Here is a 112,831-nt window from a genome sequence, read left to right as displayed (position 1 = left end):
CTGACCAACGGCGAGTGGCTGCGCGGAGCCGAACTGATCAACCGGAAGCTGCACACGGCCGGGTACATCGCCCTGATCTCGGCCACGGACGGGCCGGTCAACCTCTACCCGGTAAAGCTTGAGCGCCACGCCACCCGCGAGCTGCGCGCGCTAATGAGTGCGGATGGTGCCACCTGCGCGTGGGCTGGCTGCAACCAGCCGGCGGATTTTTCCGAGGCGCACCACATCCAGGAGTGGTCCAAAGGCGGTACCACCGAGATCGAGAACCTGTGCTGGTTGTGCACCTACCACAACCGGCAAAACGGCAGACCGGACCGGGGCAGGATGCAGCGGATCGGCGGGCAGATCATGTGGCAAAGCCCCAAGGGTTATCTCACACCCCGCGGCATAAAGCACACCGACCCGGCACGAAGACACGCCCGGGCCGCGAACGTCCCAGCAACAGGACCGCCTTAAGCGTCGATCTCCTCGCGAGACCCGGACCACGTGGTGTGGAAGGTGCCGTCCATGTCGACGCGCTTATACGTGTGCGCGCCGAAGAAGTCGCGCTGCCCCTGAATCAGCGCTGCGGGCAGGCGTGTGGAGCGCAGCGAGTCGTAGTAGGAGAGCGAGGACGCGAAGACCGGGACTGGCAGGCCGAGTTGGGTGGCGGTGATGACGACGCGGCGCCAGGCGTCGATAAGCCCGCCCTCAAGCTCCTGCTTGAAGTACGGATCGAGGAGCAGCGACGGCAGCTCGGGGTCGTTTTCGTAGGCCTCGGTGATACGGTTGAGGAATTTCGCGCGGATGATGCAGCCGCCGCGCCAGATGCGCGCGAGCGCGCCCGGCTCGAGGTCCCAGCCGTACTCCTGCGAGCCCGCGTTGATCTCGTCGAAGCCCTGCGCGTAGGCGACGAGCTTCGAGGCGTAGAGTGCGCGGCGCACGTCCTCGACGAACGCGTCGCGGTCGATGCCGAGCTCGTCGAGCGTTTTCACCTTGCCGGCCGGCAGGCCGATGCGCTGCGCGGCCTCGCGCTGGGCGATTGCCGACGACAACGCGCGCGCAAACACCGCCTCGCCGATACCGGTGACGGGCACGCCCAGGTCGAGCGCCTCCTTGACCGTCCAGCGGCCGGTGCCTTTCTGGCCGGCGGCGTCGAGGATGACGTCGATGAACGGCTTGCCCGTCTTGGCGTCGGTCTGGCGCAGGACCTCGGCGGTGATCTCGATGAGGTAGGAGTCCAGGTCGCCCTCGTTCCAGGTGCTGAAAATCTCGGCGAGTTCAGCGGGTTCGATTCCCGCGCCGTAGCGCAGCAGGTGGTAGGCCTCGCCGATGACCTGCATGTCGGCGTACTCAATGCCGTTGTGCACCATCTTGACGAAGTGGCCGGCACCGTCGGGGCCGATGTGGGTGACGCACGGGGTGCCGTCGACCTTCGCGGAGATGTCCTCGAGCAGCGGCCCGAGCGTGTCCCAGGATTCCTTCGGCCCGCCCGGCATAATCGACGGGCCGCGCAGCGCGCCCTCCTCGCCGCCGGAGATGCCGGCGCCGACGAAGTGGCGGCCGCGGGCGGCGACCTCCTTCTCGCGGCGGATCGTGTCGGTGAACAGGGCGTTGCCGCCGTCGATGATGATGTCGCCGTCGTCCATCGCGGTCGCGAGCTGGTCGATCACCGCGTCCGTCGCCGCACCCGCCTGCACCATGATGATGGCCTTACGCGGGCGCTTGAGCGAGGCAACGAAGTCCTCGATCGTTTCCGCGGGGACGAAGTTGCCCTCATCGCCGTGCTCGGCCATGACCTGGCGGGTCTTCTCCGGGGAGCGGTTGAAAATGGCCACGGTGTGGCCCTTCGAGGCGAAGTTGCGGGCGAGGTTGGAGCCCATCACGGCCATGCCAACCACGCCGATGTCGGCGGTTCCGTACGCAGAGGATGCTTCAGTCATGCCGCCGATTCTACGCGCCGACACCGTGGTGGCGCGCTAGAGTGTGTCCATGAGCGCACACCAAGAGAGACAGGCTGGGCTGCCCAGCCGTTTTGCCAGGGAAGTACTGCACACACCGCTCGACAGCGATGAGCTGCGCGCCATCAACGAGCAGCGCGGCGGCTTCGGCGCCCACATCGGGCTCGTCACCACGTCCTGCTCGGCGGAGGGCGCGACCGGGTACGTGGAGGTAGAGCCGCAGTTGCTGCAGGTCACGGGTGTGGTCAATGGGGGTGTGTATGCGTCGATAGGCGAGACGCTCGGCTCGATCGCGGCGATCGCGGCGGCCGGCCGCCCGGCCGTGGGCATGAGCAACTACACCGACCTGCTCGGCAGCGTCGCGGAAGGCCGCATCGAGGCGGAGGCGCTCCCGGTACACACCGGCAAGCGCACGCACCTGTGGCGCGTGGAACAGCGCGCGGGCGGGCGGCTCGTCGCGGTGACGAACCTCAAGCTCATGCTTATCGACGCCACCTAGAGCCAGTGGTTACGCCGGAACCACCAGTACATCAGCGCCATCGAGCCGAACATGACACAGAGCACGACCGGGTAACTAAATGACCAGGAAAGCTCCGGCATGTTCTCGAAGTTCATGCCGTAAATGCCCGCGATCATTGTCGGGGCGGCCGCCATGCCCACGACGGCCGAGATGGTGCGCATGTCGGAGTTCTGCTGCATGCTGACTTTGGCTACGGAGGCGTCGAGAAGCGAGGAGAGGCGCTCGTCGAAGCCGAAGAGATGGTCGCTGGCGATCGTGGCGTTATCCATCACATCGCGGAAGTAGGAGCGCAGCGTTTTGCGCAGCAGGTCCTTGTGCGCGACCAGGGCGTTCTTCAGCGCTGGCACGAGCGGATCGATGGCGTGGCGCATCTCGAGCACCTCGCGCTTGTACATGTAGATCTTGTCGATGTTGATGTCGCGGCGCGGGGTGAAGACCTCGTTTTCCAGCTCGTCGACGTCGGTGGCGAGCTCGCTGGCGACGCGCAGGTGGTTGTCCACCGCGTAATCCGCGATCTTCCACGCCACCGCCGCGGGGCCCAAGATTGCGAGCTCCTCGTCCTCCTCCAGCTGCGCGGTGAGATCTGGCAGGGGAGCGTGGTGGCGAATGGTGATCGCGAAATTCGGGCCGACGACGATCTGGATCTCGCCGGTGGAAATGATCTCGCGGGAGTCGTCGACTTCCTCGTCGTCGCGGTAGTAGACGGTGCGGATGACCAGGAAGAGCTGGTCGTCGTAGCGCTCGACCTTGGGGCGCTGGTGAGCGTCGATGACGTCGTCGACGATGAGGTCGTGCAGGTTGAACAGCTCCGCGATGCGCTCCATCTGGGTGTTCGTCGGCTCTTTGAGCGAAAGCCACACGAAGGCGTTGTCGTGCTCCTCGACGCGCTCAAGCGCCTGAGCGACGCGCGCGTTGCCGGGCAGACGCTTGCCGTCTACGAAGATGCGGCAGAAGTCGATCGATCGCTCGATGGGCACCGGGACGTGGGGAGCAACGGGGGCGAACTTCTTCTTCGGCCGTGGACGTGGCATAGGAATCCGAGGCGGCATGCATGCCTCCCTTCATGTGACGCGAAAATGAACGGGCCCCGCCCTGGGAGCGGAGCCCTTAGAAAATACTACGCTGCGGCCGCTAGAAGACGGTGAGCCCCCGCGAGCGGAAGACCTCGCGGACCTGCTCGACGCTCTCGGGCGTCGGTGGTGTGACGTCCTCGAGCTCGTAGGGCAAACCGATGCGCTTCCACTTGTCCGCGCCCATGTTGTGGAAGGGGAGTACCTCCACGCGCTCGACGTTGTCGGACCAGCGGGCGACGATGTCGGCGACGTTATTCACGTTCTCCTCGGAGTCCGTGTGGCCTGGCACGACCACGAAGCGCACCCACACCGGTTTGCCGAGCGTATTGAGTCGGTCGCCGAAAGCAATCGTGGGGGCGAGCTCCCGCTTCGTTACGGCGTTGTAGGTGGCCTCGTCGCCGGATTTGACGTCGAGAAGCACGAGATCGATGTTGGCGAGGTCCTCGTCGCTGAGCCGCGCGCCGAGGTAGCCGGAGGTATCGATGCAGGTGTGGATGCCCGCGTCGTGGACGAGCTTGAGCAGGCGGCGCGTGAACGCGATCTGGAACAGCGGCTCGCCGCCGGAGAGCGTGAGACCGCCGCCGGAGGCGTTGAAGACGCTGCGGTAGCGCGTGACTCGCTTGGCCACCGACTCGACGGATTCGAGCGTGCCCTCCTTCATCTCCATCGTGTCCGGGTTGTGGCAGTACACGCAGCGCAGCGGGCAGCCGGAAAGAAAGATGGTCATGCGGGTGCCGGGGCCGTCGACAGCGGTGACGAGCTCCCACGAGTGCACGAGCCCCACGTCGCCAGTGCGGCGAGCTTCGAGCAGCTCGGGGCGGGTGATCTCCAAGTCGGCGTCCGCGGTGCCGCCAAGCCCTGCGGCAACACCCCTGACGCGCTCGCCTTGCTGCGGCTCGAGCGTGACGATGCCGGTTGTTCCATCCTGCGCCATTGGCGCCCTCCTGTTTCTTTGCGAGCGCCCCACCGCCCGCCTCTGACAGAGACGAACAGCGGGGCGTTGCGGAATTACTGTGTTATGCGCCGTGGTGGAAGGTGCGCGAAATGACGTCGCGCTGCTGCTCCTTAGTGAGCTTGACAAAGTTCACGGCGTAGCCGGAGACGCGAACGGTGAGGTTCGGGTAGTTCTCCGGGTGCTCCATTGCGTCCTCCAGAGTGTTCTGGTCGAGGACGTTGATGTTGGCGTGGTAGAGACCAGAGTCCATGTTGTTAGCGGAGCGGTTGGCCTTCATGGATTCGAGGCGCTCTTCAAAAGTGTGGATAGCCATTTGGGGATTCCTTTCTGAGAAGTGGAAGTTATGCGGGGTGGATTTCCGAGTCCGCGTGCTCCATGATGAAGCCCGCGTCCAGCACGCCGACCAGGTTTTGTACCTGCTCCTCCTTGTTGCGGCCGAGGCCGGAGGGGGTGATGGTGTTGGTCAGCGAGATGCCGTCAAGCGCGTCGTTGTAGTCGAGCTTGCCGACGGAGAGCATCGACGCCACCATACCGTGGTTGTCGGCACCGTTCTCGGGGTTCGCGCCCGGCGCGAACGGTGTGCCGGCCTGGTGCCCGGAGGGGAAGGAGCCGGTCGCCTTGCCGTAGACCACGTTCGAGGTGATGGTGAGCACCGACTGGGTCGGGATGGCGTCGCGGTACATCGGGATCGCCTTGATCTTCTGCATCACGGTGTGGACGACGGTGGCGGCGATGTCGTCGGCACGGTCGTCGTCGTTGCCGTAGAAGGGGAAGTCGCCCTCGGTGATGTAGTCGACGATCAGGCCGCTGTCATCGCGCACCGGGGTGACGGTGGCGTACTTGATTGCGGACAGGGAGTCGGCGACGATCGACAGACCAGCGATGCCGCAGCCCATGGTGCGCACGATGTCGGAGTCGTGCAGCGCCATCTCGACAGACTCGTAGGCGTACTTGTCGTGGCAGTAGTGAATGATGTTCAGCGCTTCGACGTAGGTGCCGATGACCCAGTCGAGCATCTCCTCGTACTTTGCCCAGACCTCATCGAAGTCGAGCGGGCCGTCGCCGGTGATCGGGGTGTGGCCCTCGGTGACCTGCTTGCCCGTGACCTCGTCGCGGCCGCCGTTCAAGGCGTACAGCAGGGCCTTCGCCGCGTTGACGCGGGCGCCGAAGAACTGCATCTGCTTACCGACGGGCATCGGGGACACGCAGCAGGCAATCGCGGCGTCGTCGCCCCACTGGTCGCGGATCTGCTTGTCGGACTCGTACTGGATCGAGGAGGTCTCGATCGAGATGGCGGCGCAGAACTCCTTGTAGCCTTCCGGAAGTGCCGGGTCCCAGAAGATTGTGATGTTCGGCTCCGGGGCCGGGCCCAGGTTGCGCAGCGTCTGCAGGAGACGGAAGGCGGTCTTGGTGACCTGGTGGCGGCCGTCGGTAGAGAAGCCCGCGTCAGACCAGGTTGCCCAGTAGGGGTCGCCGGAAAAGATCTGGTCGTAGTCCTCGGTGCGCAGGAAGCGAACGATGCGCAGCTTGATTACCAGTGCGTCGATGATCTCCTGAGCCTCTTCCTCGGTGAGCGTGCCGTTTGCCAGGTCACGCTCGAAGTAGATGTCGAAGAAGGGGGAGAGGCGGCCAATGGACATCGCGGCGCCATCCTGGCTCTTCACCGAGGCCAGGTAGCCGAAGTAAGTCCACTGGACAGCTTCGAGTGCGTTCGTGGCGGGGCCGGAGATATCGAAGCCGTAATCGGAGGCCATCGCCTTGAGCTTCTTCAGCGCCTTAATCTGCTCGGAGTGCTCCTCGCGGTAGCGTGCCCAGTGCTCGGAGAAGCCCTTGTCCAGGGAGGCGTCCTTGGCGGCCACCTTGTCTTCGATGAGCTTGTCCACACCGTAAAGGGCGACGCGGCGGTAGTCACCGATGATGCGACCGCGGCCGTAGGCATCGGGCAGGCCGGTGACGATGTGGGAAGAGCGGGCTGCGCGGATGCGCGGGGTGTAGATGTCAAAGACCGCGTCGTTGTGCGTTTTGCGGTACCTGGTGAAGATCTTCTTTACATCTTCGTTGACTTCCTTGCCGGCCTCCTTGATGGCCTGCTCGACCATACGCCAGCCGCCGTTGGGCATCATCGCGCGCTTGGTCGGGACGTCGGTCTGCAGGCCGACGATGACGTTGTCGTCCTCGCAGATGTAGCCGGCGGGGAAGGCGTCGATGTCAGCCGGGGTGTCGGTGTCGACGTCGTAGACGCGGCGCTCACGCTCGACGGCGAGGTAGTTCTTGTCCAGCGTGTCCCAGACGCGCAGCGTCTTCTCAGTCGGACCGGCGAGGAAGGAAGCGTCGCCGTCGTAGGGGGTGTAGTTGCGCTGGACGAAGTCGCGGACGTCGATGTGCTCGGTCCACGGGCCTTCTTCGAACCCATCCCAAGCGTTGGTCTGCGGTGCAGCGGTAGTAGCAGTCACGTTGAAAATCTATCCTTTATGTCTCGAGGATCTGATCCAAGATGGTCGCGCTCGCTCTCTCCCAGGTTCCCGTTCAACATCCGCCACCGGGCTCGAAGGCTCCGGCCGATGATTTGAAGCGCGCCATCGTTAGTTCCCATCATAAGGTAAGACCATTGGAATCTGCACTCTCAACGCGCTGTGATATCGACCACGTTGAAAAAGACGCGAAAAGGCCCGGTCACGCAGGTGACCGGGCCAAAAACTAGGGGCTAGTTCTCGCCGTTGGTGTCGCGGACCTCTTCGAGGTTCTCGTCGCCAGCCTTCTCGCGCAGCTTGGTCAAGGCGTTGCGGCCGTGCAGCTGCTGCAGGGTGGTGGAGAGGTTGTAGCGCTTCGGCGTCAGCGCGTTGAGCGTCCAGGTGTAAATCGAGACGAGGCGGTTACGCCCAGCCACCAGGAAGGAGACGTGCACGAGCAGCCACATCAGCCAGCCGATGAAGCCCGTGACCTCGACCTTGCCCATCTTCACCACGGCGTTGAAGCGGGACACGATCGCCATCGAGCCCTTGTCAAAGTACTCAAAGGCATCGCGGTCAGCCTGCGCAACGTCATGCTCGACCTGCTCCTTGATGATGCGGCCGACGTACTCGCCGGACTGGATTGCCACCTGGGCAACGCCCGGTAGGCGGTCGCGGCTCATCATGTCGCCGATGATGAACACGTTGTCGGTCTCGCCCACGGTCAGGTCCGCGTTGACCGGGACCTTGCCGTTGCGCTCGGCCTTGACGCCGACCTGGTCGGCGATCTGCTTGCCCAGCGGGGAAGCCTGCACGCCAGCGGACCAGATCTTGGTGGCCGCGCGGAGGGTGGTCTCCTTATCGGTCTTGGTGTCCTTGTAGGTCACCGTGTTCGCGTCGACGTTGGAAACCAGGGCGTTGAGCACCACGGTCACGCCCTTGCGCTCGAGCTCGCGCTGGGCGCGCTTGCCCAGGCGCTTGCCGAAGGGCGGGAGGACCTGCGGCATGCCGTCGATAAGCACGACCTTGGCCTGGGAAGGCACGAAGTTCTTGAACTGGCCCTTGAACGAACGGTGGGCCATCTCGGCGACCTGGCCGGCGAGCTCGACGCCAGTCGGGCCGGCACCGACGATGACGAAGGTGAGCAGTTCCTCGCGCTCCTGCTCGGTCTCGGCCAGCTCGGCGCGCTCGAACGCGCTGACCAGCCGGGCGCGGATCTCGAGGGCGTTGTCCACCGTCTTCAGACCCGGGGCGAACTCGGCGAAGTGGTCGTTGCCAAAGTACGACTGGCCCGCACCAGCGGCAACGATGAGCGAGTCGTACTCGTAGGTGCGGGTGAACGCGCCCTCGTTCGCGGTGACGGTCTGGCCCTCGACGTCAACGTCGGTGACATCGGCGCGCACGACGGCGACATTGTCCTGGTTTGCCAGGATCTGGCGCACCGACGTAGCGATCTCGCCGCTGGAAAGCAGACCGGTTGCCACCTGGTATAGCAGGGGCGCAAACAGGTGGTAGTTCGTGCGGTTGATCAGCGTGACGTCGACATCAGCGTCAGCGAGCTCGCGGGCTGCGAACAGGCCACCGAAACCAGCACCGATGATGACGACGTGGTGACGGTTGCCGGCGGGGCGAAACGGCGTTTCTGCCATAAGAACCTACTCCTTGCACACAAAGTACAAATTGCTGGGGAAATTTTTACCTTGCATATCCTACGCTGATTGCAAAAAATCACCATTGATGGGTCCCGTCGTGGCGTCAACCGCTACGAAAATATGGCGACTAGCATTGGCCGGGTGGCGAACTCACAGCAATTTCCGGAGCACCTCGCGCCTATCGACGCACGCACGTGGCCGAGCGTGGCAGGCGTGCCCACCAGCCGCCTTCTGCGGTGGAGGGCCTCGCGCGCGGAGGCGCATTTTGCCGCGGTGTGTGCAAAAGCTGAGCTCCGCCTGGAGGGCGACGCGCCGGACTTGAGTGTGGATTACGTCGAGGTCTTCGACCGGATCGCGGCAAGCGGCTGGGTCGGGTTGGCAGAAGGCTATATGGCAGGAGAGTGGCGTACACCGGACTCGGATCGGCTGGTGGCGGTCCTGCGCGGGCTGGTCGAGGCGGGGTATAGGCCGCCGACGCTGCGCGTTGCACCCCCGCAGCACGGCGGCGGTGGCCAGATTCCGCCCTCGCTGGTCCAGCACTATGCGGGTGACGGCGTAAGCCCATTTCAGGGGCACTTTGCCACCGGCGTACCGACGCGCGAGCGCGTGCGGGTGAAGTCCTGGGTGCCGCGCGCCGGCCGCGGGGCGGAACCGGCGACGCACTTCGTGGACAACACGGAGATCGGGGCTCCGCTGGACGCGGCGACCACGCGCGCTGACCTTGCGGATGCGCAGGAACGCTCGGTAAATAGGCTGGTCAGCGAGGTTGGCGCTCGCGACCGTTGGCGGATTCTGGAGTATCCGGCGGCGGGACCTGCGGCCACGATTGCAGCCGCGGCACGCGGTGCAGAAACGGAGTGCGTAACGCTGAGCGAGGACATGGCCGCGGCGCTGCGGGAGCAGCTCACGTTTGCAGGTGTCAGCGGGCATGTTCGCGCGGTGGGGCCCAACGTGACATTGCTGGGCCGGGATTTCGACGCCGCGGTGTCGCTGGAGCACCTCGAGACGCTGTCCGCGGACGATAAAGCGGAGTACCTGACCCGGCTGGGCAAGGCGGTCGCGCCAGGTGGGCGCATCGCGTTGCAGACGATCCTTGGCACGGACAGCCTTCTGGGTAAGGGTGCGGGCAAGGCCGCGACGGCGGCGTTGGCGTCGCTGCGCGCGTACGTATGGCCGGGCCTAAGTTATGTCACGCCCGAGGAACTGGCGAAGCTGGTGGATCGGCGCACGCCGCTGCGCGTGATTGGCGAGTCGCACGCGCCGGACCACCTGGCACGTTCCTTGGCGCTGCAGCGGTCGACGTTTGAGACGCACCTGCGGGACGCGGCGGCCGACGGCTTCGATCCGGTGTTCCGCCGGTTGTGGGTCTGGCAGCTGGCGCTGCGGCAGGCGCTCGCGGAGCTCGAGCTGATCGATCTTGCGCAAGTGACGCTCACGGCCCGGAATAGGCGGGGGCGTCGGTAGGGGTGGTGCGTGTGGGCGTCGAGAAGCAAGGGCGCGAAGTTAAGTTGACATAATGTACATTATCGGACATATATGGTGAGATATTGCGTCACGTGACGCAATATGGGCCTAGTCCTTGGTCAGGTGCAGGCGGACGTTAACTTCGCCTTCCTCGTTGATTGTGGCCGCGACGAACTCCGGCGACTCGACGCCGTAGTCCAGGCGATTGATCGGCACGTCGCCCGCGACGTACAGCGAGGAGCCGGAACGCGCCGCAGTGAACTCGTGCGTGACCGGGTTGGTCTTACCGTGGATGGTCATCTCGCCGGTGAGCTCGACGGTGCCGACGGTGCCGTCTTCCGGCAGCTGCGAGACGTCCGCGGGCTCGGTCACGCGGAAGGTCGCCTCCGGGAAGGTATCGGTGTGCAGGATCTTGCGGCGTACGTTGGAATCGCGCACGTCGCTATCGCTGGTGAGGTTGTTCATGTCGACAGTGATCTCGCCTGCGGTGAGCGTGCCGGCCTCGATGGTGACGTTGCCGGAGACACCCTCCGTCGACGCCGAGGTGACCTTCCTCTGGCCCGGCAGCACCTCCGAGAAGGTAAAGCCCGCCGAGGAGCTGTTTGGCCCCGGGCGCTTGGTCACGGACCACTCGCCGTCGATATCCGTCTCGGCGGCCTTGAGGCGCGAGTCGTCGATACCCTCGGTCTTCACGCCGTTGCTAAACAGTCCGCTCAGTGCCAGCGGGATCAGCGCGATGGCGAGCAGGATGACCAGGATGATGGAAACAACGACGATCAGGATCGTCCGCTTGCGCTTTGTTGCGGCAATGTCCTCGGCCGTGGGCAGATTCTTGGATGTCATGATTGCTACCTTAACCTCTCGATGTGTTGAGCCAAGCTCACCATTTCGTCACACAAGTGACGTAATTCCTCTGGCGTTGCACCCTCGGCGGCTGCCGTGTGGATGTCCTCGGCCGCGCACCGCAGTTGATACAGTCGATCCCGCAGGTCAGAGACCTTTTCCGGACTGAGGATCACGGCGTTGTCCGGAATCTTCGTCCCCGAGACGGAGTTTCGCTGCTCGTAGGCGCGCTGCTTGCACGACGGGCTGCAGAATTTGCGACGCCGACCTCTCCCCTTCTGCTCCGGCAGCGGGCCACCGCACCAGGCGCACACCGGCGGCGTGCGACCAATTCGCGCGGATTGGGGCAATTGGTCAGGATCCGATTCTGCGACGTCATCAATGCTTGCCACACGGCAAGCCTAGTACATTGGGCAAATTCCAGATCACACGCGACGCCGGGAACAAAAGCTCAAGCGAAGACGTTATACTAAGGCGTTGACTTGAAGATATTGAAGGGATGGGATGCAGCATGGCTGATCGCGTGCTCCGAGGAAGCCGTATGGGTGCCGTAAGCTACGAGACTGACCGGGACCACGACCTGGCCCCGCGCCAGATGGCAAAGTACCGGACCCCGGACGGGTCGGTCTTCGAGGTCCCCTTCGCCGACGATGCGGAAATCCCCGAAGAGTGGATGTGCAAGAACGGCCAGCTCGGCACCCTCATGGAGGGCGAGGGCGTAGAGTCCAAGCCGACGAAGCCGCCGCGCACCCACTGGGACATGCTGCGTGAGCGCCGCAGCCTCGAGGAGCTCGACGTGCTGCTGGAGGAGCGCCTGGAGCACCTGCGCAAGCGCCGCCGCGCCGCAGCCCGCCTGGCCAAGGAGCAGCAGGAAAACTCCTAGAAAACGCGAAAGGCCCGGACCGTTACTTGAAGGGTCCGGGCCTTTTGTGCATGCTTAGCGACGGAACCTGCGCAGCTCGTAGCGGGCGAGGCCAATCCCCTCGCGCACCATCTCATTCGCCTGGCTCGCAGCGTCGGCAAGCTTGGCGGGAAGCTTGGGCAGCGAGGTGTTGCTCAGCTCGAACTTGGCCAGCTTGAAGCCTTCCGCGATCATGTTCGCGAGTTCTTCCGGTGCCTGATCGATCTTGGCACCGACGCGGGAAAGCTTCGAGTTGTTGTACTCGTACTGGAGGAGCTTGCCCGCCTCCTTCGCCATTTCGGTCGCCTGCCAGCTGCGCTTCTCGGCACCCCACTTGGTGACCTCTACGAGCGAGGCACCGGCGAAGCTCGCGTCCAGCTTCGACTCGCCCAGCGTGCGGTCCTCGAAGGTGATCGGAACCTCGCGGACGTCGAAGCCCGCGTCGATGACCTTGTGCGCCAGGTCCACCTGGAAGATGTAGCCCTTGTTCGACAGCGCGTCCAAGTCGATAGCCTCGAGCACCTCGCGGCGGAAAGCGCGGTAGCCGGCGGTCATATCGGCAATGTCGCAACCAAGCGCCACCGAGATGTATTGGTTGCCCAGCTTGGACAGCAGGTAGCGGTTTTGCGGCCAGTTCTTTACCTCGCCGCCTTCGACGTAGCGGGAGCCGATGACCAGGTCTGCGCCGTCGTCAATCGCCCCGAGCAGACGCTCGAGCTCCTCGGGCGCGTGGGAGCCGTCGGCATCCATTTGGCACAGCACCTCGTAGTCCTTCTCCAGGCCCCAGCGGAAGCCCGCGCGGTAGGCCGCGAGCAGGCCCTCCTTGCCGGTGCGGTGGAGCACGTTGAGCTCCGGGTGCGCGGCGGCGAGCTCGTCGGCCTTCTCGCCGGTGCCGTCGGGCGAATTATCGTCCACGATCAACAGGTCAACATTCGGGTTTGCCTTGAGCACCCGATCCGTGATCAGCGGAAGGTTCTCCAGCTCGTTGTAGGTAGGGATGATGACCAACGTCGAGTTCGCCATGAACGGTTACTCCTTGTATGAACGGTTGTTAGCTCTCGGTGGGCGCATCCAGGGCGCGCGATGCACTCATTGCAGCATACTCCCGGCGCGTGGCCAACGACGCACCGATGGCGGCAAGCACGCCGCCAAGCACCATGAGCCACTCCAGCCACTCGCCGATGCGGACTGCGAGGGTCTGGCCGGACTTCAGCGGCAGCGTGGAGGTCAGGTGCGCCGGGGTGAAGATCTCGGTCTGCTGCTCCACCGTCCCGTCGGCGCGCACAATGGCGGACACGCCGGAGGTTGCAGCCACCACGACGGCGCGGTCGGTCTCGATGGCGCGCATACGGCTCATGGCCAGCTGCTGGTAGGTCATGTCGGTAAAACCAAAGGTGGCGTTGTTGGTAGGTGTTGCGAGCAGCTGTGCCCCGTTCTTCACCGCCATGCGGTAGGCGGGGTCCTCGGCGACCTCGTAGCAGGTGGCGATGCCCACGATCGTCTCGCCCATCCGCACCACACCCGGGCCGTCGCCGGGCTTAAAGTCGCCTGCGAGGTCGACCAGGTCGGAGAAGTTGCGGAAGAAATCGCGCATCGGCATGTACTCGCCAAAGGGCTGCAGGAAGCGCTTGTTGTGCCGCTCGCCGACGCTGCCGTCAGGGTTGATCACCACCATGGTGTTGCGTGCCCCGACCTCGTCGCGGGTCAGTGTGCCCACCAGCAGCGGCGCATCGACTGCGCGGGCGGCCTGCGTGACTAAGGTGCCGGCCTCCGGGTCGACGAAGGGGTTGACATCCGAGGCGTTTTCCGGCCAGATCACCAGGTCGACGGGGCCTTCCTCTGCCAGCCGCTCGGTCTCGTCCACGTGGTTCTGCAGTACGGCGCGGCGCTGCGCGTTGAAGTCGAGCCCCATCCGCGGCACGTTGCCTTGCACCGCGGCGGCGCGCACCGTACCGGTGGCTCCCCCGTCGGCGGACACACCCAGGCCTGCAAGCGCTCCGAGCACGAGCGGCGCAAGCGCGGTCAGCCCTGCTACCGCCCGGGCCTTCCCGCGACGTGCGACGCAGGCAGCCAGGCTCGCACCGGTCAGCACAGCCGCAACGGTGACGAGCGCGGGCCCACCGTAGGCCGCCAGGTTGGCTAGCGGGCCGTTGATCTGCCCCCAGGCCAGGCGCACCCAGGCAAAACCGCCAAAGGGGAAGGAAGAACGGGCGAACTCCGCGGCGAGGTAGACCAACGGGAAGGCGGCGAATCCCCACCGCCTGCGTGCGACCCACACCCCTGCGATACCCGTGACCAGTCCGTACAGGGAGAGGAAGAACGCCAGGGCCAGGTAGGGCATCGGTCCGACGAACTCGCCAATCCATGGCAGCAGCAGCAGGTAGCAGGCCAGCGCCTGCAGCATGCCGAGCCCGGCACCCAAACGCGCGCTTGGGCGTGCCCCCTTCGGCCAGGGCGCGAGCGCGGCGTAGAACAGTGCCATCGCCACAAGCGCCAGCACCCAGTAGCCAAAAGGCTCATAGGAGAAGAACAGCAGCGCACCGGAACCTGCGGCGAGCAGGCAGCGCAGCGCTGTCGTCCATACGCTACTCACCTACTTGCGCTCCCCGTCCGCGTCTCCGCCAGTATCGTCGCCGGGATTCGCTTCCTTGCGGAACATCTCCTCGAGCTCGTCGGCGTCAATCACCTCATGGCTCTGCTCAGGCGCCGCGGGGCCGCCGAAGTTACCGTAGCTGGTCTGGAATTGCGACAGCGGCGAGGAGTTGTAGACGCGCACGCTGAACTCTTCCATGCTGCGCATCGCCCGGTTCGTGATCACGCGGCGCAGCAGCGCCCGGGTCGGCCCAAACACCAGCAAAAGCCCCACCGCAGAGGTAACGAAGCCTGGGATGATGCTGAGCAGCCAGCCCGTCATCAGCAGCGCGGAGTCCCCGGCGAGGCGGCCGAGCGAGCTGCGTCCCTGCGAGGCCTGCGCGAGGGCACCACGCAGGCTCAGGCTTGCCAGCACGGCGCCAAGAAACATCAGCGCGAAGATGGCGAAGATTGCCCAGCCGACGCTGATGAGCTTGGCCACTCCGTAAAAAGCGAGGGCCTCCATGAAAAAGTAGGCGAAAATAAACAGCGGCATGCGGCCAGACTACCTGTCGAGTTGGCGCAGCAGCCAGTCAACATCGCGGGTGAGGTGCTGGAAATACGGCCCGTAGTGGTTCAGGCCCGTCCTGCCTGGCAGCCGCGGTAAACGCCGGGTCTGAAGGCCCACGCCCCACTGCTCGGCGAGGTCGCGGACTAAGGAGTACGGCACGATGTCGTCGTGAAGCGAGGCCCACAGCCGTAGTGGGATGCGCAAAGGGCGGCGGGACCCGAGTGCCTGGCGTTCGAGCACCTCGGCGGTGTGCGGCAGGGCGTCGAGAAGCTCGGCCATGCCGATGCCCTCCCGCGTCCAGGCGGTCGTGTGTGCCCAGGGCCGACGCAGTGCAGCACCGACGGCACAGACCTGCGCGTTGTCAACGATCGCCGCGGCCCCGGCCGGGCTCAAGTGTGGGATGAGCTCCTCGGCGACGCGCGGGTGGTGCGCCACCAGCCCGGCGACCGCGTAGAGGATCACTATCGACGGCAGCGCACCATCGACATGGTCAAGCATCGGAATCAGTGCCGCGGGCGGTGCCCCGCATACTGCCGCGAGCGGCTGGAGTTCGGGCGCGTACTCGGGTCGTTCGAGCCACGCCCCTACTGCCCCGCCGCCCTGGGAAAAGCCCCATAGGCCAAGGGCGTTGGTGTGCAGTGGGAGGTGGGAGGCGGCGCGGGTGGCGTCGATAAGCGATTGCGCGGCGGCGGTGTGGTCGCAGTACAGCTGCACGCGGTCGGCCGGATCGCGCGGATAGTCGGTGAGTACGACGTTTGCGCCGCGAGCGAGCATGAGCGCGATGGCGGGCTGCTCGTAGGCGGCGATGAGATCGAGCGGGGCGATCCGCGGCGCGAGGCCGACGGTGCAGGAATACGACGGGTCGCAACGCGCCGCCACGCCCTGGGTCGACGGCGCGAACGCGATGGTCGGGCGCGGGCCTGCCCCGCCCCAGGGCGTGCGGGAGAGAAAGACCGCGCCGGTGGCGGTCAGCGTGCGGCCCGCAGCATCAGTGGTGACGTAGTCGATGCTGAGCGCCTGCGTGGGATTCAGCCTGCGCGTCAACCCCACGGCCTTGATCTCGCGCGCTTTCAGGAGGGTGCCCGGGCTGCGGCCGATCACCCAGGCCGCATCTGTGTGCTCCGGCTCTGTGAGGCGCGCGCCGCGCACCGCATCCACCGCGAGCCCGAGCGCGGCACGCAGCGCCGCCGAATGCTTCCCCACCTTCGCTAGCGCGGCATCCGACGCCAGATCGGCCGAGGCACCGCCCGCATCACTGCGGCGAGCAGCGCTAATCGACGCGGCACCCACACCGTTCGGCTGCGCCCAGCACGGGCCGCGTCGACCACGGCGTCGGCGACTTCGTCCGGGGTGACAGACATCACTGCGGGCTTCATGCCCTCTGTCATGGAGCCGATGACGAAGCCGGGCCGTGCGGTGATCAGTCGCAGCTGGGAGCCGTGGAGCTGGTCTGCAAGGCCCTGGCAGAAGGCGTCGAGGCCTGCTTTGGTGGAGCCGTAGACGTAGTTGGCGCGGCGGGCGCGCCACCCGGCGATGGAAGAAAACGCGAAGATCTCCCCGCGCGTCATGACGTTGGTGAGCACCGTGAGCGCGTTGATCTGCGCGAGGTAGTCGACACTGCCGATGCGCACTGCCTCCGTCTCGTCCCGCAGCGCGCGGTCGTGATCGCCCAGGATGCCGAAGGCGACAACCGCGGTGGTGATCTCGCCGCCCGAGTGGACCTCTTCTACGAGTGCGCGGTGCGACTCCAAGTCGGTGGCTTCGAAGCGCCGCGTCTCGACTTCAGCTGCGCCGGCCGCGAGCAGGCGCGCACGGATCTCGGCGGCGTCTGCGCGATCCGGTTCCCGCATCGCCAACACCACGCGGCGCCCGTCGCAGATGCGCTGCGCAATCGCGGTACCGATATCGCTCGTGCCGCCGAGGACCAGCAGGGTGCCTTCGGACTCACTGTCTCGCGTACGCATGGGCCTAGCGTAGTCCACGGTGGACGTTGTTCAGCGAGACTGCGCCATCGTCATCCAAGTAGACGATGTCCTCCAGGCGCATCCCCCACTTGCCGGGCAGGTAGATGCCCGGCTCGATGGAAAACGCCATCCCAGCCTTGAGCTCGGTGTCGTTGCCCGCGATGATGAAGGGGGCCTCGTGGCCAGCCAGCCCGATGCCGTGGCCGAGTCGGTGGGTGAAGTACTCGCCGTAACCGGCCTGCTCGATCATGCCGCGCGCGACGGCATCGAGCTCGCCCGCGGTGATCCCTGGGCGCGCCGCCGTGACCGCCGCCTGATGGGCTTGCGCAAGCACGTCGTAGGCGCGCACGACCTCGGGGTCCGCGTCCTCGGTGTTTCCGCCGACGATGTAGGTGCGGGTGCAGTCCGAGTGGTAGCCGCTGTACAGCGTGCCGCCCAAGTCGACGACCACGACATCGCCGCGGGACAGGACGCGCTCGGAGAAGTCGTGGTGCGGGTTGGCACCGTTTTTGCCGGAGCCCACGATGACGAAGTCGACTGCCTCATGCTCGTCCATAATCAGGCGGTCGAGCTCCTCGGCCACCTGTGCTTCGGTGCGCCCGGCAACGAGCAGCTCAGGCACCCGTGCGTGCACACGGTCGATCGCGGCACCGGCGCGCGCCAGCTCGGCCAACTCCGTTTCCTCTTTCGCCATGAACAGCTCCGCGAGCGTGTCCGTGGCCAGGCGGGTATCCGGCACAAGCGCCTGCAGCGCAAAGACGTGATCCGCGGTCAGCGAGCTGCCGAGTGCCACCGGCTTGGTCGCGTCGAGCGCTTCGACGGCCAGCGCGTAGGGATCTTGCCCGTCCCGCCAGCCGCGCACCTCTACCCCGCTGTCGGCAGGGATGCCCAGGCTCGCGATGTCTGTGAGCGGCGCAACGAGCACAGTGCGCCCGTCCGGGCCGATTGCCAGTGCGGTGAGCCGCTCGTGTGAGGACGCCCAGCTGCCGGTGAGATACGCGAACTCCGCCCCGGTTCCGACAACCAGTCCGCCAAGCGAGTGTGTAGTAACGAGCTCTGCCGCGCGCTGCCGACGGTGTGCAAACGTGGTCTGATCTATTCGCGTCATGCAGGCAATCCTAGGCCGCTACACTTTTGAGCGTGACTTCGCCTACGTTCCCCGAGCTGCTCGCCCGCTGCTCCGTTGGCGCGCGCTACTGCTCCGGCATTTTCGTCGCCTCGGACACGGTGCTTACCTGCGCGCACTTTTTGCGCCCAGAAGACGAGGCAAATCCCGGCACAATCACGGTCCGGGTGGCCGGAGCCCGCTACCGGGCCCGCGGGGTGCGCCGGTTCGCCCGCACGGATATTGCGCTGCTGCGCGTCGACGCGGCGCGGGTCGGCCCCTTCCCAAAGCTCGGTCCTCCCCCGCGCCCGCTTGCGCGTACCGTCACCTTCGGCTTCGGCGGCGGGGCGAAGGTTCCAGCTGCGCGGAGCGGGCGGTTCCTGTTCACGCTTCCGCTGGCGTTTTCGCGCAACCTGCGGACGTTCGTGCGCCCGGCCGGTGTCGTCGCCAATGCCCAGCCCGCAGTCAAGGGGGACTCCGGGGGCCCAGTGCTTGTCGACGCCCACCTGGTCGGCACCCAGTCCCTTATCCTCGACCCCTTCCGCACCAACCTGCGGCTGGCCACCATCTCCCTGCTTACTGAGGAAGTACGGGAAGCACTCAGCTAGTTGCCCAGCGCGACAACGCCGCGTCGGATCGCGTCGATCGCCTTATTCGCCGAGTCGCGGATCTCGTCGCTATAACCGGTCTTTTTCACTTGTTCGAGCAGGTCGATGACCTGGCGGCACCAGCGCACGAAGTCGCCCGGGGTCAGCTCCGCGCCGCACTCTGCGGCGGCCGCGAGCGCGTAGCCAAGCGGGGCACCTGCGGTCCACTGGTGCAGCGAGAGCGCGAACGCGGGATCGGGCAGGCGGGTGACGGGCAGCTGGTGGCGTTGCTCGTCGGAGGTGAGCTCGCCGTAGATGCGCATGGTCTCCCCCATTGCCTCCGCCATCGCCTCGGTCGCAGCCTCCGGCGCGCCGTGGGTGGTCTTGCGGTTTTCAAAAACGACCATGGACGCCACACCGGCGAGCTCGGCGGGGTCGAGCTCGTCCCAGATCCCGCGCTCGAGGCACTGCGCGACGAGCAGGTCGGACACGTTGTGGAGGCGGGCGAGGCGCTCGCCCTCCTCGCTCACGGCAGGCTCGCCCTCGCGTAGCTCGACGTAGTCGAGTTCGGTGAGCAGGCCGATGATGCGCTCGAAGGTGCGGCCGAGGGAATCGGTGGAGCGATCGACACTGCGGGTAAGCGCCGCGAGTTTGCGTTCGTCGCGCACGAGCTCCTCGCCCACCCGGGCGAGTAACTCGCGGTCGTGCGCGGGCCAGGCGTGCACGGGGTGGTTGCGCACGGCCTCGCGCAGTGCGGTGACCTTCTTCGTCGGGCGTACCCGCGCCTTCTCCCGGAGCTTGCGTGGCGCGTGCAGGTTGCCGCTGTGAAGCTGGCTGACCACCTTGCGAGTGTGCTTACGCGGCTGATCCTGCACGTGCCGCGGGACCTTGATCTGGCCCACGACCACGGGCGGGTTGCGGAAGGAGGCCGCGTCGATGCGGCCCGACCAGCCGCGCTCAGTGGTCACCCACGGGCGCGGATCGCGACGCTTGCCTGCGACCTGGACGACGGCGGCCAACTCCGGCTTCTTCTTCCCCGGCAGGGCGATGACCTCGCCCACGCGCAACCGCCCCAGGATCGTCTCGGTTTCCTGCTGCCGGTTTTCTATCGCGTGCCGGCGGGCTTCCTTTTCCGCCTCGCTGAGATCACGGCGCAGGCCCAAGTATTCCACCAGGTCTGCCGCCGGGTCGTCGCCGGGCGGGGCGAATTTGGCCACATCCGCGTGCAGCTGTTCGCGCTGGCGGCGCACCTTCGTGCGCAGACGGTCGATATCGCGCACCTCGCCAACGACCGAGCGGTTGGTTTGGAACTGCGCGAAGGACTGCTCGATCAAGCGGATGGAGTCCTCGTAGCCGTTCATGCCCAGCATGTTGATGGCCATGTTGTAGCCGGGCTGGAACTGGGAGATCAGCGGGTAGGTCCGCGTCGAGGCTAGGCCCGCGACCTCGCGGGGATCCATCGCGGGTGCCCACTGCACCACGGCGTTGCCGATGTGGTCGATGCCGCGGCGTCCGGCCCGGCCCGTGAGCTGCGTGTACTGGCCTGGGGTGAGATCCACGTGTGCCTCGCCGTTGAACTTCACCAGCTTCTCCAACACGACGGTGCGAGCTGGCATGTTGATGCCGAGAGCCAGCGTCTCGGTGGCGAAGACCACTTTGACCAGGCCCCGGACGAACAGTTGCTCCACGATGTGCTTAAACGCCGGGAGCAGGCCAGCGTGGTGGGCAGCGTAGCCGCGCAGCCAAGCGGTGCGCAGCTGGCGGTAGTTGAGCACGTCGAGGTCCTCGTCGGGGATGCCGTCGACGCCGGCGTCGATAATCGCCCTGGCCTCATCTTGCTCCTCGGGTGTGGTGAGCTCCTTGCGCGAGCGCAGGCACTGGAAGAGTGCCCCGTCGCAGCCGGCACGGGAGAAGATGAACACGATCGCGGGCAGCATGTCGCGCCCGCCGAGCGCCGCCACGACCTGGGGGCGCCCGACCGGCTTGATTTTGTCCTGGCCGCGCATGCGCCCGCTGCGGCTGCCCTTGGCGCGCGAGCGGAAGCCGCGGCCCGACTCGAAGTCTGCGCGGCCCTCGTCGTGAGTGCCGGCCTCGATGCGTTCGATGGCGCGCAACAGTGAGGTGTTGACCTTGCCGCCGGCGCCCCCGCTGTCTGCATCGCCGGTGCCGGGCTCGAAGAGCGGGAAGACCTTGCGGCCCACCATCATGTACTGGCTCAGCGGCACCGGGCGGTGCTCCGAGACGACGATGGTGGTGTCGCCGCGCACCGCGTCGAGCCATTCGCCGAACTCCTCCGAGTTGGACACCGTGGCCGAAAGGCCGATGATGCTGACGGATTCGTCGAGGTTGAGGATGATCTCCTCCCACACCGCGCCGCGGTCGCGGTCGGCGAGGTAGTGGATTTCGTCCATCACCACGTGTGAGAGCCGGTGCAGCTGCCCCGAATTGGCGTAGATCATGTTGCGGAGCACCTCGGTGGTCATCACGACGATCTCCGCGCTGCCGTTAATCGAGGTGTCGCCCGTGAGCAGGCCGACCGCGTCTTCGCCGTGCTCGGCGACGAGGTCGTGGTACTTCTGGTTACTCAGCGCCTTAATCGGCGTGGTGTAAAAGCACTTGGTGCCCTGCTCCAGCGCGAGCGCGACGGCGAACTCGCCCACGATGGTCTTGCCGGAGCCGGTCGGCGCGCACACCAGCACGCCGTGGCCGCGCTCGATGTCGGCGCACGCTTGTACCTGGAAGTCGTCGAGGGGGAAAGGACGCGCGGCGCGAAACTCCGCGAGAAACTCGAGCTGTTCAATTGGCGTTTGCTCCGGCTGTTCCCCCTCGGCACCACACGCTTCCGGGGTGTACTCGTCATCGGGCAGAGACTGCGAAGAAGAAGCGCGGGAAACCATGCCCCTTAGAGTACGTCCTCGAAGGGATCCTTGTCCGCAAAGGAGTGTGACTGTGTCTTTGACTGGTGCGTCGCTTGCGGCGCGTTGCCGATGTTGGAAGCGCGAACCGGGGTGCTCGGTCCAACTGGCGTGGCGGCCCCGATCGCACCCGAGGAGGTCACTGGACCGGAGGCCTGCTCGTCGTCCAAGTCCATCCAATCCGGGCGGTTCGCGCCCGTGCGCTTGTCGTGAATGCGGCAGAACTGGAAGGCCATCTCCACCAGCAGACAGATCGAGATGCCGAGGGCGAGCATGGAGAAAGGATCCTGGCCCGGGGTCATCACCGCGGCGAAGCAGAAGATCAGCACGACGATCATGCGCCGCTTGTCCTTGACGTGTTCGTAGCGCAGGATGCCGACGAGGTTGAGCATGATCAGGATCAGCGGCACCTCGAAGCTCACGCCGAAGATGATAATGAGCGCGAGCAGGAAGTTGTAGTACTCACCGCCTGTGAGCGCCGCGACCTGGAACTCCGAGCCGATGGACATGAGCACGAGCAAGCCCTGGTCGAGCACGAAGTAGGCCAGCACCGCGCCTGCAACGAAGAGGAAGACTGCCACAGCAACGAAGCTGAAGGTGTAGCGGCGCTCGTTCTTATGCAGACCGGGTGTGATGAAGTTCCAGATCTGGGTCAGCCACACCGGTGAGGCTAAGACGAGTCCGGCGAGCGCGCCGACTTTGAGGCGCAGCATGAACATCTCAAACGGGCTGGTAGCCAGCAGCCTGCACTGCCCATCGCCGGAAAAGTCGGCACGGAGCTCGTCCGGGAGGTTGCAGTAGGGTCCGCGGATGATCTCGCCGAGCGGCATCACGCCAGGAGGCGAGGTTTGGTACCAAATGAACCCGATAATCGTGCCGACAAATACCGCGGCCAAAGAGATCATGACGCGCCGACGCAGCTCCTGGAGGTGCTCAACCAGGCTCATCTCACCGGTTGGGTTCTTCGCCCTCCTGCTGCGCTTCAGCTTTAGCGACAACGCCACTCCCCTCTCAACGTGCAGTAGCGCTTACTGGTTGCGCTGGTTTTCCGGCTTGTCCCAGAACGACTCTGGGCGCGCCGCCTGCTGCGCGTCGCTATTGGTGATGCCGTTGCTGCCGCCAGGGGTAGCGTCCAGCTCGCGCTGCGGCTGGGCCTGCTCCGGCTGGCCTGCCGCGTCATCGTTCTTCATCTCCTTGACCTCGGACTTGAAGATGCGCGCCGAGCGGCCCATGGAGCGGGCGAGGTCAGGCAGCTTATTCGCGCCGAACAGGAGTAGCACGATGACGAGGATGATGAGGATTTCGGTCCAGCCAATGCTAGCCATAGTGGATCAAGTCTCTTTCCTACGATTCCGACAGACGTTAAACCTAAAGCGCTATCTTAACGCGTCGGCCGCGCGACATGCACGCTCACGCACCTTCGCGGCCAAGTCTTCTGGCGCGACGAGACGCAAACGGTCCGCGTGCGCGAGGCAGAAACGGGCCAGCCAATCGTCCGAGCCGTAACGCAGGGTTGCATCGACCCACTCGGGAGGCTGGTCGGCCGCAGCTGGCGTGAGCTCGAGTTCAAGCTCCCAGTACTCCGCCATCCACAGGGCATCACCGCGCACCTTGAAGTGCGCCACGTTGCCGTCGTCAAAGGCGAAGGGCTCGTCGGCGTCTGCGGCGGCGCGCACGGCGCGCTCGTCGACCGCCTCTTCGCTGACGTTGATCTCGCGGATGCGGTCGAAGCGGAAGGTCTTCTGCGTGTCGCCCTCGAGCGCGCGCAGGTAGGTCTGCTCGTCGCGCTGCAGCACAGCAATTGGCGACACCGTGCGTTGGGTGAGCTGGTCGGAGGTCGCGGAGTAGTAGCGCAGCTGGAGCTTTCTACCTTCGGCGATCGCCTCTGCAATCGTGGCCGCGACCGGGGTGTTTGCCGTGATCTGGTCCACATCGGTCACCCCGGCAGTGTTGGTGACTGCACGGATCTTGTCCGCGGCCGAGCGCACCGCATCGACGTTGACTAGGCCGGGCAAGGTCTCCAAAGACTCCAGCAGGAGCAGCAGAGCGTGCGCTTCTGTGGGTTTGAGCCGCAGCGGCGCGTTGAGTCCCTGGTCATCCAGCACTGTGACCCCGCGCCAGGTGTGCGCAAGGTCGAACATCTCCCCCGGCCCACGCCCCACTCCGGACAGGTGCAGCCGGTCCAAATCGTCGCGGACTTCCGCCACATCCATGTTCAGGTCGCGGGCGATCTCCATCAGCGTCTTGCCCTGGTGCCGGGAGACATACGGTAAAAGGTTGAGCAGGCGCACCAGCCGCCCCGATTGCTCATTCGCCATGATCTCCTCCCCCTGCCTGCGTCAGCAGCGCAAGCACATCGCGCCTAATGTCTTCCGGTTCGATCGCTCGCACGTCGAGCGCATGGGCGGCGGTCGTGCGCACGACCCAGTCGCGCTCTACCTCCCCCAGGACGATGGTGTCTGTCTCGCCGGTTGACCCGGGCTCGCGGGCGCCCTTTGCGGCGAGTTCCTCGGCGGTGCCCGCGCCGACGGTAATGCGGGCATCCGTCACCGGGCCGCGCAGCAGCTCGCGCACGATCTCGCCCGGGTCCCCGGTCGGCGAGTGGAAATCTGTGGTGTCTCGCACCAGCGTCACATCCGAGATGCGGGTGGCCCGGAAGACGCGCTCGGCGTCACGGTCCACGTCCCAGCCCACCAGGTACGCCCTGGTGTTGAGGGAAACAATGGACCACGGGTCGACCGTGCGCCGCTGCACGCGGCCGCTACCCGGCACGTGGAAGTCGAAATGGGCGCGCAGATTATGGCGGATCGCGCCGAGCAGCTGGTGGAAGGCATCCGGATCCAGCTGGGTTGCGTCGTGTGCGGCGGAGGCGAGCGGGGCGCTGTCAAAGGTGCGGGTGGCACCCGACGCGGCCAGCTTGGTCCAGCCGGAGCGCGCAAAGGCACCGAGTGAGCCGCGCTGGCTCAGATCGACGGCGAGACCCACGACGCTCGCCTCTTCTTCGGTCAGGTCGACTGGCGCGAGCTCGTAGCGTTCCCGGTCGAGGCTCAGCTGTCCGTCGCGATAGCGCACGGGAACTCCGGCGAGGCGTAGTGCTGCGACGTCGCGGCGGATCTGCAGGTTGAGGGCCTCTTGGCTGCGGTGCTGGTAGCCGTCGACGTGCTGGCCCACCCACGCGGTCTCCCGCCTGCGTGGCGAGCCGAGCAACGCGAACGCAAGGTTCGCCTGGCGCACCTCTGGTTCTAGCTCCGCCACGTCACCTCCCGTGCTTGTCTGTCTGCGCTACGCTTCCGCGTCGAGCGAGTCAATGTAGTCAATGAACTCGTCGACGCGCGGGTCGGTGGACGCAAACGGGTCGAGCAGCTCGAGCGTGCGCGGCTCGGGCCGGTTCGTCTTCAGGTGTACCCAGTCCACGTTGTAGTCCACGCCCGCGGCCCGCGCGGCGGTGAGGAAACGCCCCCGCAGTGCGGCGCGCGTGGTCTGCGGCGGTTGGGCGGCTGCCTTGGCGATGGACTCATCGTCGGTCCAGCGCTTGGCCAGCCCCTTGCGCTGCAGCAGGTAGAACAGTCCCCGGTTGGGGTTGATGTCGTGGTAGGTCAGATCGATCTGTGCGAGTTTGGGGTGGTCCCAATCCGCGCCGAGCTTGTCCTTGAACTGGGTGAGCAGCTTGCGCTTGATCACCCAGTCGATCTCCGTGTCCACACCTGAGAAGTCCTGCGAGGCAATTGCGTCGAGCGTGCGCGACCACAGGTCCACCACACGCGCCATCTCCTCGTTCGGCGTGCCCTCGTCGGGGCGGGACTCCAGCCAACGCTCGGCGGCCGCAAGCGTTGCCTGCTGCACCTCGAGCGCGGTCATAGTGCCGCCCTCCTTCAAGCGCAGCGGGGTCTGGCCCGTGGGGTCCGTGGCGATCTCGCGGATGTGCTCGATGGCGTTGTCCAGGGTGAAGTCCGGCAGGTCGAAGCCCGCTTCGAGCATCTCGATGACCAACAGTGTGGAGCCGACCTTCAGCGCGAAGGATGGTTCGGACATGTTGGAGTCGCCCACGATGACGTGCATGCGTCGGAAACGGTGCGAGTCGCCGTGGGGCTCGTCGCGAGTGTTAATGATCGGGCGGGTGCGCGTTGTCGCCGATGAGACACCCTCCCATACTTGGTCGGCGCGTTGCGAGATGACGAAGCGGCCCTTCTTCACCATGCCCGCACCACAGATGAGCTGGCGGGTGATCATGAACGGCAACAACTGCGTGCCGAAGGATTTCAGCGCGAGCTCGCGGCTGATCAGGTAGTTCTCGTGGGTGCCGTAAGAGTTGCCCTTCGAGTCCACGTTGTTTTTGAACAGGAAGACGTTGCCGCCGACGCGGTCGTCAGCAAGCGCTTGCTCAGCTTCGGTGGCGAGCTGGTTGTACAGCAGCTCACCGGCCTTGTCGTAGTTGAGCAATTGCGTGACCGAGTCACATTCGGCCGTGGCGTACTCGGGGTGCGAGCCTACGTCCAGGTACAGGCGCGAGGCGTTTTCGGTGAAGATGTTCGAGCTGCGGTGCTCCGCCACGACGGGGCGAAACAGGTAGCGCGAGATCTCCTCGGGGGTGAGAACCGCTTTACCGTCGAGGACCGCAGTGACTCCGAACTCGGTCTCCACTCCCATCACGCGGCGGGGGTAGACAGTGGTCATGGGGTTACTGCCCGCCCTTTTGTACGAACGAGCGCACGAACTCCTCCGCGTTGTTGTCCAGCAGGGAATCGATCTCGTCGAGGATGTCGTCGGTGCCCGTGGTGTTCAGCTGCGCCTGCCCGGCGTCGAAGGCCTCCTCCTGTGCCCCATCGTCGCCGCTGTTGCCGCCTTGTACGTACTGCTGCTTAGACATGCTTGAATCCTAATCCCTTCAACAATGCTGTGATGTCCTCGGCGCGCTCAACGAGCTCGCCGATCTCTTCCTTGGTAAAGCCATCGACCTTGTCCATCGGCAGACGGTGCGGCTGGTTGTTCACCGAGAAAATCACCGACTGCCAGCTCGATGCCACGATGTCCTCGCCGAACTTCTCGCTCACGCGGCCGCGGAAGTAGGCGCGCGAATCGGTCGGCGGCTCTGTGACCGCCCGCTCGATCGTTGCCTCGTCGACCAGTGTGCGCATTTGCCCCTTGCGCACCAGCGCGTGGTAGAGCGACTTCGCCGGGTCGATATCCGCGTACTGAATGTCGATGAGCTTGAGCTTCGGGTCCGCGATATCCCCCCCGCGATCTAAGTAGCGCTTGATCAGCGACCACTTCGCGGTCCAGTCCAGCCGGTCCGCGGTGCTCAGCGGGTCGCGCTCGAGATCGTCCAGGATCTCACCCCACAGGGCAAGGACCTTGGTGTCTACCTCGTCGAGCTCCGGCAGCGCGGCAGCGCGCTCACGGTAGATCCGTAGGATCTCGATGGCGGTGAGCCTGCGCCCGTCGGCAAGCAAGAGCTCGTGCGTGCACGTCGGGTCGTGGGAGACCTGCTTGATCTCGTCGACGGGGTTTGCAAGCCGCAGGTCGGAAAAGTCGACGTCGGATTCGATGCAGTCGAGCACGAGCTTGGTCATACCCATCTTGAGGAAGTTGGAGTACTGGCTCATGTTCGCATCGCCCACGATGACGTGCAGGCGGCGGAACTTGGCGGCCAGCGCGTGCGGCTCGTCGCGCGTGTTCACGATGCCGCGGTTGAGCGTGGTCTCCAGCGAGACCTCCTGCTCAAAGTAGTCGGCGCGCTGCGAGATCTGGAAGCCCTCACGCTCCGATTCCTGACCGATGCCCATGCGGCCCGCACCAATGATCACCTGGCGGGTAACGAAGAAAGGAATGAGCGCCTGGGTCAGCCGCGCGAAGTCGGTCTTACGCGAGTACTGGTAGTTCTCGTGGCTGCCGTAGGACTGGCCCTTGCCGTCGACATTATTCTTATAAAACTTCAGCGGCGGGCACGGGTCGATCTTGTCCAGCACGCTAATCTGCTGGTCCCACAGCTCGCGGATATCGGCCGCGGCCTTGTTGAGCACGTAGTCTCCCGCCGCGTCATAAATCATGGCGTCCCACGCATTGGAAACCTCCGGCGAGGAGTACTCCGGGTGCCCATGGTCGACGTAGTAGCGCGCGCCATTGGTGGTGACCACGTTGGCCACCCCCATCGCGTTCGCGTCCACCACCGGGACGGTGCGATAACGCTGCAGGTCGAAGCCGCGCGTGTCTTTGAGCGGGGCCTCTTCCTCGTAGCTCCAGCGGGAGCGGGCGGCAGTGTTCATCGCCGCGTACGCCACCACCGCGTGGGTAGAGGTGAGCAGTTGGCTTATCGACGGGTCGTCCGGGGTTGTGATCCCGTACTCAGTCTCAGTGCCCATGTAACGTGTCATACCGCACTACCGTACCCGGCGCGGCGGGTATTTGTGTGAAAAATACGATTGAGCGTATTTTATTTACATGAGTTCTGTCACCCACGCAAGCAACCCCGAGGTAGCGCCGAAGGAACGGAAGTTCTTTGGGCAGCCTTGGGGGTTGGCCAACCTTTTCGGCATCGAGCTCTGGGAGCGCTTCAGCTTCTACGGCATGCAGGCCCTGTTGGCCTTCTATATGTACTACTCCACCACCGAGGGCGGCCTCGGGATGGACCAGACCACTGCGTTGAACCTGGTCGGTGCCTACGGTGGCTTTGTCTACATGATGGCGCTGGTCGCTTCCTTTGTCGGCGATCGCCTCCTTGGCTCCGAGCGCACGCTGCTCTACTCGGCCATCCTGGTCATGATTGGACACGTTGTTCTGGCTCTGGTGCCTGGCGGCGTCGGTCTTGCCATCGGCCTCATCTGTATCGGTATCGGCTCTGGCGGTGTGAAGACGTCTTCTCAGGTTGTTCTGGGCGAGCTGTACACCCGCGAGGACCCACGACGCGACGCGGGCTTCTCCATCTTCTATATGTCAGTCAACATTGGCGCCCTGCTGGGCCCGGCCCTCACCGGCGCGATCTGGGGCATGGCTGGCTTCCATTGGGGCTTTGGCCTCGCGGCGATCGGCATGGCGCTGGGGCTTGTCCAGTACATCCTCATGCGTGGTTCCAGCATCGGTGCTGCAGGCTCGGAGATCCCCAACCCGCTGCCGCACTCCGAGTACGGCAAGTGGATCACCGGCACCGTCATCGTCGTTGGCGTCGTCGCCATGTTGCTGGTCACAGGCGTTGTTCCGCTCAGCTCGCTGTCCTGGATCGTGTTTGCGGTTGCGCTGGTCGCTACTGTGTTTCTGCTCTGGGAGATGTTCCAATCCGAAGAGGTCACTGCCGTGGAGAAGTCCCGCCTGACCGGCTACATTCCCCTGCTCGTTGGCTCGGTGGCGTTCTTCGCCATCTTCCAGTCGCAGTTCACTGTGGTCGCGGTCTACTCGGATCAGCGCGTGAACTTGGACTTCCTCCTGTGGGAGCTCACGCCGGCGCAGGTGCAGTCCTTCAACCCGGCGTTCATCATCATCTTCTCCCCGATCTTCGCAGCTTTGTGGACGAAACTCGGCGATCGCCAGTGGTCTTCTTCGGTGAAGTTCGGCGTGGCCAACATCGTGATTGGTCTCTCGCTCTTCCTGTTCCTGCCGTACGTTGGCGGCGGTGAGCAGTCCACCCCGCTCTTCGTGCTCGTGTTGATCCTCTTCCTCTTCACGATGGGTGAGCTCTTGCTCTCGCCAGTTGGCAATTCCCTTGCCACCAAGGTTGCCCCCGAGGCTTTCAAGTCGCGCCTGTTTGCCGCCTGGTTGATGACTGTTTCGATGGGTACCGCACTGTCTGGTGTCCTCGGCTCGCTGTACAACCCGGATGATGCAACCGCGGAGCGCACCTTCTTCCTCTCCCTGTCCGCAGCCACGATTGTGCTTGGCGTGGTGCTCATCGCTATTCGACGCTGGGTGCTGCAAAAGTTCGGAGACGTACGCTAGCGGCTTTACACGTTTCGACGAATACGCCGAATCAGCCCCGCGGGCTGGGCTTGCGGGGTAGGCTACCCGGCAACGATGCAAACGAGAGGTGAACCCATGTCTGATGTCGACAAGATTGAGCGCGATACGCTTCTACCTGCATATTTCGGGCAGTTCGGTGGCCAGTACGTGCCCGAGCCGCTCTACCCGGTGCTCGATCAGCTCGAGCGCGCTTTCGTGGACGCCCGCGAGGACAACGAGTTTCTCGACGAGCTCTCGCGCCTCCAAGCGAAGTTCCTCGGCCGTCCGACTCCGGTTTACGAATGTGCCAACCTGCCGAGGGTTGGTGCGTCGAAAATTTTCTTGAAGCGTGAGGATCTTGCGCACGGTGGCGCGCACAAGGGCAACCAGGTGTTGGCGCAGGCGTTGCTCGCGAAGCGGTTGGGCAAGAATCGCCTCATCGCCGAAACCGGCGCCGGCCAGCACGGCACCGCCACCGCCATGGTTGCCGCGCTGATGGGCATGGAGTGCACAATTTACATGGGTGCGCAAGACGTTGCCCGCCAGCAGCCGAACGTGCGCCGCATGCGCCTGATGGGCGCCACAGTCGTCCCCGTCACCAACGACGCCGGCGGCTCCATGTCCAACGCCATCGACATCGCTCTGCAGGACTGGGTTGAAAATATTGACTCCACCCACTACGTCCTCGGCTCCGCCTGCGGTCCCCACCCCTTCCCCACCCTGGTCAAGGAGTTCCAGGCTGTTATTTCGCGCGAGTCCCGCCAGCAGATGCTGGAGGACACCGGCAGACTTCCCGACGCCGTCATCGCCGCAGTCGGCGGCGGCTCCAACGCCATCGGCGCCTTCGCCGAATACCTCAAGGATGAGCCCGGCAACGCCGATGTCGAACTCATCGGCGTCGAACCCGCCGGCGAAGGCCTAAACACCGACCGCCACGGCGCACCGCTCAACCATGGCAAGCTGGGCATCCTGCACGGCTCCCGCTCCTTTATTGTCACTGGTCAGGACGGCGAAGTCCTCCCCGAGTCCTTCTCTGTCTCCGCCGGACTGGACTACCCGGGCGTCGGCCCCGAGCACGCATACCTCCGCGAGATCGGCCGCGCCCAATACGTCGCCGTCACCGACGAGGACGCCCTCCAGGCCTTCCGTCTGCTCTCCCGCTACGAAGGCATCATCCCCGCTCTCGAGTCCTCCCACGCCCTGGCCTACGCCCTGAAACTCGCCGAAGTCGCCGACGCCGACGGCCACGAGCTCAACCTGCTGGTCAACCTGTCCGGCCGCGGCGACAAGGACCTCGACTACGTCTACAACATCCTCGGCGACCAACTCTTCGACGACCCCGAGCAAGCCCCCATCGGCGACCTCCACATCAGCGAAGTCCTCGCCTCCATGACCAGCTCCTCCAACGAGCGCGAGGCCGGCCACACCGTCGCCCACTAGTTTTGGGGGCTCTTGCCCTCACCTCACGACCTTGGACTTTCTCGCCTGCCCAATAGGCGCTTTACGTCAAGGGTTGTGAACGATGTGTGGTTCACATTTGATGGTGTCGGGTTGGAGTGTGGGCGCTGTGCTGGTGCGGATGATGGTGACGTGGCACAGGTTCCTTTAGCAGTTTGAGTATGTCACTGTCCTTTCAGATGGAGGGAACGGAAATACACATAGCCCGCCCACAATCGGGTGGACAGGCTATGAATCTTCGGCGACCTGAGGTGGAACTGCTGCCAACGTAATGGGATTACCAGCCGCGTTCTGCGAGGCGGTGCGGCGCCGGCAGGTCGGCGACGTTGATGCCCACCATCGCCTCGCCGAGGCCGCGGGACGCTTCGGTGACAACCGCGATGTCGTCGTAGTGCTTGGTTGCCTTGACCACGGCCTTCGCGCGGGCTTCGGGGTTGCCTGACTTGAAGATGCCGGACCCGACGAACACACCGTCCGCGCCGAGCTCCATCATCAGCGCTGCGTCTGCCGGGGTGGCGACACCACCGGCGGTAAACAGCGGTACCGGCAGCTTGCCGTGCTCGGCGACGTAGCAGACGAGCTCGTAAGGGGCCTGCAACTCCTTCGCCGCGACGTAGAGCTCGTCGCGGTTGGCGGCAAAGGTGGCTTGCAGGGCAGCGATCTCGCTGCGGATCGTGCGGATGTGCTTGGTCGCCTCCGAGACGTCGCCGGTACCGGCTTCGCCCTTCGAGCGAATCATGGCCGCGCCCTCGTTGATGCGGCGCAGTGCCTCGCCAAGGTTCGTCGCACCGCACACGAAGGGCACGTTGAAGTCACGCTTGTCCACGTGGTTGACGTAGTCCGCCGGGCTGAGCACCTCGGACTCGTCGATGTAGTGGACGCCGAGGTGCTCGAGGATCTTCGCCTCCACGCTGTGGCCGATACGTGCCTTGGCCATGACCGGGATGTCCACGGCGTTGAGGATGCCCTCGATCAGGTCCGGGTCCGACATGCGGGCCACGCCACCCTGGGCGCGGATGTCGGCCGGCACGCGCTCCAGCGCCATGACGGCAACGGCGCCGGAATCCTCGGCGATCTTCGCCTGCTCCGGGGTGACCACGTCCATGATCACGCCGCCCTTGAAGGAGTTGGTCAGCTCTGCAAATTTGGTGAAATCAGTCATAGTGACCAATCTTTGGCCGCCAACTGGTAGATTCCAAGGTCCAGTTTTATTTTCATTCTTTGTACCAGTTAGGTGGTGTGCGTGCTCCTCGACATCTCCCCTTCGCTGCCCGTGCCACTGCCAACACAGATTGCGCAGCAGATCCGACTCACCGTAGCCGAGGGCACCCTGCAACCAGGCGACAGGGTGCCGAGCACGCGCTCGCTAGCGCGGCAACTCGGAGTCTCCCGGGGCACCGTTGTCTCCGCCTACGACCAGCTCATCAGCGAGGGGTTCTTCCTCTCCGCGCAGGGCGCACCGACCCGCGTCCATCCGGAGCTGACGCGATCTCCTGCGGCGCAGCCGCCGCGCCTAGTCGGAGTCTCGCGAAAGCTCCCCCGCGCTCGTATCTCTTTGCGGCCGTCTGCCGGGAGTAGCGGTGCTGTGCGTCCTGCCGCGTGGCGCAAGGCGTGGCGAGAGTCCATCAACGTCACCGGCACGAGCGTGGACAAGACCGGCGAGCCGGAGCTCAAAGCCGCGATCGCCGAGCACCTGCGCCTCGCCCGCGGCGTCACGGTAGATCCGGACCACGTTGTCATCACCGGCGGCTCGCGCGAGGGTCTGCTGTTGATCCTGCACGCACTCGGCCCGCAGCTGCGCGTCGGCGTGGAGGATCCCGGGCACCCTGGGCTGCGCCGCGTGATTCCGCTCGGCGGACACGAAGCAGTCCCCTGCACAACCAATGCTGGCGGCGTAGAGGTCGACGAGTTGCCTGGAGACCTCGACGCACTGCTGGTTACCCCCTCGCCCCTCTCCCCCTTCGGAGGAGCGATGAGCGCAGCCCGCCGCTCTGCTTTGTTGAACTGGGCATCGACGACAGGCGCCGTGCTCATCGAGGACGACTTCAATACTGAGCTGCGCTACCTGATCTCCCCACAACCGACGCTGGCCACGCTCGCGCCCGGTGCGGACGTGCTGACCCTGGGAACCTTCTCCACCCTGCTGTCGCGGGAGTTGTCCGCCGGGTATGTCATCGCCCCGCCGGCGCTCGCGCCCGCGCTGCGCCATACCCGCGAAGTCCTTGGAATGCCGGTCGCGACCGTGACACAGCGTGCTATCGCCAACCTGCTCGCCGGTGGGTACCTCCGCCGCAGTACGCGCGCAGCGCATACCCGCCTTGCGAAGCGACGTGCCGTCCTTGCAGAGTCTTTACTCCCCGCGCTCAAGCAAGACGGCGTCAGCGTGACAGTCCCGGATGCTGGTGGTGCCGACGTCAGCGTCGCGTTTTCCACGCCGGTGGTACGCGACTACTTCGAGAAGGACCTCGCCGGACAAGGCATTGAATGTGGCCACGAATCTAGTCTCTGGTCAGACGGCAAGGATGGGCTCGTGCTGAGCTTTTCCCACCTCACTGACGCGGACTTCCACATCGCGGTCGACGCAGTTACTGCGGCTGCGTCGCGCCTGTCTGCGCAGGCTCCGAAGCAATAGTCGACGCTTGCGCGCCTGCTGGCGGGTTAACGTCGTGACTGCGTGTACTTCTCCGGACTGCCCAGGCGTAGACGGCACCCGTAATGTTGTGCAGGACGGCTGCGACGGCACCTGGCAGCGCTGCCTCAGGGGAAAAGAACTTGCCCGCCATGCCGCTGGCGAGCCCGGCCGACTGCGTACCGACCTCAATAGCCACGGTACGGCGGTAGCTCTCAGGAAGCCGGGTGAGTTTGGCCGTGTAGTAACCGAGTACGTAGCCGAGCACGTTGTGAAGCAGCACTGCGGCGAAGACGAGAAGGCCGACCTCAACCAGTGCCTCACGGTTCTTCGCCACGGTAGGAAACACCACGCCGCCGATACCCGCGATCGAGATCCACGGCAGCACCGGTGAGATATGTTCCATCCACGCGTCCAGGACGTAGCGCAACACAACGCCACCAATGACTGGGATGAGGACCGTCTGCGCGAGCGACCATGCCATACCGGCGCCGTCCACCTGCACGTCCGCGCCAGCGAGCAGCAGCATGATGATCGGCGTGACTATCGGGGCTAACAGCGTGGACACACTGGTCATGGCAACGGAAAGTGCGACATCACCCTTGGCCAAGTAGGCGATGACGTTCGATGAGGTGCCACCCGGTACAGAACCGAGCATGAGCAGGCCGACGGCCAGTGCTGGGTGCATGCCAAAGAGCTTTGCTACCCCAACTGCGGCGAGAGGCATGATGACGAACTGAGCCACCACGCCGATGGCGATGGGCACTGGCCTTTTCACCACTTCTTTGAAGTCCGGGATGGTCAGCGTGAGCCCCATGCCGAACATGATGATCATCAGGAAGTAGGTGATGTAGCTCGTCAGAGGCAAGAACGGCCCAGGTATGAAGAATGCGAGCACCGAACCGGCAAGGATGAACGCTGGAAACGCAGCGACCGCGATCGCGGCGGAGCGATCCTCCTGCGCGGTAGAAGTTGGTTGCGGTGTGTGCGGGGTGGTCATGGACTCTCTCCTATTCACTGTGTGGAATGGTATTCCACGGTATGGGATAGGGGGAGTGTAAGTGATCACGCCCACACTGTCGCGTTTGTATTCACGTTCGGCTTAGCCAACAACCTCCGCGCTGACCACGCGCTTGCCCTGGCGGCCGGTGATCCGTGCCCACTCGTCCGGGTTCGCGGTGTTCGGCATGTCTTCGCTCTCGTCCTGCTCTGCGCGCACTGCGGCTCGGAGGTGGTCGGCGGTGACGCCGTGCGGTGCCGTCTCATCTCCGGTGCCCATTGCGGCGATGTGGTCTTTAATCGCAAGCTTCTTCGCTCGGTCCACAACGTTGGCGATCATGGCACCGGAGATGAAGTCGGCGTAGTGGAGGAGCTCGGAGGAGCCGTCGACAAGCTCGAGGCGCACGAAGGGGCGCGGGGCGAACATTGCCTCGGCGGCGGCGTCGATAAGCTCAGAGGGCTCGGCGGCGAGCGGGATCTGCGGCGTGATGTAGCGCGCCAGGATGTCCTCGGCTTCCGCGCGGTTCGGGCGCGAGACGCGCACCTTGATGTCGAGCCGGCCCGGGCGCAGGATCGCCGGGTCGATGAGCTCCTCGCGGTTCGTGGCACCGATGACGATGACGTTTGCGATGTCCTCGACGCCGTCGATCTCCGTGAGCAACTGTGGGACCACGGTGGTCTCCATATCGGAGCTCACGCCGGAGCCGCGGGTGCGGAAGATGGACTCCATCTCGTCGAAGAAGATGATGACGGGGCGACCGTTTGCGGCGAGTTCCCGGGCGCGCTCGAAGATCAGGCGGATGCGGCGCTCGGTTTCGCCGACGAACTTGTTCAAAAGCTCCGGGCCTTTGACGTTAATGAAGTGTGCCTGGCCGCCGTCCCCGATCCGCTGGGAGAGCGAGTTGGCCACGGCCTTGGCGATGAGCGTTTTGCCACAGCCGGGCGGGCCGTAGAGCAGCAGGCCCTTCGGCGGGGTGAGGTCGTAGTCCCGGTAGAGCTCCGGGTAGGTAAAGGGCAGCTCCACCGAATCTTGGATCATCTCGATCTGCGAGCTTAAGCCCCCGATGTCGGCGTAGGTGACGTCCGGGACTTCGTCGAGCGAGAGCTGGTTGACCTCGGTCTTCGGCACGCGCTCAAAGGCGTAACCGGCACGGGTATCCACCAGCACGGTATCGCCTGCGCGGGCGGTTTCTACCAGCGGCTGCGCAAGGTGGACCAGGTGCTCTGTGCCCTGCTGGTCGGCGACGATCGCGCGCTTGGTGTCAATCTTTTCGGACAGAGTGGCAAGCTGGCCGACGTTCTCGTACCCGCAGGCCTCCACCACGATCGCACCGTCGCCCAAGCGCACCAGGGTGCCCGGGCGCAGGGCTTCTGGCGCTACGTTGGGCGCGACCTTGACGCGCATCCGCCGGCCGGAGGTAAACACCTCGGCCTCAAGGCCGCGGCGGGAAGCAGCCTCGAGGAAGATGCCGTAGGTCGACGCCGGCTCTCCCAGTGCCTCGACCTGGGCGTAGAGGTCGTTGAGCTTGTCACGGCTCGCCTTAAGCAGCTCCGCAAGCTTCTTGTTGCGGGAGCTCATCGCCTGGTTCTCGCGCTTGAGCTCGCGCAGCTCGGGGCCAAATGCGTCGTCGTTGATTGCGTTGGATGCCATAGACACCACCCTAGCGGGTCAAACGCGCTACTTGCGTGCGCGGCGCTGCGGGCGCGGGGGCGTGACGCCGTCGGCAAGCCTGCGGGTCCACACCAAGAATGCGGTGTGCGCGTTCATGCGGTGCTCCGGGCGGGTGGCCAGGCCCTCGACCTTCCATTCGCGCAGGAGCGTCTCCCAGGCGCGGGGCTCGGTGAAGCACTTCGCCTCGCGGATTGCCTCCATGATGTTCATCAACTGCGGCACCGTGGCCACGTACGTCATGAACACCCCGCCGGGGATCAGCACGCTTTTCACCGTGTCGATGAAGTGCCAGGGCTCCACCATGTCCAGGATCACGCGGTCGACCGGGCCGTCGAGCTCCTCCGGAGTGATCTCGCCGAAGTCCCCCAGGCGCGGGGTCCACCACTCGGGCGTGCCGTTGAAGTAGTCCGCCACGTTGTCCCGTGCGAAGGCCAGGTGGTCGTCGCGGATCTCGTAGGAGAACACCCGGCCTTCCGGGCCGACGGCGCGCAGCAGCGACATGGTCAGCGCACCCGAGCCGGCTCCGGCCTCGAGGACGCGGGCACCCATGAAGATGTCGCCCTCTACCAGGATCTGCGCCGCGTCCTTGGGGTAGATCACCGCGGCACCGCGCGGCATGGACAGCACGTGGTCGACCAAGAGGTGGCGGAAGCACAGGTAGTCCGAGCCCAGGGTGGACTTGACCACCGAGCCCTCGTCCGCACCGATGATGTCATCGTGCATGACGATGCCCTTGTGGGTGTGGAACTGCCCGCCTTCGACCAATTCGATGGTGAAGTGGCGGCGTTTCGCGTCGGTGAGCTGGACTTTGTCTCCTGCTTGGAAAGGACCTGAATACATGGGCCTAAGTATGCCCTACTCCCCTGCCGCCGCGTAAAACGCAGTCAGTGCCTTGACGAAGTACTCCATGTCGCGTGCGCCGCACAGCTCGCGCGCCGAGTGCATGGACAAAAGCGGCACGCCAGCGTCCACGGTGCGGATGCCCATGCGGGTCGCAGAGATCGGGCCGATCGTGGTGCCGCACGGCACGTCGTTGTTGCCCACGAACTTCTGGTTTGGCACCCCGGCCGCTTGGCAGGCGCGCAGCCACTCTGCTTCCGTTACGGCGTCCGAGGCGTAGCGCTGGTTCGCGTTGATCTTCAACACCGGGCCGGCGTTGAGGCGCGGGCGGTGCGTGGGGTCGTGCTTCTCCGGGTAGTTCGGGTGCACCGCGTGCGCGGCGTCGGCGGAGACCTGGAAGGACTGCGCAAACACCTCGAAGGGATCGCCGATCTCGCGGGCGATGCGGTGCAGCACCCGCTCGAGCAGCGGGCCGCCGGCACCAGTGGTGGTCGACGAGCCGATCTCTTCGTGGTTGAAGGCCGCGAGCACCAGGATGTCGCGGGAATCCTCCTTCGCAGCCAGCAGTGCCTCGAGCGAGGCCCACACGCTGGTGAGGTTATCCAGGCGGCCTGCGGCGAGCAGATCGCCGAGCAACTCGCCGCGCTGCGCGTCGGCGGTGATCAGCTCGTGCGCGAAAATGCGCTGCGGGTCCACGCCCGCGGCCTCGCCGACCAGCTCCATCAGCGGGCGGTCGCCGCCGAGCACCGGAGGCGTGTGCGCCTGGCGGTTCACCGTCGGGCCGTCCGCGCGGTAGAGGTGGATGGCCAGGTTGGGGATGCGGGCGATCGCGCCAATGTCGACGAGGTGCTGCGCCCCGTCATCGGTGACGATGCGACCAGCAAAGCGCAGGTCCCGATCCAGCCAGCTTTGCAGGATCGGGCCGCCGTAGACCTCCACCGCGACCTGGCGCAGCCCCTCGCGCTCAAAATCCGGCTCCGGCTTGGCCATCAGGCCGGGCGAATCAGTGTGGGAGCCAACAATGCGGAAGCGAGGGCGGGCGGTTTCCGGCACCCACCACGCGATGACCGCCCCGCCGTCGACGAGTACGTGGCCGCCGGGGGCTGCTGGGGAGTCGGGGGTGGATGAGGTGGCGTCGAGAAGCGAAAAGCCCTGCTCCACGAGGGTGGAGGCGACGCGATCGGCCGCGTGGAAGGCGCTGGGGCTTGCGTGGGTGAAGTCAATAAAGCGAGCGAGCATGCCTCCACTCTAAGATGTGGGGCACCATGACACCACGACCGCTTGCACTTTCCCCGTCCCGCGCCTCCGACTACCAAAGCTGCCCGTTGAAGTACCGGCTGCGCACCATCGACAAAATCCCCGAGCCGACGACGGAAGCGCAGGTCAAAGGCACACTCGTGCACGCGGTCTTGGAGGATATGTTCAGCTGGCCGCGCGAGGAGCGCACCTTCCCGGCGGCGGTGAAGCGCATCAAGCCGGCGTGGGCCGCGCTGTGTGAGAAGGATCCGAGCAGCGCCGAGCCGATTGACGACGAAATGGCGCTTTTCCGGGATGCGCGCGACCTGCTGCGCGGCTACTTCCACATGGAGAACCCGCTCGGCTTTGACGCCCACGAGCAGGAGATGTACGTCAACACCGTGCTGCCCAACGGCGTGCCGGTGCGCGGCTTCATCGACCGGGTCGACATCGCCCCCACCGGCGAGGTCCGCGTGGTGGACTATAAGACCGGCAAGAAGCCACTGCCCCGCTACTCACAGGATGCGCAGTTCCAGATGCGTTTCTATGCGCTGGTGTACTGGCGGTTGTTTGCAACCATCCCCACTCAGCTGCGGCTGATGTATTTGAAGGTGATGGACTCGATGTTCCTTTCACCCTCGCGCGAAGAGCTGGAGTACTTCGAGCGCGACTTAGGCGAGCTGTGGGCGAAGATCGAGGCAGATGGCAAGGAGGGGCACTTCCGGCCGAAGAAGTCGAAGCTGTGTGGCTGGTGCGCCTTCCAGGACCTGTGCCCGGAGTTTGGCGGTACGCCGCCGGAGTACCCGGGATGGCCGGGCTCGGCGGCGGATACCGCGGACTAACTCGTCGAGTCGCTTTAGAACAGGCCGGTGATGTGGCCGTCCTCGGCGACGTCGATGTTGTTGGCCGCCGGGGTCTTCGGCAGGCCCGGCATGGTCATCACATCGCCGGTGAGCGCGACGACGAAGCCCGCCCCGGTGCGTGGGATGAGCTTGCGCACGTGCAGCGTGTGGCCTGTTGGTGCGCCGAGCTGCGAGGGCTCGTCCGAGAAGGAGTACTGCGTCTTGGAGATGCACACCGGCAGGGTGTCGAAGCCGTTTGCTTTCAACATCTTCAAATCGCGCATCGCATTGACGGAGTATTGCACGTTGTCGGCGCGGTAGATCTCGCGCGCGATGGTCTCGATCGAGGCCTCAATCCCGTCGGCCGGGTCGTAGAGCTGCGTGGACGTACCCTCGGAGAGGTTGTCCAGCAGCGTGGTCGCAAGCTGCGTGGCACCCTCCCCACCCTTGGCCCACACGTCTGCCTCGGCGATGGCCACGCCGGTACGCTCCGCCCAGTCGCGTACCCACTCGAGCTCGGCTTCCGTGTCAGAGGTAAAGCGGTTGAGCGCGACGACCGGGGTCACACCGAACTTGCGGATGTTTTCCACGTGGCGCGCGAGGTTGCTGATGCCCTGCTCGAGTGCATCGAGGTTTTCCTGCTCCAGGTCCTCGCGCGCAATCCCCGCGTTGTACTTGATAGAGCGGACCGTGGCCACGACGACGGCACCGGCAACATCCAGGTCGCCGTAGCGTGCCTTGATGTCGAAGAATTTCTCCGCGCCCAGATCGGAGCCGAAGCCGGCCTCGGTAAGCACGATGTCCGCGTACTGCATAGCGGTGCGGGTGGCCAGCAGCGTGTTGCAGCCGTGAGCGATGTTGGCAAAAGGGCCACCGTGGATAAACGCCGGGGTGCCGCCGAGGGTTTGCACCAGGTTCGGGTTAATCGCCTGCTTGAGCAGCGCGGCCATGGCACCTTCCGCGCCGAGCTGGCCGGCGGTGACAGGCTCCTGGTCGTAGGTCAGCCCGATGGTGATCCTGGCCAGGCGCTCCTTCAGATCGTCCAGATCCGTTGCCAACCCGAGGATCGCCATGATCTCCGAGGCGGCAGTGATGGTAAAACCGGTCTGTGCGGGCACGCCGTTGGTGGGTCCACCCAGGCCGGTGACGACGTTGCGCAGGCTGCGGTCGTTGACGTCCAAGCAGCGCTGCCAGGTCACGCGGCGCGGGTCGATGTTGAGCTCGTTGCCCTGGTGGATGTGGTTATCAATCATCGCGGCCAGGGTGTTGTTCGCCGAGGTGATCGCGTGGAAGTCGCCGGTGAAGTGCAGGTTGATGTCCTCCATCGGGACGACCTGAGAGTAGCCACCGCCAGCCGCGCCACCCTTGATGCCCATGACAGGGCCAAGCGAAGGCTCGCGCAGGGCCACCATGGCGTTATGACCGAGCTGCGCGAGCGCGTCGGTCAGCCCGATCAGGACGGTGGATTTGCCCTCGCCCGCAGGCGTGGGCGACACACCGGTGACCAGCACCAGCTTCGCGTCGGCCTCCCCGGGGTTGCGGGCAACATCGACCTTGGCCATGTGCGCGCCGTACGGGATCAGCGCGTCCTGGTCCACGCCGGCCTTCGCGGCAATGTCCGCGATCGGCTCGAGCGTGTGGGCCTGGGCAATATCGACGTCAGTTTTCGGAGCTGCTGTTGGTGCTTTGGTCTCAGACATGCCCCCACAGTACCGCAGGAACGGAGATGAAGGACGCTAGAGAACGACGGCACCAATCCCGTATCCCAGCAGGATAGAGATGGTGATGCACGCGATGCCGGGGATGATAAACGGGTGGTCAAAGACGTATTTGCCGATCCGGGTCGAGCCGGTGTCGTCCATCTCCACCGCGGCGAGCAACGTGGGATAGGTCGGCAGGACGAACAGCGCCGAGACTGCCGGGAAGGCAGCCACCGCGGTCAGCGGGCTGACACCGATGGCCAATGCGGCGGGCATGAGCGCCTTCGCTGTTGCTGCCTGCGAGTAGAGCAGGCAGGCAGCGAAGAAAAGCACGACTGCGAGCAGCCAGGGCTGCGCTTGCAACACGTCGCCGGCGATGACCTGGATGTCATCGATGTAGTGGTTGATAAAGGTCGTGCCGAGCCAGGCGACGCCGAGGACGCACACGCTGGCAGACATGCCGGAGCGGAAGACCTGGGTGGTGAGTACCTCGGCGGACTTGCTCTTGGTCACCCAGCAGATCACTGCCGCAGCCGAGAGCATGATTGCCATAATCGCCTCGTTGCGCGGCACTGTCGGGTCGGGGATCAGACCGATCTGCTGGGAGATCAGCGTGGCGTAGGCCATGACGATGAGGATGGCGGCGAGGAAGATGCCGACGGAGGCCTTGGCTCCGGGCTTCGGGGAGAACCCGGCTGAGGTGTGCGAGGTCGACACCAGGCCGTCGGCCAAGCGCTGCTGGTAGACCGGATCATCTTCTAAGTCGCGCCCGAGCCGGTTGGCCAGCCAGGCGGTGGGGAAAATGGCGAGGAAGGTCGCCGGCAGCATTACCGCGAGCAGCTGCAGGTAGCCCACACCGTGCGGCTCAAGCAGTGCTGCCATAAACACCACGGCGGCCGAAATTGGCGAGGCCACGATGGCCATCTGGGAGGCAATCACGGCGACTGAGAGCGGGCGTGAGGGGCGTACCTTGCCTTCCTTGGCCACCTCCACGATCACCGGGAGGGTGGAAAACGCGGTGTGGCCGGTACCCGCGAGCACCGTCATCAGCCAGGTGACGATCGGCGCGTAAATGGTCACGCGCTTCGGGTTAGAGCGCAGGAACTTCTCGGCCAGATACACCAGGTAGTCCATGCCGCCCGCGAGCTGCATCGCGGAGATCGCGGCGATGACGCACATGATGATGCCGATGACATCAAAGGGAATGTCCTCGGCGGTGACGGTCACGCCGGTCGCGCCGAGCAACAGCACGCCGAGCCCACCGGCGAAGCCGATAGCGATTGATCCCATTCGGGCGCCCAGTACGATGGCGCCGAACAGGATGATGAGGTGGACGAGCAAGAGCAAGGACACGGGGCGACTCCTCTGTTCAATCCTTGAGGTGTTCTGATGCGAGTTCCATTATCGCCCCGATGGTGTTACCAATACAATTTGGCCGAGCGTGAGATGCGTTACGCTCCCACGCCCGGCCTCGGCTACAGCCGGATTAGTCCTCGTCTACGTACAGCTTGCCCCGGTACTCAGGGTGCATGAGGTTTTCCTTGCTCAGCACGGCATCGAGCTCCTCCTCGGTGAGCAGCCCCTTCTCCAGGACCAGCTCGCGCACCCCGCGGCCGGTCGCTGCTGCCTCCTTACCGATGAGGTCGCCGTTGTGGTGGCCGATGACCGGGTTGAGGTAGGTGATGATGCCGATGGAATTCTGCACGTACGCCTCGCAGACCTCCTTGTTGGCGGTAATCCCGGTGACGCACTTCTCGCGCAGGGTGCGCGCCGCGTTAGCAAGCAGCGAGATGGAGTTGAACAGCGACTGCGCGATCACCGGCTCCATCACGTTGAGCTGCAGCTGGCCGGCCTCGGCAGCCATGGACACCGTCAGGTCGTTGCCGAAGACCTTGAAGCACGCCTGGTTGACCACCTCGGGGATGACCGGGTTGACCTTCGCCGGCATGATCGACGAGCCCGCCTGGCGCTCCGGCAGGTTGATCTCGTTGAGGCCCGCGCGCGGCCCGGAGGACAGCAAGCGCAGGTCGTTGCTGATCTTGGACATCTTCATCGCGGCGCGCTTGATCGCGCCGTGCATCATGACATACCCGCCGGTATCCGAGGTCGCCTCGATCAGGTTCGGCGAGGCCTGGATATCCAGGCCAGTCACCTCACGCAGCGCAGCGACCGCCTGGTCGCGGTAGCCCTTCGGCGTGTTGATCCCGGTGCCGATCGCGGTGGCGCCCAGGTTGATCTCCAGCAGCGACTCCGCCGCGTTGACCAGCGTGCGGTTCTCCTCCCCCAGGTTCTCACCAAACGCGGTGAACTCCTCCCCCAGCGTCATCGGTACAGCGTCCTGGAGCTGGGTGCGCCCCATCTTGATGATGTCCGCGAACTCGTCGCCTTTCGCACGGAACGCCTGCTGCAGCTGGTCGAACTCCTCGATGAGATTCTGCACCGCGTGGTACAGGCCGAGCCGCAAACCGGTCGGGTACGCGTCGTTGGTGGACTGCGACATGTTCACATCGTCGTTCGGGTTGAGCGCTGCGTAGTCGCCCTTCTCCTTGCCCATGTACTCGAGCGCGAGGTTGGTCACAACCTCGTTCGTGTTCATGTTCAGCGAGGTACCTGCCCCGCCCTGGAAGGCGTCGATGGGGAACTGATCCATGCAGCGCCCATCTTCAAGGATCTGATCGCAGGCCCAGACAATGGCCTCCGCTTTGGCCTTCGGCAGTGCGTGGAGGCGCCGGTTGGCCAGCGCCGCCGCCTTCTTCACCTGCACCATGCCGCGGACAAAGTCCGGGAAATCATTGATGGTCTCGCGCGAGATCTGGAAGTTGTCCACCGCGCGCAGCGTGTGGATGCCGTAGTACACATCGGCCGGGACGTCGAGGGTGCCAAGCAGGTCTTCTTCTTTACGAGTGCTCATGCCGCCCAAACTACCAAGCAACGCGCCCCCGCCACATGCCTCGCCCGGTTTGGGGGTGAATGCGCGGGGCATGCTTCTCGACGCCTACGTAGCTACCTGCGTGACGCGCCCCCGCAAGCCCCCCTTAGAGCCGGGCGATACGCAGCTCGGTGGCAATCGTGCCCTCGGCACCAAGATCCGTGAGCGCGTCCATGATGCGGTTTGCCTCCTTGCGCGGCACCATCGCACGGACCGCGACCCAGTTCTCGCGCGACAGCGGCGAAACCGTCGGGCCGGTAATGCCCGGGGTGAGCGCCAGCACCTCGTCGAGGGAATCGCGCGAGACGTTGTAGTCGATCATCAGGTAGTTGTGGGCGTTGAGGATGCCCTCGATGCGCTTGAGGACCTTCACGTGCCCGTCGCCAAGCACCATGTCCTTCCGCTTGACCACCCCCGCCTCGCTGGCGATGATCGGCTCGCCGAACGGGGCCAGGCCCTGCTGGCGCAACGTCGCGCCGGTGGAGACCACATCGGCGATCACGTCAGCCACGCCGAGCTTGATGGAGATCTCCACCGCGCCGTCGAGGCGGATAACCTGGCCCGGAGTGATACCGCGCGCGCCGAGGTAGTCCTCCACCAAATGCGGGTACGAGGTGGCAATGCGCTTGCCCTGCAGATCCTCGACTGCCCAGGTCTCGCCCTGCGGGGCGGCAAAACGGAATGTGGAGGCACCAAAGCCAAGCTCCATGACCTCTTCGACGTTGGCGCGGGAGTCCTCCGCCAAGTCGCGGCCGGTAATGCCTAAGTCGAGGTGGCCCTGGGCGACGTAGATCGCGATGTCCTTAGGGCGGAGGAAGAAGAACTCCACCCCGTTCGGCTCATCCACGATGTTCAGCGCCTTGTTCAGCCCACGGCCCTTGTAGCCGGCCTCCTTGAGTACCTGCAGCGCCTTTTCCGACAGCGAGCCCTTATTGGGCACGGCAATTTTGATCAGCGGTTTGTCCATTGCTGCTACTTCCTAGAGGTACTTGTAAATGTCTTCCGGGGTCAGCCCGCGCTTGATCATCATGACCTGCGTCCAGTAGATGAGTTGGCTCATCTCCTCGGCGAGCTCTGCGTCCGACTGGTACTCGGACGCGATCCAGACTTCGCCGGCCTCCTCGATGATCTTCTTGCCGATGAAGTGCTCGCCCTTGTCCAGCGCTTCGACGGTGCCGGAGCCCGCGGGGCGGTCGGCGGATTTTTGGGTCAGCTCAGCAAACAGTGCATCGAAAGTTTTCACGCCTTCAAACCTTAGCCCAGTGGCCTTGCCGCCGCGGCAAACCATGCGGAAACATCCGCCACCGTCGCCCCCACAAAGCGCGCTGGGTCAAACTTGTACACCCCGCGCGGCACCTCTTGTGCAAGGCCGAGCACGCGGCAACCAGCAGTGGCTGCGGCCGTCATGCCGGTGAAGGAATCCTCCGCGACCAGACACGACGCGGGGTCTGCCCCGACGCGGCGGGCGGCCTCGGCATACATGTCCGGGGCTGGTTTCGGGGCGGTGACCTCATCGCCGGTGATCGAGTCGGTGAAGAACTCACGCCCGATCGCGTCGATGCAGCGATCCGCCAGGGAGCGCTCGGTGTTCGTGGTGACAAACATCGGCACGCCCGTGGCCTCTAAGAGGCTGAGCAGGGGGCGGATCCCCGGAGTGAGCTCAATGCCGTGTGCGAGCTTCTCCGCCATCCGCGCGTACATCCACTCCCGCAGCGTGTCCTCCTCACCCGGAACGAGTTCGTAGTCGGCCCACCGCGCACAGATGCGCAGCGACTCGGCGAAGCTTGCGCCCTCGGTCTTCTTGCGTTCCTCCGGGGTGAGCCTGCGCCCGAGTTTCTCGGAAAGCTCGAAGGTGGTCTCCGCCCACACCGGCTCTGTGTTAATGAGCGTGCCGTCCATGTCCCAGAAGATCGCTGCGGGAAGCTCGTGCTTACTCAAATTCCGGCAGCTCCCCCACTGCTTCGTCCTCCGCGCCAACCGCTACTGCGGCGCGACGTACGAGGTCTTCCAGCTCAGCCTTCTCCTCGGGTTCGAGCACGGCGTACTCGTACTTAGCGTTGAAGGCCTCCAGGTTGTCGTAGAAGGGCGTGACCAGCGATGTCAGGCGCGCGGCGTCGGGCGCAGGCTCAAGCAGGTCGACCGCGTCGAGAAACATCTCGAGCAGCTTCTTCAGCTCGGGCAGCGCATCCGGGTCGAAGGGCTGCTCCCACAGCTCCTTATCGCTGTCGTTGAGGTAGGAGCCAGTGGCGAAGGTACGCAAGTCATCGATGAACTCGTCGACCTCCGGCTGCAGCTCGGTGCGGACGGAGGATTCTGCTGGTGTTGGCGTTGTCATGGTCTCTATTCTTTACGACTCGGCGAAAACGCGCACGCCGAGCAGGCCGTCAATCGCATCCGCGAACAGGCCCTCGTGGTCGCCGCGTGCTTGGTTAATGAGGCGTAGCGCCCGGGGCGTGTCCAGGTCGTCGGCAAGCGCGGCGCGCAGCTCGTTGGTGTTAGCCAGCGCCTCTGCCTCGGATACCTCGTTGCTTAAGCGCTCCTGCCAGCGAGCAAGGCGCTGCTCGGCGGCTTTGAGCCCGCGGTCGCTGAAGTCGCGGTCGGCCCGGTAGTGGTCGGCAAAGACCGCCACGCGGATGGCGTCGGCGCTGTGGCCCTGTTCGGTGAGCTTGTGCACGAAAACGAGGTTGCCCAACGACTTCGACATCTTCACACCGTTGAGCGCGATCATGCCGGAGTGGACGTAGTGGCCGGCCATGCGCGGGGTGCCGAGGGCCGCCTCCGCGTGTGCTGCCGAGAACTCGTGGTGCGGGAACGCCAGGTCGGAGCCCCCGCCCTGGATGGCGAAAGAGGAGCCGAGGCGGTTGGTGGCAATCGCGGAGCACTCCACGTGCCAGCCGGGTCGGCCCGCCCCCAGCGGTGTCTGCCAGGACGGCTCACCCTCGCGCGCCCCGCGCCACACCAGGGCGTCGAGCGTGTCGCGCTTGCCCTCACGCTGCGGGTCGCCGCCGCGCTCAGCGAAGAAGGCCTCCATGGTGGTCCGATCCAAGTTGGACTCGTAGCCGAACTGCTCGGTGGCCGTGATGTCGGCGTAGATATCGCCCTTGTCGAGGCGGTAGGCCGCGCCAACGTCGAGAAGCTTCTGCACCATTTCAGCGACCTCATCGATCGCTTCCATCGCGCCGACGAACTCGCGCGGCGGGATCACCGAGAGGATCTCCATGTCGCTGCGGAAGAGGTTGATCTGGCTGCGGCCCAGCTCGCGCCAGTCAACGCCGTCGCGCTCGGCGCGCTCGAACAGCGGGTCGTCCACGTCGGTGACGTTTTGCACGTAATGGACCTTGTGGCCGTTAGCCAGCAGCTGGCGCTGCACCAGGTCGAAGGTGAGGTAGGTCGCGGCGTGGCCCAAGTGGGTGGAGTCGTACGGGGTGATCCCGCAGACGTAGAGGCCGACCTCGCCGCGTGCATCCGGTGTCACGTTAACCGGACGCACTTTCTGGTCGGCGGTGTCGTACAAGTGCAACGGCCGGGGGAAACCGGCGACGTGCTTCACATTCGGGTAAGGCCAGGATTGCATGGCAACCACCCTAACCCATCTGCGCCGGTTTCAGCGCAGTCCGGATAACAGCCGCAGACTAGACCGGCTGCATCACACCCGTGGCCAACAGGATCATCACGATGATGCCCAGCGGGATGCGGTAGGCCGCGAACCAGGCAAAGGAGTGGTTGGACACGAACTTCAAAAGCCAGGCAATGGAAATGTAGCCGAGCACGAAGGCCACGCCGGAGCCGACCAAAAGCTGGATGCCGCTAGCGGCTTGTCCGGCTTGGGGGTCGAAGGCGTCGGGAAGCGAAAAGAGCCCCGAGGCGAGCACGGCCGGGATGGCGAGCAGGAAGCTGAAGCGGGTGGCCACCTCGCGGTCCAGGTTGAGAAAGAGGCCACCGGAGACCGTGCCGCCGGAGCGCGACACACCCGGGATGAGCGCGAGGCACTGCCACAGGCCCATCACGATTGCGTCCTTCATGTTCAGTTCCTCGAAGCTGCGGGTCTTTCTGCCCTTGCGCTCGGCGAGGATGAACACGAGGGAGAACAGGATGAGCACCGCCGCGGTGATCCACAGATTGCGCAGGTTTTCCCTAATCAGGTCCTTGAACAGCACGCCCATTACCGCGACCGGGATGGTGCCCACGATGACCATCCAGCCCATGCGGTAGTCAAAGCCGCGCTTGTCCTTGTTGGCCAGGCCGACAAACCAGCCCGAGAGATAGCGCCAGATGTCTTTGGCGAAGTAGACCAGCACCGCGAGCTCCGTGCCGAGCTGGACGACGGCGGTGAAACTGGCACCGGCGTCTTGACCCCAAAACAGCTCGGAGACGATGCGCAGGTGCCCGGAGGACGAGACCGGCAGGAACTCGGTCAGCCCCTGCACGATCGACAAGACGATGACCTGGATCCAGGTCATGGACTCGGTGAGTTGCGTGGGATCAGTCATGGCAAGAAACACTACCCGCGCCATACCGCTGCCACCCAACGCACACGGCTCAAGGTGCTTACGCCAGGTTGCTAGGGTTAGGGGTTGTGAAACACTCAAGATTTCGTGCTGCTGCCTGTCTTCTGGTGGCCGCTACCGCGCTGAGCGCGTGCGGCTCGGACGTCACTGGCGACGACCTGCCAGAGCAGATGGGCAACGCCACTCCGGCTCCATCCCCCGCATCGTCTGATCCCGCAGGCACCGTCCTGCCTTTCGACGCAATCGAAGACCTCGACACTACCGAGGGCGTGATCGCGGTGCGCACCGCCAACGAGCTGCACGTGGGTACCGTCGAGAAGCTGCGCGAGGGTACCGCTGACACGCTTGCGCTCGACGAGGCGTGCGGAGATGTTTCCGCCAACGCCGGGGTTTTCGCACTGGGTTGTGGGAGCACAATCATGCTTGTGCGCGCCGCGGATTCCGCGCAGGCGGAGACCCTAGAGGTCGAGGAGCCGGTTACTTCTGCCACGGTCACCACCGGCGGCGAGGTGCTCGCGGGTAGCGACAGCGAGCGCAAGGTCTGGCTCTACCGCGACGGTCAGCTCGCCGACACCTTCTCGGTCGCGCGCGAAACCGACCAGCTCCAGGCGGTCCCCGTGGACGGCCAGGCGGACAGCGTGGTGCGCGTCAACCACTTCGACACCACCATCCAGGACATTGACTGGGGCACGGGCCGCCAGGGCGGCACGCTCCGCGTCGGCCTGGGCGTAGGCAAGGTCGCCGGTGGCACACACGGGCTGGTGCTCGCCGCCGACGCGACGGGCAACCAGCTTTTGGTCTACACCACCGACGACATCATCCGCCTCCACCAGATGGCACCGGTGCCGGAAAGCCCGTGGGATGTGGCCTGGGACGAGAACACGCAGCTCGCGTGGATCACCTCCACCGCCACCAACACCGCCACCGGCTACGACATCTCCCGCGGCGTCCCGCTCAAACGCAGCGAGTTCGCAACAGTTGCGGACGCGCAGAGCATCATCACGCTTGACGACGCCACGTTGCTCATCGCGTCCGCCTCCGGCGAAGGCCTCCAGATCGTCGAGCCCACCGACCGGGAACTTGCCGATCTGCCGGCCGCAACCGCCCCCGCAACCCAAGTACCGCAAAACTAACACCGGCGACGCAAAAGGAAGTAAGAGACGTGACCGAGAAGCCATCCTCCCCCAGCAAAGCCGCCGGCGTGTACGACACGGCCTACGCCGCCGCGCTTAAGGCAATGTTCCTCCTGCCGCCGGAGCGCATCCACGGCATCATCAACGTCGGGCTGCGCGCACTCCACGCACTCGGCCCGGTGAACCGATTCGCAGAGAAGGTCGTGCGCGTGCACGACCCGGCGCTCAAGCAGGTCTGCTTCGGCGTCGAATTCCCCGCCCCGCTCGGCCTGGCTGCCGGGTTTGATAAGAACGCCGACGCGCTCGACGCCTGGGGCGCGCTCGGGTTCGGCTACGCCGAGGTCGGCACCGTCACACCGAAGACGCAGCCCGGCAACCCCGCGCCCCGCCTGTTCCGCCTGCCCGCCGACAAGGCGATCTTGAACCGCATGGGCTTTAACAACCGCGGCGCGCTCGCGGCGGCGATTAACCTCGATTCGCGCAAGTCGACCGACATCGTGGGCATCAACATCGGCAAGAACAAGACCGCCGAAGACGCCGTCGCCGACTACCGCGCCGGCGCAACCGTGCTCGGTCCCCTGGCCGACTACCTGGTGGTCAACGTCTCTTCCCCGAACACGCCCGGGCTGCGCGACCTGCAGGCGGTTGAAGAGCTCCGCCCGATCCTGCAGGTAGTCGCGGAGTCGACCGACACCCCAGTGCTGGTGAAGATCGCCCCGGACCTTTCCGACGAGGACATCGACGCGGTCGCCGACCTGGCGGTAGAGCTCGGCCTGGCGGGCATCGTGGCGACGAACACCACGATTTCCCGCGAGGGCCTTGCCACGCCTGCCGATGAGGTCGAGGCGATGGGCGCCGGCGGTATCTCCGGTGCCCCGCTCAATGACCGCTCGCTCGAGGTGCTGCGCCGCCTCCACGCGCGCGTTGGCGAATCGCTCACGCTGGTCAGCGTCGGCGGGATCAGCACGCCCGAGCAGGCGTGGGAGCGCATCGCCGCGGGCGCAAGCCTGCTCCAGGGCTACACGGGCTTCATCTACGGCGGTCCGGCCTGGATCCGCCGGATCCACACCGGCATTGCCGCACAGATTAAAGCCCACGACCTGAAGGATATTACCCAGGCCGTGGGCTGCGGGCTACCCTACAAGGGCTAGCGGCTCGCTAGCGACGCTGCGGCGTGGTCCGGCGCAGCACGATCGCGCACAGCAGCGCGCCAACGCCCCACAGCGCGGGCCAGTAGGCCTGCGTGTAGAACAGCGTGTATGTCGGCAGCGCCACGCCGAGCCCGATGAGCACGAGCGCGACAATGAGCGCGCCGACCTGCGTGCGCGAGCCCTCCTGGGAGGTGCTCACGGTGGCGAACGCGCCGATGATCACCGCGGCGATAAGCACGGTGACGGTCTGCAACGTCATAGCGAAGAGCTCCTCGCCACGGAGCAGGGTTAACACGGTAAACAAGAACAGCGCGGCGGCCAGCGTGATAAACGCGCCGCCTGCGCGAAGCTGAATTGGGACCATAGGTAAACGTCGAGTTAGTTGTTCTCGAACCAACCCCACGCCACGGCGCGACCCAGCGAGTGGAAGTACAGGTTAAAGCCAAGCTGCGTCGGGTTGGCGATCTCCGCTGGCAGCTCCTCGACGTCCACCGCATGCACCGCAAACAGGTAGCGGTGCGGGCCGTGACCTGCCGGCGGGTTCGCACCGTAGAAGCCGGAGACACCCGAATCGCCAACCAGCTGGGTGGCACCCACGCCCAGGTCTTCCTTTGCGGCATCGCCGGAAGCCAGGCTCGTCACCGAGACCGGGATGTTAAACGCGGCCCAGTGCCAGAAGCCGGAGCCAGTCGGGGCGTCCGGGTCAAAGCAGGTAATGGCGAGCGACTTCGTGCCCTTCGGCAGATCGGACCAAGACAGCTGCGGCGAGGTCGCATTGTCGCCGGTCAACGCAAGCGGGAGCTTCTCGCCTTCGACGAAGTCCTCGGAGCTTAGCGGAAAGGATGGCAGGTCCTTCAACGGCGCGTACGGGTCGGGGCCGGGGAAACGATCAGATACGTATGAAGTAGTCATGCTTCCTATTTGTACCTGAAATGTTGTGAACTCCGCCATGTTTTTGCCCAATTCGCCGAAACCTCACGGTGCTCGTCCCAACACGAGGGCCACGCGAATCACAGCAGTGTCGTAACGGGCCCGACACACGCGGTCTGACAGCACCGGAAACCACCAACACGCTGGCGATTTGTACTCTTTGGTGGTGTCGCCCTATAGTAGTGCAAGTGCCCAGCCGAGAGGCTGAAAACACAAACACCCAGCCCGGGTGGCGGAATGGCAGACGCGCTAGCTTGAGGTGCTAGTGTCCTATTAACGGACGTGGGGGTTCAAGTCCCCCCTCGGGCACAACGACCGGCTTCTGAGAAGGAGCCGGTTTTTCTTTTCGCACAAGGAGAGCTGGACCTTATGGAGTCTGCGGAATCTACGGGCACGCAGCCGTCGGCAAGCAAAAGGCCCCGGCGTGCTGTGCCAACCGCGACTCCGCAGCGCATTACCTTAGTTGCCCTTGCCGCGCTCGCGTTCTGCGCGGCGTGGTGGTGGCTGGACGTGCCCTCGCTTGCCACGCTGCGCGCCTGGTCCGACTCCACTGGCGCTTGGTTCCCGGTCGTCTTCTGGCTCTTCTACGTGCTGATCACGCAGTTCCCCATCCCCCGCACCGTGTTGACCCTGTCCGCGGGCATCCTGTTCGGCACCGGGGCGGGTATTGCGCTGTCGCTGACGGCGACGACGGCCGCAGCGGTGCTGTCCCTGTGCATCGTGCGGGGCCTGCTGCGCGATTGGATCGCGCCGAAGCTGACACACCCGGCGGTCGAGCAGATCAACCGCCGCCTCGAGCAGCGCGGGTGGTTGGCGGTAGCCAGCCTTCGCATGATCGCCGGCGTGCCCTTTTCCATCATGAACTACGCCGCAGCGCTCACCCGCGTGCGCGTGCTCCCCTTCGCCATCGCGACCTTCATCGGCTCTGCGCCAACGACGGTGCTCGGGGTGATCTTCGGCGATACGCTCACCGGCCAGGCCAATCCCTGGGCGATCGCGGCGCTCGTGGCGCTGGCAATCCTCGGCGTCGGGGGCCTGCTTCTCGACGCCGCGCTACCGACACGCCGCGCACCCCAAAAGTAAAGGCCTGAACCCAGACCGGGGCGTAAAGTAGGCCCTATGATTGCCGTCCACGCGAAGTACAGGGGTAGGGAGAAGAACCGCGCGCAGCTCGTGCAGCGCTCGGCCGAGGCGCTGGCAACGCTGTCGGGGGTTGGCGAGTTCGAGGTCTGCGGCGTCGAGGACATCCGCGCCGACGTGGATTCGCCCGAGGCCGCGCTCAACCTGGTCATGGCGCTGCTTTCCGACGGCAACTGGGCAATCGGGCTCGGCATCACCGGCCACGGCCGGGCCGTCTACGCGGCGAGCGACGCGGTGGGTACCCGCCCCGCCAAGGTCAGTGTCGTTGTGGATACGCCTGAGCCAAAGACCTTCGCCACCGATATCGCGGCGACGTTCGCGCTCGTAGGCCACGTGCTACACAAGCGCACCTTGGAAGGCCGAGAGGCCACCTCGCTGGTGCGAAGTGGCCTCAATCAGAATGAAGCGGCGGCCGAGCTCGGCATCTCCAAGCAGGCGATGAGCCAGCGGCTCCAGGCTGCCGGCTGGCAAGCCGAGCAGGCCGGGTGGAAGCTCGCGCTCAACCTGATTACTCAGGCTTCCGCGCCTCCTGCTCTGGATTCTTAAGTTCTTCCTGGGCTGGGTACGGGGCGTAGACGGACGAGGACTGCTCCGGCGCAGCAATCTCGCGGGGCTGATGGGCGGCCTCCGGTGCGCTCGAACGAGCAACACTGCTGGGGCTGTCCTGCGTCGGGTCCGGATCGTCGACGTGCTTGTTGGCCACGGCCCGTGCCTCGGCAAGCGCCTTCGCCAGCTCTGGATCCGTTGAGGTGTCGAACCATGAGTCGGTGTCCTCCGACTCCGCCATCTCCTTGGTTTCCTCGTCCACGCGGGCGGGCTCGTAGCGGAACACGCCGTCCTCGCCCTTGCCCGCGAAGGCCTGCGCGAACTGCTGCAGCGAGTCGCCGAACTGCGAGGGGATCATCCACATCGTGGCCGCCTCGTTGTCCGCAATCTGCGGCAGCTTCTCCAAGTACTGGTACGCCAAAAGCTCCGGGGTCACGCCGGAGGACTTCACCGCGGCGTTGACCTTCTGGATCGCCCGAGCCTCACCCTGGGCGGCCAGGTACTTCGCGGCGCGCTCACCCTCGGCGCGCAGGATCATCGCCTGGCGCTCAGCCTCCGCGCTCAAAATCGCGGCGTGCTTCTCGCCCTCGGCGGACAAGATGCGTGCTTGCTTCTCACCCTCTGCAGTCTTGATGTCAGACTCACGCTTACCTTCTGCGGTAAGGATCATGGCGCGCTTCTCGCGGTCCGCCTTCATCTGCATCTCCATGGACTGCTGGATGCTCGGCGGCGGATCAATTGCCTTGAGCTCCACTCGGCTAATGCGCAGGCCCCACTTACCCGTCGCGGCATCCAACTCGCCACGCAGGCGACGGTTGATGGTCTCGCGCGAGGTCAGGGTCTCCTCCAGCGTCATGCCGCCGACCACGTCGCGCAGCGTTGCTGTGGAGATCTGCTCCACGCCGACGAGGTAGTTGTCCACCCCGTAGATGGCCTTGGCGGGGTCGTTGATCTGGAACGTCACCACCGTGTCAATCGCCACGGTGAGGTTGTCCTGCGTGATCACCGCCTGGGGCGGGAAAGACACAACGCGCTCACGCGTATCCACGCGCGCACGCACCGAGTCAATGTACGGGATGAGTAAAGTCAGGCCACCGGAAACCGTGCGGGTGTAGCGTCCTAGCCGCTCAATCACGGCGGACTCCCCCTGCGGGATCAGTTTCACGGAGGCGAAGAGCAAGGCCGCCACGAGGGCGATGATGACGACCAAAACAATGGTTGCGCCCATTTAGTGTTCCTTCCAGACGACCGCAACAGGGCCGTCGATATCCGCTACTGTGACAGTGTCGCCGGCGGCGATGCGCTCGGCAGGGTCGAGGCACCTCGCTGACCAGATGGAACCATCCATCCGCACCTGACCGCCATCCGGCCCGATCTCCTCGATCACCGTCACGCGCTGGCCAACCAGCGCGCGAGGTGAGTCGTCATAGACCTGCGGTTGACGGAAACGCTTGTTCAGGTACGGCCGCAAAAAGAGCCAGAACGCTGCCGAGGAAACCACGAATGTGACGATCTCGGCCCACAACGGCACTCCGCCGAGCGCGACTCCTGCAGTGGTCAACGCGCCGGCAGCGAGCATAAGCAGGGTAAACTCCCCCACCGCAAGCTCTAAAAGCGCGAGGACTGCTGCTGCGACAAACCAAACTAAAGCACCCACGCGCCCTAGGGTACAAGGTCTTGCTTGGACAGATCAGGATTCGTCACAAAATCGACCAACCGCTCGACCGCACCAATCAGTGTGGAGTCCAAATCACGGAACGTCTCCACAGCGTTGTACACGCGGTGCCAGCCTTCCTTCGGATCCGACCACCCGAGGCGCTCGCACACACCGGTTTTCCAGTCCTCGCCGTAGGGCACGTCCGGCCAGGCCGGAATGCGCAGCTTCTCCGGCTTCACCGCAGCCCAGATGTCGATGTAGGGGTGCCCAGTGACCAGGACGTGCTCGCCGACGTGCTCAACCAGCCGCGACTCCTTGGTGCCTTCGATGAGGTGGTCCGCGAGCACGCCGATGCGGCGACCAGGGCCTGGCTGAAACTCCGCGAGCCTCTCCGGTAAGTTGTCCAGGCCCTCGAGGTACTCCACCACGACGCCTTCGACGCGCAGGTCGTGGCCCCACACCTTTTCCACAATCGCCGCGTCGTGGATGCCTTCGACCCAGATCCTGCTGGGCATGGCGACCTTCGCGCGCACGTTTTCCACCTTGCGCGAGCCCGAGTTGGAACGCTTCGGGCCAGTTTCCTGCGGGGGCACGTACCTGGTCAGGGTGACGCGCTGGCCCTCCACCAGGAACGCGCCCGGCAGCATCTTGAACAGCCGCTCGGTGCCGTACCGGTCCTCGAGCCGGACGAAGTCACCGTCGTAGGTGCGCTCGAAACCGACCACGGCACCAACGAAGTCGTTGCCCACGATCTCCACGACGATGCCAGGCTCTGCCGGCACCTCCGGGTACACCGGCCGCTTTTTGCGCGCGTGGCCCTGAAAAATGTCTCCTCCGTAGCGGTCATCAAAGCTCATAGTGACCAAAGTCTAACCGGGGCGCACTCACCGCTTTACTCCTGTGCAAAAAGCCCTGCTAGGATTCGTCGAATGCATTCGCGCGCCGAAGTCTATTCGCCCCTGCAAAACACCGCCGTTTGGATCGCGGCGTGGCTCTACAACGTCGAGTCCAGCGATGAAACCCTCGACGCCCTACGCGACCTCGGCGGCAGGCACTCCTACCTCGGCGGCCCGCTTCTGCCGCTGCTTCGCGACATCCGCGCCGCCGCCGATCTGGAAACCCCCGGCCCCGCAGTCAGGCTCATCCTCTGGGGTCCGGGGCAAGCCCCGGGACTTCTCGCCGGCAGCCCCGCGATGGAGGCGCTCACTCCCGCCGGCGCGATCGTCGTACGCGGCCACGACGCCTCCCACATCCTCGTGCCCCGCTACACCGGTGCCACGGTGCAGTGGCGCTGGTTCGAAGAAACCCGCCGCCTGCCCGAGCCCGCGTGGCTCAGCCCCGGGGAGGCCGATGCGCTGCTCGCCCAGGCCACCAACCAGGCTGCACTGCTTATCGACGCCACAGGTCCCACCCGCCACGATCTCCCCAACCCCCGCCTTACCGTCGGCACACTCGCCGACTTCTACGACACGCCGGGCCTACCCGCCGGCGTCACCGCGCGGGCAGCCAAGCTTTTCGCGCGCGCTGACCAGGTCGCGGCCATCATCGAGACGGTGACCGACCGGCTCAACGACCACTCCTTCGACCCGCAGCTTTTCGCCCTGTGGCGCCACATCCGGACCGCGCGGATGGCGGGGGTGGCCGACGCCGTACTGGACTACCAGCGCGAATACATGGGAAACGCCTAAGCGCTACTGGGGCCGCGCCCCGGTGGGCCGCTGCTGCGGCGCGCAGCAGCCTGGGCGGCACGGGGCACCGTTTTCGGTGCAGCCCTGGACGGTGACCGTCGATAAGCTAGCCGGCTCCTCGCCCCGCGCAACTGCCTCGGCGAGATCGACCACCATCGCGGCGAACTGCGGGGTCAACCCCACGGTTGCCAAGCGATCAAGGCTGACGCCCTTGGCCTCGCAGGCCTGCTTGAGCTCGGTGTCGAGGTCCCAGACCACCTCCATGTGGTCGGTGATAAACCCGATCGGTACGCAGATGAGGTGCTCCATCCCGGTGTCTGCGAGCTCCTCAGCGCGGTCAACGACGTCGGGTTCGAGCCACGGGGTTGCAGGGTTGCCAGAGCGGGACTGCCAAACAAGCTCGTAGTCGCTTACGCCAGCCCGCTCGGCCACGAGGCGGGACGCCTCTGCCACTTGCCGGGAATAGAGGTGCGAGTTGTCGGGCCCACCCGAGACGAGGTCCGCGGCATCGGGGACGCTGTGCGCAGTAAAGAGGACGCGGAAGTTTTTACCCGTGGCCCGCTCGATCGCGCCCTTCAGCTCAGCCGCGATCAGTGCAACGAAGCGTTCGTTGCCGAAAAACTGCCACAGCTTGGTGAAGTTCACGCTCGGCGCGACCTCGCGCATCCGCTGGATATCTTCGTCGTACTGGCGGCAGGCGGAGTAGCCACCCCAGGCGCTGGTGGCAAAGACGAGTACCTTGTGCTTACCGTCCGCAGCGAGCTGCTTCGCCGTGTCCTCGGCCAGCGGGTGCCAGTTCCGGTTGCCAAAGTAGACAGGAAGGTCAATGCCGCGCCTTTTCAGCTCTGCCTCGACGTTGGCGATCAGCGTGCGGTTCTGCTGGTTGATCGGGCTGACGCCGTCGAAGTGGTAGTAGTGCTCGCCAACCTTGGCCAAGCGCTCCTTGGGGATGCCACGACCGCGGGTCACATTCTCCAAAAATGGAAGCACCTCGTCCTTACCCTCGGGGCCGCCGAAGGAAAGGACGAGGAGTGCATCGTAGTCAGAAAGCTTCATGCCACCATCGTAATGAGCGTGACATGACGCGGAGCCAGTACCTAGAGGAGTCGCACCGCCATCGGCGCCATACCGGAGTAGCGGACCGGGGAGATCTGCACGTTCTGGCCCGCCTGCGGGGCCTCGATCATCGTGCCGTCGCCGAGGTAGATCGCCACGTGCTGGCTGCCGCCCGGACCCCAGAAGAGCAAGTCGCCGCGCTGCGCCTCGCTCGCGGGCACCTGGGTGCCGCGCTGGTACTGGTAGCCGGTGTAGTGCGGCAGCGAAATGCCAACGCCAGCGAAGGCGTAGAGCACCAGGCCGGAGCAGTCGAACCCGGAAACACTGCCGCCGTTGACACCGGTTGTCGGACCGTTCGCGTCACCGCCGCCCCACACGTACGGCGTGCCGATCATGGCCTGCGCGCGGGAGATGACGGTCTCGATCGAGCCCGAATTCGAGCCGGAGACTGCATTGGAAACCGCGTCGGAGACAGACTCTGCGGTACCGACCTCCGGCAGCAGCGAGGCAAGACCATCACTGACCTCCGGGCTAGCGTAGTCATCGGACGTTGGGCTCACGTTCGCCGCCCCGCCGCCGAGCGCGTTGCTCAAGCCGCCGGCGAAGGCCGCGATGACCTCGCTGTTGCTCGACCCGCCGTAGGGGTTGTCCAGGCTGGTGTGGTTCGCCTGGCTCGACCCGACCATCGCAGCGGCGGCAATGATGCCTGCCGCAGCAGTAATCATCTCGTCGGAGATCTCCAGGTTGCTCGACATCGCCGCGGCGTTGGCCCCGCTTTCGGCGTTTTCCGCCGGTGCCGTCTGCAGGTTCTCCCCATTAGCAGTTGCCGCGGTGGTCAACGCCTGGGCCACGGTCTCCGAGCTCAGCGACGCCACGGCCGGGTCGATCTGCGCCGCGTGCTGCTCGACGCGCACAACCACGTCGTCCGGCACCTCGTCTGCAGTGACCTGCTGCTCTGGCGCAGCAGCGAGCGCGCTGCCGTCCGTCTGCTCGACCTGCTGCTGTGCAGGGGCATCGGTTTCAGTGCCCGCAGCGCCCTCCGTGCCCTCAGCGGACTCTGAAGACTCAGTAGTGTCGGCGTCCCCGTTGGCGTCGGCACGCTGCTGGTCGAGCTCGGACTGGGCCGCGTCGAGCTCCAACTGAGCGGCATCGCGCTGGGACTGCTCCTGCGCGAGCTCTGAGTTGGCCGAGTCGAGCAGTGCACGCACCTCTGCCTCAGCGGCCTCGGCCTCTGCGGCGGTAGACGCAGCGTGCTCGCTTGCCTCGCGCTGTGTCGCCTCGTCGTTCGCTGCCTCAGTGCGGGCGCGCTCAACTTCGGCGAGCTTCGCGCGACGCTCCTCAGTCCGCTGACGGAGGAAGAGCGAGCGATCAAGCACGTCCTTCTGATCATCGCCACTTATGGCAAAGTCAAGGCTTTTCGATTGACCCGCGCCGCGGTACTGAGAACGAGTGACCTCATCGAGCGCCTTACGCGCCTCCACGACAGCTTCTTCGGAGGCTGCGAGACGCTTCTTTGCCTCCTCTGCACCGCGGCGAGCCTGCTCGGCACGTGCGCGGGAGTCCTGCAGGTCTACCAGCGCCTGGTTGACCTTTTCCTGCAGGTCGCCGATGTTGAGGTTCAGCCGGTCGATGTTGGCTTGGGCTTGCGAAATGTTTGCCGCAAGCTCCGTCATCGACGCCGGAGCGGCAACGGCCACGGGGCTGACCAGGGGTGCCGCAAAGGACAGGGATGTTGTGCACGCAACGACGCCGAGGGTGGCGCGGAATCGGCGGCCAGCGCGCGTGGGGCGCGCAGCAGCCGAGGCTCCACCCACAGACGATGGCGTGAACCGCGATGGTTCTACCACGAAAAGGGCTCCTCACGCCGCGTGTCAAAGCATGCGGAAATCATCGAGGGGCTTGCCACCTCTCGACGGCTGCCGCCCATGGGTGACTAGCCCATAGCCTTGACTCGCAGCTGTAGAAAATTGACTACTGATGCAAGCCCGTAAGCAACACTGACCCCGCCGTCTGTGCCCGGTTCATCCTTGGCGTGCTTCCCCACATGCCCGAATTTTCCGACGCAACCTCGCGTGACTAGCGCGTTGTTGCTGTTGAGCGCGAGACGATTGAGTGCAATGCCGACTCACGAGCCGACATGGAGACCATACGACACGTGATCATCCCGTTGCACAATCTTTACCTAATTTCACATGAGTCAAGGTTTTTCCCATGACCCAAAATGACCACACGCTGCACATTCATCCCCCTGCATACTTAGTGTGATTTTGGACACATCATGTAACGCGAGCAAAAAGAAGACGCCGCCCCACCTCAAGTCAAGGCGGGACGGCGCGGTAGCGCTTTCGACAGGGTTGGCTACATCCGTCCGCGAACCGCCCACACAGTCGCGCCGGTTACTACACCGAAGACGATTGCCGCGGCGAGCGCGAGCGGCAGCCAGGGCATATGGAAGCTGTCGGCGGCCTCCGCAAAAGCGATCACGCCCTGGAGGTAATCGGGTTCGGCGACCATCGCGCGCTGCCCGGCGTCGATAGATGCGCGGTCGAGCGTGTCACTGACGGCCAGCGCCACCTGGGGGGTGCGCACGATCACGGTGTCGAAGTCCCCCGCGAGCAACAGGTCCTGGGCCACGTCGCGCAGGTCCGGCACATGTGCGGGTGTGTGCTCGAGAACGACGAGCCCTGTGTGACCCTGGTCTACACTCGGCGCGGCGTCAAGGGCGTCGCGCATGGCCGCTTCGAGCGGTGCATTGACTGGGTTCTCCGTCCCGAAGGCGATGCCGTCCGCCGCGAGCTGGCCTTCCAAGTCAGCCATGTCGATCTCGGGTGGAATCATTCGGACACTCCTTGAGGTGTTGTGCGAGGGGCGCGCCGCCACCACGATCGGCGCGGCGATTGTGCAGTGTATCTGGCAGCTCCATCGCGACTGCGTGCCCCACGCGGTTGTACTGCACGCAAATGGGGGTGAGATTGCGCACTCCTCGGCCAGTTCTTTCCCTAAAACCTCCGCGCCTTACCTAAACATAACGTGCGTACTGTTATTATGGCGACGGAACCGTGGTTGGTCGCATATCATTGATGGTTGACCATCACGTGTCATAGTTCCCAGATTTGGATTACGACGAGAAATGGAGCTCACTGTGGCTGAAAGCAAGAACTCCTTCAACGCTAAGAAGACGCTGGAGGTCGGCGGGAAGTCCTACGACTACTTCGCACTCGATGCTGTTGACGGCATGAAGAAGCTGCCCTACTCCCTCAAGGTGCTGGGCGAGAACCTGCTGCGCACCGAAGACGGCAAGAACGTCACCGAAGACCACATCAAGGCAATTGCCAACTGGGATCCGTCGGCCGAGCCGTCGATCGAGATCCAGTTCACCCCGGCCCGCGTCCTCATGCAGGACTTCACCGGCGTGCCCTGTGTGGTCGACCTTGCCACGATGCGTGAGGCAGTCAGCGACCTCGGCGGCAGCCCCGACCAGGTCAACCCGCTGAACCCGGCAGAGATGGTCATTGACCACTCCGTGATCATCGAGGCGTTTGGTTCCACCACCGCGCTGGATAAGAACGTCGAGATTGAGTACCAGCGCAACGAGGAGCGCTACCAGTTCCTGCGTTGGGGTGCGGAGAACTTCTCCAACTTCCGCGTCGTCCCGCCGGGAACCGGCATTGTCCACCAGGTCAACATCGAGTACCTCTCCCGCGTTGTCTTTGACAACGAGGGCCTGGCATACCCGGACACCTGCATCGGTACCGACTCCCACACCACCATGGAAAACGGCCTGGGCATCCTGGGCTGGGGCGTCGGCGGCATCGAGGCCGAGGCTGCAATGCTCGGCCAGCCGGTCTCCATGCTCATCCCGCGCGTCGTCGGCTTCAAGCTCACCGGTGAGATCCCGGTAGGCGTGACCGCAACCGACGTGGTGCTCACCATCACCGAGATGCTGCGCGAGCACGGCGTGGTGCAGAAGTTCGTCGAGTTCTACGGCAACGGCGTCAAGCAGATTCCGCTGGCAAACCGCGCCACCATCGGCAACATGAGCCCGGAGTTCGGCTCCACCTGTGCGATCTTCCCGATCGACGAGGAGACTATCAACTACCTGCACCTGACCGGCCGCAACCAGGAGGACATCGACCGCGTCGAGGCATACGCCAAGGCACAGGGCATGTGGCTGGAGCAGGACGCAGAGGAGGCCGAGTACTCCGAGTACCTCGAGCTCGACCTTTCCACCGTCGTACCGTCTATCGCTGGCCCGAAGCGCCCGCAGGACCGCATTCTGCTCGCCGAGGCGAAGGAAACCTTCCGCAAGCAGCTGCCGGACTACAACACCGCTGGCAACGAGACCTCCGAGCCGGTGCGCGCAGAGAAGACCGAGTCCGTGGACTACAACCAGTCCTGGCCGGGCAACGGCGAGTCTGCAGCAGCAGGCGCTGAGGGCCGCGCATCCAAGCCGGTCATCGTCGAGTCCCCGCAGGGCGGCGAGTACACCCTCGACCACGGCATGGTCGCGATTGCCGCAATCACCTCCTGCACCAACACCTCCAACCCGTCCGTCATGGTCGGTGCCGCACTGCTGGCTCGTAAGGCTGCTGAGAAGGGCCTGCACGCCAAGCCGTGGGTCAAGACCATCATGGCTCCGGGCTCCCAGGTCGTCGACGGCTACTACGAGCGCGGCGACCTGTGGAAGGACCTCGAGGCTGTCGGCTTCTACCTCACCGGCTTCGGCTGCGCATCCTGCATCGGTAACTCCGGCCCGCTGCCGAACGAGGTCTCGGATGCAATCAACGAGTACGACTTGACCGCAACCGCAGTCCTGTCCGGTAACCGCAACTTCGAAGGCCGCATCTCCCCCGATGTGAAGATGAACTACCTGGCCTCCCCGCTGCTGGTTATCGCGTACTCCATCGCCGGCACCATGGACTTCGACTTCGAGACCCAGCCGCTCGGCCAGGACGCCGATGGCAACGACGTCTTCCTGAAGGACGTTTGGCCGTCCACCGAGGAGATCGAGAGCACCATCTCCGGCATCATCTCCCGCGAGATGTACGAGGCCGACTACGCTGACGTCTTCAAGGGCGACGAGCAGTGGCAGAACCTGGACATCCCGAAGGGCAAGACCTTCGACTGGAACGAGGACTCCACCTACATCCGCAAGGCTCCGTACTTCGACGGCATGCCGGAGGAGCCGGAGGCAGTCGAGGACATCGCCGGTGCACGCGTGCTGGCCAAGCTCGGCGACTCCGTGACCACCGACCACATCTCCCCTGCTTCCTCCATCAAGCCGGGCACCCCGGCGGCGAACTACCTGGACGAGCACGGTGTGGCACGCCACGACTACAACTCCTTCGGTTCCCGTCGTGGTAACCACGAGGTCATGGTTCGCGGTACCTTCGCCAACATCCGTCTGCGCAACGAGCTGGTGGACGAGCAGGGTGGCTACACCCGCGACTTCACCCAGGAGGGCGCACCGCAGGCCTACATCTACGACGCGGCGATGAACTACGCAGAGAAGAACATCCCGCTCGTGGTCATCGCTGGTAAGGAGTACGGCACCGGCTCCTCCCGTGACTGGGCTGCAAAGGGTACCAACCTGCTCGGCGTCAAGTCCGTCATCGCTGAGTCCTTCGAGCGTATCCACCGCTCGAACCTCATCGGCATGGGCGTGCTGCCGCTGCAGTTCCCGGAGGGTGAGTCCCACGGCTCCCTCGGCCTGGACGGCACCGAAACCTTCGAGCTGACCGGCATCACCGCCTTCAACGACGGCGACACGATCCCGAAGACGATCCACGTCGCAGCGACGAAGGACGGCGGCGAGAAGGTCGAGTTCGACGCAGTGGTCCGCGTTGACACCCCTGGTGAGGCAGAGTACTTCCGCCACGGAGGCATTCTGCAGTACGTGCTGCGCCAGATGGTCAAGAACTAATGCCTTGACCCAGCAAGAGGGGTAACTCGGGTTTCGCACCCGGGTGCCCCTCTTCTTTGTCTGCACCCAGCCCACCCCGAACAAAGGAAGGATCGCACCGCGCATGCCCATCGTCAGCGAAAGCGAACTCACTCGCCGTCGGCAGGAAATCATCGACTCTGCCCGCCTCTGCTTCGCCCACTACGGGTTCGAAGGCGCCACCGTAGCCAAGCTTGAGCAGGCGACCGGGAAAACACGCGGTGCGATCTTCCACCACTTTGCAGACAAGGAGGCGCTCTTCCTCGCGATCGCAAGCGAGGACGCGAAGCGCCAGGCCGAGGTGGTGAGCAACCAGGGTCTGGTTGAGGTGATGCGCGACATGCTGCACCACCGGGAAAAGAACGATTGGTTTGTCACCCGGGCCGAGATCGTCCGCAAGCTGCGCACCGATCCCGAGTTTGAGAAGCGCTGGCGCGAGCACCAGGAGGTGCTAGACAAAGCTGTTCATGAACGCATCGTGTCCAACCGCGCAACGCGCGAGGACGTGACCACCGACGTGGTGCAGACCTACCTGGAGACGGTCTTCGAAGGATTCGTGGTTAAGCTGGCTGCGGGCGAGCCCGTGGAGCGTCTAGAGGCCATGCTTTCTTTGGTGGAGCAGTCCGTACGGAGCCCGTTTAGTACAAAGTAGACCAAGCGGTATAGACTTGCCGCTATGTCCAAGCTGCTTTTCCTCTCCTTGCGCCAGGGCGAACTTGCCCAACAGGTCGCACGTGCCGAATACCACGACGTACTCAAGGCCACGGGGTTAAGCGAGGTAGACGTTGAGCTGCAGATCCTCGACCGGCTCGACGAGGAGGTTGGCTCGCTTGAGACCATCAGCGGCATCATCGTCGGCGGCAGCTCGCTCAACATCACCAACGATGAGTACTCGCCGTGGCAGCGTCACGTCCACGAGGTGCTCGCCGGGGTGGTGGATTCCGGGCTCCCGGTCTTCTTCGTCTGCTTCGGCTTTTCCTGGTTGGTGGATCACCTCGGTGGCACTGTCGGCCATTCCCACCCGGAAGACTCCGGCCCAACCGAGGTCGTGCTTAGCGACGCCGCGCACGACGATCCCCTCCTCCGCGGCACCGCCGCCCGCTTCACCGCGCTGACCGGCCACACCGAGAATCCCGACGCAGACACGCTGCCCGCCACGCTGACCGTGCTGGCCACCGGTCCGAGCTGCCCGGTCCAAATCGTGCGCTACGGCGAGAAGGTGTGGGCTACTCAGTTCCACGCGGAGATGGACGCGGAAGCGATGCACACGCGCATGGACTTCTTCTACGACTACGGGTACTTCCCTGCCGAAGAGTACGCCCGGATCGTGGCGGACCTGCCGAACCACGATGTGGCTTGGGCGAACGCGATCCTGCGCAACTTCGCCCAGTACTGCTTCGAGCGCAGCCCGGCGCACGCTCCGCGCGCCTAGCCCGCCTTAGCGGCCGAGCTCGCGCACCGGCACGCTGCCATTTTCAAACTCGAAGGGGTTGGGCACTCCAGAGACGTCTTCGCGTCCGACGAGCTCAACGATGACCTCCGCGACCAGCTCGCGCGAGGTCTCCGGGTGCGCCGAGTCGGCACCGTCGTCGCCTGCGGCCGTGATTGGGGCGAAGCCGGGCACGGGGCCGTCGACAAGCAGGGCGGGGCCCAGGATGACCTGCGGCAGGTCGCTGTCCATCAGGCGTAGATCCACCGCCTTCTTCGCCTCGACGTAGGCGTACCAGGAGCCACCATCGTCTTCTGTGGTGGCGAAACGCGCGCCGACGTAGGAGACCATGAGGAACCGTGGAGGCTCCGAGAGCTGCTCGAGCGCTTCGATGACTCGCAGTGCCGCATCCCGATCGACCGCCCAGGTCCGCTCCGCAGAACCGCCGCCCGCGCCAGCGGACCACACCACCACGTCGAACTGCGCAAGCAGGTCAGCCCACTGCGCGACGGAAAGCTCCGTAATGTCGCGAACCAAAGCGTGCGCGCCCGCCTGCTCGATGCGCTCGACGTGCGCAGGGTTGCGCACCAGCCCGGTAACTTCGTGGCCCTGCTGGGCTAGCCACGGCACCGAGTGGCGGCTGACATTGCCGCCCGCGCCGATGACGAGCACACGCCTCGTGCGTTCCGGCTGTGCGCTAAATGTTGTGTGTTTGTTGTTGGTAAAAGCAGTCATGGGCCCACCGTAACCTCCCAGCTGCGCGCCGTACACCACCCCCGCACTAAGATGAGCGCTATGCACGCAATCATTACCACCACGGGCCCGGACCGCGTCGGCATCATTGCCGCCGTGGCCGGTGCTGCCGCGGAACGCGACCTGAACATTCTCGACGTCTCCCAGACCCTGATGGATAACTACTTCACTATGGTCATGCGCGTCGCCCTCCCCGACAACACCCCGGACATGGGCGAGCTGCAGGAGCACCTTGCGGCCGTGGGCGACAAGCTCGGCGTCATCGTGCGCATCCAGTCCGAGGACCTCTTCACCGCGATGAACGAGGTCTAGGGGTAACACACGACGATGGCTACAGATTTCGATTTTAAGTCCGGCCACATCCTCGACGTCATCCGGATGATCGAGGACTACCGCCTGGATATCCGCACTGTCACCATGGGCATCTCGCTGATCGGCTGCACCCGCTCCTCCATGGAGGCCACCTGCCAGGCCGTCTACGACCGGGTGACCACCCGCGCCGCCCGCCTGGTGGAGGTGTGCGAGGGCATTGAGCGCGAGCTCGGCATTCCGATCGTGAACAAGCGCATCTCGGTCTCCCCTGTTTCGCTCGTTGCAGCGGGTGTGGACGGCAACCCCGTCGACATCGCGCGCGCTTTGGACAAGGCCGCGTCCGAGTTGGGCGTCAACTTCGTGGGCGGCTACTCCGCGCTGGTGGAAAAGGGCGAGACGACCTCAGATCGCCGCCTGATCGATTCGATCCCCGAGGCGCTCAGCGTCACCCAGGCGGTGTGCGGCTCCGTCAACGTGGGCACCTCGCGCGCAGGCATCAACATGGACGCTGTCGCGCGTATGGGTCAGGTGGTCAAGGAGGCCGCCGAGCTGACGAAGGACGAGTCCTCCATCGCTTGCGCGAAGCTCGTGGTCTTTGCGAACGCGGTCGGCGACAACCCATTCATGGCCGGTGCCTTCCACGGCATCGAGGAGCCCGACACGGTGGTCTCCGTCGGTGTTTCCGGCCCCGGCGTGGTGGACAACGCGATCAGCCCGCTGGCGGGTGCCTCGCTGAACGAGATCGCCGAGGAGATCAAGAAGGCCGCCTTCAAGATCACCCGCGCCGGCCAGCTGGTCGGCAACATGGCGGCGGAGCGCCTCGGCGTGCCCTTCGGCATCGTCGATCTCTCCCTCGCCCCGACCGCGGAGGTCGGCGACTCGGTAGCCCACATCCTGGAGCGCATCGGGCTCGAGCAGGTCGGCACCCACGGCACGACCGCTGCACTCGCCCTGCTCAACGACGCGGTGAAGAAGGGCGGCATGATGGCCTGCTCCCGCGTCGGTGGTCTGTCTGGCTCCTTCATCCCGGTCTCCGAGGACCAGGGCATGATCGACGCGGTCCGCTCCGGTTCGATCTCCATGGACAAGCTCGAGGCCATGACCTCGATCTGCTCCGTCGGCTTCGACATGATCGCCATCCCCGGCGACACCTCGGCGGAAACAATCGCGGGCATGATTGCCGACGAAGCCGCGATCGGCATCATGAACCATAAGACCACCGCGGCACGCCTCATCCCCGTCCCGGGCACCAAGCCGGGCGATGAGGTGAACTTCGGTGGCCTGCTCGGCTACGCGCCGGTCATCCCGGTCAATACGAAGAGCACTGCGGAAATGATCCGGCGCGGCGGCTTCATCCCGGCACCTGTGCACGGGTTTAGGAACTAGGCGCGCTTCCCTTGGCCCTCACATTGTGTGAGGGTTTAGGTTTAAAGGCGTGAAGATTTCTGAAGTCGCTGCGGCCGCAGGTTGCTCCGTACGTTCAGTGCGCCACCTGCACGAAAGCGGAGCCGTGGCCGAGCCTGCTCGCACGAGTGGAAACTACCGGGAGTATTCGATCAACGACCTCGCCGCTGTCGTTCGCGCTCGTGCGCTTATCGACGCCGGCGTGCCCATCGCCGACGTCGCCACCGAAGACACCGCGGCTGTGGTCGAGCGTGCCCTAGCGCAACTGGATGGCCGCATTGCCCACCTGCAGCAGCAGCGGAAGAGGCTGGCCATGCTTGCGGCTAATCCTTCTGGTGCGCCGGAGGATATCCGCCAAGCACTGCGTGGAGTATTCACCGACCCGCAGGCACTCCAGCGCGAGCTGGACGCGTGGGACCTCATGGCGCTGACCGGGGTTGCCACTGCCGCCACGTGGGACCAGCTGCGTGCAAACCTCAACGATCCGGAGTGCATCACAGCAGCGCGTGCGGCCGGTCAGCTCTGGGAGGACCTCGGGGAGATGCGGCCGCGAAACTGCCAAGTGGCCGAAACCGCTTCGCGCTTTCGCGAGCTCCTCCCCCACGGGCTGCTGCGCGGGGTTCTCTCTACCCTGCAGGCAGGCGACGTGCCACTCAGCGTGCACGATGTGCCGACGCGGGGTGCGCAACGAGTCGTGCTGCAGGCGTTGGCGGAGGGGTTCGATGGATAAGGTCCTCTCGTTGTGGAAGCAGCATCCAGGCTTCCGTCTTGCCCGCTACGAGCTCGAACTGTACCTCGATCTACTGCGGTGGATTCGCGGCCACCGGCTCGTGCCAGAGGATGCAGAGGTACTCCCCCACCCGCCAGGGCGATTGCAGATGCTCGTGAGCGTGATTTCGGTCCTATGCATCGAGATGGTGGTAGTCCACCTGCTCCTCCCCGCGGGGACAGTGCGGTTGGTTGCGCTGCTGCTGTCCATCTGGGGCGTTGTGTACGTTGCCTCGCTGATCGGCAGCGAGCGCATCCGCCCGAGCTACGTTGCCGACGACGTGACTGTGCTGCGCCGCGGCAAGCTCGTGTTTGCCGAAATCCCGTCCTCGCGCATCAAGCAAAAACACCACCAGCGAACGTTTGCGTCCGAGGTGTCCATTGACGCCGAGACGCTCACTGTAGGCGGGGCCGGTGGCACCGACACGCTCTTAGAACTCACCGAGGCGATCGACGTCGCCGGCGATCGCTACCCCTGGCAGCGGCCGCGGATGCAACCGGTGACGCAGATCCGCTACTACGCCGGGGTTGAGAGTGAAACTAGCGCTTCTTCCCGATGAGGAAGTAGCCCACCCAGCCGAAGGTGTTGACCGCGCCGATGATCGGCGTCCACAGCCACTTCGGGCCGCGGACCTTGCTGTCCTTCGCACGCGCAAGGTCACGTAGTGCTAGCGCTTTGCCGACCGTGTCCAAGGCCGTAAGAATTCCGACGATAGTCTTTTGGTCTGTAGACATGCCGTTCCATGCGTCGCGCAGGATCTTCACAAGTTCGTTGTTGCTCATAGACGCCAGTCTACGCGGCCGCGTTAGTACAACACGCTATTGATCATGCCCCCGATGGCCAGATCGGCTACGCCTCCGGCGGCGAGGACTGAAGCGCAGAGGCGACGTGCATAGGAAGACATACTTCCATGCTAATTTGCAGCCCCTTTAAGCCAATTCAACGATCTCCATATATTCGTCGCTCCACAAATCCTCATCGCCTTCGGGCATGATAATCACCCGCTCCGGCTCAAGCGCGCGCACCGCGCCCGGGTCGTGGGTGACCAGGACGACGGCACCCGTGTAGGTCTTGAGCGCGTCGAGGACCTGCTCACGGGACTGGGGGTCGAGATTGTTCGTGGGCTCGTCGAGAAGCAGCACATTGGCACGGGATGAGACGAGCGTGGCCAGTGCGAGCCTGGTCTTCTCACCGCCGGAGAGCGTGCCTGCTGGCTGCTCGAGTTTGTCGCCGGAGAACATGAAGGCACCGAGCAGTCCGCGCAGGTCCTGCTGGCCGGCGTCCGGACACGCCTCGATGGTGTTCTCCCACACGGTTTTGTCCCCGTCAATGGTGTCGTGCTCCTGCGCGAAGTAGCCGATGCGCAGCCCGTGGCCGGTGACCAGGCCGCCTTCGCCGTCGGTGCGCTCGACGCCCGCGAGCAGTTTAAGCAGCGTCGTCTTACCGGCACCGTTGGTCCCGAGCACGACGACGCGCGCCCCCTTGTCGATAGCCAAGTCGACACCCGCGAACACCTCGAGGGAGCCGTACATCTTGGTCAGCCCCTTGCCGTAAAGCGGGGTCTTACCGCAGGGGGCGGGTTCCGGGAACTTGATCGAGGCGAACTTGTCTGCCACGCGGACTTCGTCCAGCTCCCCCATCATCCGGTCCGCGCGTGCCAGCATCTGCTTCGCCGCGGCGGCCTTGGTCGCCTTCGCACCGAGCTTTGCGGCTTGCTTCTTCAGCGCAGACGCCTTCTTCTCCGCGTTGGCGCGCTCGCGGCGGCGCCGGGCTTCGTCGAGGGCGCGGGCGTCCTTGTACTTGGCAAAGCCCATGTTGTAGACGTCAGCCTCGGCGCGCACGGCGTCGAGGAACCAGATCTTGTTGCACACCGCGTCCAAGAGTTCCACGTCGTGCGAGATCATGATCAGCCCGCCCTCGTGCTTGGACAAGAAGCCGCGCAGCCAGCTGATGGAATCGGCGTCGAGGTGGTTCGTGGGCTCGTCGAGAAGCAGCGTGGTCTGCGACTTCCCTGAGCCCTGCCGGGAAGCGAACAGGATCTGGGCGAGCTCCACGCGGCGCCGCTGGCCGCCGGACAGCGTCTTGAGCGGCTGGTCGAGCACCCGGCCCGGCAGGCCGAGATTGTCGCAGATCTGGGCGGCCTCCGCGTTCGCCTCATATCCGCCGAGCGCCTGGTAGCGCTCCTCCAAGCGGGAGAACTTCGCGATCGCCTTGTCGCGCTCCGCGCCGTCGGTTTCCTCCATGATGGCCTGCTGCTTGGCCATCGAGCGCTGGATCTGGTCGAGCCCGCGGGCCGACAACACGCGGGCCCGAGCAGTCTGCTCGATGTCGCCTTCCTTGGAGTCCTGCGGCAGGTAGCCCACCTCGCCCGAGCGGGTCACAGAGCCGCCGTAGGGTTCGGTCTCCCCCGCCAGGATGCGCATCGTCGTCGTCTTGCCTGCACCGTTGCGGCCCACCAGACCGATACGATCCCCCGGCTGGACACGGAGGTGTTGGCCGGGAGCGTTAAGCAGCGTGCGCGCTCCGACGCGGACTTCAAGATCATTGGTGACAATCACGCAAACACTGTAGCAAGCACCCCCAAACCGCCTACTACCGCATAAAACGCTGCGTCCCCCTGACAGATGTTTCCATCAGGGGGACGAAAAGCGGGGATTCTTAGACCGCGAAACCGAGCGCGCGCAGCTGCTCGCGACCTTCCTCGGTAATCATATGCGGGCCCCACGGCGGCATCCATACCCAGTTGAGCACGATGTCGTCCACCGAGGTGTTGTTGACGATCGCCTCGTGCGCTTGCGCCTCAATGACGTCAGTCAGCGGGCACGCAGGCGAGGTCAGCGTCATGTTCACAATCGCGAGCGTCTTGCCCTCCCGCTCCTCGATCCACAGATCGTAGACCAAGCCGAGGTCGACGACGTTGATCCCCAGCTCGGGGTCAATGACGTCGTGCAGGAACTCTTCCGCATCGGCAGCGAGCTTAATCTGCTCCTCGGTCTGCGGCGGGCGCTCGCCACCACCCTCAAAATTGGAGACACTTTCGCGCTCCTGGGCACCACCTGCGGCAGCGCCAGCGGTCTCGTTGACGTTGTCTTCAGACATGGTTTAGTTCTCCTTCTTCTCCAGGGCTTCCTGGGTTGCGGCCTCGAAGGCCTTCCACCCGAGCAGCGCGCACTTGACGCGAGCCGGGAACTTCGCCACCCCGCCAAAGGCCACGCCATCGCCGATGACTTCCGGGTCGCCTTCCACGGTGCCGCGCGAGGTGATCATTTCCTCGAAGGCCCCAAGCTTCTTCATCGCTTGGTCAAGCGGGAGCCCCTTGATCTCTTCGGCCATCACGCTTGTCGACGCCTGCGAGATCGAGCACCCCTGCGCCTCGTAGGAGACATCCTCTACGGTTTCGCCGTCCTCAGACAGGTGCACGCGCAGCGTCAGCTCGTCGCCGCAGGAGGGGTTGACGTGGTGGACTTCCGCCTCGTAAGGATCGCGAAGCCCTGCGTACTGCGGGTTCTTGTAGTGGTCCAGGATGACTTCCTGGTACATCGATTCAAGGTTCATCGTGCGAAAAACTCCTTCGCCTTTGCAATAGCTGCCACCAGCGTATCTACCTCGTCCTTGGTGTTGTAGAGGTAGAAGCTCGCGCGCGAGGTCGCCTGCACGGCAAGGCCGCGGTGGGCCGGCCACGCGCAGTGGTGGCCGGTGCGGATAGCGACGCCCTCGGCATCGAGGACCTGACCCAGATCGTGCGGGTGCACGCCATCGACGGTGAAGGCAATCGCGCCGCCGCGGTTGTCCGCAGTCAGCGGACCGGCGATCTCCAAGCCCTCGATTTTCTGCATCTGCTCGAGCGCATACGCGGTCAGCTCCTGCTCGTGGGCGTGGATGCGGTCCATGCCCACTTCGCTCAAGAACTCCACCGCCGCGCCGAGGCCGACGACCTGGCTGGTCATCTGCGTGCCCGCCTCAAACCGCTGCGGGGCAGGTGCGTAGGTCGAGCCTTCCATCTTCACGATCTCGATCATGGAACCACCGGTCAAAAACGGCGGCAGCTTGTCCAGGATGTCGCCCTTGCCGTAAACGGCGCCGACGCCGGAAGGCCCGCACATCTTGTGGCCCGAAAACGCGGCGAAGTCCACGTCGAGGGCGTGGAAGTCGACCGGCATGTGCGGCACCGACTGGCACGCGTCGAGCACCGTGAGTGCCCCGACCGCCTTCGCGCGTCGGACCATCTCCTCGACGTCAGCCACCGCGCCAGTCACGTTCGACTGGTGGGTAAACGCCACGACCTTGACGGTGTCGTCCAGCTCGAGCGAATCGAGGTCGATCCGCCCGTCCGGCGTCATCGCGTACCACTTGAGCGTGGCACCCGTGCGTCGGGCGAGCTCCTGCCACGGCACGAGGTTGGCGTGGTGCTCCAGCTCGGTGACGACGATGGTGTCACCCTCGCCTACCTGATACTCGCCAGCGCGATCGTCCCCAAGTACGTAGGCGACGAGGTTCAAGCCCTCGGTCGCGTTCTTCGTAAACGCGATCTCGTGGCCTTCCGCGCCGACGAAACGCGCGATGGCTTCGCGGGCCTTTTCGTAGGCGTCGGTCGCTTCCTCGGCGAGTTGGTAGGAGCCGCGGTGGACGGGCGCGAAGGTGTTCAGCACGAAGTCGCGCTCGGCGTTCCACACGCGTTCCGGTCGCTGTGACGTCGCACCAGAGTCGAGGTAGACAAGCGGCTTGTCATCCCTGACGGTGCGCGACAGGATCGGAAACTCTGCGCGGATCGCCTCCACGTTGAGTGTTCCGTTGTCGTTGACGTAGGCCATTAGATGAACTTCTCGTAGCCCTCTGCCTCGAGCTGGTCTGCCAGCGAGGCGTCGCCCGTCTTCACAATCTTGCCATTGGCAAAGACGTGGACGAACTCCGGCTGCACGTAGTTGAGGATGCGCTTGTAGTGGGTGATCATCAGCACGCCACCGTTAGTCTCCTCCTGGTACTTGTTAATGCCGTCGGAAACCACGCGCAGTGCGTCGACGTCCAGGCCGGAGTCAGTCTCGTCCATCACGGCGAACTTCGGCTTCATCAGCGCCAACTGCATGACCTCGTGGCGCTTCTTCTCGCCACCGGAGAAGCCCTCGTTGACGGAGCGCTCGGAGAAGGACTCGTCCATCTGCAGCGAGTTGCGGGCCTCGTTGAGCTCAGCGACCCACTCACGCAGCTTCGGGGCCTCACCGCGCACCGCGGTCACCGCGGAGCGCATGAAGTTGGAAGAAGACACGCCCGGAACCTCGACCGGGTACTGCATGGCCAGGAACAGGCCCGCGCGAGCGCGCTCGTCGATCTCCATATCGAGGATGTTCTCGCCGTCGAGCAGCACCTCGCCCTCGGTTACCTCGTACTTGGGGTGGCCAGCCAACGTGTAGGCCAGCGTGGACTTACCCGAGCCGTTCGGACCCATGATCGCGTGGGTCTCGCCAGCGTTAATCGTCAGGTTCACGCCCTTGAGAATCGGCTTCGGCTCCTGACCTTCCTCCGTCGGCAGAACGTTGGCGTGCAGGTTCTTAATTTCAAGCTTCGACATATTCGCGTATCCGCTTTCTTTCTTTCAGTACTTTATTGAGCAGCGTTGACTAGTTGTTGGTGCGCTCCAGCTCGCCCACGACGCGGGCGATGAGCTCTTCGCGGACTTGCTCGACCGGGATCTGGTTGAGCACTTCGTTGAAGAACCCGCGAATGATCAGGCGGGTGGCCTCGTCCTCGGGGATACCGCGGGAACGCAGGTAGAAGAGCTGCTCATCGTCGAAACGGCCGACCGTGGCAGCGTGGCCCGCGCCGGCGATCTCGCCCGTCTCAATCTCCAGGTTCGGGATCGCGTCCGCACGCGCGCCGTCGGTCAGCACGAGGTTGCGGTTCGTCTCGTACGTGTCGGTGCCCTTCGCCTCGGCGCGGATCAGCACGTCGCCGACCCAGCAGGTGCGCGCCTCGGGCAGCGAGGACTGCTTATCGCCCTGCAGCGCACCCTTGTAGAGCACGTTGGAGCGGCAGTTCGGTACGGAGTGATCCACCAGCATGCGGTTCTCGATGTACTGGCCGGGGTCGGCGAAGTACACGCCGTTGAGCTCGGCATCGCCGCCGGGGGCAGCGAACTTCACGCGCGGGGTGATGCGAACGACCTCGCCGCCGAAGGCTGCCACGTAGTGTCGCAGCGTCGAGTCGCGCTCCAACAGGATCGACTGCTGGCCGATGTGGACGGTGTCCTCATTCCACTCGGCGTCGACGATGGCGCGCACGGTCGAGCCCTCGCCGAGGTGCCAGTTCACGTTATCGGCGTGGGTGCCGGAGCCTGCGTAGCGCAGGATGACGTTGCCCTTCGCGTGCGTGCCGGACTCGATCAGGATGTTGCCGAAGGTGGTCACATCCGCACCAGCACCGGTGACGGTGATCGTGATGTCCTGCTCAAGCTCGGTGTCGGCAGGCAGGTGCACGATGACACCGGTCTCGGCGGAGCTCCAAGCCTGGGCGGAGACGCGGTCGACGGCACCGCCAGCGACCTTCAAGCGCTCGTCGCTAATCGGCACCTCTTCAACGCGCACGCTTTCCGGCGCATCCACGGTGATCTGCGCCTTCGCAGCCGGGGCAAACTTGCCGTTGTGCAGGCCGCGGATGCGGCGCAGGGAGATGAAGCGCCACACCTCGTCGCGGCCGCCGGGCACCGGGAAATCCTCGACGCTAAACGACTGGAAGAGGTCACCCTTGTTGTTGTGCGGGGTGGCGTTGTGTACGGGGTCTACAGAAACGGTCATTGGGTTTAGCCCACCGATCCTTCCATTTGCAGCTCGATGAGACGGTTCAGTTCCAGGGCGTACTCCATCGGCAGCTCCTTCGCGATGGGCTCGACGAAGCCGCGCACGATCATGGCCATCGCTTCCTCCTCTGCGATGCCTCGGCTCATGAGGTAGAACAACTGCTCCTCGGAGACCTTGGACACCTTCGCCTCGTGTCCGAGAGTGACGCGGTCATTACGGATGTCGTTGTACGGGTAGGTGTCAGAGCGCGAGATGTCGTCCACCAGCAGCGCGTCACACTCTACGTTGGACTGGGAGTTGTGCGCATTCGCGTTGACCTGGATCAACCCGCGGTATGCGGAACGGCCGCCACCGCGAGCCACAGACTTCGACACCACCGAGGAGGAGGTGTGCGGGGCCATGTGAGTCATCTTGGCACCGGTGTCCTGGAACTGGCCCTCGCCGGCAAAAGCGACAGAAAGGACCTCGCCGCGAGCGTGCTCGCCGGTCATCCAGACAGCCGGGTACTTCATGGTCACCTTGGAGCCAATATTGCCGTCGACCCACTCCATGGTCGCGCCTTCTTCAGCCTTCGCGCGCTTGGTCACGAGGTTGTAGACGTTGTTCGACCAGTTCTGGATGGTGGTGTAGCGGCAGCGGCCGCCCTTCTTCACGATGATCTCCACCACTGCGGAGTGCAGCGAGTCGGACTTGTAGATCGGCGCGGTGCAACCCTCGACGTAGTGCACGTACGCGTCCTCGTCCACGATGATGAGGGTGCGCTCGAACTGGCCCATGTTCTCGGTGTTAATGCGGAAGTAGGCCTGGAGCGGGATGTCCACGTGGACCCCCGGCGGCACGTAAATGAAGGAACCACCGGACCACACAGCCGAGTTCAGCGCGGAGAACTTATTATCGCCCGCGGGAATCACGGTGCCGAAGTGCTCCTTAAACAGCTCCTCGTGCTCGCGCAGCGCGGTATCGGTGTCGACGAAGATGACGCCCTTTTCCTCCAGGTCCTCGCGGATCTGGTGGTAAACCACCTCAGATTCGTACTGAGCGGCCACACCCGCGACCAAGCGCTGCTTCTCCGCTTCGGGGATACCGAGCTTGTCGTAGGTGTCCTTAATGTCTTCGGGAAGGTCGTCCCAGGAGGTCGCCTGTTCCTCGGTTGAGCGGACGTAGTACTTAATGTTGTCGAAGTCAATATCCGACAGGTCCGCGCCCCAGGTGGGCATCGGCTTCTTTTCAAAGATCTCGTGCGCCTTCAGACGCTGGTTCAGCATCCACTCCGGCTCGTTCTTAATACCCGAGATGTCGCGCACCACGTCCTGGTTCAGGCCGCGGCGCGCGGAGGCACCAGCGACATCGGAGTCGTGCCAGCCGTAGCTGTACGCGCCGATAGAGTCGATGATCTGCTCATCGTTCATCGGTGTTTCGAGACCGGGTGCGGGGTTAGCTTTCGTCATTATCTCCGCTCCTTTCAGTATGGGTTCCCGCCGCCGTAGCGGTAGCGGCAAGAGGAATATTCGTCGTGCAGATGCCATCGCCGTCAGCGATCAGCGCCAGGGGCTGCACATGCGTGCCCACGAGCGCCGAGATGGCTTCGTGTTCTGCCTCGCAGATCTCCGGGTGCGCCGAGGCGACGTCAGAGACCGGGCAGTGGTGCTGGCAGAGCTGGATGCCGTTGCCAGCAGAGGTCACCGTGGCTGCGTAACCGTGACGATCCAACACCTCGGCGATCGCCTCCACGGTCGCCTTGGTTGCCTCCTCACCGGAAGCGGCATCGGAATCTCCGTTTTCCGCAGCGTTTGCCTCTGCGAGGACTTTCTCAATCCGTGCCCGGGCAAAGTCGCGCACTGCGCGCTCTCCCCCGAGCTGCTTAATCATCTCCACGGCGTCGACGGCCAGGCCGTCGTAATGCGTGCCAAATGAACGCCGCCCACTTTCGGTCAGCCGGAAGTACTTCGCGGGACGTCCCCGCGTCGCTTCCTCCCCAGCAACGACGCGCGGATCGCACGTCTCTGCCAGGTCGTCCCCGAGAAGTTTGTCGAGGTGGCGGCGCACACCTGCGGCAGAAAGGCCTAGTTGCTCGGCGATGTCGGTGGCGGTCACCGGGCCAAGCGTTAACAGCGCACGCATCACGTCGCCGCGGGTGTCTGCCCCTACTGCTCGATGCTGCTCGGCCATTGCTTCACCTCAGCTTCCTTTGATTTCCACATTGCTCGCGCGCAAAAGGACGTTCCTTTCGCCTTTACACAACAGTAGTGTTTCCAAATTATTCCTGCCGCGCGGGGTCCCCCCGGCGTGTCACCGCCTGCTTTCACCCGCCCCTGGTGGCCCCTAGAATGCTGAAGGTGTGACCCCACCGCACCACACCGCCAAGGACCGGGGCGCACACGAAGCAGCACGGTCCGCCTTTTCGCCAGGCCTGGTCGAGGCGCTACCCCGCCTGGGCACGGCCGGTTCGCGCTCAGCGCTGCTGCACCGCGCTGACCTTTCCGACGCTGGTGTTGCGGCCTCCACCATCGAGCTCAACCGCTTCGCACTGTTGCGGTGGCTCGGTGCACTCGGCACGCTACTGATGGGCCTGGGTGGGCTCGGCGGCGGAGCCCTACCGGTGGTGGACAACCCCTGGTTCGATCTGCCTGGCGGCCAGCTCATGGGCAGGATGATGCAGACGTCTTCCTCCGTGGTGCTGATCGGTGTCGGCTGCCTCGTTGTGGCGTGGCTGCTCATGGGCCCCTTTGTGGGTGCGGGCACCAAACACTCGCGCATCAGCGCGCGGGTGATCTTCCGCACCTTTCTCGTCTGGGCCGCGCCGCTGTTCCTCACCGCTCCCCTGTTTACCCAGGACATTTATTCTTACTTGGCGCACGGCTCCATCGTGCGCCAAGGCCTCGACCCCTACGCCGCAGGCCCCGTGGAGATCCTCGGCACGGACAACCACCTCGCGCGCTCCGTCCCCTTCATCTGGGCGCACTCACCGAGCCCCTACGGCCCGGTCGCGCTCGGCATCGCCTCGGCGATCTCGTGGATCACCCAAGACTCCATCTACTTCGGCGTGCTCGCCCACCGCGCAGTCTCTTTCGTCGGCGTTATCGCAGCGGCCTGGGGCATCCGCGCGCTCGCCGCGCGCTGCGGCGTCCACGGTGCCACCGCCCTGTGGCTCGGCGTGCTCAACCCGCTGACCATCCTGCATCTGATCGGCGGGATCCACAACGAAGCGGTCATGCTCGGCTTTCTCCTCGTCGGCATGGAGCTGGGCCTGCGCGGCGTCGACGAGATCGCACAGCGCTCACGCAATCTGCGGGGCTGGGCGCTGTTCCTCGGCTCGAGCGCGCTACTGACCTGCGGCGGCATGGTCAAGGTTACAGGGTTCGTCGCCCTCGGGTTTACAGGCATGGCGCTGGCACGGCTCTGGGCAGGAAACGGGAGTAAGCGGGCGTCGATACGCGCCATCGGGCTTGCCGCACTCATCCAGACCTGCGTCCTTGTCCTCACCGTGGCGGCCGTGTCCCTAGCAACGGGCATCGGACTCGGCTGGGTCACTGGGCAGGGCGGCGCGGCGTCGATACGCAGCTGGCTCTCGGTCACCACTGATATCGGCGTGCTCAGCGGGCGCCTCGCCATGCTGCTCAACCTCGGCGACCACACCGATGCCATCCTGAGCATCACCCGCGGCGTCGGTCTGCTTATCGCCGGGGCATTCCTGGTGCGCATGCTCTGGGCAACCTTCAAAGGCTCAATCCACCCCGTCGGCGGGCTCGGCGTAGCCACCCTCGTGCTCGTCCTGCTGTTTCCGGTCGTCCACCCCTGGTACCCGCTCTGGGGCATTCTGCCGCTGGCGGCGTGGGCGAACCGCTTCTTCTTCCGCGCGAGCGTCGCCACTTATTGCGCCGTGTTCAGCTTCCTGGTCCTGCCCCGCGGGCTCGCGCTGCCGCCGGGCACGGTAGCGACCATCTACCTGGCCGCCGCCTGCTATTTCGCCCTCATGTGCGGCGGCGCATGGCTGTGGTACCGGTGGCGCGCCGGGCGCGGGCTACACTAGCGCTCATGGAAAATGATGCCCTGGTAGTGAGCAATGTGGTGAAAACTTTTGGTCACACCCGCGCCGTCGACGGCGTGTCCTTCCGCGCGCGAACGGGCCAGCTGCTCGCCCTGCTCGGCCCGAACGGAGCGGGCAAGACCACGACGATCGAGATGTGCGAGGGCTTTACCACCCCCACCGCTGGCAGCATTCGCGTGCTCGGCTTCGACCCTGCCACCGAACCCCAGAAAGTCCGCGACCGGATCGGCATCATGTTGCAGGGCGGCGGCTCCTACTCGGGAGTGAAGCTGCGTGAGATGCTGCGCCTGGCGGCCTCCTACAACAAGGACCCGCACGATCCGGACTGGCTCATCGAGCTACTCGGGCTTGAGGGCGTGGCCAACACCACCTACCGGAGGCTTTCGGGCGGCCAGCAGCAGCGACTCTCGCTTGCGCTCGCGATCATCGGTCGCCCGGAGCTGCTGTTTCTCGACGAGCCGACCGCCGGCATGGACGCCCAGTCCAGGCTCGCCGTCTGGGACCTGGTCAACGCCTTAAAACGCGATGGCACCACCATTGTGCTGACCACCCACCTGATGGACGAGGCGGAGACGTTGGCCGACCACATCGTGATTATGGACCGCGGCCGCGTCGTCGCCGACGGAACAATGGCCGAGCTCACCTCACACGATGACTACCCGCTCGTCTCTTTCACCACCGCCACTGAGCTCGATGTGCCCGCGTTCAACACCCAGCTCAAGCCACTTGGTGTGTCCGCCGAAGCGCTGCGCCCGCTTTCCTACCGGGTGCGCGGCAGCGGCAGCCCCGCGCTGGTCACCGCGCTCGCCCAGGCCGCGGAGCACCAGGACGTGCTCATCCGCGAGCTGGGAATCTCGCACCGCAACTTAGAAGCCGTCTTCCTCGACATCACCGGCCGCGAGCTGCGCAGCTAGCGCCTCCACAAGCCTTCACCAGAAAAGGAGTAGATCACCGTGAGCACTGCGTCACCGGACACCCCGCGCCCCGCGAGTACGCTCCCGCCGGGAACATTTACCCCCAACCCGCAGCGCGCATCTGTGCTGGACATGGCGCTTGCCCAAGGCAAGATCGAGTCGAAACTCATGCTCCGCCACGGCGAGCAACTGCTGGTCAACATCCTGATCCCCGGGGCACTCCTGGTGGTGGCGGCGATCGTGCCCATCTTCGCCGATACGGACTTCAACCAGATTGTCCCCATGGTGTTCGCTGTTGCCGCCACGAGCGCCGGGTTTACCGGCCAGGCGATCGCGCTCGCCTTCGACCGGCGCTACGGGGCACTGAAACGCACCGGTGCCTCCGGGGTACCGCCGTGGACGATCATTACCGGCAAGATTATCGGCGTGCTCGCCACAGTCGCAGTGCAGATCGTCGTCCTCGGTGCCCTGGCCTTCTACCTAGGGTGGCGCGCGAGCGCGCTCGGCATCGTGTGCGGGCTTTTTACCCTGGTCGTCGGCGTGGCAGCGTTTAGCGCGATGGGTCTGTTGATGGGCGGCACCTTAAGCTCCGAGCTGGTACTAGCCCTAGCCAACCTTTTCTGGCTCGTGCTCATGGGGATTGTCGGCTGGGTCCAGTACAGCGGCGACATTGGGCAGGCAGGTGCCTGGAACCTCGTTCCCACGGTCGCGCTGGCGGGTGCGCTGACCAAGGCGCTCGCGGTCGCTTTCAACTGGCAGGCCTGGCTTTCGCTGCTGTGCTGGACGGTTGTAGCAATGGCGGCCGCCGCGCGCTGGTTCCGCTTCGACGGATAGCCGCGGCACCCACGTTGCTGTGCGGATCCCCGTGTTTTCCACACTATGCGTTAAGCTGTGGACGACACTTTCCTCATCCGAAAGTTGCATGCATTCTCTCCAAGATTTCGAAAGGGAGCGCGTCTCGTGAAGTCGACGCAGGTGGATTCCACACACACTCAGTCCCAGGCGCTCACAAGCCAGCCTGATGGTCCTCACGCCGCTGGGCCATCTGTCGGACCCTCGCTCAAGGTCCAGCGAGTGCTGGCCATGATTCTGCTGCTGTGCCAGGGCGGGATTACCGTGACCGGCTCGCTGGTGCGCGTCACCGGCTCCGGTCTGGGATGCGACACCTGGCCGCTGTGCCACGAGGGCTCCCTTGTACCGGTCGCTGGCGCGGCCCCTTGGATTCACCAGGCCATCGAGTTTGGCAACCGCCTGCTCGCCATCATTGTCGCGGCCGTCGCGATCGCGGTACTCGTCGCCGTCTACAAGGCGCAGCGTCGCAACGCGATCAAGGCACTCGCTGCCGTATCCCTCGCAGGCGTGGTGCTCCAGGCCATCATTGGCGGCATCTCCGTCCACCTGGACCTGCGCTGGTGGGCCGTGGCCGTGCACTTCCTGCCCTCGATGGTCCTGGTCGCCGTGGCCGCTGCGCTGTACATGCGCATCGCGGAGCCGGACGGGGTCGAGCCGACTCGTGTGTTCCCTAAGGCTGCGAGCACGTGGGCGATCATCGCCGCGATCGCGCTCGCCGTGGTGCTGATTACCGGCACGATGGTCACCGGCTCTGGCCCGCACTCGGGCGACGCAGACGCGGGCATGCACGGCCGCCTGGAGATGGACACCCGCATGCTGGCCTTTGTGCACGCGTTCTGCCTTTACCTCTACCTCGGCGCTACTGCGGTCGCTGTCTGGCTGCTGCGTAAGGCGCAGGTGCCGAAGGACGTGATGCGCACCGCGATCGTGCTCATCGTGCTCATCCTCGTCCAGTGGGCGATCGGCGTGATCCAATTCCAGCTGGGCGTGCCCCGCTGGACCATCCCCGCTCACATCGGCATGTCCTCGATGGTGGTGGCCTTCACCACCTTCCTGTGGGCCCACGGCGAGCGCCGCCTCCCCACGCTGGTCTAACCTGCAGCATGCTTCCTGCCCGCCGGGGTAACCTGTGGCTATGCACGCCATAGTCACCGATTCCCCCGGCGGGCCGTTGCTTTTCACCGACATCGCTGCCCCCACCCCCACCGTGGGCCAGCTGCTTATCGACGTCACGTATGCCCACATCCAGCCTCCCCTCCCCAAAGCCGACGCCGACACAGTCGTGGGTTCCGCCGGGTGCGGCCGCGTGGCAGAGGACCCGGAGGGCGAAATCGCCCCCGGTACGCTCGTCGCGTTTGCGGACGCACAAGGTGCGTGCGCGGAGCAGGTCGTCGTCACCCGCGAGCGCGTCGCCGCCGTGCCCGAGGGGATTGATGAGGCGGTGGCCGCCTGCATGCTCGCCCCGGGCATGGCCGCGCACGCGATGCTCTACAGCGTGCGCGAGACGAAAGACGGCGACACGATGGTGATCACCGACGGAGCAAGCGCGGTGGGGCTGGCACTCACGCAGCTGGCAGCAGCTGCGGGCGCTACCGTCTTTTCCGTCGTGCGTGATGGTTCCGGCGAGGAAGCGGCGTACGACGCGGGCGCGACGGGCGTGTTCCGCTACTACGCCGATGCCGCGCAGCGGATTTGCGAAGCCAACAGCGGCCGCGGCGTCGACGTCGTCTACGAGGCGAATACCGGCGCACTCCCAGAGGCAATCCACCCGCTGCAACTCGCGCTGGAGGCCTGCGCGCCGCGCGGCCTCATCTGCGCCTACGGGCAGGTGAACGCGGGCGAGCAGAACGCTCGCGTCGAAATCGCGGAGCTCGAGCGCCACGGAGGCCTGTACCTCACGCACGCTTCGCTGCCGTGGTACACGCAAACGGCAGACGAGTTCCGGTACCACTCACAAGCGGTAACCCGCTCCGTTGAAGACGGCACGCTGCGTTTCCACGTGCGCAAGGTCTTCCCCCTCACCGAGGCCGCCGCAGCCTTTGAAACTGCACAAGTAACCGAGCCTGGCAGCGTCGTGGTGCGTATTTAGAAGTAGCTGGCGATGGTGGGCAGCCCCAGCACCGCGTCGACCGACAGGCCCAAGAAGAGCGCTGCGAGGTAGTTGTTGGACAGGATAAACAGCTTCAGCGGCTTGACCTGCGCACCGCGGCGGACACCCTGGTGGAGGCGGGTCGCCATGACCAGGAAGGCAATACCGGAAACCAGCGCGACGATGAGGTAGATCCACGAGGTCGCTGGCACGAGCGCGAGCGAGACGATAACCGTCCACCAGGAGTAGAGCACGATCTGGCGGGTAGTTTCCTCCTGAGAGGCCACCACCGGCAGCATCGGAACCTCGGCGCGGGCGTAGTCCTCGCGGTACTTCATCGCCAGGGCCCAGGTGTGCGGCGGCGTCCAGAAGAAGATGATGAGGAACATCACGATCGCCTGCCACCAGCGATCGGGCGAGCCGTCGGTCACGTTGTCACGGATGACTGCCCAGCCGACGAGCACCGGCATGCAGCCGGCCGCGCCGCCCCAGATCACGTTCTGCCACGTCCTCCGCTTCAGCCACTTGGTGTAGACGAAGATGTAGAAGAAGTTGGTAAAGATGATGAAGGCGGCGGCGAGCCACGAGTTGCACAGGATGCCGAGCCAGAGCACGCTGGCGATGAGTAGCACCCAGGCGAACACGGCGGCGCGGGTCTTGGTGATCTTCGCGCGGACCAGCGGGCGGGCGCGGGTGCGGCCCATCTTCTGGTCAATGTCGTAGTCGGCCACCATGTTGAAGGTGTTAGCTGCACCGGCACCCATCCAGCCGCCGAGCAGCGTGGCCAGGATGAGCCACACGTTGACGCTGCCTCGGTCGGCTTGCAGCATCGCCGGGATTGCCGCGACCAAGAGAAGTTCAATGACCCTCGGCTTCGTCAATGCGAAATACGCCTTCACGGTCTCCAAAAACTTCTCCTCCAAACAACACGTACCGCCCTCGCGGCGGCCTTACTTACTTCCACGTTGACGCGATCGTGACTTACTTCCACGTTGACGCGATCGTGCGCGGGGTGCGCACGCGGTCGCGTCCTTGAGGTGCCATAGGGCCTGCGATACTAGTCGGATCGCGGGGCCGGAAAGTTCCCGTCGGCGCTACCGCATCTGGGAGCGCGGGCTGGATCTGCTCCGCCCGGCATCATTCCTTTGGTTGATGTTAGCCCTTGACCTGTCCACCTCCCAATCGGACACGCGCCGGAAAAGGTGATGAGTGGAACACCGGTGACGCTCGGCCGACTACACTGTGACAGGCAAGCGCACAACCGGGCGGGTTTGCCCGCGTGAGCGCGCGTTTTGTATATAAACATCGCAACCGATTGAGTGAGGATACTGTGACACAGTCGACCCTGCCCCCGGAACTTCAAGCCATGACCGTCCGCAATTACCCGGACGATTGGACGGAGACCGACACCCGCGCGGTAGACACCGCCCGTATCCTCGCCGCCGATGCGGTCGAGCACTGCGGCTCCGGCCACCCCGGTACCGCGATGTCGCTGGCTCCTTTGGCTTACACGCTGTACCAGCGCGTCATGCGCCTGGACCCCACCGATCCGAAGTGGGCGGGCCGTGACCGCTTCGTGCTTTCCAACGGGCACTCCTCGCTTACCCAGTACGTCCAGCTCTACCTGGGCGGCTTCGGGCTTGAGATGGAAGACCTGAAGCAGCTGCGCACCTGGGGAGCAAAGACGCCGGGTCACCCCGAGTACAACCACACCGACCACGTCGAGATCACCACTGGCCCGCTCGGCCAGGGCCTGGCCTCTGCCGTCGGTATGGCAATGGCGGCGCGCCGCGAGCGCGGCCTGTTCGACCCGGATACCCCGGCGGGCGAGAGCCCCTTTGACCACTACATCTACGTGGTTGCGGGCGACGGCTGCCTGCAGGAGGGCGTGACCTCCGAGGCCTGCTCCCTGGCGGGTACCCAGCAGCTGGGCAACCTGATCCTGTTCTGGGACGACAACCGGATTTCCATCGAAGACAACACGCAGATCGCGTTTACCGAGGACGTTATGGCCCGCTACGAGGCCTACGGCTGGCAGACGTTGACGGTGGAGTCCGGTGAGGACGTCGCGGCGATTGAAGAGGCCGTGGAAAAGGCCAAGGCGGAGACGACCAAGCCGACGATCGTGCGCGTGAAGACCGTCATTGGCTTCCCGGCCCCCAACCTGCAGAACACGGGCGCAGCACACGGCGCTGCACTCGGCGCTGAGGAGATCAAGCTGGTCAAGGAAGCGCTCGGCTTTGACACCGACGTGGACTTCCCGGAGGAAGACGAGGTCATCGCGCACACCCGCAAGCTTGGTGAGCGCGCAGCAGCCGTCCGCAGCGAGTGGCAGCAGCGCTTCGACGCGTGGGCGGAAAAGTACCCCGAAAACAAGGCACTGTTCGACCGTCTGACGGCGCGCGAGCTGCCGGACGGCTGGAAGGACGAGTTCCCCACCTGGGAGCCCGACGCCAAGGGCGTGGCTACCCGCAAGGCTTCTGCAGCGGCGATCCAGGCCGCGGCGGCTGCCCTGCCGGAGCTGTGGGGCGGTTCCGCCGACCTCGCTGGCTCCAACAACACACTGATCAACGGCGCTCCGTCCTTTGGCCCGGAGTCGATCACCACGGAGATGTTCACCGCAGAGCCTTACGGCCGCAACCTGCACTTCGGTATCCGCGAGCACGCGATGGGCGCGATCATGAACGGCATCGCCCTCCACGGCGGCACCCGCGTCTACGGCGGCACCTTCCTCATCTTCTCCGAGTACCTCTACCCCGCCATCCGCGTCGCGGCCCTGTCCGGGATCGACGGCTACTACGTGTTCACCCACGACTCCATCGGGCTCGGCGAGGACGGCCCGACCCACCAGCCGGTCGAGACGCTCACCGCGCTGCGCGCCATCCCGGACCTAGCAGTGATTCGCCCGGCCGATGCGAACGAGACCTCCGCGGCTTGGATCGCCGCACTCGAGGGCCGCGAACAGCCGAAGGCACTCGCCCTGTCGCGCCAGAACCTGCCGGTGCTCGAGGGCACCAAGGAGAAGGCCTTCGAGGGAGTGGCCAAGGGCGGCTATGTGCTTGTCGACGGGGCGAAGTCCACCCCCGACGTCATCCTCATCGCCTCCGGCTCCGAGGTCCAGTACGCCGTCGAGGCAGCGAAGCTCCTGGCCGAGGACAACGTGTCGGCCCGCGTGGTCTCCATGCCGTCGATTGACTGGTTCCTGGAGCAGTCTGAGGAGTACCAGGAGGAGATCCTCCCACGCGCGGTCAAGGCGCGCGTGTCCGTCGAGGCAGGCACTGCGATGCCGTGGCACCGCTTCACCGGCGATCACGGCCGCAATGTTTCCCTGGAGCACTTCGGTGCTTCCGCCCCGGGCGCGGAGCTCTTCGAGCGCTTCGGCTTTACCACCGAGCACGTTGTCGAGGCGGCACGCGCCTCACTTGAATCTGTTGCAGCGCAAAACTAACCACGGCAGGTAGAAAGGGGCTGGAACACCAGCCCCTTTTGTCGCCCCAACTACGAAAGGCACACCATATGGCACACGAGAACCACAACGGCAAGCACGCGATGGTCGCGACCAACCGTATTTACGACATCGGGACCTCCGTGTGGCTCGATGACCTCTCCCGCGACCTGCTCCACGGCACCGAGAACTTCGACCTGTTCCTGCTGGAGCGCAACATCTTAGGCATTACCACCAACCCGGCGATCTTCTCCGCGGCGATTAGCGCCGGCGGCGACTACGACCGCCAGCTCGAGGAGCTGCGCGCAGAGAACGTCACCGCGGAGGAAGCCGTCTACCGCATGAGCATCCTTGATGTGCAGGAAGCCTGCGACGTGCTCGCCGGGGTCTACCAGGACACGCACGGCCGCGACGGGCGCGTTTCCATCGAGGTAGATCCCCGCTACGCGCACGATGAGGAGAAGACGATCAACCAGGCGCGCGAACTGTGGAAGCAGGTGGCCCGCCCGAACGCGATGATCAAGATCCCGGCCACCGACGAGTCGCTGCCCGCGATCACCACCGCGCTGTCAGAGGGCATCAGCGTGAACGTCACCCTGATCTTCTCTGTGGAGCGCTACAAGCAGGTCATCGACGCCTACAAGAAGGGCCTGGAGCTCGCCGCCCAGCAGGGGCGCGACCTCGAGGAGATCCACTCCGTCGCCTCCTTCTTCGTCTCGCGCATGGACGTCGAGGTGGATAAGCGGCTTGAGACCATCGGTACGCCGGAGGCGCTCGCGCTACGCGGCAAGGCAGGTATCGCTAACGCGCGCCTGGCCTACCACCTGTTCCTGGACTCCTTCAACGACGTCGACGAGCTGCCGCCGCGCGCAAACAAGCAGCGCCCGCTGTGGGCCTCGACCGGTGTGAAGAACCCCGAGTACCCGCAGAACATGTATGTTGTCGAGCTCGCAGGCCCAGACACGGTCAACACAATGCCGATGGATACCATCAACGTGGTCAACGAGATGGACCAGCTCAAGGGTGACACCTTGACTTACGCCGACGAGAACGCCCGCGAAGTCTTTGCCGGGCTGGAGAAGGTCGGCATCGATTTGGACGATGTCGTGGCAGTCCTCGAGCGCGAGGGCGTGGAGAAGTTTGTCACGGCGTGGCAGGAGCTGCTTGACTCCACCGAGGAAAAGCTCAACGCGGCGAAGTAAAGGAGACGCGTCGAAGGTGAACGAAGACAGGGAAGCACAGGTGCAGCGGGGCAATCCGCTGCGCTCGGCCGTCGATAAGCGATTGCCCCGTATTGCTGGCCCCTCCGGCCTGGTGATTTTCGGGGTGACCGGCGATTTGGCGCGCAAGAAGCTGCTGCCGGCGGTCTACGACCTGGCAAGCCGCGGCCTGCTGCCCGCAGGCTTTGCGCTCGTGGGGTTCGGCAGGCGCGACTGGTCGAAGCAGGAATTCCAGGACTACGTGCGCGAGGCTGTGCAGGCGCGCGCCCGCACCGAGTTTGACCAAAACGTCTGGGACCGGCTTGCCGACGGGATGCATTTCGTCTCCGGCGCATTCGACGACGATGCCGCCTTCGATGCCCTTGCCTCGACCCTGGCCGAGGCGGACCGCCGGCAGGGCGTTGACGGGAACTGGGCTTTCTACCTCTCGGTGCCCCCTGAGCACTTCGCGGGTGTGGTGCACCAGCTCGACCGCTGCGGGATGGCCAAGCCTGCTGAAGATCAGTGGCGCCGCGTGATCATCGAGAAGCCCTTTGGGCACGACCTGGCTTCGGCAATGGAACTGAATAAGGTGGTCAACACGGTCTTTCCGGAGCACGCGGTGTTCCGCATCGACCACTACCTGGGCAAAGAGACCGTGCAGAACATCATGGCGCTGCGCTTTTCTAACCAGCTCTTCGAGCCCATTTGGAACGCGAACTTCATCGACCACGTGCAGATCACCATGGCCGAGGACATCGGGCTTGGCGGCCGCGCCGGCTACTACGACGGCATCGGCGCTGCTCGCGATGTGATCCAGAACCACCTCATCCAGCTGCTCGCGCTCGTGGCGATGGAGGAGCCGACCTCGTTTTCCCCGCGCCAGCTGCGCGCTGAGAAACTCAAGGTCCTGCGCGCGACCTCCCCCACCGGCCCCTTTTCCGAGACGACGGCCCGCGGCCAGTACACCGCAGGCCTGCAGGGGTCTGTGCCGGTGGTGGGACTGCGCGAGGAAGAAGGCTTCGATCCGGACTCGAAGACGGAGACCTTTGCCGCCTGCACGTTGGAGATCAACTCGCGGCGCTGGGCCGGTGTGCCCTTCTACCTGCGCACCGGCAAGCGGCTCGGACGCCGCGTGACAGAGATTGCGCTGGTGTTCAAGCGCCCGCCGTACCAGCCCTTCTACCCGGATCAGACGAACCTGCTGACCAACAACGCCGTGGTCATCCGCGTGCAGCCGGACGAGGGCGTGCTCATGCGCTTCGGTTCCAAGGTGCCGGGCGTGGGCCTGGAGGTGCGCGACGTGAACATGGACTTCTCCTACTCCGAGGCCTTCACCGAGCAGTCGCCCGAGGCCTACGAACGTCTCATCCTCGACGCACTGTTGGACGAGTCTAGCCTTTTCCCCACCAACTCCGAGGTCGAGCGCAGCTGGGAGATCCTCGACCCAATCCTGGAGTATTGGGACGAGCACGGCGAGCCCGACGAGTACGAGGCCGGTACCTGGGGTCCGGCGTCCGCCGACCGCATGCTGGAAAAAGACGGCCGCACCTGGCGTCGCCCCTAAACGCAGAAAGAAGGTTGCTTCGTGATTATTTCGCTGCCGGACACCACTACCCGCCAGATCGCAGGCGCGCTGCTCAAGGCGCAGGAGAACTTCTCCATGGCCACGGGCCGCGTGCTCACGCTGCTCGTCGCCGCGCCTGAGACCGAGGATTCGGAGGCAATCCTCGAGACGGTCCGCGCCGCTACCAGGGAGAACCCGGCCCGCGTGATCGTGCTGCTGCTTGGCGACGCCTCGGCGCCCACCAGCATGAACGCCGACCTCATCATCGCCGCGCACTCCGGTGCCTCCGAAATGGTGGTCATGCGGCTCTTCGGCGAGCTCACCGGCCACCTCGACGCGGTGGTCACTCCCCTGCTCCTTCCCGATACCCCGATCGTGGCGTGGTGGCCCGGGCAGGCACCTGCGAAGCCAGTGGCCTCGCAGCTCGGCGCGATCGCACAGCGCCGCATCACCAACGCGCGTGCCGACGACTCCGCGGAACCGCTGCGCACACTCGTCGAGGGCTACCACCCTGGTGACTCGGACATGGCCTGGTCTCGCATCACGCCCTGGCGCGGGGTCGTCGCCTCGGCCTTGGACCGCTACGCGGATGATCCGGTGCAGTCGGTCTCCATCGCCGGCGCCCCTGCCGACCCCGCCGTCCTGCTGGCAGCCGGGTGGCTCGCGGCCTGCCTCGACGTGGAGGTCACCTGCTCCCCCGTTGCGCAGCCGCGCAAGGGCGTGCCCGTCGAGCACCTGGCGCTGCACTGCGAGAAAGGCGATATCACCGTCGACGTCCTCGACGCGCACACCGCACGCGTGGCGGTCCCCGGCAGCCCCGCCTCGCATGTCGCACTCGGCGCGCGCTCGGACGCGTCCTGCCTGACCGAGGAGCTGCGCCATTTGGACGACGACGTCACCTACGCCCGCGCCCTCAAGGCCACCACGCTGGTGCGCGAGGCAGACTCCGCGCCCGCGCACGTGGTTGACGTGGCGCGCGTTGCGGATCGTCCCGCGCTCGTCGACGCCACGGCTGAGCGGCTGCTCACACTGCTCGCAGCAATCCAGGCCGATGCCGCCGGCGGGCTGCACGGCGACGGTATCCCCCGCGTCGTGCTCACCGGTGGCACCGCCGGCATCGAGCTGCTCGCGAAACTTGGCGAGCGCGCAGGCAGCAGCGATGTGGACTTCGCGCGCATCGAGTTCTTCTTCGGCGACGAGCGCAACGTGCCCGCAACACACCCAGACTCCAACGAGGGCCAGGCGCGCGACGCGCTGCTCGACCCGCTCGGCGTGCCCGCCGAGCGCATCCACGGTTGGGGCCTCGACGGCGACGAGATGGACGAGGCAGTTGTCGCGTACGAGCGCGCGCTCGACGAGTACGCGCCGCGCGGCTTCGACCTCCACCTGCTGGGTATGGGCGGCGAGGGACACATCAACTCCCTGTTCCCGGACACAGACGCAGTGCGCGAGTCCCGCGCACGGGCCTTGGCGGTGACCGACTCCCCGAAGCCACCCGCAGAGCGCGCCACGCTCACCCTGCCCGCGGTCCGCAGCGCCGAGCGCGTGTGGCTACTCGTCTCCGGTGCGGAGAAGGCCGAAGCCGCAGGCCACGTTGCCCGCGGGGCGTCGCCCGAGGACTGGCCCGCAGCTGGCGCGCGCGGCAGCCACGAGACGGTGCTCTTCGTCTCAGAGGATGCGGCAGGCGAGTTGTAGCGCTAGCCACAAAACGCAGTGAGCCCCTCCCAGCGAACTGGGAGGGGCTCTACGCAGTAGAGGTCTCTACGCGGAGTAGGTCTGCATCAGGTTCAGCGCGACGATGCACGCGATCCAGATCAGGCAGATCACGATGGTGTAGCGGTCCAGGTTCTTCTCCACGATGGTGGAGCCGGACAGGTTGGACTGCACGCCGCCGCCGAAGAGGCTCGACAGGCCGCCGCCTTTACCCTTGTGGAGCAGGACGAACACGGTCGCAAGCACCGATGCGATTACGAGCACGATCTCCAGAGCCAACGTCATGTGGGGCGATCCTCCACTTTCACTTTGGGGAATAATTGTTCAACCTGCATTAGCCTACACCATCACCACGCAAAGCCTTACGGCGGACACACGACGCGCGCGTGTCCGCCCGGCGTTAGGCGACGGCGTTTGCGGCTGCGGCCGCCAGCTTGGCAAAGTCCTCGCCCTTCAGCGAGGCACCGCCGACCAAGCCACCGTCGACGTCCGGCTGCCCGACGATCTCGGCGACGGTCTCGGTCTTGACGGAGCCGCCGTAGAGGATGCGGATGCCGTCGGCCGTCGCATCGTCGGCAAGCTCGCGGACGAGCTCACGGATCGCGTGGCAAACTTCCTGCGCGTCCTCTGCGGAAGCGACCTTACCGGTGCCGATGGCCCACACCGGCTCGTAAGCGATGACGGTGCGGTTGAGCTCCTCGGTGCTCAGGCCAGCCAGAGAGGCGCGGGTCTGCTCCTCCACGAAGCTGACGTGCTTGCCTTCCTCGCGGACCTCCAGCGGCTCGCCCACGCACACGATCGGCGAGATGCCGTGTGCAAGCGCCTTCTTCGCCTTCGCAGCGACCAGCTCGTCGCTCTCGTTGTGGTACTGGCGGCGCTCGGAGTGGCCGACAACCACCCAAGTGCAGCCGAGCTTCTCCAGCATGGCGGCGGAAATCTCGCCGGTGTACGCACCGTTATCGTGCTGGGAGACATCCTGCGCGCCATAGGTGATCTGCAGCTTGTCGCCCTCCACGAGCGTCTGGATCGAGCGCAGGTCCGTGAACGGGACGGTCAGCGCAACGTCGACAAGCTCGTAGCCATCCTTCGGGAAGGCAAAAGCGAGCTTCTGGGCGCTGGAGATGGCCTCAAGGTGGTCAAGGTTCATCTTCCAGTTGCCGGCAATAAGTGGCTTGCGTGCCATAAGTCTGTGTTCCTCTCTTCTAGGTACCGGGGTCCGGGACTACTTGGACAGAACGACGACGCCTGGCAGCTCCTTGCCCTCGATGAGCTCGAGGGAGGCACCGCCGCCGGTGGAGATGTGGGAGAACCCATCCTCATCCAGGCCGAGGGTGCGCACAGACGCTGCGGAGTCGCCACCGCCGACGACGGTGAAGGAGTCGTTGTTCTTGGTTGCAGCAATCATGGCCTCGGCGACAGCCTTGGTGCCGTCAGCGAACTGCGGGAACTCGAACACGCCCATCGGGCCGTTCCAGAACACGGTCTTGGAATCCTCGATGGCGGAAGCGTAGAGCTTCGCGGTCTCCGGGCCGATGTCCAGCGACAGCCAGCCCTCCGGGATGCTGTCCAGATCGACGGTCTCCTTGGCCGCGTCCTTGTCAAACTTCTCCGCAACGGCGAGGTCGACCGGGAGGACCAGCTTGTCCCCGTAGCGCTCGATGAGCTCCTTGCAGGTGGCAATCATGTCTTCCTGCAGCAGGGAGTTCTGCACGTTGTGCCCCTGTGCCGCGAGGAAGGTGTAGCACATGCCGCCACCGATGACGACCTTGTCGGCCTTTGCCGCCAGCGCCTCAATCACGCCGAGCTTGTCCGAAACCTTGGACCCGCCGAGGACGACAACGTAGGGGTGCTCCGGGGCATCCTTGACTGCCGACAGCGTGGAGACCTCCTTCTCCACCAGGTAGCCGGCGTAGGCCGGGAGCTTCTTCGAAATGTCGTACACCGAGGCCTGTGCGCGGTGGACCACGCCAAAGCCATCGGAGACAAAAGCACCGTTGTCTGCGGCCAAGTCGGCCAGCTCAGCTGCGAACTCCTCGCGCTCCGCCTCATCCTTGGAGGTCTCGCGCGGGTCGAAGCGGACGTTCTCCAGCAGCAGGATCTCGCCTTCGGTCAGGCCGTTGGCGCGCTCGTGCGCGTCCTCGCCAGAGACGTCGCCTGCGAGCGCGACGAACTGACCCAGGCGCTCGGACAGCGCCTCTGCCACCGGCTGGAGCGAGAAGGCCGGGTTGACCTCGCCCTTCGGGCGGCCCAGGTGCGCCATCGCGATCACCTTTGCGCCGCCGTCAAGCAGGGCGCGCAGGGTGGGCAGGGAGGCGTCGATGCGACCGGCGTCGGTGATGTTGCCGTCCTCGTCGAGCGGGACGTTGAAGTCGGATCGGACGATGACGTGGCGGCCGTCCACGCCCTCGTCGAGAAGCTGCTGCAGTGTTTGCGTAGTCATCGGTGAATGCTCCTTGATAAGTGTGTCTACGGGGGACATGATACGCAGTTTTACGCCGAAGGCCCGGTGCATGCGATGTGCACGCACCGGGCCCATCAGCTGAACCGCGCGGGGTTTAGAGGTTGTCAGCGACGTGCTTGGTCATACGGACGTACTGGGAGGTGTAGGACCACTCGTTGTCGTACCAGGAGATGACCTTGACCAGGTTGTTGTCGATGACGCGGGTCATGCCAGCATCAAAGATTGCACCGTGGCTGTTGCCGATGATGTCGGAGGAAACGATCGGATCCTCGGTGTAGAGCATGGCGGTACCGAGCACCTCGTCCTCGGTGGCCTTCTTCACCGCAGCGTTGATCTCCTCTGCCGTGGCGTCCTTGTTCAGCTGCACGGTCAGGTCGGTTGCGGAGCCGGTGATGGTGGGCACGCGCATAGCGAAACCATCCAGCTTGCCCTCCAGCTCAGGCAGAACCAGCGCCACTGCCTTTGCAGCACCCGTGGTGGTCGGCACGATGTTCTGAGCAGCGGCACGGGCGCGGCGCAGGTCCTTGTGCGGTGCATCCTGGATGCGCTGGTCGCCGGTGTAAGCGTGGATGGTGGTCATCAGACCGGACTTGATGCCAAACTCCTCGTCCAGCACCTTTGCCAGCGGTGCGAGCGAGTTGGTGGTGCAGGATGCGGCGGAGATGATGTTCTTGTCGTTGGTGTAGTCGGTGTGGTTGACGCCCCACACGTAGGTGCCATCAACATCCTTGCCAGGAGCAGAGATGATGACCTTCTTCGCACCAGCATCCAGGTGTGCCTTTGCGGTGTCGCCGGAGCGGAACACGCCGGTGCACTCGAGCACGATGTCAACGTTTGCGTCGCCCCAAGCCAGCTTGGACGGGTCCTTCTCCTCGGAGACCTCGATGCGGCGGCCGTCAACGCTGATGGAGCTATCGTCGAACTCCACCTCGTGGCCGAACTGGCCGTACGCGGTGTCGTACTTCATCAGGTGTGCAAGGGTCTCGTTGTCGGTGAGGTCGTTGATCTTCACAACCTCGAGCTCGCCCTGGTACTCATCCTGGATGATGCGGAACGCTGCGCGACCGATACGACCGAAGCCATTGATGCCAATACGAGTAGTCACTGTCTAATACTCCTCTGCTGAGTCGAGTTCTACGGGGCACACGCTGCGCCCCTAGGTTCAGGCTCCTGGCGCCTACCCGCCTGCGGTTCAAACCCGTTGCTACCTGCAGGGTTACCGGGCGATTCGGCTTCCTTTTCGCCTGTCGGTGCCCAGTGTAGCGATGCACCCTCAACCCTGCATGGCTCCTGGACGGCTCCGCACGCGCGATTTGAGCGAACCAGAAAGGTACGCAAAACCGGGGGTACAAATGCCGTTTCTCCCCGATCATCGGTGCCCGATTCTTCGCGTCACCACACGCTTTGCCGACATCCTCCCCCGTCGTTCGGGCACCACACCGACAATGAGCACACCTTTAATAGTTGACGTAACTACATTATTTCCGTGTGCAATATGTCACATTTCGGATTCGTGCGACTTTTCCTCGTCGATCCCTGCCGTCGTTGGCGGAATTCCCAGCTCTTTCGCACGCTTATCCGCAAGCGACAACAGCCTCCGGATGCGCCCCGCCACCGCATCCTTAGTCATCTGCGGGTCCGCCAGCTTGCCCAGCTCCTCCAGGGAGGCGTGCCGGTGCTCGGCCCGCAGGTACCCCGCCTCCGCGAGGTGCTCAGGCACATCGTCGCCGAGAATGTCCATCGCGCGCTCCACACGGCGCGCCGCGGTCGCAGCCGCCTGCGCGGAGCGACGGGTATTGGCGTCATCAAAGGTAGCGAGGCGCTGCCCCGAGCGCGCACGCAGCTGCTTGCGGCGGCGCTTCTCGTCCCACTCCAGGCGCGAAAGCGGCGCGCCCATCCGGCTAAGCAAAATACCGATGGTCTCCCCGTCACGGATGTAGACGCGCTCCACTCCCCGCGTCTCCTTGGTCCGCGTCGGAATATCCAGCCGGCGCGCCAAGCCCACGAGCGCGAGCGCGGACTCCTCCGACGGGCACGCGACCTCGAGCGCCGAAGTCCTGCCCGGCTCCGTCAGCGAGCCGCGCGCCAAAAACGCACCGCGCCACGCGGCCTCGACGTCCGCGACTGGGCCGGAGACGATCGTGTGCGGCATGCCGACGACTGGGTGGCCTGATGCGGTGACCAGGCGCAGCTTCCGCACCACGTCGCGCATCCCGCGGCGCACAGTGACGACGCACTTGCGCTCCTTGGTCGCGGACCCCGGGGCAATGATGTCCATCTCCGCCTCGATCCCGGTGGTGGCGTGCAGCAACGTCACCAGCCGGCGCGCAACCTGCTCCTCCGCGAACTCCACGACCAGCGCAATGCCCTGCGGTGTGTCCTGGTAGCTGCCCGCGTAGCGGATCATGGCGGTGGCCTCCGCAATCTGCGCACTCGCATGCGTGAGGCGAACGTTGAGCAGCTCGTCTTTGACTTTCGCGGTCAGCGCCACCGTTGCCGTCCCCTTTCTGTTCATCTCTCGTTGGCCTGTATGAGCACACACAGGCGCGCGCACCTACCTCAGCTGTACTCAGCGAGGGCGCGCGTATCGACGCTTGATTCTAGCGCGCCCGGTACAACTCCAAAATCGCCTCCGCCAACTTGGCAGGGTCGTGCTTGTCCACCTGCTCGCCCTCCGGGGCGGGAATGTGGACGTCGCGAAACGCGATTCCGGCGCTCACCTGCTGCGCGGCACGCTGCAGGTGCCGACGCTCACCTTCTGAGGGCGAGATATGGTTGTCGGCCAGGAAGTAGTCGACGCGCAGCTCCGGCGCGTGCTGGTTAAACACCTGGATGTGGCGCTCGGTACTAAACCCTAAGGTCTCGCCCGCCTGGGGCAAGAGGTTGAGCATGACGACCACCATCGCGTCGGTAGAGTTCAGCGCCTCCACGATGCCCGGCACCAAAAGGTGCGGCAGCACCGAGGAGAACCAGGAACCCGGACCAATGGTGACGATGTCGGCGGAACGGATCGCCTCAATCGCCTCAGGCGAGGCCTCCGGCCGGTCCGGCAACAGGCGCACGCGGCGCACCTCGCCCGAGGTCGACGCCACGGCGGCCTGTCCGCGCACCGAGCGCAGCACCCGCGGATCATCGTCCAGCCCGGAGACATCCGCCTCGATATCCAGCGGCCGCGGGCTCATCGGGATCACGCGACCGACCGAGCGAGTCCACCGCGCCACAATGTCGAGGGCGTTCTGCATCCCGCCGAACTTCTCAGCCAGGCTTACCAGCATGAGGTTGCCCAGCGGGTGCCCGGCCATCACGCCGTTGCCGCCAAAGCGGTGCTGCAGCGCCTCTTGCCACAGCGTGCCCTCCTCGTCGTCAGCGGTCAGCGCGGCGAGCGCCATACGCAGATCCCCCGGCGGGATGATGGGAAACTCCCGGCGCAGCCGCCCGGAGGATCCCCCATCGTCGGCAACAGTGACCACGGCGTTAATCTCCGTGGCCTCGGCTTCGCGGGCGGCGAGCAGGGTCTGGTACAGGCCGTGACCACCACCCAGGCAGGTCAAAGCAAGACGCTCAGTAGACGAGCTCATCGCTTTCTCCTTTCACGCTGGGAAGTTAAAGAACCGCGGCACCTAGTGCCTCTTCAAGTCTCTGTGCAACACGCTGACATCCAGTTGCGGCTTCTTCCGCAGCCGCCGCCCGACCTCTTCGGCCACTGCCACCGAGCGGTGGTGCCCACCCGTGCAGCCGATACCGACGGTGATGAAGTCTTTCCCCTCGTGGCGGTAGCCGTCGAGCGTGCTGCCGAGCAGGCGCACGAAGTTTTCAATAAACGGCTCCGCATCGGCTTGGCCAAGCACGTAGTCGGAGACCGGCTTGTCCACCCCGCGGAACTCGCGCAGCTCTTCCACCCAGTACGGGTTCGGCAGGAAGCGGACATCCACGATCAGGTCCGCATCGCGCGGCGAGCCGTGCTTAAACCCGAAGGATTCCACGGTGACGTGCTGGCGTCCGGAGGCCAGCTCGCCTATCGACGCCTCGATCGAACGCCGCAGGTCATGCACCGACTGATTGGTGGTATCGATGATCACATCGGCGATCTCGCGCACCGGTTCCAGCTCTTTGCGTTCCCGCTCTATGCCGTGCTTGAGCGTGTCCTTGCCCTGCAGGGGGTGCGTGCGGCGCACCGAGTCGAAGCGCTGGATGAGCACCCCGTCGCGCGCTTCGAGGTAGAGCACGAAGGGGTTGTAGCCGCCCTCCTTGATCTTGGAGATCGTCTCCATCAACGAGCCATTGAACATGCGCGCACGCACGTCGGTGACCACCGCCACCTTCGCCACAGGCGATTGCTCACCGGTGGACATCTCCACCAGCTCCAGGATGAGCTGCGGCGGCAGGTTCTGGGAGACGAAGTAGCCCTTGTCCTCGAAGATCTTCGCCGCCGTGGACAGGCCACCGCCGGACAGCCCGGTGATGATGACGGGGTGCAAAACTTGCGCTGCGTTGCCCGATTGGCCCGCAGGTTGGGTCTGATGCTGGTGCGACTGCGTCATACACCACATCCTAACCGAGCCGACGCACGCACGCGGGCGGCTTTCGGCCCTAAGTTGCCCCTTAGTTGCCCTGGTGCAGGTGCTCGTAGATCGTCGCGGCGAGCTTCGGACCCACGCCGTCGACCTCTTGAATCTCCTCCACGGAAGCCGCCTTGATCTTCTTCACGGACCCGAAGTGCTTCACCAGCTCCGTGCGCCGCGCGGGCCCGAGTCCGGGGATCGCGTCAAGCGCAGAGGCGCGCATCCGCTTGGAGCGCTGCTGACGGTGGTAGGTGATGGCGAAGCGGTGCGCCTCATCGCGGATCTGCTGGAGCAGGTACATACCCTCGGAGTTGCGCGGCAGGATCACCGGCTCGTCGTCGTCGGGCACCCAGACCTCTTCCAGCCGCTTCGCTAGCCCGATGAGCTGGACGTCGACGATACCGAGCTCGTCGAAGACAACCTGCGCGGCGTCGACCTGTGGCTTGCCGCCGTCGACAATGTAGAGCTGCGGTGGGTAGGCAAAGCGCTTGTTGTCCGTGGTCTCGACCTCGGCGGCCTCCTCGGCGAACATCAGCGCCGCGCTTTCTTCGTCAGGGTTGGCCAGCTTGTCCTCGTTGTAGCGCTTGAACCTGCGGCGGGTGACCTCGGCGATCGAGCCGACGTCGTTGGAGCGGCCGTCGCCGGCGGCTTCCTTGATGCGGTAGCGTCGATAATCTTGCTTCTTCGGCAGGCCATCCTCGAAGACGACAAGCGAGGCGACCACGTCGGTGCCCTGGATGTGCGAGATATCGGTGCACTCCATGCGCAACGGGGCTTCTTGCATCCCCAGCGCATCCTGGATGTCCTGCAGGGCCTGCGAGCGCGCGGTGAGGTCGCCGACACGCTTGAGCTTGTGCTGGTGCAGGGCCTCGACCGCGTTTTTGCGCACCGTTTCCATCAACGCGGCCTTGTCGCCACGCTGCGGCACGCGGATGTCCACCTGCGCGCCGCGCAGGCCCTCGAGCAGCTCTGTGACCTCGGCCAGCTCGTCCGGTATCTCGGCGACGAGGATCTCGCGGGGCACGGGCTGCGGGGTGCGTATCGACGCCCACGATTCCTGGTCTACCCCGCGCCGCTGGATCTTCTCTTCCTCGCGCTTGCGGTCTTCCTCCTGTTCCTGACGCTGCCGCTCAACGGCATCCGAGTAGTACTGCACCAGGAAATTCTGCATGAGCACGGGCAGCGCCGGGTCCTTGTCGCCCTCCTCGAGACGCTCGGTGGAGCCAGGTTCGTCGCCGGTCTTCTCCACCACCCAGCCACGCTGCGCGCGGATGCGCCCGCCGCGTACATTGAAGATTTGGACGGCGGCTTCGAGCTCGTCGGTATCAAAGGCGATGATGTCGGCGTCCGTATCCTGGCTCAGCACCACGGTCTGGCGCTCCATGACCTTGTTGACTGCGCCCAGGTCGTCGCGCAGTCGCGCCGCCTTCTCAAACTCGAGGTTTTCCGCGGCCTCTTCCATCTGGCGCGTCATCCCGCGCACGAGCGCGTCCGTGTTGCCCGACATGAAGCCGAGGAAGCCGGCGACGATCGCTGCGTACTCTTCCTCGTCGACGCGCCCGACGCAAGGCGCGGCGCACTTATCGATGTAGCCGAGCAAGCATGGTCTGCCCAGCGACTCGTGACGGTTGTACACACCATTGCTGCAGGTGCGGATGGGAAAGACGCGGGTGAGCAGGTCGAGCGTTTCGCGCACGGCCCACGCATGCGAGTACGGGCCAAAATAGCGCACCCCCTTGCGCTTCGGCCCGCGGTAGAAGAAGGCGCGGGGGAAGCGCTCGCGCACGCTCACCGCGAGCATCGGGTACGTCTTGTCGTCCCGGTACATCACGTTGAACCAGGGGTCGAACTTCTTAATCCAGGTGTACTCGAGCTGGAGTGCTTCCACCTCGCTGGAGACCACCGTCCACTCCACGGATGCGGCGGTAAAGACCATCTGCCTGGTCCGCGGGTGCAGGTGCTCCGGGGGCTGGAAGTAGTTGTTCAGCCGCGAGCGCAGGTTCTTTGCCTTGCCCACGTACACGACGCGCCCGTTCGCGTCTCGGAATTTATACACGCCCGGGTCGGTGGGAATCGTGCCCGTCGCCGGGCGGTAGTCCTGCGGGTTTGCCAATCAGCTCGTCCCTTTCCGTTGTGCGCTGCTTATTCCGCGGGGTCCTCCGGCATGTACTTTGCCTCGAGGTCGCGGAACTTTGCGACGGCCTCAAGCGCGTGCTCCTTGTCGCCCGCCTGGATCGCCCACAGCGGCACGTACTCAAACTCCGGCAGCTCCAGGCGTGCCATGCGCGAGCCCTTGGGGAAGGACAGCCCGTAGATCACCAGCCAGGGATAGAAGCGCGTGCCGATGATGTTGGCTACTTCCACCCCGTCCTCGTTGACGCGCACGCGCGGCCGAGTCAGGCAGATCCAGGACACGATCGAGATGACAATGCCGACGCCCACGAAGGCGAACTTATCGATCCCGGTAATGGCAACGCCGGTAAACTCCACGTCCACGACCGAGGCCATGAAGAAGTGCACCGCCATAACCAGCACGATCCACGCAACGGCCACGCGGCGCAAGAAGCGCGACTTGACGGTGAGCTCCCAAGGCTTAGTCGAGGTCAGCGCGTGGGGGTCGAGGGCGTTGAGGTAGACGAGCTCCTCGTCGCTCAGCTTGCGCGTCTGTGTCGCATGCTGCGCGTCGTTTGCCTCCCCCGTTGCCCTGGAACCGCCAGTGGACCCTGTCTCCCCTGTCACGCGAACGTCCTTTCCTTCCCGCGGCCCGCACGTCGAGCCTGCCCTACCGTCAGTTACCTTGGGATCCTAGTCACGGGTGCGCAGCGCGCGCACCTTTCCCAGCTCTACCGCCGCACCGAGCGCCGCGCGAACGGCGGCCTCGCCCTTGTCCTCCTTGGCGTCCTCACCACCGGACCGTTCGTAGGCCTGGTCTTCATCTTCTACGGTGAGCACACCGTTGCCCACGGGCGTGCCCTCGTCGAGGGCAACGCGGGTAAGCCCGCTGGTCACCGAGTCACAGACGACTTCGAAGTGTGGCGTCTTGCCGCGGATCACACAGCCGAGCGCCACCACAGCGTCGTAGCGGCGGGCGCAGGCCTGCACCACCACGGGCAGCTCCATCGCGCCATCCACCAAGTACTCGTCGGCCTTCGCGCCGAGCTCGCGTGCCGTGGCCAGCGCACGCTCGCGCAGGGTATCGACGATCCGCGCATTCCAGCGCGTGGACACAATTGCCACCGTCAGGCCTTCAGCCTGCGGCGAATACGGTTCCGGCTCACCAGAGGAAGCCATAAGTTTTCCACTCCATTCGAGTCGTCGCTTCTAGAGACAGGCGTCTTTCTAGAATACGTGCAATCAGCCTGCCGAAGGCGCACCGCCATCGGCAGCCGGCGTGTGTGCATCCAACCACTGCGCAACGCCCGGCAGGTCATGGCCCATCCGGTCACGCTTGGTGCGAAGGTAGCCGATGTTGTCGTGCGAGGGCACGATCTCAATCCGGGTGCGGCCGGCAACCTGTGGGCCGAACCCGCTGAGTGCGTGGACCTTGTCCGGGTTGTTGGACAGCAGCTGCATGGATTCGATGCCCAGGTCGGCGAGAATTTGGCCGGCGACTGAGTACTCGCGGGCGTCGATAGGCAGCCCCTGCTCTAAGTTTGCATCCACCGTGTCAAGGCCCTGGTCCTGCAGCGCATAGGCCTGCAGCTTGGCCAGCAGGCCGATGCCGCGGCCTTCGTGGCCGCGGACGTAGACCACCACGCCACGACCAGCCTCGTGGATGCGGCGCATGGACTCGTGCAGCTGCGGGCCGCAGTCGCAGCGGGCGGAAGCAAAGGCGTCGCCGGTCAGGCACTCGGAGTGTACGCGCACGAGCACGTCGTCGGCGCCGGCAAGCTGTGCGGGGTCGCCAGCGATGAGCGCGACGTGCTCGGTGCCGTCGATGTCGTTGCGGTAGCCCACGGCGTGGAACTCGCCGAACTCGGTGGGCAGGCGCGTCTCGGTGACGCGAGAGACGAAGCGTTCGTGGCGGCGTCGATACGCAATGAGCTGGTCAATCGAGATCATCACCAGGCCGTGGGTGTCGGCGAATTCGCGCAGTTCGTCGAAGCGGGCCATATCTGTCGGGTCCTGCTCGGAGACGATCTCGCAGAGCGCACCGGCCGGACGCAGCCCCGCTATCCGGGCGAGATCCACGCTCGCCTCGGTGTGCCCATCGCGGGCGAGCACGCCGCCGGGCCGCGCACGCAGCGGCACCACGTGCCCCGGTCGGGTGAAGTCGCTCACGGTGGTCTCGGCGCTGGCGAGTCGGCGCAGCGTCTCGGCACGCGAGGTCGCGGAGATGCCGGTCGTGCCGGTCGCCGCGTCCACGGTCACGGTGTAGGCGGTGCCGCGGGCGTCCTGGTTGCGCGCCACCATTGGCGGCAGGTTGAGCCGATCGGCGTCCTCGTTCTCCAGGGCGACGCAGATGTAGCCGGAGGTGTAGCGCACCATAAACGCCACGAGTTCAGGGGTGGCGGCTTCGGCCGCGAAGATGAGATCGCCCTCGTTTTCCCGATCCTCATTATCCACCACAACCACCGCTTCGCCGCGGGCAATGGCGGCGATGGCGTCCTCGACAGCATCCAAGCGGGAACCGTTACTCATAGTCGTTTACCTTAGCCCGCACCATATTTTCTACGTACTTGGCTACCTGGTCGACCTCCAGGTTCACCGGCTCGCCGACGCGCAGCTCGCCCGCGGTGGTTTCTGCAAGCGTGGTGGGAATCAGCGAAACCTCGAAGAAGTCGTCTCCCACCGCGGACACGGTCAGCGAGGTGCCGTTGACCGCGATCGAGCCCTTCTCCACCACGTAGCGGCGCAGGCCCTCTGGCAGGCTAAACCGCAGCACGTCCCAGCGCGGCCCCAGCGTGCGCGAAAGCAGCTTGGCCACGCCGTCCACGTGGCCCTGCACGATGTGCCCACCTAACCGGTCGCCCACCTTCAGTGCTCGCTCCAGGTTCACCCGCGTCCCTTCCTGGTTCGCCAGCCCGAGCCGGGTCCGCCGCATCGTCTCCGGCATCACGTCGGCCCAAAAGCGCTCGGGCCGCGGCTGCCCGTCTTCGAGTGCCTCCGGCAGCCCGGTCACAGTCAGGCACACCCCGTCGACAGCAATGGAGTCGCCGTTGCGCGCATCCTCGGTCACCTTCGGCGCGCGGATACACACGCGTGCATCTGTTTCGCCCAGTTCCACGGCCTCGATCGTGCCGACTTCTTCAATCAGTCCGGTAAACACTGCGTATCCTGCCTACTTTTCCTGTCTCAGCAAATCTTTTCGTGCCATCTCGATGAGCACGTCTTCACCCAGCTGTATCACGCGCTCGACGCGGAAGCGCTGCGCCTCGTTGATCGTCGTGGCTAGCGGCCCGTGAAGCACCCCGCGGCCGGCACCGAGCAGCGCCGGGGCAACGTACGCCTGGATGCGGTCGACGAGTCCCGCGTTCACGAAGCTGAGCGCAAGAGACGCGCCGCCTTCAACGAGCACGTCGCGCGCCCCGCGCTCCCACAGCGCCGCCAGCGCGCTCTCCGGGTCCGGGTACTGCGTAAAGCCGAGGCGCGCGAGGTTGCCGGTGATCTCGCGGGTGCCCACCACCACGCGCTCCGGCTGGGTTGGGTACAGCTCGCCGTCCGGGCGGCGCGCGGTGAGCTGCGGGTCGTCCGCGAGTGCGGTGCCGGTACCCACGATGATCGCGTCGCGCCGCGCCCGATCAAGATGTACGTGCGCACGCGCCGCCTCGCCAGTAATCCACTTGCTCGTCCCATCGGCCGCAGCGGTAAACCCATCGAGGGTCGCCGCATACTTCCAGGTCACCGCGGGCCGCTGCATGCTTATCGACGCCCACCACGCCCCCAGCGCTACCACCTCCCGCGACTCGTACGCCACCTGCACCCCCGCGCGCCGGAGCACTTCCGCGCCCCCAGCTGCTTCGGGGTTTGGGTCTTTGGTGAGGTAGATGACCTGCGCTACGCCCGCCTGCGTCAGCGCGTGCGTGCACGGACCGGTGCGCCCTGTGTGCGCGCAGGGCTCGAGGGTTACGATCGCGGTCGCACCCTGTGCCCGGTCGCCGGCTGCTGCCAAGGCGTTGACCTCAGCGTGCGCGCCGCCGACGGGCGAGGTGGCACCTACGGCAATGAGGTGACCTGCGGCGTCGATAATCGCGCAGCCGACTGGCGGATTCGGCGACGTCGTGCCTCGCACGCTCTCACCTGCGGAAATCGCCGCGGCGATGCCCGCCTCTACCGCGGCTGGATGCGGCCGTACGTTACTCAGTTGGCACCGCCGCGCGCCTCTTGGGCGAGCTCGCGCAGGCGCTCAACCGCCTCGGCCGGGTTGTCCGCACCGAAGACCGCGGAGCCCGCCACGAAGGCGTCGACGCCGGCCTCCGCCGCCTGCGCGATCGTCGCGTTCGCGATGCCGCCGTCGATACCGATGATCGTGTCGAGCCCCTCGGCTTTGATGTGGTCACGCAACGCCATGACCTTGCCAAGCACCTCCGGCATGAACTTCTGCCCACCGAAGCCGGGCTCCACGCTCATCACCATGACCTGGTCAAACTCGCCCACCGAGTCCAGGTAGGGCTCGATCGGAGTGCCCGGCTTGACCGCAAAGCCCGACTGGACGCCGAGCTCGCGGCACTGCCGGCCAGCCGCCACGTGGTCCCTGGTTGCCTCCACGTGGAAGATCATGCGGTCCCCGCCCGCCTGAACGTAGGTGGGAAACCAGCGCTCCGGGTCTTCGATCATCAGGTGCATGTCCAGAAACTGGTCCGTGACACCGTCGACGGCCTTAGTCACGTCGGGGCCGAAGGAGAGGTTGGGCACGAAGTGACCATCCATGATGTCCACGTGGATCAAGTCCGCGTTGGGCACTTTGCGCACGTCGTTGCCCAGGTTTGCGTAGTCTGCGGCGAGAATTGATGGGGCGATGTAGATCATGGTGCTAAGCCTACTTCTTCCGCAGCACCGCGAAGAACATTGCGTCGGTGCCGTGGCGGTGCGGCCACATCTGCACGCTGCGCGCCTCGCCGGTTTCGGTCATGCCGCAGGCGTACGGGCTCGCATCGAGCTCTTCGACCTCGCCGCGCCCAAGCGCGTCGTCGACCACTCCGCGTGTCTCGCGCACATCGGGCGAGCAGGTCGAGTAGATCACGACACCGCCTGGGCGGGTGAGCGAAATCGCGGAGGCAAGCAGTGCCTCCTGCAGCGGAACCAGCTCGTCGATGTCGTGTTCCTGCTTGGTCCAGCGGGCTTCCGGGCGGCGTCGCAAAGCGCCGAGCCCCGAGCACGGGGCGTCGACCAGCACGCGGTCGTAGCCGGGCGCAAGGCCGGGGTCGCGCCCGTCCACCGTGTGGACGTTCACCGGCAGGCCCTTGACCGCCTTGCGCACCAGGTCCGCGCGGTGGTTGCTGGGCTCGACGGCGTCGACGGTGGCGCCGTCGATACGCGCGAGTGCACCGATGAGCGCGGCCTTGCCGCCTGGACCGGCACACAGGTCAAGCCAACGACCTTGATCGTCGTCGACTGGCACTTCGGCGACGGCGCGCGCGATGAGCTGCGAGCCCTCGTCCTGCACCGCGGCGAGCCCTTCGCGCACCGGCGCAAGCTCACCTGGGTCACCCTCCTCGAGGTAGACGGCGTAGGGCGAGTAGCGGCCCTGCTCGCCGCCGACGGCCAGGGCGAGCTCCTCCGCGCTGAGCTCGCCAGGGCGCGCAACCAGGTGAACGCCGGGACGAGCCGAATCCGCCTCGAGCGCGGCACCCAGCTCTTCCACCTGGGCACCCAGCGCGGTGTGGAAGGATCGCGCGATCCACGCCGGGTGCGCGTGCTTGAAGGCGAGCGCGTCGAGTGCGTCCGAGGGCATGAGCCGATCGAACCACTGCTGCCGGGTCGAGCGCCCAATGGTGCGCAAGATGCCGTTGGCAAAGCCTTTCGCCTTGCCCTGGCCCGCGGCCTCCACGAGGCGCACAGTGGTATCCACTGCTGCGTGCGGGGAGACCCGCGTGTAGAGCAACTGGTAGGTGCCGAGGCGCAGGGCGGCGAGCACCCACGGATCGATCTTGTCCAGCTCGCGGGAGGAATTCGCCGAGATCACTGCGTCGAGCACGCCCTGGGTGCGCAGCGCGCCATAGGTCAGCTCGGTGGCAAAGGCCGCGTCGCGGCCGGTGATGCGCCGCTCGCGCAAAAGGCCGGGCAGCACGAGGTTCGCGTACGCCCCGTCCGTCGCCACGCGGTGCAGCACCTCAAGCGCCGCCTCGCGAGCCGGGTCGTTGATGGCTAGTTGCTGCTTCTGTTGCTGTTTCGGCGCGCGCCTACGTGCTGCGGGCGCATCCTTCTTCGGCTCGCGCCGACCTGCGGCCCTGGAACGAAATCCGCCACTCACTCAAACACCACTCCTTGCGCAACGACGTCCTGCTGCAGGCCACGGCCCCAGTCGGCCGCTGCCATCATCTTTTTGCCTGGCGGCTGCACCGTGGTCAGCACCACGTCGTTTGTCGCAGTACCCACGCGCACCTCGCTCTTTTCGACGCTCACGTGCCCGGGCTCGAGCGAGTCCGTCTCGCCGACCTTGACCGGGCCCACCTTGACGCGCTGGCCGTCCCAGGTCGTCCACGCGCCCGGGCCGGGGGTGTGGGAGCGCACCGCGCGGTCGATCTGATTTGCCGCCGCGTGCCAGTCAATGCGCGCGTTGTCGGTGGTGAGCTTCGGCGCATAGCTCGCCTCGCCCTCCTGCGAGGTTGGGGCGATCGTGCCCTTTTCCAGCCCCGTCATCGTCTCTACCAGCAGGTCCGCGCCCGCGTAGGCAAGGCGGGTCAGCAGTGAGTCTGCAGTGTCATCGGCGGTGATGTCCTCGGTGAGCGTGGCGAGCACCTCGCCGGTATCCAGGCCCTCGTCGATCCGGAAGGTCGTCGCGCCGGTTGTCGCATCGCCCTCCCGGATCGCTGCCTGCACGGGGGCCGCGCCGCGCCACTTGGGCAGCAGCGAGAAGTGCAGGTTGACCCACCCGTGCGGGGCGATGCCCAGCATGTCCTTGGGGATCAAGTTGCCGTAGGCCACAACTGGGATCGCCTCCGGGGCGAGCTCTGCCAGCCGCGCGCGCACCTCGTCGTTCTCGCGCAGCGACTCAGGTGTGAGCACCTCGATGCCGTGCTCTTGCGCTAGCGCCTTTACCGGCGAGGGGTGCAGCGTCCTGCCCCGCCCACGACGGGCGTCGGGCCGGGTAAGCACCGCGACCACCTCGTGCTCGGAATCAATGAGCCGCTGAAGCGCCACCACTGCGGGCTCCGGGGTTCCGGCAAATACAACTCGCATCTAGTTCTCCTTCCACCATTCGGAAGCGTGAATCGCCGCCATCGCCGCTTTCCGCTCCTCGCGTTCCATCCGCTGCATGAACATGACTCCGTCCAGGTGATCTGTCTCGTGCTGGATGCAGCGCGCCAACAGCCCCGAGGCAGCGATTGTCACCGGCCGGCCCTGGACGTCATTCCCGGTTGCCAGGACATTCGCTGCGCGCGTGATCGTGCCGCGCACACCCGGGACAGACAGGCAACCCTCGACGCCAGTCTGCGTATCTTCGCCCACCTGGTGCCACCCAGGGTTAACCAGGTGGCCACGCATGCCGTTGCAGTCGAAGACGAACAACCGGATGCCTGGGCCAACCTGGTTGGCCGCAAGCCCCACCCCGCCGGAGGCGTCCATGATGTCCAGCATCTCCGCGGCGGTGCGTCGCAGCCCCTCGCCGAACTCCGCGACAGGGCGCGCGGCAGTCTTGAGAATGGGATCGCCGAAAAGGCGCAAACTCAGCGCAGTCATGTCTGCCAAGTGTACTGACCCACCCCGCGAGCACACTGCAAGGACTACCCCACGTCAATCGGGTTGACCTGGATGCGCAGCGGCAGCGTCTGCTTGCGCGCAGCCCGGTGCACCGCGCCCGCCCGCAACGCCCGGCCGAGCTCGGTACGTCCGCGCAGCGGGGAGCGCACGAGCATCCGCTGCGCCTCGCCATAACGGGGCACGTCCCACTCGCCCGGCAGCGTGACCCCGGCGGGCAGGTCGACAGGGCCCAGCACTTCCGCGTGCTCAGGCAGCTCCACGTGCGCGAAGAAGTCCTCAAGCGCGTGCCGGGGCGCATCCACGACGGCAATGTGCACCGCGGGTGGAAAGCGCGCGTCCCTGCGGTGCGCCAGCTCTAACGCCGCATGGCCCGCCGCGTCCCAGCGGATGAGGTGCTGCACGACCGGCAGCGCGGGATCAGCCACGACCACGACCTCGCCGCCCGCGCTGTGCGGTTGCACGAGCGTGGCCGCCTGCAGCCACTTGGCAAAGGTGTCCTCGGTTGCGCGTAAGTCCGGGCGGTGTAGCAGTGCCCACACGTCCAGCAAGATCGCCGCGCCGTACCCGCCTTCTGCGGGCGGCTCCGCACCCGGCGTGGCGACGATAATGGCAGGCTCACTCGGCACGGCATCGAGCACCTTGTCACCCCACGAGGTGCGCACACGAAACTGCGCGAACGCCCGGCCGAGCTCCTCTGCCGTCCGCTCAGTGCCCAGCACTGTGGCGCGCACCCGCCGCGAACCGCACGCAGGGCACACGTGCGCGGGATCCATTCGACCACACCACCGGCAGGTCGGGGCCGCCGCCTCTTCACCAGACGGCAGGCCGAGCGGCCCGTTACACCATCGGCAGCGGGCAGGAGTCCGGCACTGCCCGCAGGCTAAAGACTGGATGTAGCCCGTACGCGGCACCTGGAAGAGCACCGGTGCACCACGCTTGAGCGCGCGCCGGGCGGCCATGAAGGCCTCGGAGGGAAGGCGCGCGTGCCGCGCCCGCGGGTCTCTTTCGAGCGCGATGTCGGAATCGCCCGCCGCATGGATATACGGGCTGAGCTGGCGCAGGACCGGACGCGGCGCGACCAGCTCGTGCATCCAGCCGGACTCGACAAACAGCTGCGCCTCCGCCGTGCGGGCCCATCCACCGAGCACGAGCGGAACTCGCTCCATCGCGGAGCGCGTGGTGAGTACTTCGCGCGCGTGCACGTACGGTGCGCGCGGATCCACTAGGTTCGCGTCGCCGTCGTGCATGAGCACCATCAGCCGCAAGTCGCGTACCGGCGCGAAAGCCGCCGAGCGCGTGCCCACCACGATGCGGCCCTGGCCGTGCAGAATCGACAGGTAGCGCGAGTAGCGGGCCTGCGGCCCCTGGCTCGCCGTCAAGGTGGTCACCTGCTTCGCGCTGACCAGCTCACGAAAGGCTCGCTCGCAATTATCGACGTCACGCTGATCCGGCACCACAATCAACACCCCTCCCCCGTCACGCGCAAGCTTGACGCCCAGGGCCGCGAGCGCGCCCGCCCAATCGTCGCCGGGAGCCACCTGCCAGGCGGCGCGCGCCATCTTGCCTTCCAGTACCGCGTCGACGAAGCTCTCGCCGAATTCGTAACTGCTCCAGGCAGACAGGTCGGGCTCCGCCACCTCGCCGAGCTGCGCCCACGGCGTCGAGGTGTCCGTCTCCTCGGCCTTGGCGTGGCGCGCCGGGATGGCGGCGCGGTAGATGTCTGAGCGGACGCCGGCGTACCGCTGCGCTAAGGCGTCGATAAGCGAGCGAAGCTGCTCTGGAGCGACCTGCTCGGGCGAGATCACCCGCTCGATGAAGCGAAGGCTGCCCTCGTGTGTGGAGGCGGCCGTGCGCTCCAGGACGATTGCGTCCACCAGCCGCCCGGCGAAGCGGATCCGCACCCGCACTCCCGGTTGCGCCGCGTCGGATTCCCCTTCGGTGACCAGGTAGTCAAAGGGGCGATCGAGCTGCGGCAAGCCAAGCAGCGGCAGTACCCGAGCGACGGGAAAGCGAGCGGCAGGCTGGGACATGGTGCCAGATTCTAGCGCAGCGCTGCTCCTTGGCTTGCCCCGTCGGTTGTGGCTACTGGGTCGCGGCCTTGAGCTCCTCGACCTTGTTGAGCTGCTCCCACGGCAGCTCCACGTCGGTGCGGCCGAAGTGGCCGTAGGCGGCGGTCTGCCCGTAAATGGGGCGAAGCAGGTCGAGGTCACGGATGATTGCGGCCGGACGCAGGTCAAAGACCTTGTCCACCGCCTGCTGGATCGACGCGTCGGTGTGCCCCTCAGCGGCAGTGCCGAAGGTCTCCACGTAGAGGCCCACCGGGTTCGCGCGGCCGATCGCGTAGGCGACCTGCACCTCGACGCGCTCAGCAAGGCCCGCGGCGACGATATTCTTCGCTACCCAGCGCATGGCGTATGCGGCGGAGCGGTCCACCTTTGAGGGGTCCTTGCCGGAGAACGCGCCGCCGCCGTGGCGCGCCATGCCGCCGTAGGTATCGACGATGATCTTGCGACCGGTCAGCCCCGCGTCCCCCATCGGGCCGCCGAGAACGAAAGACCCGGAGGGGTTGACCAGCAACTTGGTGTCGTCGGTGTAGAAACGCTCGAGGCCCGCGTCCTTGATCACCCACTCCAGCACCTGCGTGCGCAGCGCCTCCCGCAGTGCCTCGCCGTGGAAGTCCGGGTCGTGCTGGGTGGAAATGACCACGGTGTCGAGGGCAACCGGACGGTCGCCGTCGTACGCGAAGGTGACCTGGGTCTTGCCGTCCGGGCGCAGGCCCACGACCGTGCCCATCTTGCGCACCTCGGTCAGGCGGCGGGCCAGGCGGTGCGCGGTGGCGATCGGCAGTGGCATGTACTCCGGGGTCTCGTTCGTGGCGTAGCCGAACATCAGACCCTGGTCGCCGGCGCCAGCCTGGTCATTTTCCTCCGCCGAGGCGTGCTCGCGCACCTCCTGCGAGGTGGTCACGCCGTCTGCGATCTCCGCCGACTGGTCCCCGATCGCGATGTTGACGCCACACGTACGACCGTCGAAGCCAACCTCGGAAGAAGTAAAACCAATGCCCACAAGTTTGTCGCGGACAATCTTGGCGATGTTGGAGTACGCACTCGTCTTGACCTCACCGACCACGTGCACCTGACCGGTGGTCACGAGCGTCTCGACGGCAACGCGGGAGGCCGGATCCTGCTGAAGCATGTCGTCCAAAATGGCGTCCGAGATCGCGTCACAGATCTTGTCCGGGTGGCCTTCCGTAACAGACTCACTAGTGAACAAGCGGTAGTAGGGATCAGTAGACAAAACGGTCTCCTCTTTCGATGCAGCAATAACGTGTATTACGCACCCGCGCCAACTGGGAACCACCAGACAACAACGCTGGTCTCACACGGAATCACGGGCAGGCACCGGGGTGCTGCGCGCACGCGTTGCGGCGGGAACTTCAACAACAATAGACCAAGCGGTCTAAATGCGCAATGTTGCCTATCAGAATGCTTGGCCACACACCGGACCCGGGCCACGACCTGGCCTTTTGGGGCACTGGGTGCAATGAAGGAGCGACGGGCCTTCATTCAGCGAGCTGCCAGACTAATTCCGCAGGGGCGGAAGTTATTGCTTGCCGACGCTCGGCCGTCGCGGCGCTGTCCCAGGCGTCTCGCCATTGTCCCACGTTCAGCGAGCTCCCAGACTAATTCCGCACAGGCGGAAAACAATGCCCCATGTTCGAACCGCATAAAGCCACTTCGAACTCCGTAAGAAACATGCCCTCACCAGGCATATTAGAAACGTCCACCGGGCATGTTAGACCGCACTCGCCTAACACGCAGGCCTTAACACCATGAGCGACCACGTCAACGAACACGGCGAGTTCGACGAAACCAAACTCACCACCGCACTCGAGGAAGCCACCACCCGTCCCGATACAAGCGGGGCAGACATCCTCAACACCGGCTGCGGGCTACCACCCCAACGCTTCCTGCTCCACGCCCTGATAGGCATGGTGCAACTCGTACGCACCGCCATGGCCAAAAGCACCCGCCTCGCACCAGCAGCACAAGTCAACATCATGATGAGCACCAACGGCAACGGGTATCTCCCCAACAACAATGCCGTACCCGCCTTCAACCTCGCCAACGTCGCCGCCAACGCCAACGCCCGCGGTGTGCTCTTCGACGACCACGGACTCATCATCAACTACGGCCGCAAACGCCGACTCGTCTCCAAAATCCAAAAGGAAGCACTGATGACTTTGTGATTGGCTTGGGTTAATATGTGTGTTTAGTTGGAAATACTAGGGAGAAGGAGCTTCCATGAAGGCTAAACTCATGGCGGGCGCGCTTGCTGTAGGGCTTGTGGCGCCGTTGACTGTTGTTGCGGGACCGTCTGCTTTTGGTGAGGAAGAAACTGTTTCGGCATCGATGGCTGAGAGGCTGAATCCACGCCTGAAGGGAGGCGTTGCTTGGCTGGGGACGGATCTGAACAGCACGTTCATCAATGTGGATATGGCGGATGACTCCAAGTACGTGCGCTCCATCAAACTGAAGAAGTGGGATTCTCCGTACGATGTAAAAGTGACTACCGGGGAATATACCTTCTTCGATCTAAGTACTGAAAAGCTCTGGGTAGAGCCGGTTGAAGGCACGCGGTACCCATCTCGCTTCGAAATTGATTTTGAAGCTGAAGTGACATTCACTGACGGTTCCAGTGGACCGTTCCCTGGAAAAATTTCGGTGCCGGTTGATCCCAAGTTGGTCTCTTTGTTTGCTCGTCCAAAGCCAAAGGAATCTACGACGAGCACGAAGCCTGCCCCTACCGACACCGCGAAGCCAACGGCAACGGCGGAGCCAACGCCTACGAACACTAGCACCCCAGCTCCTCAGGGTGACGAATCCTCGAATGACTCGGTCGTCGATATCATCATCGGCCTTCTGGTCCTTGTCGGTGTAGGCGTGGGTGTCGCCGCACTGGCAGGCGCTATCCCAGGCGTGAAGATCCCACTTCCGCGCTAACTCGATTCTGAGAGGGTCTGCCGCTACGGCAGGCCCTTTTCTTTTGTAGTGGATACGAGCGTCATCTCCGGGAACTGGCGTGATGGTGGGAGAATGAGGCGTCGAAAAGTGGGAGGAAGCTGATCTTCTGGTTGGGCCTGACCCCCGGAAAGTAGACACGTCGG

106 protein-coding genes and 1 tRNA gene are annotated in these 112,831 nt (G+C 65.1%); 33 read left to right on the top strand and 74 right to left on the bottom strand.

The genetic code is table 11. The features are described from left to right. On the top strand, positions 1–456 hold a 456-nt coding region (locus HMPREF2550_RS02075), incomplete at its 5' end, for an HNH endonuclease (RefSeq protein ID WP_141760487.1). Here HMPREF2550_RS02075 and gndA read toward each other — a convergent pair. Further along, positions 453–1,922, bottom strand: a complete 1,470-nt coding sequence (gene gndA, locus HMPREF2550_RS02070; protein WP_070789367.1) for an NADP-dependent phosphogluconate dehydrogenase — start codon at positions 1,920–1,922, stop codon at positions 453–455. The genes HMPREF2550_RS02075 and gndA overlap by 4 nt on opposite strands. Before the next feature lie 49 nt (positions 1,923–1,971). Between gndA and HMPREF2550_RS02065 the strand changes: the two genes are divergently transcribed. Beyond that, on the top strand, positions 1,972–2,439 hold the full coding sequence (locus HMPREF2550_RS02065; RefSeq protein WP_070762663.1) for a PaaI family thioesterase: 468 nt from the start codon (positions 1,972–1,974) through the stop codon (positions 2,437–2,439). On the opposite strand, the gene HMPREF2550_RS02060 is transcribed toward HMPREF2550_RS02065, so the two are convergent. The 5 genes from HMPREF2550_RS02060 to HMPREF2550_RS02040 form a co-directional block, all read right to left on the bottom strand. Further along, positions 2,436–3,491 (bottom strand): magnesium and cobalt transport protein CorA, encoded by a 1,056-nt coding sequence (locus HMPREF2550_RS02060; RefSeq protein ID WP_246817414.1) that lies wholly within the window; start codon positions 3,489–3,491, stop codon positions 2,436–2,438. The genes HMPREF2550_RS02065 and HMPREF2550_RS02060 overlap by 4 nt on opposite strands. 100 nt (positions 3,492–3,591) lie before the next feature. Next, positions 3,592–4,467 carry a pyruvate formate-lyase-activating protein gene (gene pflA / locus HMPREF2550_RS02055; RefSeq protein WP_070762665.1) on the bottom strand — a complete coding sequence of 292 codons (876 nt, stop codon included), beginning with the start codon at positions 4,465–4,467 and terminating at the stop codon, positions 3,592–3,594. Between the two features lie 82 nt (positions 4,468–4,549). Beyond that, the gene (gene grcA2, locus HMPREF2550_RS12525) at positions 4,550–4,801 is read right to left on the bottom strand and encodes an autonomous glycyl radical cofactor GrcA2 (protein ID WP_070762666.1); all 252 of its coding nucleotides are present in this window, start codon (positions 4,799–4,801) and stop codon (positions 4,550–4,552) included. Between the two features lie 28 nt (positions 4,802–4,829). Continuing rightward, positions 4,830–6,941: a pyruvate formate lyase family protein gene (locus HMPREF2550_RS02045; RefSeq protein ID WP_070789365.1), complete on the bottom strand. Its 2,112-nt coding sequence runs from the start codon at positions 6,939–6,941 to the stop codon at positions 4,830–4,832. 251 nt (positions 6,942–7,192) lie between these two features. Then, positions 7,193–8,587: an NAD(P)/FAD-dependent oxidoreductase gene (locus HMPREF2550_RS02040; protein ID WP_070789363.1), complete on the bottom strand. Its 1,395-nt coding sequence runs from the start codon at positions 8,585–8,587 to the stop codon at positions 7,193–7,195. 144 nt (positions 8,588–8,731) lie between these two features. Between HMPREF2550_RS02040 and HMPREF2550_RS02035 the strand changes: the two genes are divergently transcribed. Beyond that, on the top strand, positions 8,732–10,054 hold the full coding sequence (locus HMPREF2550_RS02035) for a cyclopropane-fatty-acyl-phospholipid synthase family protein (protein WP_246819721.1): 1,323 nt from the start codon (positions 8,732–8,734) through the stop codon (positions 10,052–10,054). 108 nt (positions 10,055–10,162) lie between these two features. Here HMPREF2550_RS02035 and HMPREF2550_RS02030 read toward each other — a convergent pair whose 3' ends face one another. Together HMPREF2550_RS02030 and HMPREF2550_RS11740 are read right to left on the bottom strand one after the other, a co-directional pair. Next, a complete protein-coding gene (locus HMPREF2550_RS02030; RefSeq protein WP_070789358.1) occupies positions 10,163–10,897 on the bottom strand; it encodes a YceI family protein in 735 nt (244 codons plus the stop codon). 5 nt (positions 10,898–10,902) lie between these two features. Then, entirely contained in the window at positions 10,903–11,229 is a 327-nt protein-coding gene (locus HMPREF2550_RS11740; RefSeq protein WP_083319730.1) for a hypothetical protein, read from the bottom strand. A 179-nt stretch (positions 11,230–11,408) separates the two neighbouring features. Between HMPREF2550_RS11740 and HMPREF2550_RS02025 the strand changes: the two genes are divergently transcribed. Further along, positions 11,409–11,780: an RNA polymerase-binding protein RbpA gene (locus HMPREF2550_RS02025; RefSeq protein ID WP_038590569.1), complete on the top strand. Its 372-nt coding sequence runs from the start codon at positions 11,409–11,411 to the stop codon at positions 11,778–11,780. Positions 11,781–11,834: 54 nt separating this feature from the next. Here HMPREF2550_RS02025 and HMPREF2550_RS02020 read toward each other — a convergent pair whose 3' ends face one another. Genes HMPREF2550_RS02020 through HMPREF2550_RS01995 form a run of 6 tightly spaced genes read right to left on the bottom strand, consistent with a single transcriptional unit; the run spans position 11,835 to position 18,012 of the window. Next, the gene (locus HMPREF2550_RS02020) at positions 11,835–12,821 is read right to left on the bottom strand and encodes a polyprenol monophosphomannose synthase (RefSeq protein WP_070789356.1); all 987 of its coding nucleotides are present in this window, start codon (positions 12,819–12,821) and stop codon (positions 11,835–11,837) included. A gap of 28 nt (positions 12,822–12,849) precedes the next feature. Next, complete coding sequence (gene lnt, locus HMPREF2550_RS02015) at positions 12,850–14,391, bottom strand: apolipoprotein N-acyltransferase (RefSeq protein ID WP_246817416.1); 1,542 nt, start codon at positions 14,389–14,391, stop codon at positions 12,850–12,852. Next, a complete protein-coding gene (locus HMPREF2550_RS02010; protein WP_070789354.1) occupies positions 14,392–14,925 on the bottom strand; it encodes an FxsA family protein in 534 nt (177 codons plus the stop codon). Positions 14,926–14,934: 9 nt separating this feature from the next. Further along, positions 14,935–16,143 carry a lipase family protein gene (locus HMPREF2550_RS02005; protein ID WP_246819720.1) on the bottom strand — a complete coding sequence of 403 codons (1,209 nt, stop codon included), beginning with the start codon at positions 16,141–16,143 and terminating at the stop codon, positions 14,935–14,937. A 5-nt stretch (positions 16,144–16,148) separates the two neighbouring features. After that, a complete protein-coding gene (locus HMPREF2550_RS02000) occupies positions 16,149–16,904 on the bottom strand; it encodes an SDR family NAD(P)-dependent oxidoreductase (RefSeq protein WP_070789352.1) in 756 nt (251 codons plus the stop codon). 4 nt (positions 16,905–16,908) lie between these two features. After that, positions 16,909–18,012 carry a M24 family metallopeptidase gene (locus HMPREF2550_RS01995; RefSeq protein ID WP_070789350.1) on the bottom strand — a complete coding sequence of 368 codons (1,104 nt, stop codon included), beginning with the start codon at positions 18,010–18,012 and terminating at the stop codon, positions 16,909–16,911. 32 nt (positions 18,013–18,044) lie between these two features. Here HMPREF2550_RS01995 and HMPREF2550_RS01990 point away from each other — a divergent pair, with 32 nt between their 5' ends. Then, a complete protein-coding gene (locus HMPREF2550_RS01990) occupies positions 18,045–18,617 on the top strand; it encodes a S1 family peptidase (protein WP_070762675.1) in 573 nt (190 codons plus the stop codon). Here HMPREF2550_RS01990 and HMPREF2550_RS01985 read toward each other — a convergent pair. The 8 genes from HMPREF2550_RS01985 to dop form a co-directional block, all read right to left on the bottom strand. Beyond that, on the bottom strand, positions 18,614–21,493 hold the full coding sequence (locus HMPREF2550_RS01985; RefSeq protein ID WP_083319725.1) for a DEAD/DEAH box helicase: 2,880 nt from the start codon (positions 21,491–21,493) through the stop codon (positions 18,614–18,616). The genes HMPREF2550_RS01990 and HMPREF2550_RS01985 overlap by 4 nt on opposite strands. A 5-nt stretch (positions 21,494–21,498) precedes the next feature. Continuing rightward, positions 21,499–22,458, bottom strand: a complete 960-nt coding sequence (tatC, locus tag HMPREF2550_RS01980; protein WP_083319724.1) for a twin-arginine translocase subunit TatC — start codon at positions 22,456–22,458, stop codon at positions 21,499–21,501. 81 nt (positions 22,459–22,539) lie between these two features. Further along, positions 22,540–22,836, bottom strand: a complete 297-nt coding sequence (gene tatA, locus HMPREF2550_RS01975) for a Sec-independent protein translocase subunit TatA (RefSeq protein ID WP_070762676.1) — start codon at positions 22,834–22,836, stop codon at positions 22,540–22,542. A 51-nt stretch (positions 22,837–22,887) separates the two neighbouring features. Beyond that, positions 22,888–23,829, bottom strand: a complete 942-nt coding sequence (locus tag HMPREF2550_RS01970) for a helix-turn-helix transcriptional regulator (RefSeq protein WP_070789348.1) — start codon at positions 23,827–23,829, stop codon at positions 22,888–22,890. After that, the gene (locus HMPREF2550_RS01965; RefSeq protein ID WP_070789346.1) at positions 23,819–24,766 is read right to left on the bottom strand and encodes a helix-turn-helix transcriptional regulator; all 948 of its coding nucleotides are present in this window, start codon (positions 24,764–24,766) and stop codon (positions 23,819–23,821) included. The genes HMPREF2550_RS01970 and HMPREF2550_RS01965 overlap by 11 nt, the downstream gene beginning before the upstream one ends. 27 nt (positions 24,767–24,793) lie before the next feature. Continuing rightward, a complete protein-coding gene (pafA, locus tag HMPREF2550_RS01960; RefSeq protein WP_070789344.1) occupies positions 24,794–26,185 on the bottom strand; it encodes a Pup--protein ligase in 1,392 nt (463 codons plus the stop codon). A 4-nt stretch (positions 26,186–26,189) separates the two neighbouring features. Continuing rightward, positions 26,190–26,378: a ubiquitin-like protein Pup gene (locus HMPREF2550_RS01955; protein ID WP_070762680.1), complete on the bottom strand. Its 189-nt coding sequence runs from the start codon at positions 26,376–26,378 to the stop codon at positions 26,190–26,192. Beyond that, complete coding sequence (dop, locus tag HMPREF2550_RS01950; protein ID WP_070789342.1) at positions 26,371–27,882, bottom strand: depupylase/deamidase Dop; 1,512 nt, start codon at positions 27,880–27,882, stop codon at positions 26,371–26,373. Before dop ends, HMPREF2550_RS01955 begins: the two co-directional genes overlap by 8 nt. A gap of 67 nt (positions 27,883–27,949) precedes the next feature. Here dop and HMPREF2550_RS01945 point away from each other — a divergent pair, with 67 nt between their 5' ends. After that, positions 27,950–29,437 (top strand): peptide MFS transporter, encoded by a 1,488-nt coding sequence (locus HMPREF2550_RS01945; protein WP_070789340.1) that lies wholly within the window; start codon positions 27,950–27,952, stop codon positions 29,435–29,437. Positions 29,438–29,533: 96 nt separating this feature from the next. Beyond that, a complete protein-coding gene (gene trpB, locus HMPREF2550_RS01940; RefSeq protein WP_070789338.1) occupies positions 29,534–30,877 on the top strand; it encodes a tryptophan synthase subunit beta in 1,344 nt (447 codons plus the stop codon). Between the two features lie 295 nt (positions 30,878–31,172). Here the strand turns inward: trpB and pdxS are convergent, their stop codons facing one another. After that, positions 31,173–32,057 carry a pyridoxal 5'-phosphate synthase lyase subunit PdxS gene (gene pdxS, locus HMPREF2550_RS01935; protein ID WP_070789336.1) on the bottom strand — a complete coding sequence of 295 codons (885 nt, stop codon included), beginning with the start codon at positions 32,055–32,057 and terminating at the stop codon, positions 31,173–31,175. 81 nt (positions 32,058–32,138) lie between these two features. Between pdxS and HMPREF2550_RS01930 the strand changes: the two genes are divergently transcribed. After that, positions 32,139–33,527: a MocR-like pyridoxine biosynthesis transcription factor PdxR gene (locus tag HMPREF2550_RS01930; RefSeq protein ID WP_070789335.1), complete on the top strand. Its 1,389-nt coding sequence runs from the start codon at positions 32,139–32,141 to the stop codon at positions 33,525–33,527. Here the strand turns inward: HMPREF2550_RS01930 and HMPREF2550_RS01925 are convergent. From HMPREF2550_RS01925 to HMPREF2550_RS01910, 4 genes are all read right to left on the bottom strand, one after another. Further along, positions 33,481–34,524, bottom strand: a complete 1,044-nt coding sequence (locus HMPREF2550_RS01925) for a bile acid:sodium symporter family protein (RefSeq protein ID WP_141760486.1) — start codon at positions 34,522–34,524, stop codon at positions 33,481–33,483. The genes HMPREF2550_RS01930 and HMPREF2550_RS01925 overlap by 47 nt on opposite strands. Positions 34,525–34,626: 102 nt before the next feature. Next, positions 34,627–36,174, bottom strand: coding sequence for a proteasome ATPase (gene arc, locus HMPREF2550_RS01920; RefSeq protein WP_070789333.1), 1,548 nt, complete (start codon positions 36,172–36,174; stop codon positions 34,627–34,629). A gap of 27 nt (positions 36,175–36,201) precedes the next feature. Next, on the bottom strand, positions 36,202–37,035 hold the full coding sequence (locus tag HMPREF2550_RS01915) for a tRNA (adenine-N1)-methyltransferase (RefSeq protein ID WP_070762687.1): 834 nt from the start codon (positions 37,033–37,035) through the stop codon (positions 36,202–36,204). A 15-nt stretch (positions 37,036–37,050) separates the two neighbouring features. Then, on the bottom strand, positions 37,051–38,274 hold the full coding sequence (locus HMPREF2550_RS01910) for a M18 family aminopeptidase (protein ID WP_070789331.1): 1,224 nt from the start codon (positions 38,272–38,274) through the stop codon (positions 37,051–37,053). 26 nt (positions 38,275–38,300) lie between these two features. Here HMPREF2550_RS01910 and HMPREF2550_RS01905 point away from each other — a divergent pair, with 26 nt between their 5' ends. Next, a complete protein-coding gene (locus HMPREF2550_RS01905; RefSeq protein WP_371441161.1) occupies positions 38,301–39,113 on the top strand; it encodes a RecB family exonuclease in 813 nt (270 codons plus the stop codon). Positions 39,114–39,127: 14 nt separating this feature from the next. Here HMPREF2550_RS01905 and HMPREF2550_RS01900 read toward each other — a convergent pair whose 3' ends face one another. The 9 genes from HMPREF2550_RS01900 to HMPREF2550_RS01860 form a co-directional block, all read right to left on the bottom strand. Beyond that, a complete protein-coding gene (locus HMPREF2550_RS01900) occupies positions 39,128–40,813 on the bottom strand; it encodes a formate--tetrahydrofolate ligase (protein ID WP_070789327.1) in 1,686 nt (561 codons plus the stop codon). Between the two features lie 36 nt (positions 40,814–40,849). Next, positions 40,850–42,160: an anaerobic C4-dicarboxylate transporter gene (locus HMPREF2550_RS01895; RefSeq protein ID WP_083319729.1), complete on the bottom strand. Its 1,311-nt coding sequence runs from the start codon at positions 42,158–42,160 to the stop codon at positions 40,850–40,852. 139 nt (positions 42,161–42,299) lie between these two features. Beyond that, positions 42,300–43,724 (bottom strand): aspartate ammonia-lyase, encoded by a 1,425-nt coding sequence (gene aspA / locus HMPREF2550_RS01890; protein WP_070789325.1) that lies wholly within the window; start codon positions 43,722–43,724, stop codon positions 42,300–42,302. A 124-nt stretch (positions 43,725–43,848) separates the two neighbouring features. Continuing rightward, the gene (gene hisG, locus HMPREF2550_RS01885; protein WP_070789428.1) at positions 43,849–44,697 is read right to left on the bottom strand and encodes an ATP phosphoribosyltransferase; all 849 of its coding nucleotides are present in this window, start codon (positions 44,695–44,697) and stop codon (positions 43,849–43,851) included. Positions 44,698–44,721: 24 nt separating this feature from the next. Further along, on the bottom strand, positions 44,722–44,985 hold the full coding sequence (locus HMPREF2550_RS01880; protein WP_038590632.1) for a phosphoribosyl-ATP diphosphatase: 264 nt from the start codon (positions 44,983–44,985) through the stop codon (positions 44,722–44,724). A gap of 11 nt (positions 44,986–44,996) precedes the next feature. After that, complete coding sequence (locus HMPREF2550_RS01875) at positions 44,997–45,680, bottom strand: HAD family hydrolase (RefSeq protein ID WP_256380807.1); 684 nt, start codon at positions 45,678–45,680, stop codon at positions 44,997–44,999. After that, a complete protein-coding gene (locus HMPREF2550_RS01870; protein WP_070789323.1) occupies positions 45,673–46,077 on the bottom strand; it encodes a hypothetical protein in 405 nt (134 codons plus the stop codon). The genes HMPREF2550_RS01875 and HMPREF2550_RS01870 overlap by 8 nt, the downstream gene beginning before the upstream one ends. 12 nt (positions 46,078–46,089) lie before the next feature. Beyond that, positions 46,090–47,316, bottom strand: a complete 1,227-nt coding sequence (gene mshC, locus HMPREF2550_RS01865; protein ID WP_070789322.1) for a cysteine--1-D-myo-inosityl 2-amino-2-deoxy-alpha-D-glucopyranoside ligase — start codon at positions 47,314–47,316, stop codon at positions 46,090–46,092. A 58-nt stretch (positions 47,317–47,374) separates the two neighbouring features. After that, positions 47,375–48,202, bottom strand: coding sequence for an undecaprenyl-diphosphate phosphatase (locus HMPREF2550_RS01860; protein WP_371441162.1), 828 nt, complete (start codon positions 48,200–48,202; stop codon positions 47,375–47,377). 116 nt (positions 48,203–48,318) lie between these two features. On the opposite strand from HMPREF2550_RS01860, the gene HMPREF2550_RS01855 reads away from it, so the two are divergent. Then, positions 48,319–49,383 carry a hypothetical protein gene (locus tag HMPREF2550_RS01855; protein ID WP_210399959.1) on the top strand — a complete coding sequence of 355 codons (1,065 nt, stop codon included), beginning with the start codon at positions 48,319–48,321 and terminating at the stop codon, positions 49,381–49,383. 68 nt (positions 49,384–49,451) lie between these two features. Continuing rightward, positions 49,452–50,534 carry a quinone-dependent dihydroorotate dehydrogenase gene (locus HMPREF2550_RS01850; RefSeq protein WP_256380809.1) on the top strand — a complete coding sequence of 361 codons (1,083 nt, stop codon included), beginning with the start codon at positions 49,452–49,454 and terminating at the stop codon, positions 50,532–50,534. Positions 50,535–50,541: 7 nt separating this feature from the next. Here the strand turns inward: HMPREF2550_RS01850 and HMPREF2550_RS01845 are convergent, their stop codons facing one another. Beyond that, entirely contained in the window at positions 50,542–50,898 is a 357-nt protein-coding gene (locus tag HMPREF2550_RS01845; protein WP_070762696.1) for a hypothetical protein, read from the bottom strand. A gap of 14 nt (positions 50,899–50,912) precedes the next feature. Further along, complete coding sequence (locus tag HMPREF2550_RS01840) at positions 50,913–51,446, bottom strand: YbhB/YbcL family Raf kinase inhibitor-like protein (RefSeq protein ID WP_070762697.1); 534 nt, start codon at positions 51,444–51,446, stop codon at positions 50,913–50,915. 241 nt (positions 51,447–51,687) lie between these two features. On the opposite strand from HMPREF2550_RS01840, the gene HMPREF2550_RS01835 reads away from it, so the two are divergent. From HMPREF2550_RS01835 to HMPREF2550_RS01825, 3 genes are all read left to right on the top strand, one after another. Then, a tRNA-Leu gene (locus HMPREF2550_RS01835) sits at positions 51,688–51,773 on the top strand. 120 nt (positions 51,774–51,893) lie between these two features. Beyond that, positions 51,894–52,547: a TVP38/TMEM64 family protein gene (locus HMPREF2550_RS01830; protein WP_070762751.1), complete on the top strand. Its 654-nt coding sequence runs from the start codon at positions 51,894–51,896 to the stop codon at positions 52,545–52,547. Positions 52,548–52,583: 36 nt separating this feature from the next. Then, positions 52,584–53,150: a MarR family transcriptional regulator gene (locus HMPREF2550_RS01825; RefSeq protein ID WP_070762698.1), complete on the top strand. Its 567-nt coding sequence runs from the start codon at positions 52,584–52,586 to the stop codon at positions 53,148–53,150. Here the strand turns inward: HMPREF2550_RS01825 and HMPREF2550_RS01820 are convergent. Genes HMPREF2550_RS01820 through HMPREF2550_RS01810 form a run of 3 tightly spaced genes read right to left on the bottom strand, consistent with a single transcriptional unit; the run spans position 53,113 to position 55,664 of the window. After that, positions 53,113–54,378 (bottom strand): SPFH domain-containing protein, encoded by a 1,266-nt coding sequence (locus HMPREF2550_RS01820; protein WP_083316981.1) that lies wholly within the window; start codon positions 54,376–54,378, stop codon positions 53,113–53,115. The two genes, HMPREF2550_RS01825 and HMPREF2550_RS01820, sit on opposite strands and share 38 nt — an antisense overlap. Beyond that, positions 54,379–54,807, bottom strand: coding sequence for an NfeD family protein (locus tag HMPREF2550_RS01815; RefSeq protein WP_070762699.1), 429 nt, complete (start codon positions 54,805–54,807; stop codon positions 54,379–54,381). Between the two features lie 5 nt (positions 54,808–54,812). Next, positions 54,813–55,664: a DUF3097 domain-containing protein gene (locus HMPREF2550_RS01810; RefSeq protein WP_070762700.1), complete on the bottom strand. Its 852-nt coding sequence runs from the start codon at positions 55,662–55,664 to the stop codon at positions 54,813–54,815. A gap of 72 nt (positions 55,665–55,736) precedes the next feature. Here HMPREF2550_RS01810 and HMPREF2550_RS01805 point away from each other — a divergent pair, with 72 nt between their 5' ends. Then, positions 55,737–56,495, top strand: a complete 759-nt coding sequence (locus HMPREF2550_RS01805; RefSeq protein WP_070762701.1) for a hypothetical protein — start codon at positions 55,737–55,739, stop codon at positions 56,493–56,495. Between the two features lie 3 nt (positions 56,496–56,498). Here the strand turns inward: HMPREF2550_RS01805 and HMPREF2550_RS01800 are convergent, their stop codons facing one another. The 3 genes from HMPREF2550_RS01800 to HMPREF2550_RS01790 form a co-directional block, all read right to left on the bottom strand. Then, positions 56,499–57,551 (bottom strand): ferrochelatase, encoded by a 1,053-nt coding sequence (locus HMPREF2550_RS01800; RefSeq protein WP_070762702.1) that lies wholly within the window; start codon positions 57,549–57,551, stop codon positions 56,499–56,501. 41 nt (positions 57,552–57,592) lie between these two features. Continuing rightward, positions 57,593–59,365, bottom strand: a complete 1,773-nt coding sequence (locus tag HMPREF2550_RS01795) for a DIP1281 family NlpC/P60 protein (RefSeq protein ID WP_070762703.1) — start codon at positions 59,363–59,365, stop codon at positions 57,593–57,595. A 544-nt stretch (positions 59,366–59,909) separates the two neighbouring features. Continuing rightward, positions 59,910–60,389: an Rv1476 family membrane protein gene (locus HMPREF2550_RS01790; protein ID WP_070762704.1), complete on the bottom strand. Its 480-nt coding sequence runs from the start codon at positions 60,387–60,389 to the stop codon at positions 59,910–59,912. Positions 60,390–60,693: 304 nt separating this feature from the next. On the opposite strand from HMPREF2550_RS01790, the gene acnA reads away from it, so the two are divergent. The 3 genes from acnA (at position 60,694) to HMPREF2550_RS01775 (ending at position 64,924) form a co-directional block, all read left to right on the top strand. Further along, a complete protein-coding gene (acnA, locus tag HMPREF2550_RS01785; protein ID WP_210399960.1) occupies positions 60,694–63,474 on the top strand; it encodes an aconitate hydratase AcnA in 2,781 nt (926 codons plus the stop codon). Between the two features lie 103 nt (positions 63,475–63,577). Beyond that, complete coding sequence (locus HMPREF2550_RS01780; protein ID WP_070762706.1) at positions 63,578–64,144, top strand: TetR/AcrR family transcriptional regulator; 567 nt, start codon at positions 63,578–63,580, stop codon at positions 64,142–64,144. Between the two features lie 24 nt (positions 64,145–64,168). Further along, positions 64,169–64,924, top strand: a complete 756-nt coding sequence (locus HMPREF2550_RS01775) for a glutamine amidotransferase-related protein (protein WP_070762707.1) — start codon at positions 64,169–64,171, stop codon at positions 64,922–64,924. Positions 64,925–64,930: 6 nt separating this feature from the next. Here HMPREF2550_RS01775 and HMPREF2550_RS01770 read toward each other — a convergent pair whose 3' ends face one another. Next, positions 64,931–65,656, bottom strand: coding sequence for an NAD(P)H-binding protein (locus HMPREF2550_RS01770; protein ID WP_070762708.1), 726 nt, complete (start codon positions 65,654–65,656; stop codon positions 64,931–64,933). A gap of 60 nt (positions 65,657–65,716) precedes the next feature. On the opposite strand from HMPREF2550_RS01770, the gene HMPREF2550_RS01765 reads away from it, so the two are divergent. The 4 genes from HMPREF2550_RS01765 to HMPREF2550_RS01750 are packed head-to-tail and all read left to right on the top strand — an operon-like array spanning position 65,717 to position 68,718. Further along, positions 65,717–65,986 (top strand): ACT domain-containing protein, encoded by a 270-nt coding sequence (locus HMPREF2550_RS01765; RefSeq protein WP_038590680.1) that lies wholly within the window; start codon positions 65,717–65,719, stop codon positions 65,984–65,986. Positions 65,987–66,001: 15 nt separating this feature from the next. Beyond that, positions 66,002–67,372, top strand: a complete 1,371-nt coding sequence (locus HMPREF2550_RS01760) for a PFL family protein (protein ID WP_070762709.1) — start codon at positions 66,002–66,004, stop codon at positions 67,370–67,372. A 49-nt stretch (positions 67,373–67,421) separates the two neighbouring features. Further along, a complete protein-coding gene (locus HMPREF2550_RS01755) occupies positions 67,422–68,120 on the top strand; it encodes a MerR family transcriptional regulator (RefSeq protein ID WP_070789320.1) in 699 nt (232 codons plus the stop codon). Continuing rightward, a complete protein-coding gene (locus tag HMPREF2550_RS01750; RefSeq protein ID WP_070762711.1) occupies positions 68,113–68,718 on the top strand; it encodes a hypothetical protein in 606 nt (201 codons plus the stop codon). Before HMPREF2550_RS01755 ends, HMPREF2550_RS01750 begins: the two co-directional genes overlap by 8 nt. Here the strand turns inward: HMPREF2550_RS01750 and HMPREF2550_RS01745 are convergent. The 9 genes from HMPREF2550_RS01745 to HMPREF2550_RS01705 all read right to left on the bottom strand — a co-directional run bounded on the left by HMPREF2550_RS01745 (position 68,699) and on the right by HMPREF2550_RS01705 (position 77,119). Continuing rightward, positions 68,699–68,941 carry a PLDc N-terminal domain-containing protein gene (locus HMPREF2550_RS01745; protein WP_083316983.1) on the bottom strand — a complete coding sequence of 81 codons (243 nt, stop codon included), beginning with the start codon at positions 68,939–68,941 and terminating at the stop codon, positions 68,699–68,701. The genes HMPREF2550_RS01750 and HMPREF2550_RS01745 overlap by 20 nt on opposite strands. Positions 68,942–69,088: 147 nt before the next feature. Next, positions 69,089–70,717: an ABC-F family ATP-binding cassette domain-containing protein gene (locus HMPREF2550_RS01740; protein WP_070789319.1), complete on the bottom strand. Its 1,629-nt coding sequence runs from the start codon at positions 70,715–70,717 to the stop codon at positions 69,089–69,091. Between the two features lie 100 nt (positions 70,718–70,817). Beyond that, positions 70,818–71,258, bottom strand: a complete 441-nt coding sequence (locus HMPREF2550_RS01735; RefSeq protein WP_070789318.1) for a metal-sulfur cluster assembly factor — start codon at positions 71,256–71,258, stop codon at positions 70,818–70,820. 3 nt (positions 71,259–71,261) lie between these two features. Then, entirely contained in the window at positions 71,262–71,714 is a 453-nt protein-coding gene (sufU, locus tag HMPREF2550_RS01730; RefSeq protein WP_070762714.1) for a Fe-S cluster assembly sulfur transfer protein SufU, read from the bottom strand. Continuing rightward, a complete protein-coding gene (locus HMPREF2550_RS01725) occupies positions 71,711–72,970 on the bottom strand; it encodes a cysteine desulfurase (protein WP_070762715.1) in 1,260 nt (419 codons plus the stop codon). The genes sufU and HMPREF2550_RS01725 overlap by 4 nt, the downstream gene beginning before the upstream one ends. Then, on the bottom strand, positions 72,970–73,725 hold the full coding sequence (gene sufC, locus HMPREF2550_RS01720) for a Fe-S cluster assembly ATPase SufC (RefSeq protein ID WP_070789317.1): 756 nt from the start codon (positions 73,723–73,725) through the stop codon (positions 72,970–72,972). Before sufC ends, HMPREF2550_RS01725 begins: the two co-directional genes overlap by 1 nt. A 49-nt stretch (positions 73,726–73,774) precedes the next feature. After that, positions 73,775–74,947, bottom strand: coding sequence for a Fe-S cluster assembly protein SufD (gene sufD / locus HMPREF2550_RS01715; protein ID WP_070789314.1), 1,173 nt, complete (start codon positions 74,945–74,947; stop codon positions 73,775–73,777). A gap of 5 nt (positions 74,948–74,952) precedes the next feature. Next, the gene (gene sufB, locus HMPREF2550_RS01710) at positions 74,953–76,398 is read right to left on the bottom strand and encodes a Fe-S cluster assembly protein SufB (RefSeq protein WP_070762718.1); all 1,446 of its coding nucleotides are present in this window, start codon (positions 76,396–76,398) and stop codon (positions 74,953–74,955) included. After that, positions 76,385–77,119, bottom strand: coding sequence for a helix-turn-helix transcriptional regulator (locus HMPREF2550_RS01705; RefSeq protein WP_070762719.1), 735 nt, complete (start codon positions 77,117–77,119; stop codon positions 76,385–76,387). Before HMPREF2550_RS01705 ends, sufB begins: the two co-directional genes overlap by 14 nt. A gap of 262 nt (positions 77,120–77,381) precedes the next feature. Between HMPREF2550_RS01705 and mptB the strand changes: the two genes are divergently transcribed. The 5 genes from mptB to HMPREF2550_RS01680 all read left to right on the top strand — a co-directional run bounded on the left by mptB (position 77,382) and on the right by HMPREF2550_RS01680 (position 82,853). After that, entirely contained in the window at positions 77,382–78,980 is a 1,599-nt protein-coding gene (gene mptB, locus HMPREF2550_RS01700) for a polyprenol phosphomannose-dependent alpha 1,6 mannosyltransferase MptB (protein ID WP_168167674.1), read from the top strand. 5 nt (positions 78,981–78,985) lie between these two features. After that, the gene (locus HMPREF2550_RS01695) at positions 78,986–79,912 is read left to right on the top strand and encodes an ABC transporter ATP-binding protein (protein WP_070789311.1); all 927 of its coding nucleotides are present in this window, start codon (positions 78,986–78,988) and stop codon (positions 79,910–79,912) included. Between the two features lie 132 nt (positions 79,913–80,044). Beyond that, positions 80,045–80,746 carry an ABC-2 transporter permease gene (locus HMPREF2550_RS01690; RefSeq protein ID WP_168167673.1) on the top strand — a complete coding sequence of 234 codons (702 nt, stop codon included), beginning with the start codon at positions 80,045–80,047 and terminating at the stop codon, positions 80,744–80,746. Between the two features lie 249 nt (positions 80,747–80,995). Next, positions 80,996–81,859 carry a COX15/CtaA family protein gene (locus tag HMPREF2550_RS01685; protein ID WP_083319728.1) on the top strand — a complete coding sequence of 288 codons (864 nt, stop codon included), beginning with the start codon at positions 80,996–80,998 and terminating at the stop codon, positions 81,857–81,859. A 40-nt stretch (positions 81,860–81,899) separates the two neighbouring features. Continuing rightward, positions 81,900–82,853 (top strand): zinc-binding dehydrogenase, encoded by a 954-nt coding sequence (locus HMPREF2550_RS01680; RefSeq protein WP_070789307.1) that lies wholly within the window; start codon positions 81,900–81,902, stop codon positions 82,851–82,853. Here HMPREF2550_RS01680 and HMPREF2550_RS01675 read toward each other — a convergent pair. Further along, positions 82,850–83,776, bottom strand: coding sequence for a heme o synthase (locus tag HMPREF2550_RS01675; RefSeq protein ID WP_210400201.1), 927 nt, complete (start codon positions 83,774–83,776; stop codon positions 82,850–82,852). The two genes, HMPREF2550_RS01680 and HMPREF2550_RS01675, sit on opposite strands and share 4 nt — an antisense overlap. Before the next feature lie 443 nt (positions 83,777–84,219). Here HMPREF2550_RS01675 and tkt point away from each other — a divergent pair, with 443 nt between their 5' ends. From tkt to pgl, 4 genes are all read left to right on the top strand, one after another. Then, positions 84,220–86,301, top strand: a complete 2,082-nt coding sequence (gene tkt, locus HMPREF2550_RS01670; RefSeq protein WP_141757787.1) for a transketolase — start codon at positions 84,220–84,222, stop codon at positions 86,299–86,301. 101 nt (positions 86,302–86,402) lie between these two features. Beyond that, positions 86,403–87,500, top strand: a complete 1,098-nt coding sequence (tal, locus tag HMPREF2550_RS01665) for a transaldolase (RefSeq protein ID WP_070762755.1) — start codon at positions 86,403–86,405, stop codon at positions 87,498–87,500. Between the two features lie 16 nt (positions 87,501–87,516). Further along, positions 87,517–89,064: a glucose-6-phosphate dehydrogenase gene (gene zwf / locus HMPREF2550_RS01660; RefSeq protein ID WP_070762725.1), complete on the top strand. Its 1,548-nt coding sequence runs from the start codon at positions 87,517–87,519 to the stop codon at positions 89,062–89,064. A gap of 21 nt (positions 89,065–89,085) precedes the next feature. After that, complete coding sequence (pgl, locus tag HMPREF2550_RS12595) at positions 89,086–90,759, top strand: 6-phosphogluconolactonase (RefSeq protein ID WP_070762726.1); 1,674 nt, start codon at positions 89,086–89,088, stop codon at positions 90,757–90,759. A gap of 66 nt (positions 90,760–90,825) precedes the next feature. Here the strand turns inward: pgl and secG are convergent, their stop codons facing one another. From secG to metK, 19 genes are all read right to left on the bottom strand, one after another. Beyond that, complete coding sequence (secG, locus tag HMPREF2550_RS01650; RefSeq protein ID WP_070762727.1) at positions 90,826–91,062, bottom strand: preprotein translocase subunit SecG; 237 nt, start codon at positions 91,060–91,062, stop codon at positions 90,826–90,828. Positions 91,063–91,177: 115 nt separating this feature from the next. Continuing rightward, complete coding sequence (tpiA, locus tag HMPREF2550_RS01645; protein ID WP_070762728.1) at positions 91,178–91,960, bottom strand: triose-phosphate isomerase; 783 nt, start codon at positions 91,958–91,960, stop codon at positions 91,178–91,180. Between the two features lie 39 nt (positions 91,961–91,999). After that, a complete protein-coding gene (pgk, locus tag HMPREF2550_RS01640) occupies positions 92,000–93,217 on the bottom strand; it encodes a phosphoglycerate kinase (protein WP_070789304.1) in 1,218 nt (405 codons plus the stop codon). A 115-nt stretch (positions 93,218–93,332) separates the two neighbouring features. After that, the gene (gene gap / locus HMPREF2550_RS01635; RefSeq protein WP_070762730.1) at positions 93,333–94,343 is read right to left on the bottom strand and encodes a type I glyceraldehyde-3-phosphate dehydrogenase; all 1,011 of its coding nucleotides are present in this window, start codon (positions 94,341–94,343) and stop codon (positions 93,333–93,335) included. 393 nt (positions 94,344–94,736) lie between these two features. Further along, entirely contained in the window at positions 94,737–95,753 is a 1,017-nt protein-coding gene (gene whiA, locus HMPREF2550_RS01630) for a DNA-binding protein WhiA (protein WP_083316985.1), read from the bottom strand. Between the two features lie 85 nt (positions 95,754–95,838). Next, positions 95,839–96,816, bottom strand: coding sequence for a gluconeogenesis factor YvcK family protein (gene yvcK / locus HMPREF2550_RS01625; RefSeq protein ID WP_070762732.1), 978 nt, complete (start codon positions 96,814–96,816; stop codon positions 95,839–95,841). A gap of 42 nt (positions 96,817–96,858) precedes the next feature. Then, entirely contained in the window at positions 96,859–97,779 is a 921-nt protein-coding gene (rapZ, locus tag HMPREF2550_RS01620) for an RNase adapter RapZ (protein WP_083316986.1), read from the bottom strand. 61 nt (positions 97,780–97,840) lie between these two features. Further along, the gene (gene uvrC, locus HMPREF2550_RS01615; RefSeq protein WP_070789302.1) at positions 97,841–99,913 is read right to left on the bottom strand and encodes an excinuclease ABC subunit UvrC; all 2,073 of its coding nucleotides are present in this window, start codon (positions 99,911–99,913) and stop codon (positions 97,841–97,843) included. Positions 99,914–99,942: 29 nt separating this feature from the next. Next, complete coding sequence (locus tag HMPREF2550_RS01610) at positions 99,943–100,539, bottom strand: PH domain-containing protein (protein ID WP_083319722.1); 597 nt, start codon at positions 100,537–100,539, stop codon at positions 99,943–99,945. Between the two features lie 66 nt (positions 100,540–100,605). Further along, a complete protein-coding gene (gene ribH / locus HMPREF2550_RS01605) occupies positions 100,606–101,091 on the bottom strand; it encodes a 6,7-dimethyl-8-ribityllumazine synthase (RefSeq protein WP_070789301.1) in 486 nt (161 codons plus the stop codon). Positions 101,092–101,154: 63 nt separating this feature from the next. Then, on the bottom strand, positions 101,155–102,441 hold the full coding sequence (locus HMPREF2550_RS01600; RefSeq protein WP_070789300.1) for a bifunctional 3,4-dihydroxy-2-butanone-4-phosphate synthase/GTP cyclohydrolase II: 1,287 nt from the start codon (positions 102,439–102,441) through the stop codon (positions 101,155–101,157). After that, positions 102,434–103,069 carry a riboflavin synthase gene (locus HMPREF2550_RS01595; protein ID WP_070789298.1) on the bottom strand — a complete coding sequence of 212 codons (636 nt, stop codon included), beginning with the start codon at positions 103,067–103,069 and terminating at the stop codon, positions 102,434–102,436. Before HMPREF2550_RS01595 ends, HMPREF2550_RS01600 begins: the two co-directional genes overlap by 8 nt. A 12-nt stretch (positions 103,070–103,081) precedes the next feature. Beyond that, a complete protein-coding gene (gene ribD / locus HMPREF2550_RS01590; protein WP_070789296.1) occupies positions 103,082–104,104 on the bottom strand; it encodes a bifunctional diaminohydroxyphosphoribosylaminopyrimidine deaminase/5-amino-6-(5-phosphoribosylamino)uracil reductase RibD in 1,023 nt (340 codons plus the stop codon). Continuing rightward, positions 104,101–104,769, bottom strand: coding sequence for a ribulose-phosphate 3-epimerase (rpe, locus tag HMPREF2550_RS01585; protein WP_038590773.1), 669 nt, complete (start codon positions 104,767–104,769; stop codon positions 104,101–104,103). Before rpe ends, ribD begins: the two co-directional genes overlap by 4 nt. A gap of 10 nt (positions 104,770–104,779) precedes the next feature. After that, a complete protein-coding gene (locus HMPREF2550_RS01580) occupies positions 104,780–106,213 on the bottom strand; it encodes an RsmB/NOP family class I SAM-dependent RNA methyltransferase (protein ID WP_070789295.1) in 1,434 nt (477 codons plus the stop codon). Continuing rightward, positions 106,210–107,142: a methionyl-tRNA formyltransferase gene (gene fmt, locus HMPREF2550_RS01575; protein WP_070789293.1), complete on the bottom strand. Its 933-nt coding sequence runs from the start codon at positions 107,140–107,142 to the stop codon at positions 106,210–106,212. The genes HMPREF2550_RS01580 and fmt overlap by 4 nt, the downstream gene beginning before the upstream one ends. Beyond that, positions 107,143–107,643, bottom strand: a complete 501-nt coding sequence (gene def / locus HMPREF2550_RS01570) for a peptide deformylase (RefSeq protein ID WP_070789292.1) — start codon at positions 107,641–107,643, stop codon at positions 107,143–107,145. Between the two features lie 44 nt (positions 107,644–107,687). Next, the gene (locus HMPREF2550_RS01565) at positions 107,688–109,694 is read right to left on the bottom strand and encodes a primosomal protein N' (protein ID WP_070789290.1); all 2,007 of its coding nucleotides are present in this window, start codon (positions 109,692–109,694) and stop codon (positions 107,688–107,690) included. A gap of 52 nt (positions 109,695–109,746) precedes the next feature. Further along, positions 109,747–110,961 (bottom strand): methionine adenosyltransferase, encoded by a 1,215-nt coding sequence (metK, locus tag HMPREF2550_RS01560; protein WP_070789289.1) that lies wholly within the window; start codon positions 110,959–110,961, stop codon positions 109,747–109,749. A gap of 535 nt (positions 110,962–111,496) precedes the next feature. Between metK and HMPREF2550_RS01555 the strand changes: the two genes are divergently transcribed. Then, positions 111,497–111,913, top strand: a complete 417-nt coding sequence (locus HMPREF2550_RS01555) for a hypothetical protein (RefSeq protein ID WP_070789287.1) — start codon at positions 111,497–111,499, stop codon at positions 111,911–111,913. Positions 111,914–111,968: 55 nt separating this feature from the next. Then, positions 111,969–112,667 (top strand): hypothetical protein, encoded by a 699-nt coding sequence (locus HMPREF2550_RS01550; protein ID WP_070789286.1) that lies wholly within the window; start codon positions 111,969–111,971, stop codon positions 112,665–112,667. Positions 112,668–112,831 lie beyond the last annotated feature (164 nt).

The sequence above is a fragment of the Corynebacterium sp. HMSC074A01 genome, assembly GCF_001831515.1.
Classification (GTDB): Bacteria; Actinomycetota; Actinomycetes; order Mycobacteriales; family Mycobacteriaceae; genus Corynebacterium.
Note: the sequence above shows the minus strand (reverse complement) of the source record. Positions and strands in the feature narration are given on the sequence as shown.

Bases quoted from the DNA above. Each gene is read 5' to 3' on its own strand.
- HMPREF2550_RS01790 (WP_070762704.1), bottom strand. From the start codon at position 60,389: ATGATTCCACCCGAGATCGACATGGCTGACTTGGAAGGCCAGCTCGCG.
- HMPREF2550_RS01910 (WP_070789331.1), bottom strand. From the start codon at position 38,274: ATGCTCGCTCGCTTTATTGACTTCACCCACGCAAGCCCCAGCGCCTTC.
- aspA (WP_070789325.1), bottom strand. From the start codon at position 43,724: ATGAGCACTCGTAAAGAAGAAGACCTGCTTGGCACCCTCGACGTCCCG.
- tkt (WP_141757787.1), top strand. From the start codon at position 84,220: ATGACCGTCCGCAATTACCCGGACGATTGGACGGAGACCGACACCCGC.
- HMPREF2550_RS01735 (WP_070789318.1), bottom strand. From the start codon at position 71,258: ATGTCTGAAGACAACGTCAACGAGACCGCTGGCGCTGCCGCAGGTGGT.
- arc (WP_070789333.1), bottom strand. From the start codon at position 36,174: ATGGCATCCAACGCAATCAACGACGACGCATTTGGCCCCGAGCTGCGC.
- HMPREF2550_RS01825 (WP_070762698.1), top strand. From the start codon at position 52,584: ATGATTGCCGTCCACGCGAAGTACAGGGGTAGGGAGAAGAACCGCGCG.
- HMPREF2550_RS01690 (WP_168167673.1), top strand. From the start codon at position 80,045: ATGGCGCTTGCCCAAGGCAAGATCGAGTCGAAACTCATGCTCCGCCAC.
- HMPREF2550_RS01870 (WP_070789323.1), bottom strand. From the start codon at position 46,077: ATGACAACGCCAACACCAGCAGAATCCTCCGTCCGCACCGAGCTGCAG.
- grcA2 (WP_070762666.1), bottom strand. From the start codon at position 4,801: ATGGCTATCCACACTTTTGAAGAGCGCCTCGAATCCATGAAGGCCAAC.
- HMPREF2550_RS01775 (WP_070762707.1), top strand. From the start codon at position 64,169: ATGTCCAAGCTGCTTTTCCTCTCCTTGCGCCAGGGCGAACTTGCCCAA.
- yvcK (WP_070762732.1), bottom strand. From the start codon at position 96,816: ATGAGCTCGTCTACTGAGCGTCTTGCTTTGACCTGCCTGGGTGGTGGT.
- HMPREF2550_RS01770 (WP_070762708.1), bottom strand. From the start codon at position 65,656: ATGACTGCTTTTACCAACAACAAACACACAACATTTAGCGCACAGCCG.
- sufC (WP_070789317.1), bottom strand. From the start codon at position 73,725: ATGTCGAAGCTTGAAATTAAGAACCTGCACGCCAACGTTCTGCCGACG.
- HMPREF2550_RS01970 (WP_070789348.1), bottom strand. From the start codon at position 23,829: ATGGCGAATGAGCAATCGGGGCGGCTGGTGCGCCTGCTCAACCTTTTA.
- HMPREF2550_RS01985 (WP_083319725.1), bottom strand. From the start codon at position 21,493: ATGGTTTCCCGCGCTTCTTCTTCGCAGTCTCTGCCCGATGACGAGTAC.
- HMPREF2550_RS02040 (WP_070789363.1), bottom strand. From the start codon at position 8,587: ATGGCAGAAACGCCGTTTCGCCCCGCCGGCAACCGTCACCACGTCGTC.
- HMPREF2550_RS01555 (WP_070789287.1), top strand. From the start codon at position 111,497: ATGAGCGACCACGTCAACGAACACGGCGAGTTCGACGAAACCAAACTC.
- pgk (WP_070789304.1), bottom strand. From the start codon at position 93,217: ATGACTACGCAAACACTGCAGCAGCTTCTCGACGAGGGCGTGGACGGC.
- HMPREF2550_RS01915 (WP_070762687.1), bottom strand. From the start codon at position 37,035: ATGTATTCAGGTCCTTTCCAAGCAGGAGACAAAGTCCAGCTCACCGAC.
- sufD (WP_070789314.1), bottom strand. From the start codon at position 74,947: ATGACCGTTTCTGTAGACCCCGTACACAACGCCACCCCGCACAACAAC.
- trpB (WP_070789338.1), top strand. From the start codon at position 29,534: ATGTCTGATGTCGACAAGATTGAGCGCGATACGCTTCTACCTGCATAT.
- HMPREF2550_RS01925 (WP_141760486.1), bottom strand. From the start codon at position 34,524: ATGACCACCCCGCACACACCGCAACCAACTTCTACCGCGCAGGAGGAT.
- mshC (WP_070789322.1), bottom strand. From the start codon at position 47,316: ATGCAATCCTGGCCTTACCCGAATGTGAAGCACGTCGCCGGTTTCCCC.
- rapZ (WP_083316986.1), bottom strand. From the start codon at position 97,779: ATGACGCAGTCGCACCAGCATCAGACCCAACCTGCGGGCCAATCGGGC.
- HMPREF2550_RS01705 (WP_070762719.1), bottom strand. From the start codon at position 77,119: ATGGCCGAGCAGCATCGAGCAGTAGGGGCAGACACCCGCGGCGACGTG.
- HMPREF2550_RS01550 (WP_070789286.1), top strand. From the start codon at position 111,969: ATGAAGGCTAAACTCATGGCGGGCGCGCTTGCTGTAGGGCTTGTGGCG.
- HMPREF2550_RS01805 (WP_070762701.1), top strand. From the start codon at position 55,737: ATGCATTCGCGCGCCGAAGTCTATTCGCCCCTGCAAAACACCGCCGTT.
- tatA (WP_070762676.1), bottom strand. From the start codon at position 22,836: ATGGCTAGCATTGGCTGGACCGAAATCCTCATCATCCTCGTCATCGTG.
- tpiA (WP_070762728.1), bottom strand. From the start codon at position 91,960: ATGGCACGCAAGCCACTTATTGCCGGCAACTGGAAGATGAACCTTGAC.
- HMPREF2550_RS01725 (WP_070762715.1), bottom strand. From the start codon at position 72,970: ATGGCCTACGTCAACGACAACGGAACACTCAACGTGGAGGCGATCCGC.
- pflA (WP_070762665.1), bottom strand. From the start codon at position 4,467: ATGGCGCAGGATGGAACAACCGGCATCGTCACGCTCGAGCCGCAGCAA.
- HMPREF2550_RS01995 (WP_070789350.1), bottom strand. From the start codon at position 18,012: ATGACGCGAATAGATCAGACCACGTTTGCACACCGTCGGCAGCGCGCG.
- tal (WP_070762755.1), top strand. From the start codon at position 86,403: ATGGTCGCGACCAACCGTATTTACGACATCGGGACCTCCGTGTGGCTC.
- HMPREF2550_RS02060 (WP_246817414.1), bottom strand. From the start codon at position 3,491: ATGCCACGTCCACGGCCGAAGAAGAAGTTCGCCCCCGTTGCTCCCCAC.
- pdxS (WP_070789336.1), bottom strand. From the start codon at position 32,057: ATGACTGATTTCACCAAATTTGCAGAGCTGACCAACTCCTTCAAGGGC.
- pafA (WP_070789344.1), bottom strand. From the start codon at position 26,185: ATGACCACTGTCTACCCCCGCCGCGTGATGGGAGTGGAGACCGAGTTC.
- def (WP_070789292.1), bottom strand. From the start codon at position 107,643: ATGACTGCGCTGAGTTTGCGCCTTTTCGGCGATCCCATTCTCAAGACT.
- HMPREF2550_RS01695 (WP_070789311.1), top strand. From the start codon at position 78,986: ATGGAAAATGATGCCCTGGTAGTGAGCAATGTGGTGAAAACTTTTGGT.
- HMPREF2550_RS01760 (WP_070762709.1), top strand. From the start codon at position 66,002: ATGGCTACAGATTTCGATTTTAAGTCCGGCCACATCCTCGACGTCATC.
- ribH (WP_070789301.1), bottom strand. From the start codon at position 101,091: ATGGCTTCCTCTGGTGAGCCGGAACCGTATTCGCCGCAGGCTGAAGGC.
- HMPREF2550_RS02010 (WP_070789354.1), bottom strand. From the start codon at position 14,925: ATGCCGCTGTTTATTTTCGCCTACTTTTTCATGGAGGCCCTCGCTTTT.
- HMPREF2550_RS01945 (WP_070789340.1), top strand. From the start codon at position 27,950: ATGAGTTCTGTCACCCACGCAAGCAACCCCGAGGTAGCGCCGAAGGAA.
- HMPREF2550_RS01750 (WP_070762711.1), top strand. From the start codon at position 68,113: ATGGATAAGGTCCTCTCGTTGTGGAAGCAGCATCCAGGCTTCCGTCTT.
- sufU (WP_070762714.1), bottom strand. From the start codon at position 71,714: ATGAACCTTGAATCGATGTACCAGGAAGTCATCCTGGACCACTACAAG.
- HMPREF2550_RS02000 (WP_070789352.1), bottom strand. From the start codon at position 16,904: ATGCGTACGCGAGACAGTGAGTCCGAAGGCACCCTGCTGGTCCTCGGC.
- HMPREF2550_RS01905 (WP_371441161.1), top strand. From the start codon at position 38,301: ATGACACCACGACCGCTTGCACTTTCCCCGTCCCGCGCCTCCGACTAC.
- HMPREF2550_RS01745 (WP_083316983.1), bottom strand. From the start codon at position 68,941: ATGAGCAACAACGAACTTGTGAAGATCCTGCGCGACGCATGGAACGGC.
- HMPREF2550_RS02025 (WP_038590569.1), top strand. From the start codon at position 11,409: ATGGCTGATCGCGTGCTCCGAGGAAGCCGTATGGGTGCCGTAAGCTAC.
- HMPREF2550_RS02030 (WP_070789358.1), bottom strand. From the start codon at position 10,897: ATGACATCCAAGAATCTGCCCACGGCCGAGGACATTGCCGCAACAAAG.
- HMPREF2550_RS01840 (WP_070762697.1), bottom strand. From the start codon at position 51,446: ATGACTACTTCATACGTATCTGATCGTTTCCCCGGCCCCGACCCGTAC.
- HMPREF2550_RS01900 (WP_070789327.1), bottom strand. From the start codon at position 40,813: ATGTCTGAGACCAAAGCACCAACAGCAGCTCCGAAAACTGACGTCGAT.
- HMPREF2550_RS01600 (WP_070789300.1), bottom strand. From the start codon at position 102,441: ATGAGTAACGGTTCCCGCTTGGATGCTGTCGAGGACGCCATCGCCGCC.
- rpe (WP_038590773.1), bottom strand. From the start codon at position 104,769: ATGATCTACATCGCCCCATCAATTCTCGCCGCAGACTACGCAAACCTG.
- HMPREF2550_RS01765 (WP_038590680.1), top strand. From the start codon at position 65,717: ATGCACGCAATCATTACCACCACGGGCCCGGACCGCGTCGGCATCATT.
- HMPREF2550_RS01955 (WP_070762680.1), bottom strand. From the start codon at position 26,378: ATGTCTAAGCAGCAGTACGTACAAGGCGGCAACAGCGGCGACGATGGG.
- secG (WP_070762727.1), bottom strand. From the start codon at position 91,062: ATGACGTTGGCTCTGGAGATCGTGCTCGTAATCGCATCGGTGCTTGCG.
- HMPREF2550_RS01680 (WP_070789307.1), top strand. From the start codon at position 81,900: ATGCACGCCATAGTCACCGATTCCCCCGGCGGGCCGTTGCTTTTCACC.
- whiA (WP_083316985.1), bottom strand. From the start codon at position 95,753: ATGAACAGAAAGGGGACGGCAACGGTGGCGCTGACCGCGAAAGTCAAA.
- HMPREF2550_RS01810 (WP_070762700.1), bottom strand. From the start codon at position 55,664: ATGAGCTTTGATGACCGCTACGGAGGAGACATTTTTCAGGGCCACGCG.
- HMPREF2550_RS01565 (WP_070789290.1), bottom strand. From the start codon at position 109,694: ATGTCCCAGCCTGCCGCTCGCTTTCCCGTCGCTCGGGTACTGCCGCTG.
- fmt (WP_070789293.1), bottom strand. From the start codon at position 107,142: ATGCGAGTTGTATTTGCCGGAACCCCGGAGCCCGCAGTGGTGGCGCTT.
- HMPREF2550_RS02065 (WP_070762663.1), top strand. From the start codon at position 1,972: ATGAGCGCACACCAAGAGAGACAGGCTGGGCTGCCCAGCCGTTTTGCC.
- HMPREF2550_RS01685 (WP_083319728.1), top strand. From the start codon at position 80,996: ATGATTCTGCTGCTGTGCCAGGGCGGGATTACCGTGACCGGCTCGCTG.
- HMPREF2550_RS01845 (WP_070762696.1), bottom strand. From the start codon at position 50,898: ATGGTCCCAATTCAGCTTCGCGCAGGCGGCGCGTTTATCACGCTGGCC.
- tatC (WP_083319724.1), bottom strand. From the start codon at position 22,458: ATGAGCCTGGTTGAGCACCTCCAGGAGCTGCGTCGGCGCGTCATGATC.
- HMPREF2550_RS02020 (WP_070789356.1), bottom strand. From the start codon at position 12,821: ATGGCGAACTCGACGTTGGTCATCATCCCTACCTACAACGAGCTGGAG.
- HMPREF2550_RS01780 (WP_070762706.1), top strand. From the start codon at position 63,578: ATGCCCATCGTCAGCGAAAGCGAACTCACTCGCCGTCGGCAGGAAATC.
- HMPREF2550_RS01820 (WP_083316981.1), bottom strand. From the start codon at position 54,378: ATGGGCGCAACCATTGTTTTGGTCGTCATCATCGCCCTCGTGGCGGCC.
- HMPREF2550_RS01860 (WP_371441162.1), bottom strand. From the start codon at position 48,202: ATGACCTGGATCCAGGTCATCGTCTTGTCGATCGTGCAGGGGCTGACC.
- HMPREF2550_RS01800 (WP_070762702.1), bottom strand. From the start codon at position 57,551: ATGAAGCTTTCTGACTACGATGCACTCCTCGTCCTTTCCTTCGGCGGC.
- sufB (WP_070762718.1), bottom strand. From the start codon at position 76,398: ATGACGAAAGCTAACCCCGCACCCGGTCTCGAAACACCGATGAACGAT.
- dop (WP_070789342.1), bottom strand. From the start codon at position 27,882: ATGACACGTTACATGGGCACTGAGACTGAGTACGGGATCACAACCCCG.
- gndA (WP_070789367.1), bottom strand. From the start codon at position 1,922: ATGACTGAAGCATCCTCTGCGTACGGAACCGCCGACATCGGCGTGGTT.